The organism is Streptomyces sp. NPDC048277, from assembly GCF_040652235.1.
In the GTDB taxonomy this organism is placed as follows: Bacteria; Actinomycetota; Actinomycetes; order Streptomycetales; family Streptomycetaceae; genus Streptomyces.
In genome coordinates this window covers 1-115,343 of sequence record NZ_JBEZLQ010000016.1, presented here as the reverse complement: position 1 = coordinate 115,343, position 115,343 = coordinate 1, and the positions used below count along the sequence as shown (strand labels likewise).

At 71.1% G+C, this 115,343-nt stretch carries 79 protein-coding genes, 5 pseudogenes and 1 riboswitch (1 of these 85 running past the window's edge); of the genes and pseudogenes, 47 read left to right on the top strand and 37 right to left on the bottom strand.

Annotated elements, in window-relative coordinates; genetic code table 11:
- The 6 genes from AB0D85_RS31240 to AB0D85_RS31215 form a co-directional block, all read left to right on the top strand.
- Positions 1–724 carry the 3' end of a DNA topoisomerase IV subunit B gene (locus AB0D85_RS31240; RefSeq protein ID WP_362327561.1) on the top strand. Its footprint begins 1,400 nt before the window's first position, so 724 of the gene's 2,124 nt are visible here — the last part of the coding sequence; its start codon lies off the left edge, out of view; the stop codon is at positions 722–724.
- Positions 725–1,051: 327 nt separating this feature from the next.
- Positions 1,052–1,585 (top strand): DUF1453 domain-containing protein, encoded by a 534-nt coding sequence (locus tag AB0D85_RS31235; RefSeq protein ID WP_362327558.1) that lies wholly within the window; start codon positions 1,052–1,054, stop codon positions 1,583–1,585.
- Positions 1,582–2,733: a histidine kinase gene (locus tag AB0D85_RS31230; RefSeq protein WP_362327555.1), complete on the top strand. Its 1,152-nt coding sequence runs from the start codon at positions 1,582–1,584 to the stop codon at positions 2,731–2,733. The genes AB0D85_RS31235 and AB0D85_RS31230 overlap by 4 nt, the downstream gene beginning before the upstream one ends.
- Complete coding sequence (locus AB0D85_RS31225; protein ID WP_362327552.1) at positions 2,730–3,410, top strand: response regulator transcription factor; 681 nt, start codon at positions 2,730–2,732, stop codon at positions 3,408–3,410. The genes AB0D85_RS31230 and AB0D85_RS31225 overlap by 4 nt, the downstream gene beginning before the upstream one ends.
- A 69-nt stretch (positions 3,411–3,479) precedes the next feature.
- Positions 3,480–4,034 carry a DUF485 domain-containing protein gene (locus tag AB0D85_RS31220; RefSeq protein ID WP_362327549.1) on the top strand — a complete coding sequence of 185 codons (555 nt, stop codon included), beginning with the start codon at positions 3,480–3,482 and terminating at the stop codon, positions 4,032–4,034.
- On the top strand, positions 4,031–5,623 hold the full coding sequence (locus AB0D85_RS31215) for a cation acetate symporter (RefSeq protein ID WP_362327546.1): 1,593 nt from the start codon (positions 4,031–4,033) through the stop codon (positions 5,621–5,623). Before AB0D85_RS31220 ends, AB0D85_RS31215 begins: the two co-directional genes overlap by 4 nt.
- 13 nt (positions 5,624–5,636) lie before the next feature.
- Here AB0D85_RS31215 and AB0D85_RS31210 read toward each other — a convergent pair whose 3' ends face one another.
- Positions 5,637–6,329 carry a response regulator gene (locus tag AB0D85_RS31210; protein ID WP_362327543.1) on the bottom strand — a complete coding sequence of 231 codons (693 nt, stop codon included), beginning with the start codon at positions 6,327–6,329 and terminating at the stop codon, positions 5,637–5,639.
- Positions 6,330–6,487: 158 nt separating this feature from the next.
- Here AB0D85_RS31210 and AB0D85_RS31205 point away from each other — a divergent pair, with 158 nt between their 5' ends.
- From AB0D85_RS31205 to AB0D85_RS31195, 3 genes are read left to right on the top strand one after another with little or no spacing between them, the layout of a single operon-like run.
- A complete protein-coding gene (locus AB0D85_RS31205) occupies positions 6,488–7,303 on the top strand; it encodes an ABC transporter ATP-binding protein (RefSeq protein ID WP_362327540.1) in 816 nt (271 codons plus the stop codon).
- A complete protein-coding gene (locus AB0D85_RS31200) occupies positions 7,293–8,156 on the top strand; it encodes an ABC transporter permease (RefSeq protein ID WP_362327537.1) in 864 nt (287 codons plus the stop codon). The genes AB0D85_RS31205 and AB0D85_RS31200 overlap by 11 nt, the downstream gene beginning before the upstream one ends.
- A gap of 55 nt (positions 8,157–8,211) precedes the next feature.
- A complete protein-coding gene (locus tag AB0D85_RS31195; RefSeq protein WP_362327534.1) occupies positions 8,212–9,264 on the top strand; it encodes an ABC transporter substrate-binding protein in 1,053 nt (350 codons plus the stop codon).
- 6 nt (positions 9,265–9,270) lie between these two features.
- On the opposite strand, the gene AB0D85_RS31190 is transcribed toward AB0D85_RS31195, so the two are convergent.
- The 4 genes from AB0D85_RS31190 to AB0D85_RS31175 form a co-directional block, all read right to left on the bottom strand.
- Positions 9,271–9,951: a response regulator gene (locus tag AB0D85_RS31190; RefSeq protein WP_362327531.1), complete on the bottom strand. Its 681-nt coding sequence runs from the start codon at positions 9,949–9,951 to the stop codon at positions 9,271–9,273.
- On the bottom strand, positions 9,948–11,609 hold the full coding sequence (locus AB0D85_RS31185; protein WP_362327528.1) for a sensor histidine kinase: 1,662 nt from the start codon (positions 11,607–11,609) through the stop codon (positions 9,948–9,950). Before AB0D85_RS31185 ends, AB0D85_RS31190 begins: the two co-directional genes overlap by 4 nt.
- 109 nt (positions 11,610–11,718) lie before the next feature.
- Complete coding sequence (locus AB0D85_RS31180) at positions 11,719–12,672, bottom strand: sucrase ferredoxin (protein WP_362327525.1); 954 nt, start codon at positions 12,670–12,672, stop codon at positions 11,719–11,721.
- A 69-nt stretch (positions 12,673–12,741) separates the two neighbouring features.
- The gene (locus AB0D85_RS31175) at positions 12,742–13,998 is read right to left on the bottom strand and encodes a citrate synthase (RefSeq protein ID WP_362327522.1); all 1,257 of its coding nucleotides are present in this window, start codon (positions 13,996–13,998) and stop codon (positions 12,742–12,744) included.
- A 110-nt stretch (positions 13,999–14,108) separates the two neighbouring features.
- On the opposite strand from AB0D85_RS31175, the gene AB0D85_RS31170 reads away from it, so the two are divergent.
- Positions 14,109–15,275 carry a citrate synthase/methylcitrate synthase gene (locus AB0D85_RS31170; protein ID WP_362327519.1) on the top strand — a complete coding sequence of 389 codons (1,167 nt, stop codon included), beginning with the start codon at positions 14,109–14,111 and terminating at the stop codon, positions 15,273–15,275.
- A gap of 163 nt (positions 15,276–15,438) precedes the next feature.
- On the opposite strand, the gene AB0D85_RS31165 is transcribed toward AB0D85_RS31170, so the two are convergent.
- Both AB0D85_RS31165 and AB0D85_RS31160 read right to left on the bottom strand, forming a co-directional pair.
- Complete coding sequence (locus tag AB0D85_RS31165) at positions 15,439–15,675, bottom strand: hypothetical protein (RefSeq protein WP_362327871.1); 237 nt, start codon at positions 15,673–15,675, stop codon at positions 15,439–15,441.
- A gap of 154 nt (positions 15,676–15,829) precedes the next feature.
- Positions 15,830–16,378 carry a DUF6082 family protein gene (locus AB0D85_RS31160; RefSeq protein WP_362327516.1) on the bottom strand — a complete coding sequence of 183 codons (549 nt, stop codon included), beginning with the start codon at positions 16,376–16,378 and terminating at the stop codon, positions 15,830–15,832.
- Between the two features lie 316 nt (positions 16,379–16,694).
- On the opposite strand from AB0D85_RS31160, the gene AB0D85_RS31155 reads away from it, so the two are divergent.
- Positions 16,695–17,762, top strand: a complete 1,068-nt coding sequence (locus AB0D85_RS31155; RefSeq protein WP_362327513.1) for a GTP-binding protein — start codon at positions 16,695–16,697, stop codon at positions 17,760–17,762.
- On the opposite strand, the gene AB0D85_RS31150 is transcribed toward AB0D85_RS31155, so the two are convergent.
- Positions 17,759–20,215: a DNA topoisomerase IV subunit A gene (locus AB0D85_RS31150; protein WP_362327868.1), complete on the bottom strand. Its 2,457-nt coding sequence runs from the start codon at positions 20,213–20,215 to the stop codon at positions 17,759–17,761. The genes AB0D85_RS31155 and AB0D85_RS31150 overlap by 4 nt on opposite strands.
- Positions 20,216–20,481: 266 nt before the next feature.
- On the opposite strand from AB0D85_RS31150, the gene AB0D85_RS31145 reads away from it, so the two are divergent.
- From AB0D85_RS31145 to AB0D85_RS31130, 4 genes are all read left to right on the top strand, one after another.
- Complete coding sequence (locus AB0D85_RS31145; protein WP_362327510.1) at positions 20,482–21,885, top strand: pitrilysin family protein; 1,404 nt, start codon at positions 20,482–20,484, stop codon at positions 21,883–21,885.
- Entirely contained in the window at positions 21,882–23,270 is a 1,389-nt protein-coding gene (locus AB0D85_RS31140; RefSeq protein WP_362327506.1) for a pitrilysin family protein, read from the top strand. Before AB0D85_RS31145 ends, AB0D85_RS31140 begins: the two co-directional genes overlap by 4 nt.
- 211 nt (positions 23,271–23,481) lie before the next feature.
- A riboswitch (cyclic di-AMP (ydaO/yuaA leader) is annotated at positions 23,482–23,646 on the top strand.
- A gap of 12 nt (positions 23,647–23,658) precedes the next feature.
- Positions 23,659–24,414, top strand: coding sequence for a M23 family metallopeptidase (locus AB0D85_RS31135; protein ID WP_362327503.1), 756 nt, complete (start codon positions 23,659–23,661; stop codon positions 24,412–24,414).
- A 198-nt stretch (positions 24,415–24,612) separates the two neighbouring features.
- Complete coding sequence (locus AB0D85_RS31130) at positions 24,613–25,308, top strand: GntR family transcriptional regulator (RefSeq protein ID WP_362327500.1); 696 nt, start codon at positions 24,613–24,615, stop codon at positions 25,306–25,308.
- Between the two features lie 339 nt (positions 25,309–25,647).
- On the opposite strand, the gene AB0D85_RS31125 is transcribed toward AB0D85_RS31130, so the two are convergent.
- Entirely contained in the window at positions 25,648–25,929 is a 282-nt protein-coding gene (locus tag AB0D85_RS31125; RefSeq protein WP_030563197.1) for an HPr family phosphocarrier protein, read from the bottom strand.
- Positions 25,930–26,106: 177 nt separating this feature from the next.
- On the opposite strand from AB0D85_RS31125, the gene AB0D85_RS31120 reads away from it, so the two are divergent.
- The 5 genes from AB0D85_RS31120 to AB0D85_RS31100 all read left to right on the top strand — a co-directional run bounded on the left by AB0D85_RS31120 (position 26,107) and on the right by AB0D85_RS31100 (position 34,181).
- On the top strand, positions 26,107–29,025 hold the full coding sequence (locus tag AB0D85_RS31120) for a GNAT family N-acetyltransferase (protein ID WP_362327495.1): 2,919 nt from the start codon (positions 26,107–26,109) through the stop codon (positions 29,023–29,025).
- A gap of 87 nt (positions 29,026–29,112) precedes the next feature.
- Positions 29,113–29,700 carry a DUF5998 family protein gene (locus AB0D85_RS31115; RefSeq protein ID WP_362327492.1) on the top strand — a complete coding sequence of 196 codons (588 nt, stop codon included), beginning with the start codon at positions 29,113–29,115 and terminating at the stop codon, positions 29,698–29,700.
- A complete protein-coding gene (locus AB0D85_RS31110) occupies positions 29,700–30,893 on the top strand; it encodes a nucleotide pyrophosphatase/phosphodiesterase family protein (protein WP_362327488.1) in 1,194 nt (397 codons plus the stop codon). The genes AB0D85_RS31115 and AB0D85_RS31110 overlap by 1 nt, the downstream gene beginning before the upstream one ends.
- A gap of 40 nt (positions 30,894–30,933) precedes the next feature.
- The gene (locus tag AB0D85_RS31105) at positions 30,934–31,578 is read left to right on the top strand and encodes a thymidine kinase (RefSeq protein ID WP_362327485.1); all 645 of its coding nucleotides are present in this window, start codon (positions 30,934–30,936) and stop codon (positions 31,576–31,578) included.
- Positions 31,579–31,823: 245 nt separating this feature from the next.
- On the top strand, positions 31,824–34,181 hold the full coding sequence (locus AB0D85_RS31100; protein WP_362327865.1) for an endonuclease/exonuclease/phosphatase family protein: 2,358 nt from the start codon (positions 31,824–31,826) through the stop codon (positions 34,179–34,181).
- A gap of 70 nt (positions 34,182–34,251) precedes the next feature.
- On the opposite strand, the gene AB0D85_RS31095 is transcribed toward AB0D85_RS31100, so the two are convergent.
- A complete protein-coding gene (locus tag AB0D85_RS31095; protein WP_362327482.1) occupies positions 34,252–35,055 on the bottom strand; it encodes a VOC family protein in 804 nt (267 codons plus the stop codon).
- Between the two features lie 314 nt (positions 35,056–35,369).
- On the opposite strand from AB0D85_RS31095, the gene AB0D85_RS31090 reads away from it, so the two are divergent.
- Positions 35,370–36,212, top strand: a complete 843-nt coding sequence (locus AB0D85_RS31090) for a sulfurtransferase (protein ID WP_362327479.1) — start codon at positions 35,370–35,372, stop codon at positions 36,210–36,212.
- A 60-nt stretch (positions 36,213–36,272) separates the two neighbouring features.
- Here AB0D85_RS31090 and sepH read toward each other — a convergent pair whose 3' ends face one another.
- The 4 genes from sepH to AB0D85_RS31070 form a co-directional block, all read right to left on the bottom strand.
- Positions 36,273–37,310, bottom strand: a complete 1,038-nt coding sequence (gene sepH / locus AB0D85_RS31085) for a septation protein SepH (RefSeq protein WP_362327476.1) — start codon at positions 37,308–37,310, stop codon at positions 36,273–36,275.
- 875 nt (positions 37,311–38,185) lie between these two features.
- A complete protein-coding gene (locus AB0D85_RS31080) occupies positions 38,186–38,482 on the bottom strand; it encodes a hypothetical protein (RefSeq protein ID WP_362327473.1) in 297 nt (98 codons plus the stop codon).
- Positions 38,483–38,499: 17 nt separating this feature from the next.
- Positions 38,500–39,819, bottom strand: coding sequence for a D-arabinono-1,4-lactone oxidase (locus tag AB0D85_RS31075; protein WP_362327470.1), 1,320 nt, complete (start codon positions 39,817–39,819; stop codon positions 38,500–38,502).
- Positions 39,779–41,017, bottom strand: a complete 1,239-nt coding sequence (locus tag AB0D85_RS31070) for an MFS transporter (RefSeq protein ID WP_362327467.1) — start codon at positions 41,015–41,017, stop codon at positions 39,779–39,781. The genes AB0D85_RS31075 and AB0D85_RS31070 overlap by 41 nt, the downstream gene beginning before the upstream one ends.
- Positions 41,018–41,176: 159 nt before the next feature.
- On the opposite strand from AB0D85_RS31070, the gene AB0D85_RS31065 reads away from it, so the two are divergent.
- On the top strand, positions 41,177–42,304 hold the full coding sequence (locus tag AB0D85_RS31065; protein WP_362327464.1) for a ferrochelatase: 1,128 nt from the start codon (positions 41,177–41,179) through the stop codon (positions 42,302–42,304).
- A gap of 8 nt (positions 42,305–42,312) precedes the next feature.
- Positions 42,313–43,128: an inositol monophosphatase family protein gene (locus tag AB0D85_RS31060; protein ID WP_362327461.1), complete on the top strand. Its 816-nt coding sequence runs from the start codon at positions 42,313–42,315 to the stop codon at positions 43,126–43,128.
- Between the two features lie 318 nt (positions 43,129–43,446).
- Here AB0D85_RS31060 and AB0D85_RS31055 read toward each other — a convergent pair whose 3' ends face one another.
- Positions 43,447–43,620, bottom strand: coding sequence for a hypothetical protein (locus AB0D85_RS31055; protein WP_165939545.1), 174 nt, complete (start codon positions 43,618–43,620; stop codon positions 43,447–43,449).
- A gap of 417 nt (positions 43,621–44,037) precedes the next feature.
- Between AB0D85_RS31055 and AB0D85_RS31050 the strand changes: the two genes are divergently transcribed.
- The 4 genes from AB0D85_RS31050 to AB0D85_RS31035 all read left to right on the top strand — a co-directional run bounded on the left by AB0D85_RS31050 (position 44,038) and on the right by AB0D85_RS31035 (position 47,570).
- Positions 44,038–44,691 carry a response regulator transcription factor gene (locus AB0D85_RS31050; protein ID WP_003993508.1) on the top strand — a complete coding sequence of 218 codons (654 nt, stop codon included), beginning with the start codon at positions 44,038–44,040 and terminating at the stop codon, positions 44,689–44,691.
- Positions 44,692–44,696: 5 nt separating this feature from the next.
- Positions 44,697–45,941, top strand: coding sequence for a HAMP domain-containing sensor histidine kinase (locus AB0D85_RS31045; protein WP_362327458.1), 1,245 nt, complete (start codon positions 44,697–44,699; stop codon positions 45,939–45,941).
- A gap of 401 nt (positions 45,942–46,342) precedes the next feature.
- Positions 46,343–46,639 (top strand): DUF4193 domain-containing protein, encoded by a 297-nt coding sequence (locus AB0D85_RS31040; protein WP_003997302.1) that lies wholly within the window; start codon positions 46,343–46,345, stop codon positions 46,637–46,639.
- Between the two features lie 13 nt (positions 46,640–46,652).
- Complete coding sequence (locus tag AB0D85_RS31035) at positions 46,653–47,570, top strand: hypothetical protein (RefSeq protein WP_362327455.1); 918 nt, start codon at positions 46,653–46,655, stop codon at positions 47,568–47,570.
- A gap of 1,080 nt (positions 47,571–48,650) precedes the next feature.
- Here AB0D85_RS31035 and AB0D85_RS31030 read toward each other — a convergent pair.
- Entirely contained in the window at positions 48,651–49,115 is a 465-nt protein-coding gene (locus tag AB0D85_RS31030; protein WP_362327452.1) for a DUF3093 domain-containing protein, read from the bottom strand.
- A 58-nt stretch (positions 49,116–49,173) separates the two neighbouring features.
- On the opposite strand from AB0D85_RS31030, the gene AB0D85_RS31025 reads away from it, so the two are divergent.
- From AB0D85_RS31025 to AB0D85_RS30985, 9 genes and pseudogenes are all read left to right on the top strand, one after another.
- A complete protein-coding gene (locus tag AB0D85_RS31025) occupies positions 49,174–49,758 on the top strand; it encodes a PaaI family thioesterase (protein ID WP_362327449.1) in 585 nt (194 codons plus the stop codon).
- Entirely contained in the window at positions 49,755–50,306 is a 552-nt protein-coding gene (dut, locus tag AB0D85_RS31020; protein ID WP_362327446.1) for a dUTP diphosphatase, read from the top strand. The genes AB0D85_RS31025 and dut overlap by 4 nt, the downstream gene beginning before the upstream one ends.
- Position 50,307: 1 nt before the next feature.
- A complete protein-coding gene (locus AB0D85_RS31015; RefSeq protein ID WP_316780679.1) occupies positions 50,308–51,069 on the top strand; it encodes a DUF3710 domain-containing protein in 762 nt (253 codons plus the stop codon).
- Between the two features lie 205 nt (positions 51,070–51,274).
- On the top strand, positions 51,275–52,444 hold the full coding sequence (locus tag AB0D85_RS31010; RefSeq protein ID WP_362327442.1) for an alginate lyase family protein: 1,170 nt from the start codon (positions 51,275–51,277) through the stop codon (positions 52,442–52,444).
- 173 nt (positions 52,445–52,617) lie between these two features.
- Positions 52,618–52,816, top strand: a pseudogene (locus AB0D85_RS31005) (ABC transporter ATP-binding protein); the annotation flags it as partial.
- Between the two features lie 120 nt (positions 52,817–52,936).
- Positions 52,937–55,507, top strand: a complete 2,571-nt coding sequence (locus AB0D85_RS31000) for a sensor histidine kinase KdpD (protein WP_362327439.1) — start codon at positions 52,937–52,939, stop codon at positions 55,505–55,507.
- Positions 55,504–56,190 carry a response regulator gene (locus AB0D85_RS30995; protein ID WP_362327436.1) on the top strand — a complete coding sequence of 229 codons (687 nt, stop codon included), beginning with the start codon at positions 55,504–55,506 and terminating at the stop codon, positions 56,188–56,190. Before AB0D85_RS31000 ends, AB0D85_RS30995 begins: the two co-directional genes overlap by 4 nt.
- Positions 56,191–56,280: 90 nt before the next feature.
- The gene (locus AB0D85_RS30990) at positions 56,281–56,679 is read left to right on the top strand and encodes an OB-fold nucleic acid binding domain-containing protein (RefSeq protein WP_362327433.1); all 399 of its coding nucleotides are present in this window, start codon (positions 56,281–56,283) and stop codon (positions 56,677–56,679) included.
- A 3-nt stretch (positions 56,680–56,682) separates the two neighbouring features.
- Positions 56,683–57,447 (top strand): DUF3159 domain-containing protein, encoded by a 765-nt coding sequence (locus AB0D85_RS30985; protein WP_362327431.1) that lies wholly within the window; start codon positions 56,683–56,685, stop codon positions 57,445–57,447.
- 69 nt (positions 57,448–57,516) lie between these two features.
- Here AB0D85_RS30985 and AB0D85_RS30980 read toward each other — a convergent pair whose 3' ends face one another.
- Both AB0D85_RS30980 and AB0D85_RS30975 read right to left on the bottom strand, forming a co-directional pair.
- Positions 57,517–58,188: a TrkA family potassium uptake protein gene (locus tag AB0D85_RS30980; protein ID WP_355709978.1), complete on the bottom strand. Its 672-nt coding sequence runs from the start codon at positions 58,186–58,188 to the stop codon at positions 57,517–57,519.
- Positions 58,188–58,859, bottom strand: coding sequence for a TrkA family potassium uptake protein (locus AB0D85_RS30975; RefSeq protein ID WP_362327428.1), 672 nt, complete (start codon positions 58,857–58,859; stop codon positions 58,188–58,190). Before AB0D85_RS30975 ends, AB0D85_RS30980 begins: the two co-directional genes overlap by 1 nt.
- Before the next feature lie 363 nt (positions 58,860–59,222).
- Between AB0D85_RS30975 and AB0D85_RS30970 the strand changes: the two genes are divergently transcribed.
- On the top strand, positions 59,223–61,268 hold the full coding sequence (locus AB0D85_RS30970; RefSeq protein ID WP_362327425.1) for an APC family permease: 2,046 nt from the start codon (positions 59,223–59,225) through the stop codon (positions 61,266–61,268).
- Between the two features lie 122 nt (positions 61,269–61,390).
- Positions 61,391–62,719, top strand: a complete 1,329-nt coding sequence (locus tag AB0D85_RS30965; RefSeq protein ID WP_362327422.1) for a TRAM domain-containing protein — start codon at positions 61,391–61,393, stop codon at positions 62,717–62,719.
- A gap of 407 nt (positions 62,720–63,126) precedes the next feature.
- On the opposite strand, the pseudogene AB0D85_RS30960 reads toward AB0D85_RS30965, so the two are convergent.
- The 14 genes and pseudogenes from AB0D85_RS30960 to eccD form a co-directional block, all read right to left on the bottom strand.
- A pseudogene (locus tag AB0D85_RS30960) lies at positions 63,127–63,819 on the bottom strand (IS5 family transposase); the annotation flags it as partial.
- 517 nt (positions 63,820–64,336) lie between these two features.
- Positions 64,337–64,485 (bottom strand): annotated as a pseudogene (locus AB0D85_RS30955) (transposase); the annotation flags it as partial.
- Between the two features lie 76 nt (positions 64,486–64,561).
- Positions 64,562–65,797: an RICIN domain-containing protein gene (locus AB0D85_RS30950; protein WP_362327419.1), complete on the bottom strand. Its 1,236-nt coding sequence runs from the start codon at positions 65,795–65,797 to the stop codon at positions 64,562–64,564.
- Between the two features lie 78 nt (positions 65,798–65,875).
- Entirely contained in the window at positions 65,876–68,845 is a 2,970-nt protein-coding gene (locus AB0D85_RS30945; RefSeq protein WP_362327416.1) for a hypothetical protein, read from the bottom strand.
- 226 nt (positions 68,846–69,071) lie between these two features.
- The gene (locus AB0D85_RS30940; protein ID WP_362327413.1) at positions 69,072–69,698 is read right to left on the bottom strand and encodes a type VII secretion system-associated protein; all 627 of its coding nucleotides are present in this window, start codon (positions 69,696–69,698) and stop codon (positions 69,072–69,074) included.
- A 35-nt stretch (positions 69,699–69,733) separates the two neighbouring features.
- Entirely contained in the window at positions 69,734–87,781 is an 18,048-nt protein-coding gene (locus tag AB0D85_RS30935) for a lonely Cys domain-containing protein (RefSeq protein ID WP_362327410.1), read from the bottom strand.
- Positions 87,782–87,784: 3 nt separating this feature from the next.
- Positions 87,785–88,126, bottom strand: coding sequence for a hypothetical protein (locus AB0D85_RS30930; protein WP_362327407.1), 342 nt, complete (start codon positions 88,124–88,126; stop codon positions 87,785–87,787).
- 38 nt (positions 88,127–88,164) lie between these two features.
- On the bottom strand, positions 88,165–88,647 hold the full coding sequence (locus AB0D85_RS30925) for a YbaB/EbfC family nucleoid-associated protein (RefSeq protein WP_362327404.1): 483 nt from the start codon (positions 88,645–88,647) through the stop codon (positions 88,165–88,167).
- Between the two features lie 54 nt (positions 88,648–88,701).
- Positions 88,702–91,992 carry an AAWKG family protein gene (locus AB0D85_RS30920; protein ID WP_362327401.1) on the bottom strand — a complete coding sequence of 1,097 codons (3,291 nt, stop codon included), beginning with the start codon at positions 91,990–91,992 and terminating at the stop codon, positions 88,702–88,704.
- A 54-nt stretch (positions 91,993–92,046) separates the two neighbouring features.
- Positions 92,047–92,535: a type VII secretion system-associated protein gene (locus AB0D85_RS30915; protein ID WP_362327398.1), complete on the bottom strand. Its 489-nt coding sequence runs from the start codon at positions 92,533–92,535 to the stop codon at positions 92,047–92,049.
- A gap of 58 nt (positions 92,536–92,593) precedes the next feature.
- Entirely contained in the window at positions 92,594–92,914 is a 321-nt protein-coding gene (locus AB0D85_RS30910) for a WXG100 family type VII secretion target (protein WP_362327394.1), read from the bottom strand.
- Positions 92,915–93,017: 103 nt separating this feature from the next.
- Positions 93,018–93,383 (bottom strand): WXG100 family type VII secretion target, encoded by a 366-nt coding sequence (locus tag AB0D85_RS30905; RefSeq protein ID WP_362327390.1) that lies wholly within the window; start codon positions 93,381–93,383, stop codon positions 93,018–93,020.
- Positions 93,384–93,707: 324 nt separating this feature from the next.
- Positions 93,708–95,249 carry a type VII secretion protein EccB gene (eccB, locus tag AB0D85_RS30900; RefSeq protein WP_362327387.1) on the bottom strand — a complete coding sequence of 514 codons (1,542 nt, stop codon included), beginning with the start codon at positions 95,247–95,249 and terminating at the stop codon, positions 93,708–93,710.
- Between the two features lie 54 nt (positions 95,250–95,303).
- Positions 95,304–96,704 (bottom strand): type VII secretion integral membrane protein EccD, encoded by a 1,401-nt coding sequence (gene eccD, locus AB0D85_RS30895; protein ID WP_362327384.1) that lies wholly within the window; start codon positions 96,702–96,704, stop codon positions 95,304–95,306.
- A 345-nt stretch (positions 96,705–97,049) separates the two neighbouring features.
- On the opposite strand from eccD, the gene eccCa reads away from it, so the two are divergent.
- Positions 97,050–101,123, top strand: a complete 4,074-nt coding sequence (gene eccCa, locus AB0D85_RS30890) for a type VII secretion protein EccCa (protein ID WP_362327862.1) — start codon at positions 97,050–97,052, stop codon at positions 101,121–101,123.
- Between the two features lie 35 nt (positions 101,124–101,158).
- Here eccCa and AB0D85_RS30885 read toward each other — a convergent pair whose 3' ends face one another.
- Positions 101,159–102,397, bottom strand: coding sequence for a S8 family serine peptidase (locus AB0D85_RS30885; RefSeq protein ID WP_362327381.1), 1,239 nt, complete (start codon positions 102,395–102,397; stop codon positions 101,159–101,161).
- Positions 102,398–102,685: 288 nt separating this feature from the next.
- Here AB0D85_RS30885 and AB0D85_RS30880 point away from each other — a divergent pair, with 288 nt between their 5' ends.
- The 4 genes and pseudogenes from AB0D85_RS30880 to AB0D85_RS30865 form a co-directional block, all read left to right on the top strand.
- On the top strand, positions 102,686–106,033 hold the full coding sequence (locus tag AB0D85_RS30880) for a right-handed parallel beta-helix repeat-containing protein (RefSeq protein WP_362327378.1): 3,348 nt from the start codon (positions 102,686–102,688) through the stop codon (positions 106,031–106,033).
- 530 nt (positions 106,034–106,563) lie between these two features.
- Positions 106,564–106,794 (top strand): hypothetical protein, encoded by a 231-nt coding sequence (locus AB0D85_RS30875; protein WP_362327376.1) that lies wholly within the window; start codon positions 106,564–106,566, stop codon positions 106,792–106,794.
- Positions 106,795–107,052: 258 nt separating this feature from the next.
- Positions 107,053–107,394 carry a hypothetical protein gene (locus tag AB0D85_RS30870; RefSeq protein WP_362327373.1) on the top strand — a complete coding sequence of 114 codons (342 nt, stop codon included), beginning with the start codon at positions 107,053–107,055 and terminating at the stop codon, positions 107,392–107,394.
- A gap of 183 nt (positions 107,395–107,577) precedes the next feature.
- Positions 107,578–107,799: pseudogene (locus AB0D85_RS30865) on the top strand (transposase); the annotation flags it as partial.
- 211 nt (positions 107,800–108,010) lie between these two features.
- Here AB0D85_RS30865 and AB0D85_RS30860 read toward each other — a convergent pair.
- On the bottom strand, positions 108,011–108,790 hold the full coding sequence (locus AB0D85_RS30860; RefSeq protein ID WP_362327371.1) for an NAD(P)H-dependent oxidoreductase: 780 nt from the start codon (positions 108,788–108,790) through the stop codon (positions 108,011–108,013).
- Between the two features lie 139 nt (positions 108,791–108,929).
- On the opposite strand from AB0D85_RS30860, the gene AB0D85_RS30855 reads away from it, so the two are divergent.
- On the top strand, positions 108,930–109,853 hold the full coding sequence (locus AB0D85_RS30855) for a helix-turn-helix transcriptional regulator (RefSeq protein ID WP_362327369.1): 924 nt from the start codon (positions 108,930–108,932) through the stop codon (positions 109,851–109,853).
- Between the two features lie 157 nt (positions 109,854–110,010).
- Positions 110,011–110,367, top strand: coding sequence for a hypothetical protein (locus AB0D85_RS30850; RefSeq protein WP_362327367.1), 357 nt, complete (start codon positions 110,011–110,013; stop codon positions 110,365–110,367).
- A gap of 791 nt (positions 110,368–111,158) precedes the next feature.
- Here the strand turns inward: AB0D85_RS30850 and AB0D85_RS30845 are convergent.
- Positions 111,159–111,845, bottom strand: a complete 687-nt coding sequence (locus AB0D85_RS30845) for a DUF4232 domain-containing protein (RefSeq protein ID WP_362327365.1) — start codon at positions 111,843–111,845, stop codon at positions 111,159–111,161.
- A 177-nt stretch (positions 111,846–112,022) separates the two neighbouring features.
- On the opposite strand from AB0D85_RS30845, the pseudogene AB0D85_RS30840 reads away from it, so the two are divergent.
- Positions 112,023–112,272: pseudogene (locus AB0D85_RS30840) on the top strand (IS5/IS1182 family transposase); the annotation flags it as partial.
- A 47-nt stretch (positions 112,273–112,319) separates the two neighbouring features.
- Here AB0D85_RS30840 and AB0D85_RS30835 read toward each other — a convergent pair.
- Positions 112,320–113,237 (bottom strand): alpha/beta hydrolase, encoded by a 918-nt coding sequence (locus AB0D85_RS30835; protein ID WP_362327363.1) that lies wholly within the window; start codon positions 113,235–113,237, stop codon positions 112,320–112,322.
- 239 nt (positions 113,238–113,476) lie between these two features.
- Here AB0D85_RS30835 and AB0D85_RS30830 point away from each other — a divergent pair, with 239 nt between their 5' ends.
- Positions 113,477–114,346, top strand: a complete 870-nt coding sequence (locus AB0D85_RS30830) for a helix-turn-helix domain-containing protein (RefSeq protein ID WP_362327361.1) — start codon at positions 113,477–113,479, stop codon at positions 114,344–114,346.
- A 32-nt stretch (positions 114,347–114,378) separates the two neighbouring features.
- On the opposite strand, the gene AB0D85_RS30825 is transcribed toward AB0D85_RS30830, so the two are convergent.
- Positions 114,379–114,894 carry a Tn3 family transposase gene (locus tag AB0D85_RS30825; protein ID WP_362327359.1) on the bottom strand — a complete coding sequence of 172 codons (516 nt, stop codon included), beginning with the start codon at positions 114,892–114,894 and terminating at the stop codon, positions 114,379–114,381.
- Positions 114,895–115,343 lie beyond the last annotated feature (449 nt).

Sequence of the window (115,343 nt, the reverse complement as noted above, 5' to 3'; positions counted from 1 at the left end):
CAAGCTCGCCGACTGCCGCAGCGACGACGTCGAGCGCAGTGAGCTCTTCATCGTCGAGGGAGACTCCGCGCTCGGTACGGCGAAGCTCGCCCGGAACTCCGAGTTCCAGGCGCTGCTGCCGATCCGGGGCAAGATCCTCAACGTGCAGCGGTCCTCCGTGACGGACATGCTCAAGAACGCCGAGTGCGGCGCGATCATCCAGGTCATAGGGGCGGGCTCGGGCCGCACCTTCGACATCGACGCGGCCCGCTACGGCAAGATCATCATGATGACCGACGCCGACGTCGACGGCTCTCACATCCGCTGCCTGCTGCTGACGCTGTTCCAGCGCTACATGCGGCCCATGGTCGAGGCCGGCCGGGTCTTCGCGGCGGTGCCGCCGCTGCACCGGATCGAGATCACCCAGCCCAAGAAGGGCCAGGACAAGTACGTGTACACGTACTCGGACCGCGAGCTGCGCGACAAGCTCATGGAGTTCCAGAGCAAGGGCGTCCGGTACAAGGACTCCATCCAGCGCTACAAGGGTCTCGGCGAGATGGACGCCGACCAGCTGGCCGAGACGACGATGGACCCGCGCCACCGCACGCTGCGCCGGATCAACCTCTCCGACCTGGAGGCGGCGGAGCAGGTCTTCGATCTCCTGATGGGGAACGACGTGGCTCCCCGCAAGGAGTTCATCTCCGGCTCGGCGGCGACGCTGGACCGGTCGCGGATCGACGCGTAGCCCCAGCGCGTAGCCTCTGCGCGGGCCTCGGCCGACTCACCTGACCCGAGGGTGATCCGTCGGCCGGAGCCCCTCGGCGCCGTGCAGGCGCCGCTGCGGGCGACACGGTGCGACCAGGAGCCCCGGCAACCGCCGGGGCTCCTCGGCCGTTCCGGGGACGGGCGCGGACGGTGTGTCCCTCCACCCGGGGGTGGAGAGAGCCCGCTCGCCGGAATCCACCCGTGATCCACCCCTGCTCCGATCTGCTGACCTGCGCATTTCCGTAGCGTCGAAGGCGTCGGCAGCTCCCGCTCCCGGCACCGCCCCTTCCCGCTCACGGAGGCTCTGATGTCCGGGCTCGTCAACGCGTTGCTGATCGCGGCAGTCGTCGTCGTGGTGATCGTGCGGCAGTTCCGTGCACGCCCGGTCGACACCGGTCGGCGCTGGTGGCTGCTGCCGGTGATCCTGGCGGTCGTCGCGCTCCGTGAACCCGCCGTGCTCGACGCCCATCACCGCACCGAATCCGCCCTGTTGCTGGCCACCGAGGTACTGGTGGGACTGGCCATGGGGGCCGCCTGGGCCTGGACCACCCGTGTGTGGACAGAACCCGACGGCGTCGTGTGGACCAAGAGCACCAAGGCGAGCGGGATGGTCTGGCTCGCCGGCATAGCCGTGCGTGTCGGTCTCTTCGCCCTGGCGGCCCTGATCGGCGTCCACCAGGACAGCTCGGCCCTGATGCTCGGGCTGGCGGTCACTCTGCTGGTCCGCTCCGGGATCCTCGTCTGGCGTGCCCAGTCGCTGCCCTCCGCTCCGTCCGCCGGCGGCCCCGCCCGGGCGTACGGTGACGGCATGGCCCGGGCCATCAGGAAGGAGGGCGTGTGACGGACAACGCGTGGACGCGCTGGCCCTCCCGCGAGGCGCTGAGCCGTGCCGGGACCACCCGGGCGCGGCGTGCGCTCGCCTGGTTCGTGAGGCTGCTCGTCCTGGTGCTGCTGCTGTGGGGCGCCTTCCATGAACGGCACGTCCACGGCTGGGGTGTGCCGGCGGCGGTGGCCGGTGTGGCCGTGACCGCCGTCGTCTCCTGGGGCTTCTTCCGGACCACCTATGCCCACCGGCTGGTGCCCTCCCTGGTGCTCGTCAGCGTCCTCCTGGCGATCGCGATCGTCGCGCAGTCCGCGGGGTTTCGGGGGCCGGCCCTGGTGATCTGGTGCGGCTGCGGGATCTCCGCCCTGGAGCGGCTGCCGCTCGGCGCCGCCGTACCCGTCGCGTCCGTGGGTCTCGCCTCGTACTCCGCGTTCAACAACGACGTGTGGCTGACCACCGCGGCCACCGTCGTCGGAATGGCGCTGGCGGGCTATGTCCTGCGGCTCGACGCCGAGGCCCGGGGCAGCGCCCAGAGGCTGCTCGCCCAGGAGCGGGCCGCGAGGACGGCCGAGGCGGAGTCGGCGGCGCTGGCGGAGCGGGCCAGGATCGCCCGGGAGATCCACGACGTGCTGGCCCACAGCCTCTCGGCGCAGATGGTGCACCTGGAGGCGGCCCGGCTGCTGATCGAGCGCGGAGCGGACCGGGAGCGGATTCTGGAAAGGGTCGTGGCAGCCCGCGGAATGGCCCGGGACGGACTCGCCGAGACCCGCCAGGCCCTGTCCGCCCTTCGCGGCGAGCTGACCCCGCTGGAGGACTTCCTCACGGAGATCGTCGGTTCGACGGACGGCGCGGAGGTCACTGTCACGGGTGAACGCAGGGCTCTGCCCGCCGAGGCGTCACAGACCGTACGACGCGTCGCCCAGGAGGCGCTGACGAACGTCCGCAAGCACGCCCACGGCGCCAAGGTCCAGGTACGGCTGGACTACAGCGAGCACCAAGTGACGCTGAACGTACGGGATTCGGGCGGTCGTCCCGGCGAACTCGCCGGTGCCGGCGGCGGGTACGGTCTGCTGGGTATGCGGGAGCGGGCCGAGCTGCTGGGCGGGTCGCTGGAGGCAGGACGCGATGACGAGGGGTTCGAGGTGACGTTGAGGGTGCCCGTATGACGGAGGGGGAGAAGAAGCCCGCGCGGGTGGTGGTCGCCGACGACCAGACAGTGGTCAGGGAGGGCATCGTGATGCTCCTCGGGCTGCTCCCCGGCGTGGAGGTCGTCGGAGCGGCGGGCGACGGGGAGGAGGCGGTGCGGCTGGTCGGCGAACTCGCCCCGGACGTGGTGCTGATGGACCTGAGAATGCCGCGTTGCGACGGGGTGGAGGCGACCCGGCGGATCAGGTCGGAGTACCCCGCGACGCAGGTCGTGGTGCTGACCACGTTCGCGGACGACGAGTCGTTGTTCCCGGCGCTGAGAGCCGGCGCCCGTGGTTACCTCACCAAGGATGCCGGGGGCGACGAGATCGTACGCGCCGTGGAGAGCGTGCTCTCGGGGGACGCGGGGCTGTCGCCGAGCATCCAGCGGCGGCTGCTGGAGAGGCTGTCACAGCCCGAGCCGGCGCCCGCGGCCGCCACCGAGGCACCCGACGGGCTGACCGCGCGGGAGACCGAGGTCCTGGTGCTGATCGCCGAGGGGCTCACCAACCAGGAGATCGCCCGCAAGCTGCACGTCTCCACCGCGACCGTGAAGACACACATCAACAACCTGTTCGCCAAGACGGGGCTCAAGGACCGGGCCCAGGCGGTGCGTTACGCCTACGGGAAGGGACTGGTGCGGCCACCAGCGGATTGAGTCACCTGATGGGGTGAAGAGCCCGGGGAAGAAGAGTCAGGGATCTTCCCGATCTGTCCATCCTTGGGCATGCAGTCAAGCAACGGGCGTCACCGCGACGGCGGGGACGGTTCCGAGAGTTCGGCCGAGCGGCACGAGGACACGGGCGAGTACGGCGCGGCCTCCCGAGAAGTCAGGTACGAGGACCCCTGGTACGACGCGCTGGCCTCCGGCTGGGGAGAGTTGGACGGCGCCGGGGCGCCAGCTCCTGTACCGGCAGCGCGAACCGGGCGGGAGGGGGCGGCCGTTCGCACCCGTGACGTGTATCTGGAGGTGCAGCGCAGCCCGGCCTTCCAGGAGGTGCGCAGCCGCTACCGGAGGTTCGTGGTGCCGGCAGTCGCCCTGTTCCTCACCTGGTACGTGGGGTATGTGGTGACCGCGACCACCGCGCCCGGGCTGATGGCGAGGCCCGTCGCGGGAGCGGTGAACGTGGCGATGGTCGCGGGGCTCGGGCAGTTCCTCACCACGTTCGTGCTCACCTGGGCCTACGCCCGGCACGCGCGGCTGCGCAGGGACCGTGCCGCACTGGAACTGCGCTGGGACACACAGGAGCTGACGCGCGGAGCCCGGGGTGGTGCGTCATGACGGGCCGTCATCAGACGCTGGCGCTGCTGCTGTTCAGCGTGTTCGTCGCCGTGACGCTCGGGATCACGACGTGGGTGAGCCGGAGGCGGCGTGGTTCGGCGGAGGAGTTCTACGCCGGGGGACGGCTCTTCTCCCCGATGGAGAATGGTTTTGCCATCGCGGGCGACTACATGTCGGCGGCCTCCTTCCTCGGCGTGACCGGTCTTATCGCCCTCTTCGGCTACGACGGGATGCTGTATGTGGTGGGCTTCCTGGTGGCGTGGCTGGTCGTGCTGTTCCTGGTGGCCGAACTGGTCCGCAACTGCGGGCGGTTCACGCTCGCCGATGTGATCGCGGCGCGGATGAGCGAGCGGCCGGTGCGGATCGCGGCGGGAACTTCCTCGGTCACGGTGTCCGTTCTCTATTTGGTGGCGCAAATGGTGGGGGCCGGCAGCCTGGTCGCGCTGCTGCTGGGGCGGACGAGCGAGGCGGCCCAGGCGTGGACGGTCATCGGGGTCGGCGCGCTGATGGTGATCTATGTGTCGTTGGGAGGGATGCGAGCCACCACCTGGATCCAGATCGTGAAGGCGGTCCTGCTGCTGAGCGGGACGGTGGTGCTGACCGTGCTGGTGCTGCTGCGCTTCCACGGCGACGTCGACCGGCTGCTGCTCACGGCCGCCGACCGCAGTGGGCACGGGGAGGCGTTCCTGGCGCCGGGGCTCAAGTACGGGGGGACCTGGACCGCGCGACTGGACTTCATCAGCCTGGGGCTGGCACTGGTGCTGGGGACGGCGGGGCTGCCGCACATCCTGTCCCGCTTCTACACGGTGCCGACGGCACGGGCCGCACGGCGTTCGGTGGTCTGGTCGATCGGGCTGATCGGCGGCTTCTACCTGATGACGATCGTGCTCGGGTTCGGGGCGGCGGCCCTCGTCGGACCGGAGGCGCTGCGTGCGTCGAGTGCGTCGGGGAACACGGCGGTCCCGCTGCTGGCGCTCGACCTGGGCGGCGGCGCGGGTTCCACAGACGGAGCGGTTCTGTTCGCGGTCGTCGCCGCCGTCGCCTTCGCCACCATCCTCGCCGTGGTCGCCGGGATCACCCTCGCCTCCTCGGCGTCCGTCGCCCACGACCTGTACGCCTCGCTGCGCAGGCCGCACGCCAAGCAGCGCAGCGAGGTGGCGGTGGCGCGCACGGCGGCGGTCGGCATCGGTGTGGTGGCCATCGCCCTGGGCCTGCTCGCCCGCGACATGAACGTCGCCTTTCTGGTGGGTCTGGCTTTCGCGGTGGCGGCCTCGGCGAACCTTCCGGTGCTGCTGTACTCGCTGTTCTGGCGTGGCTTCACGACCCGGGGCGCGGTGTGGGCCGTATACGGCGGGCTGGTCCCCGCCATCGGGCTGGTCGTGCTGTCCCCGGTGGTGTCGGGAAGCCCGGACGCGCTGTTCCCGGGCGTGGACTTCCAGTACTTCCCGTTGCAGAACCCGGGGATCGTCTCCATCCCGCTCGGCTTCCTCGCCGGCTGGCTCGGCACGGTCACCTCGGACGAGGTCCCGGACGAGGCCAAGCACGCCGAGACCGAGGTGCGGTCGCTGACCGGGGCGGGGGCGGTCTGAAGCAGCGGCGCCGCTACGGCGCCACCCAGGCGTACCGGTGCTCCGGGCGGCCCGTGTCGCCGTACTTCAGGGAGAGGCGGAGGCGGCCGGCCTGTTCCAGATGGCGGAGGTAGCGCTGGGCGGTGGAGCGGCTCAGGCCGGTCTCGGCGGCCACCTCGTGGGCCGAGAGCGGGTGGTCCGCGCGGTGCAGGACCCCGCAGATGAGGTCCGTGGTGGGTTCGGAGTGGCCGCTGGGCAGGCCAGGGGCGGACGGCGCCGGTGAGGTGCGCAGGGCGCCGAAGATCCGGTCGACCTGTTCCTGCCCCGTCAGGCCCCGGCCGCCGACCCGGTCGACGGTGCGGCGCAGGGCCGCGTAGGAGTCGAGGCGGGTGCGCAGCGCGGCGAAGGTGAACGGCTTGACCAGGTAGTGCAGGGCGCCCAGGCGCATCGCCTTCTGCACGGTGGTCACATCGCTGGCCGCCGTGATCATGATGACGTCGGTGCCGTGGCCCTGCTCCCGCATCCGGTGGACGAGTTCGAGGCCGGTCTGGTCCGGCAGATAGTGGTCCAGCAGGACCAGGTCGATGGTTCCGCGTTCGACGGCGGCCAGTGCCTGGGCAGCGCTGTGCGCGCGGGCGGCCACCCGGAAGCCGGGAACCTTTCCCACGTACTTGGCGTTTATCTCGGCGACGCGGAAGTCGTCGTCCACCACCAGGACGTCAATCATCAGGCCTCTCCTTCAAGGCCGGCGAGCGTTAAGCCCGTGTTTCATCTGCGCAGTTGTAGCGCGCGCAAAACGAGCACAACAGGTGCTTGCGAGCAAAAGAACGGCTTGCGCCCAGAAGACTGCTGTTGTGGTGCGGGACACACCTACCGTCCCGGCCCATGAGCGCAGACACCAGCCCCGCCATCGAGCTGCGGGGCGCGAGCAAGATCTTCAAGACCCCGTCGGGGGGTCTGCACACGGCCGTCCGCGACCTCGACCTCACCGTCGGGCGCGGTGAGTTCGTGGCGGTCGTGGGGCCGACGGGTTGCGGCAAGTCCACCACGCTGACCCTGGTCAGCGGGCTGGAGGAGCCCAGTGAGGGCGAGGTGCTGGTGGCCGGCGAGCCGGTGGCCGGCGTCGGCGACAAGGTCGGCTTCGTCTTCCAGCAGGACGCCACCTTCCCCTGGCGGACCGTGCTGTCCAACGTGATGGCAGGGCCCCGCTTCCGTGGCGTGCCCAAGGCGGAGGCCAAGGAGAAGGCCCGCGAGTGGCTGGCCCGGGTCGGTCTCGCCGCCTTCGAGGACCGTTATCCGCACCAGCTCTCCGGCGGTCAGCGCAAGCGCGTGGCGCTCGCCGCGACCTTCGTCAACGACCCCCAGATCCTGCTCATGGACGAGCCGTTCTCCGCGCTCGACGTGCAGACCCGGGCCCTGATGTCGGACGAACTCCTGGAACTGTGGGAGGGCACGGGCGCCTCGGTCGTCTTCGTCACCCATGACCTGGAGGAGTCCATCGCGCTGGCCGACAAGGTCGTCGTCATGACCGCCGGGCCCGCGACCGTCAAGCAGGTCTTCGAGATCGACCTGCCCCGCCCCCGCAAGGTCGAGTCGGTGCGTCTGGAGCCGCGGTTCATCGAGATCTACCGCGAGATCTGGGAGTCCCTCGGCGAAGAGGTCCGCATCACCCGTGAGAGGGGTGCCGCTCATGTCGCCTGACACCCTCAGCGCACCGGTCGTCGAGACGGCCAAGGCCCCGGACCGCGCCCAGACACGGGCCCAGGCCGCCCGCAGACGCAAGGCGATCGTCTTCGCCGTGCGCATGCTGCTCCTGGTGGCCTTCCTCGGCCTGTGGGAGCTGCTGTCGCGGACCAAGGTCATCGACCCGTTCAACTTCTCGATGCCGTCGAAGATCTGGGACCAGATCTGGACCTGGGTCACGCACGGTACCGCGCTCGGTTCGCTGGGCGAGCAGATCTGGTACACGCTCTACGAGGCGCTGCTGGGCTGGGTCATCGGTGTCATCACCGGTGTCGTGTTCGGTATCGCCCTGGGGCGGATCAGCTTCCTCGCCGATGTCCTCGGTCCGTTCATCAAGGTGCTCAACTCGATCCCCAGGATCGTGCTCGCCCCGATCTTCCTGATCTGGTTCGGACTCGGCCCGTCCTCCAAGGTCGCCTCGGCCGTGGTGCTGGTCTTCTTTCCGGTGTTCTTCAACGCCTTCCAGGGCGCCCGCGAGGTCGACCGCAACCTCGTCGCCAACGCCCGCATCCTGGGCGCCAGCGACCGCCGGGTGACCCTCCAGGTGGTCATCCCGTCGGCCACCTCCTGGATCTTCACCAGCCTCCACGTCAGCTTCGGCTTCGCGCTCATCGGCGCCATCGTCGGCGAGTACATCGGCGCGACCAAGGGCATCGGCCTGCTCGTCTCGCAGTCGCAGAACACCTTCAACCCGGCCGGCGTGTACGCCGCGATGGTGATCCTCGCGGTCGTCGCCCTCGCCGCCGAAGGGCTGCTGACCTTCGCCGAGCGCCGCATCTTCCGGTGGAAGCCGACCGGCTCCGACAGCTGAGCCCTCCTTTCTTCGCCGTCACCCCGCACCGCCCTCTCACAAGGACGTGAACCCCATGCGCAACACCGCCAGATACGCCTCGCTGGCCGCCGCTGGCCTGCTCGCCCTCTCCTCGCTCACCGCCTGCGCCAACGACGCGGCCAGCTCCACCGCCACCGGCAGCAAGGGCGACGGCCAGGGCGAGAAGGTCAAGATCATGGTCGGTGGCCTGGACAAGGTCATCTACCTGCCCGCCATGCTCACCCAGCAGCTCGGCTACTTCGACGCCGAGGGCCTCGACGTGGAGCTGCTCAGCGAGCCGGCCGGGGTCCAGGCCGAGACCGCGCTCGTCTCCGGCCAGGTCCAGGGCGCGGTCGGCTTCTACGACCACACGCTCGACCTCCAGGTGAAGGGCAAGTCCGTCGAGTCCGTCGTGCAGTTCTCGCACGCGCCCGGCGAGGTCGAGATGGTCTCGAACAAGGCGGTCGGCGACATCACCTCGCCCAAGGACTTCAAGGGCAGGAAGCTCGGTGTCACGGGCCTGGGCTCCTCCACCGACTTCCTCACCAAGTACCTCGCGGTCAAGAACGGTGTGAAGGTCAGCGAGTTCACGCCGGTTGCCGTGGGTGCCGGGCCCACCTTCATCGCTGCGCTCCAGAAGGGCGCCATCGACGGCGGTATGACGACCGACCCGACCGTGGCTACGATCCTGGACAAGAAGGCGGGCAAGATCCTCCTCGACATGCGCACCCCCGAGGGTTCGCAGAAGGCGCTGGGCGGGCCGTACCCGTCGTCGAGTCTGTACATGCAGACGGACTGGGTGAACGGGCACAAGGACACCGTCCAGAAGATGGCCAACGCGTTCGTCAAGACGCTCAAGTGGATGTCCACGCACAGCGCCGCCGAGATCGCGGCCAAGATGCCCGCGGACTACTCCCAGGGCGACAAGACGCTCTACACGGAGGCCATCAAGAGCACGCTGCCGATGTTCACCGACGACGGTGTGATGCCCACGAACGGCCCCGAGACCGTCGAGAAGGTGCTCAAGGCGTTCAACCCGAACATCCAGAACGCCGATGTCGACCTCGCCAAGACGTACACCACGGAGTTCGTCAACGCCGCCAAGTAGCACGCCTCACGCGCGGGTCGCCCACACGTAACGGTGTTCGGGGCGGCCCGCGTCGCCGTACTTGAGGGTCAGCCGGGCCCGTCCCGTGCGTTCCAGGAGCTTCAGATAGCGCTGGGCGGTCTGCCGGCTCACCCCCGTCCGTTCGGCGATCTCCTGGGCCGACAGCGGGCCCTCGGCGCTCATCAGCGACTGCCGCACCAGCTCGGCGGTGGTGGGGGAGTGCCCTTTGGGCAGCTCGGGCTCGGACGGTGCGGACAGGGCGCCGAAGATGCGGTCCACCTCGGCCTGTTCGGCCTCGCCGCCGCCGTCCAGGGTGCGCCGCAGCCGCGCGTACGCCTCCAGCTTGGCGCGCAGTCCCGCGAACGCGAACGGCTTGACCAGGTACTGCAGGGCGCCCTGCCGCATCGCCGCCTGCACGGTCGACACGTCCCGGGCCGCCGTCACCATGATCACGTCGGTCTGGTGGCCGCGCCGGCGCATCTCCTGGACCACCGCGAGGCCCGTGTCGTCGGGCAGATAGTGGTCCATCAGGACCAGGTCGAGATGGGGCAGCGACTCCAGCCGGCGCAGTGCCTCGGCCGCGTTGTGGGCCTCGCCGGCCACATGGAAGCCCGGCACCTTCTCGACGTAGGCGGCGTTGACCCGGGCGACCCGGGTGTCGTCGTCCACGACCAGGACCTCGATCATCGCGCCTCCTCGTCGGCCGGTACGAGCGCCGGTTCCAGTTCCAGCTCCGGTTCGGTCAGTGCTTCGGGGAGTACGACCGTGAACTGGGCGCCCCCGCCGTCCGCCTCGCCCACGGTCGCGCGGCCGCCCTGCCGTTCGGCGAGCCGGCGCACCAGGGAGAGCCCGATGCCGCGCTTGCCGTGCGCGGGCGGCTTCTTGGTCGACCACCCCTCGGTGAAGACCAACTCCCGCTGTTCCGCCGGAATCCCCGGCCCGGTGTCACGCACCCGGAGGACGATCGCGCGGCCCTCGGCGCACAACTCGACCTCCACGCGCGCGTGCGGGGTTCCGGCGACCGCGTCCAGCGCGTTGTCCACCAGGTTGCCCACGACCGTGACCAGACCCCGCGGGTCGATCAGCCGGTCCGGGAGCCGGGTGCGGTCCGAGACCCACAGGGCGACCCCGCGTTCGGCCGCGACGGTCGCCTTGCCGACCAGCAGGGCGGCCAGCAGCGGGTCCTGGATCTTCTCCGTGACCTGTTCGGCGGTGACCCGGTGGTCGCCGACCACCTCGCCGACGAACTCCACGGCGTCGTCGTACATCTCCAGCTCCAGGAACCCGAGCAGGGTGTGCATACGGTTGGCGTGCTCGTGGTCCTGGGCGCGCAGGGCGTCGATCAGCCCGCGCGTGGAGTCGAGTTCGCGGCCGAGCTGCTCCAGCTCGGTGCGGTCGCGCAGGGTGGCGACGGCGCCGTCGTCGTCGGTGGGCATGCGGTTGGCGACCAGGACCCGGTGGCCGCGCACGGTGAGCAGATCGGTGCCGGTCACCCGGCCGGCCAGGACGTCGGTCGTACGGCCCTCGCCGAGCGCCTCGTCGGGGGACCGGCCGACGGCCTCGTCGCCGATGCCGAGGAGTCGTCTCGCCTCGTCGTTCAGCAGACGGATGCGGCCGCCGCGGTCGAGGGCGACGACGCCTTCGCGGATGCCGTGCAGCATCGCCTCGCGCTCCGCGAGCAGCGCCGAGATGTCGGAGAAGGCCAGGTCGCGGGTCTGCCGCTGGACCCGCCGGGAGATCAGCCAGGCGGCCAGCGCACCGACCGCGAGAGCGCCGCCGGCGTACGCGAACAGCCCGGGGATCGCGCTGAGCAGCCGCGCTCGCACACTGTCGTACGCGATACCGACCGAGACCGCCCCGATGATCTCGTGCTGCGCGTCGTACAGCGGCACCTTGCCCCGCGCGGAGCGTCCCAGGGTGCCGTCGTCGATCTGCATGACCTCCTTGCCCTCCAGTGCCTCCTTGGGGCTGGTCGAGACATGCTGGCCGATCTCCGAGGGCGTGGTGTGCGACCAGCGGAATCCGCGCAGGTCCATCACCACGATGTACTCGGCGTTGGTCGCCTTGCGGATCCGTTCCGCCTCCTTCTGCACCGGCCCGTGCACGCTCGGCGAGGTGGTCAGGACGCCCTCGGCGATCTGCGGGTCCTGGGCCGTGGTCTGGGCGATCGCCAGCGCCCTGCGCATCGCCTCCTGGTCCAGCTGCTTGCTCAGCGGGGCCAGGAAGAGTCCGGTCGCGAGCACCGCCACCCCTGCGGCGATCGCCAGCTGCATCAGCAGGACCTGGGAGAACACCTTCCGGGGCAGCCGGGGGCGCAGACGGCGCGCGGGGGGCGTGGGGGTCATACCCACGACGGTACGTGCGCGGGCGCGCCCCGCCGTAGGGGGTGTGGCATGGATCTCTTGACCATTTCTTGGGAAATCCGGTTCGCGGGGAATCCGCTTCAGGGGCGAGTCAGCTCGCGAGCGCCGTCGCCGTGGCCGTCGTCCGCAGTTCCCGCAGCGACACCACGTCCATCCGGGCCGGCGACCCCAGCACCGACACCCCGCAACTCTCCGGGCGGGGTGGCAGGGAGGCTCCCTGGGCCACGCCGACCCGCCAGCGGCGGCCGTCGGTGTGGGCGACGGTGACGTCCCAGCGCGGGGCCGCGCCCTCGGTGCGTACGACGCCCAGCACCTCCGCCGCGTACTCGCCCACCGCCTCGCGCACGGCCAGTTCGGCCGCCTGGCCGGGTCGTTCCCAGGCGGAGCACCCGCGGCAGCCCTCCAGCACCACACGGCCCTCCTGGGCGCCGTGCAGGACCTCCTTGACGGCATGGGCCTCGGCGCGGCCGTACGCGTAGCCGTACGGCAGGACGAGCAGGGTCGGCGAGAAGCGATGACCACCCAGATGGGTGACCTCCCAGGTGCCCGACACACCGGACGCGGCCAGCTCCGCCGCGAGCGGGCGGCCCAGCAGGGCGCAGCAGCGGTCGCGCTTGCCGTTGGTGCAGACGAGCGCGAGCGGGCTGCCCGTGTGCGGCCGGCCGCCGAGCGCCGCGCCGAACGAACGGTGGTCGCCCGCGCCGAGCGCGGCGAAGTCGAGGCCGAGCAGCCGTGCCGGGTCGCGGGTGGTGGCGCTGTGCAGCCATACGTTCCCGGGGACCGTGTGGGCCGCGTACACCTGGCGTACGGCCGGGGTGCCCGGGTCGGCGTGGCGGCCGGGGCGCCGGATGAGCGCGATCCGTACGCCGGTCTCCTTGGCGGCGGCCTCCAGGGCACGGCCCAGCGCGGGGTCCAGGCGGCTCGAAGTGAGCGCCTTGGCGCCCCACGGGCCGGGCTGTTCCAGCAGCAGCCACGTCGACGCGGTGGCGGCGGTGCCGGAAACGGGCTCGTCGAGCATCCGGGAGACGGTTGCGCACCTACTCACAGAGGTGAGCCTAACCTGACTTCGCCCGTGGTGACTTCCGGCCTGGCCCGTTCGTGCCCCCCCGCGGAGTCACTCCGGCAGGGGCTGGGGCGGCTTCGGGCCGACGTAGTGGCCGCTCGGGCGCATGCGCAGCGGGCGTTCGCCGTACTCCTCCAGGGCATGGGCGATCCAGCCCGCCGTACGGGCGACGGCGAAGATCGTCTCGCCCGCGGTGGCGGGCATGCCGCAGGAGGCCGTGAACACGGCCAGCGCCAGGTCGACGTTGGCGTGCAGCGGGGTGTGCCGGGCGGTGGTGGCGACGATGTCCCGGGCCGCGAGCAGGGCGGGCCGCGCGCGGGGAACTTCCTCCAGAAGCGCGAACAGGACACGCGCGCGTGGGTCCTCGCCCTGGTAGAGCCGGTGGCCGAGGCCGGGGATACGGCGGCCCGCGCGGAGTTCGTCCGCGATGACCGTGAGGGCGGTGCCCTGGTCGAGGACGTCGAGCAGCATCCGGTGGGCCAGGCCGCTGGAGGCGCCGTGCAGCGGACCTTCGAGGACGCCGAGCCCGGCCGACACGGCCGCGTACGCGTGGGCGCGTGCGGAGGCGGCGACCCGGACCGCGAGCGTGGAGGCGGCCAGGTCGTGGTCGACGAGCAGCGCGAGCGCCGTGTCCAGGACGCGCAGAACGGCGTCGTCCGGCTCGATACCGGTCAGCCGGCGCCACAGCCGTTCGGCCAGCGGGCCGTCGTCGGGCCGGCGGTGGTGCTGCGTCGGAAGCGCGGTGACGAGCGTGGGGATCAGCACGCGCGCGGTGCCGAGGACGGCCTCCTCGGACAGGTCGAAGCGCAGCGGGTCCTCGGCGGCCGCGGCGATCGTGGCGACCCGCAACCGGTCGGTGGGGGAGGTGTGTTCGGGCAGCGCCGCGACGGCCCGGCGGGCGACGGCGACGATGGCCTCCGGAGCGGTGAAGGTCATGCCCCGGTGCATCCGGCCCGTCCACAGCCACTCGGCCACCTCCTCGTAGGAGTGGTGCGCGGCGAGCTCGGTGGCGTCGACACCCCGGAAGAAGTACCGGTCCCTGTCGATCAGCGTGATCCGGGTGCGGACCGAGAGATCACCGCCGGAACCCGGACTCCCCGCGGCCTCCCGCCTGTTGCGCCGGGCGAGTGCCTCCACCTCCCCGGCGTCGAAGGTGCTGGCGCGGCCACCGGGCTCACGCCTGCTGCTGAGCTGACCGCGGCTCACATAGGCGTACACGGTCTCGGGCTTCACGCCGAGCAGTTCGGCGGTCTCCTTGGTGCTCAGCCGCCGCGCGGGACTGCCGTGAGCGGGGTGTTGATCGCGCATGGGCGCCACCGTAGTCGCCTCCAGTGCATATTGATTCAATCAATATTGACACCACTTGAGTCAATCATGGACAGTCGAATCAAGTTCAAGGTGGAAAACGGAGGCACGTCATGACCGTCAACAGGACCGCGCCGACCCTTGTCGAGGTGCCGCGCGGGCTCGCCGGCGTCGTCGTCACGGACACCGAGGTCGGTGACGTCCGGGGGGCCGAGGGCTTCTACCACTACCGCCAGTACTCGGCGGTCGAACTCGCGCGTACCCGTTGCTTCGAGGACGTCTGGCACCTGCTGGTCCACGGCGAACTGCCGGACGCGGAGCGCGCCGCCGCCTTCGCCGCCGAGACCGCCGCGCTGCGCCGCCTGCCCGACGCGGTCCGGGCGGCCCTGCCTGCGGTGGCCGCGGCGAGCGCCAGGTCCGGGCCGCTGGCCGGGATGCGCACCGCGCTCTCGCTGCTCGGCGCGGCCCAGGGGTTCCGGCCGGTGTACGACATCGACGCGGACCGGCGGCGGGCCGACACGGTCGCCGCCTGTGCGGCCGTACCGACACTGCTCACCGCGCTGTACCGGCTCGGACAGCAGCTGGAGCCCGTGGAGCCGCGCGAGGATCTCTCGTACGCGGCCAACTACCTGTACATGTTGACGGGTTCGGAACCCGAGCCCCGGCGGGCGCGTGCGGTCGAGCAATACTTGATCTCAACCATTGATCATGGATTCAATGCATCAACGTTCACCGCGCGGGTCATCGCGTCGACCGGCGCGGATGTCGCGGCCTGCCTCGTGGGGGCGGTCGGCGCGCTGTCCGGGCCGCTGCACGGCGGTGCGCCGAGCCGGGCACTGGACACCCTGGACGCCATCGGGACGCCGGACCGGATCGATCCATGGATCCGCGAACGGGTCCTCGCCGGCGACCGGGTGATGGGCTTCGGGCACGCGATCTACCGTACGGAGGACCCGCGCTCCCGCATGCTGCGCGAGATCGCCGAGGACTTCGGCGGTCCCCGGGCCGGCTTCGCCGTCGAGGTCGAACGCCAGGTCGAGCGCATCCTCGCCGAACTGAAGCCCGGCCGTGAACTCCACACCAATGTCGAGTTCTACGCGGGCGTGGTCATGGAACTCTGCGGCCTGCCCCGAGAGATGTTCACCCCGACCTTCGCGGCGGCCCGCGTGGTCGGCTGGAGCGCCAATATCCTGGAACAGGCGGCGGACTCGAAGATCATCCGGCCTGTGGCGCGGTATGTGGGGCCGGTGGCGCCGGTGGCTGTGCCGGAAGGGGCCTGAGACACACGTGTGGCCCGGTGCTTCTGGCGCCGGGCCTACGATGAGGACTGAGCAGTGGCTGGGATGTCGAGTTGCTCGGAACAGCCCGTACCGCTCCTCGTTGGGGTGCGGCGGGGCGGTGGGACGGTGGACGAGGCGGGGTGGCCCGTCCTCCGCGGACATGTCAGGCGTCGGGGATGTCGGCTTTGGCCCGAACCAGGGTTTCCCGGCTCACGATGACGATCCGCTCGTAGGCGGCGCGAGCCGCGTCCGAGGGGAGCTGATCGTCCAGTTCCGCGGTGGCCTCGGTTCCGATGACCGCGAAATTGCCGTCACTGAGTTCGAAGATGTCCGGGCAGGTCTCGCCGGACATGCTGCCGCGCTCACGTGGGGAGGCGCCGATGCGGCGCACGATTTTCAAGGGGGATCCGGTCCTCATGCGTCGGTTGTGACTCAAGGGGACGGACGATAGCGCAGACGGGCACGGACAATAGCGCAGACATTGCCATAGGTGGCCTGCGCGGATAGACCAACTGGCCGTATGTGGTGCCTTGTTGGCCTTTGTTTGCCTACCGTCACTCGGCGGGAGGTTCACCCACCACCCACCATTCGTCCGTGTCGGCCTCGTCCAGATCCCGGATCAGGGCGTCCATCATCCTGCCGACGCGACCTTCCTCCGAGTCGTCCCTCAGGCTCGCGCGATGCCGGCGGGTGGCTTCCCAGTACGCGCGGAAAATCGGGTTCCTCACCAGCACGCGCAGATGGCCTCGCAGCTCTTCCAGGTTGGCGATGCCGATGCGGTAGCCGAAGAGTGCGTTGGCGTAGAGCGCGTTCGCGAAGAGGTACTGGCGCCGCTGCGCGGGGGATTCCGTTTCGACCGTGCTCATCACGGCTGCCAGCTGGGGGTCGTCCATGGCCTTGTCGAGCAGACGGAGCTGGAGGCGCTGGTAGTCGGCGAGCCGCGCGCGTTGTGCCTCGAGTCCTTGTGCGGGGTTCGTGCGTGAGCATGTGGCTTCGTGCCAGTGCCGATACGCGGCGAGAGCGCTGAGGGCTCCCGCGGCGAAGGCGGCTCCCGCGGCGGCCGCGCCGTTCAGCCCCCGCCTCCGAAAGTTCCGTGTGGCCATGTCAACCCCCGAATCACGCGACCGTCCGCCGGGCGTCGGAATGCGGGGTGGCTGACGGGACCGGCGAGCGGTGGCGGCGCTTGCCGTCTCCCAGGGTGCCGAGCCGATGTGGTCGGCGGGGAGGCGGAGAAGAGGCGCACAGAAGGAAGCGAGGGTCGCACGAACCGGCGCCTTGTCCAACGTCTGCCCCGCACATGCTGCTAACAACCGTTCACTTCGCGAGGTTCGTGCCGCTCGTATCCTGGCGTGTATCCGAACCCCAGGGACGCGCCCTTCCGCGAGCCGGTGTGCGCGTCCGCGTCAGAGAGGCCCCCCGTTGGAGCAGCACCGCAGTCCCCGGCAGATCCCGGTCGTCGTACTCGCCGGATTCCTGGGCTCCGGGAAGACCACGCTCCTCAACCACCTGCTGCACCGCAGCGGCGGCAGCCGGATCGGGGCGATCGTCAACGACTTCGGCGCCATCGAGATCGACGCCATGGCCGTGGCCGGCGCCCTCGGGGACTCGACCGTCTCGCTCGGCAACGGCTGCCTGTGCTGCGCCGTGGACGCCAGTGAACTGGACCTGTACCTGGAGCGGCTCGCGAACCCCGCCACCGGCATCGATGTCATCGTCGTCGAGGCCAGCGGTCTCGCCGAACCCGAGGAACTCGTCCGGATGCTGCTCGCCAGCGAGCATCCCGGGATCGTCTACGGCGGTCTCGTCGAGGTCGTGGACGCCGCCGAGTTCGACGACACGCGCGCGAAGCACCCCGAGATCGACCGGCACCTCGCCCTCGCGGACCTCGTCGTCGTGAACAAACTGGACCGGGCCGAGCAGGGCGGCGAGCGCGTCCTGGGCCTCGTACGGTCGCTCACGGACCCGGCCGCGGCCGTCGTACCGGCCACCTACGGCCGTATCGACCCCGAATTCCTGTTCGACTGCCGGCCCGGCGAGGAGCGCATCGGGCAGCTGTCCTTCGACGACCTGCACGACCATGGCGCCGGCGGCGAGCACGAGGGGCATCTGCACACCGCCTACGACAGTCTGTCCTTCGTCTCCGAGCAGCCCCTCGATCCCCGTCGGCTCATGACCTTCCTCGACAGCCGGCCCGAGGGGCTCTACCGGATCAAGGGGTACGTCGACTTCGGGCCCCACGACACCGGGAACCGGTACGGCGTCCATGCCGTCGGGCGGTTTCTGCGCTTCTACCCGGAGCCCTGGGGGCCGGGCGCGGAGCGGCTCACCCAGCTCGTGCTCATCGGGTCCGGCATCGACGCGCCCGCGCTCCGCAAGGAGTTGGAGGCGTGCACGAACGACGCCCCACACGCCGACGAGCACGGCATGTGGGGCGTCCTGCGGTACGTACAGAGCGACGACTACGACGAGGCCGAGGCCGAGGCCTAGACCGGGCCCGCCACCACCGACACCGTCTTCGGCAGCGACACACCGGAGCCGTCCCGGCGCGGGTCGAGCTCCGGGAGTTCGGCCGGGGTGCCGTTCTTCTGGGCCGCCTTCGCCGGGACCGGGCCCGCCCAGGCGAAGGCCAGGCAGTCCTCGCCCTTCAGGAAGCGCTGGCAGCGGACACCGCCGGTGGCGCGGCCCTTGCGCGGGTACTGGTCGAACTGGGTCAGCTTGGCCGTCGTCTGCACGGAGTCGTCGAGCGTGCCGCGCGAGCCGGCCACCGTGAAGACCACCGCGTCGGCCGCCGGGTCCACCGCCGTGAACGAGATGACCTTCGCGCCCTCGATGAGCTTGATGCCCGCCATACCGCCCGCCGGGCGGCCCTGCGGACGCACCTGGGAGGCCTGGTAGCGCAGCAGCTGCGCGTCGTCGGTGATGAAGACCAGGTCCTCCTCGCCGGTGCGCAGTTCCATCGCGCCGACGATCCGGTCGCCCTCCTTGAGGGTGATGACCTCCAACTCGTCCTTGTTGGACGGGTAGTCGGGCACCACGCGCTTGACCACGCCCTGCTCGGTGCCGAGGGCCAGACCCGGCGAGGACTCGTCCAGCGTGATCAGGCAGACCACCGACTCGCCGTCCTCCAGGGAGAGGAACTCGGACAGGGGCGCGCCGCCCGCCAGGTTCGGCGCGGTCGCCGTGTCCGGGAGCTGCGGCAGGTCGACCACGTTGATCCGGAGCAGTCGGCCCGTCGAGGTCACCGCGCCGATCTCGCCGCGCGCGGTCGCCGGGACCGCCGAGACGATCACGTCGTGCTTGGCGCGCCTGCCGTCGGTGTCCGCCTGGAACGGCTCGCCGTTCATCGTGCGCGCCAGCAGGCCCGTCGAGGACAGCAGCACCCGGCACGGGTCGTCGGCCACCTGGAGATCCACCATGGCCGCCGGGGCGCCCGAGGCCTCCAGCAGGACCGTGCGCCGCTCGGTGCCGAACTTCTTGGCCACCGCCGCCAGTTCGGCCGAGACCAGCTTGCGGAGCTCCGCGTCCGACTCCAGGATCCGGGTCAGCTCGGCGATCTCCGCGGTGAGCCTCTCCTTCTCCGACTCCAGCTCGATGCGGTCGTACTTGGTGAGGCGGCGGAGGGGGGTGTCCAGGATGTACTGGGTCTGGATCTCCGACAGCGAGAAGCGCTCCATCAGGCGCTGCTTGGCGTCCGCGCTGTTCTCGCTGGAGCGGATCAGCCGGATGACCTCGTCGATGTCGACCAGGGCGGTGAGCAGGCCCTCGACCAGGTGGAGGCGGTCGCGGCGCTTGGTGCGGCGGAACTCGCTGCGCCGGCGGACCACCTCGAAGCGGTGGTCGAGGTAGACCTCCAGCAGCTCCTTGAGGCCCAGCGTGAGCGGCTGGCCGTCCACCAGGGCCACGTTGTTGATGCCGAAGGACTCCTCCATCGGCGTCAGCTTGTAGAGCTGCTCCAGGACCGCCTCCGGCACGAAGCCGTTCTTGATCTCGACGACCAGACGCAGCCCGTGCTCGCGGTCGGTGAGGTCCTTGACATCGGCGATGCCCTGCAGCTTCTTGGCGTTGACCAGGTCCTTGATCTTGCCGATGACCTTCTCGGGGCCGACCGTGAAGGGCAGTTCGGTGATGACCAGGCCCTTGCGGCGGGCGGTCACCGTCTCCACCGCCACCGTGGCCCGGATCTTGAAGGTGCCGCGGCCCGTCTCGTACGCGTCCCGGACGCCCTCCAGGCCGACGATCCGGCCGCCGGTGGGCAGATCGGGGCCCGGCACGTGCTTCATCAGCGTGTCCAGGTCCGCGTTCGGGTAGCGGATCAGGTGGCGGGCGGCCGAGATCACCTCGCCGAGGTTGTGCGGCGGCATGTTCGTCGCCATGCCGACCGCGATGCCCGAGGAGCCGTTCACCAGCAGGTTGGGGAACGCGGCGGGCAGGGCCACCGGCTCCTGCTCCTGGCCGTCGTAGTTGGGCGCGAAGTCGACCGTGTCCTCGTCGATCGACTCGGTCATCAGGCTGGTCGCCTCGGCCATCCGGCACTCGGTGTACCGCATGGCGGCCGGCGGGTCGTCGTTGCCCAGCGAACCGAAGTTGCCGTGGCCGTCGACCAGCGGGACACGCATCGAGAACGGCTGCGCCATGCGCACCAGCGCGTCGTAGATCGACGAGTCGCCGTGCGGGTGCAGCTTGCCCATCACCTCGCCGACCACGCGCGCGCACTTCACATAACCGCGCTCGGGGCGCAGCCCCATCTCGTTCATCTGGTAGACGATCCGGCGGTGCACCGGCTTGAGACCGTCGCGGGCGTCCGGCAGGGCGCGCGAGTAGATGACGGAGTACGCGTACTCGAGGTAGGAGCCGCGCATCTCGTCCACGACGTCGATGTCGAGGATTCTCTCCTCGAACGAGTCGTCGGGCGGCGGGGTCTTCGTGCTGCGGCGGGCCATCGCTGCCGGCTCCTTGCTCATGCGTGAACGGATCTGACGCGGACCATTGTGGACCGCGGTACTGACAACCCGGGCCAGGCCCCGGTCTCCGCGGCCCGCCCCGGTGCCTCGGAGGCGTTCGGAAGCGGGTGGGACGCAGGCTACGCGATCCGCTCTGGGCGTACGTCGTGCGGGAACTTCGCCGGGTCCCCGCACGCTTGCATACAGTGGCAGGACCGGCAGAAGAACCGCGGTTCGAGACCGCTTCCGCGAGCGAAGGGACGTACATGCCCATGGGTCACACGACCACGGCCGAGGCAGGCTCCGGAGGCCTGACAGCGACCGAGCACCGCTTGGCCAACGGTCTGCGCGTGGTGCTCTCCGAGGACCACCTGACCCCGGTCGCGGCGGTCTGTCTCTGGTACGACGTCGGTTCCCGGCACGAAGTCAAGGGCCGTACCGGCCTGGCTCACCTTTTCGAGCACCTGATGTTCCAGGGCTCCGCCCAGGTGAAGGGCAACGGCCACTTCGAGCTCGTCCAGGGCGCGGGCGGCTCGCTCAACGGCACCACGAGCTTCGAGCGCACCAACTACTTCGAGACCATGCCCGCCCACCAGCTGGAGCTCGCCCTCTGGCTGGAGGCCGACCGCATGGGCTCCCTGCTCGCAGCCCTGGACGACGAGTCGATGGAGAACCAGCGCGACGTCGTCAAGAACGAGCGCCGCCAGCGCTACGACAACGTGCCCTACGGCACGGCCTTCGAGAAGCTGACCGCCCTCGCCTACCCGGAGGGCCACCCCTACCACCACACGCCGATCGGCTCGATGGCCGACCTGGACGCGGCCACCCTGGAGGACGCCCGCGCGTTCTTCCGGACCTACTACGCGCCCAACAACGCCGTCCTGTCGATCGTCGGCGACATCGACCCGCAGCAGACGCTGGCCTGGGTCGAGAAGTACTTCGGCTCCATCCCGGCGCACGACGGCAAGCCCACCCCGCGCGACGGCTCGCTGCCCGAGACCATGGGCGAGCAGCTGCGCGAGGTCGTGGTGGAAGAGGTCCCCGCGCGGGCGCTGATGGCCGCCTACCGGCTTCCCGAGGACGGCACGCGCGCGTCCGACGCGGCCGACCTGGCCCTCACCGTGCTCGGCGGCGGCGAGTCCTCCCGCCTCTACAACCGCCTCGTACGGCGCGACCGTACGGCCGTCGCGGCCGGGTTCGGCCTGCTGCGGCTCGCCGGGGCGCCCTCCCTGGGCTGGCTGGACGTGAAGACCTCCGGTGACGTCGAGGTGCCGGTCATCGAGACCGCCATCGACGAGGAGCTCGCCCGGTTCGCCGCGGAGGGTCCCACGCCCGAGGAGATGGAGCGCGCCCAGGCCCAGTTGGAGCGCGAGTGGCTGGACCGGCTGGGCACCGTCTCGGGCCGCGCGGACGAACTGTGCCGCTTCGCCGTCCTGTTCGGTGACCCGCAGCTCGCCCTGACCGCCGTCCAGCGCGTCCTGACGGTCACCCCGGAGGAGGTCCAGGAGGTCGCCAAGGCCCGACTGCGCCCCGACAACCGCGCGGTGCTCGTCTACGAGCCGCTGTCCGCGGAGTCCGCGGAGCACACCCAGGAGGCGGGGCGCGGTGAGGACCCGGAACAGGAAGCGACCGTAGAGGCCGGCAACGAGAACGAGGAGACGGCCAAGTGACCGAACTCGCCACCATGGACTTCCATCCGCAGCCGCAGCCGGGCGACGCCAGGCCCTGGGCCTTCCCGGCCCCCGAGCGCGGCACGCTGGACAACGGCCTGACCGTGCTGCGCTGCCACCGCCCCGGCCAGCAGGTCGTCGCCGTGGAGGTGCTCCTGGACGCACCCCTGGACGCCGAACCGGCGGGCCTCGACGGCGTCGCCACCATCATGGCGCGCGCCTTCTCCGAGGGCACCGACAAGCACTCCGCCGAGGAGTTCGCCGCCGAGCTGGAGCGGGCCGGCGCCACCCTCGACGCGCACGCCGACCACCCCGGTGTCCGCATCAGCCTGGAGGTCCCGGCCTCCCGCCTCGCCAAGGGCCTCGGACTGCTGTCCGACGCCCTCAGGGCGCCCGCGTTCGCCGACAGCGAGGTCGAGCGGCTGGTCCGCAACCGCCTCGACGAGATCCCGCACGAGCTGGCCAACCCCAGCCGCCGGGCCGCCAAGGAGCTCTACAGGCAGCTGTTCCCGGCGACCGTGCGGATGTCCCGGCCGCGCCAGGGCACCGAGGACACGGTCGAGAAGATCGACGCGGCCGCCGTACGCGCCTTCTACGACCGGCACGTACGCCCGGCCACGGGCACCGCGGTCGTCGTCGGCGACCTGACCGGCATCGACCTGGACGAACTGCTCGGCGAGACCCTGGGCGCCTGGAGCGGCTCCACCGCGCAGCCCCGGCCGGTCCCGCCGGTCAGCGCCGACGACACCGGCCGTGTCGTCATCGTGGACCGTCCCGGAGCCGTCCAGACGCAGCTCCTCATCGGCCGCGTCGGCCCAGACCGGCACGACCGCGTCTGGCCGGCCCAGGTGCTCGGCACCTACTGCCTGGGCGGCACCCTCACCTCCCGCCTGGACAGGGTCCTGCGCGAGGAGAAGGGCTACACCTACGGCGTCCGCTCCTTCGGGCAGGTCCTGCGGTCCGCCCCCGACGGCACCGGCGCCTCGATGCTCGCCATCAGCGGTTCCGTGGACACCCCGAACACCGGCCCCGCCCTGCTGGACCTGTGGACGGTGCTGCGCACGCTCGCCGCCGAGGGCCTCACGGACGCCGAGCGCGATGTCGCCGTGCAGAACCTCGTCGGCGTGGCGCCGCTCAAGTACGAGACGGCGGCGGCCGTCGCCGGCACCCTGGCCGACCAGGTCGAGCAGCACCTGCCCGACGACTTCCAGGCCACGCTCTACCGGCAACTCGCCAATACGGGCACGGTGGAGGCCACCGCGGCGGTCGTGAACGCCTTCCCGGTGGACCGCCTGGTGACCGTCCTCGTCGGTGACGCGGCGCAGATCAAGGAGCCCGTCGAGGCCCTCGGGATCGGCGAAGTCACGGTCGTCGCGGCGGAGTAGCCCCCTGTAGGTACACGCGGCTCCACGCGCGTGTGCGGAGCCCTGGTGGCCGTCGGCCACCAGGGCTCTCGAATGTCCGAATTGGGGCGGAGGTTGCCTTTCTGCCCTGTGGGATGCGCTACAAAAACCGCGATCCGTTTGGGCATTGAAAGCACGCCCTCGTAGGTTCTCCCAGGCTGTCCGTCAGGCAGTGCGCCGCGCCCGCGGCACCGGACAGCCATCGCCGAGTCCCCGTACGGCGCGAGCCAGGGGAGCCGGGGACCCATCGCAGTCCCTGGGGTGAATCGGGCGCCCGCGCGTGTCGCGAGGGGGCCTGTAGGAGACCTTCCTGCTCCGAACCCGTCAGCTAACCCGGTAGGCGAGAGGGAAGGAAAGGACCAGCCTCTACATGGCGTTCATGTGCGCCTCCGGGAAGCACCGTCGTCCCGGCCGGGTGAAGCGCACCACCGCGCAGGCCGCCGGTATCGCGGCCCTCACCACCACCGGTGTCATCGGCACCGTCTCCGCCGCTCCGGCACTCGCCGCCGAGAACTCCGTGGAGCAGACCGGTCTCACCCCGGTCATCACGGTCAGCGACACGGTCGCCGAGCAGATCGACGCCCAGGCCGCGGCCCAGCAGGCCGCCGCCGAGCGCAAGGCGGCCGAGGAGGCCGCCCGCAAGAAGGCCGCGGCAGCGGTCGCGAAGGAGCGCGAGGCCAAGGCACGCGCCGCCCGTGAGGCCGAGCGCAAGCGTCTCAACGCCTTCGTGGCGCCGATCTCCGACTCGTACGTCTCCACCGGCTACAAGACCGGCGGCTCCCTGTGGTCCTCCGGCACCCACACCGGCATCGACTTCCACGCCGCCAGCGGCACGGTCGTACACGCCGTCGGCACCGGCACGGTCGTCTCCACCGGCTGGGGCGGGGCGTACGGCAACGAGATCGTCATCAAGATGGCCGACGGCATGTACACCCAGTACGGCCACCTGTCGTCCATCGGCGTCTCGGTGGGCCAGAAGGTCACCCCGGGCCAGCAGATCGGCCTCTCCGGCGCGACCGGCAACACGACCGGCCCGCACCTCCACTTCGAGGCCCGGACCACGGCGGAGTACGGCTCCGACGTCGACCCGGTCGCCTACCTCCGCAAGCACGGCGTGAACGTCTGACGCGGATGGTGTGAGCACCGCGAGATCCTTCGAAGCCCCGGCCTCCGAGCCGGGGCTTTCGCCGTTTTCGTGCCCCCGGTGTCCAAAATATATCCCTGGATTCCGGCCCGCCGTCGGAAATTCCCGCCCATTGCAATAGAGTCACGGAACGGGACGCCACTGGGCGGCGTTTCACGGGGATTAAGGCGGAGGTCGGACATGCGTATTCCGGCGCACTCGGTATGCACGGCGATCCGGGACGACATCGTCGCGGGTGTCTACGAGCGCGGCAGCCGGCTCACCGAGGAACTCCTGGCCCGCCGCTACGGCGTCTCGCGCGTCCCCGTCCGCGAGGCCCTGCGCACCCTGGAGGCCGAGGGGTTCGTGGTGACGCGTCGGCACGCGGGCGCGTGCGTCGCCGAGCCGACCGAGCAGGAGGCCGCCGACCTGCTGGAGATGCGGATGCTCCTGGAGCCGCTCGGCGCCGCCCGGGCCGCCCAGCGCCGCACCGAGGCCCACCTCAAGGTGCTGCGCGGGCTCGTCCGGCTGGGCCAGGAACGGGCCAGGAGGGGCAACAGCGAGGATCTGCGCTCGCTGGGCGGCTGGTTCCACGAGACGCTCGCCCAGGCCTCCGGCAGCCATGCCCTGACCTCGACGCTCACCCAGCTGCGGCACAAGATCGCCTGGATGTACACCGTCGAGGCGCCCGCCAGTCCCGTGGACTCCTGGGCCGAGCACGGCGCCATCGTGGACGCGGTCACGCGCGGCGACGGCGAGCGCGCGCGGGCGATCACCGCGCTGCACACCGAGCGCTCGACGGCCGTGCACCGGCTGCGCTTCTCCGGCGGTACGGACCGGGCGAACGGTGTGAGGACTTCGCAACACCCCGTAAACATGTCGGGCCTGCGGCATTAACACGCGCGCCGTATACAAAGAGGTGTTATTCGGTGGAGCGGTATTTCTGCTGCCCGAATTCACGCGCGCCGGGAATTGGCGGTTGCGCGTCCGGGGTGTGCCCGCCGCAAACGCGTTGCAAAGGCGGGCGGCGGGTCTTCGCGGAGTCGGATGCGGGGATTTCGTGCGGTCTGGTGCGCGGCTGCGGTAAAGCCATGGGTGGCCGTCGGAAAAACGCGGCACGCGCGTCGGCCCGGAGAGTCCCGGAAGCCGATGGCCGACGGCCGATGCGGGAAACGGCGAGGCCGCGCCGACCCCCGGAGGGGTGACGCGGCCTCGGTCGTGCGGGCGCCGGTGCGCTCAGACGGTCTCGGGGAGTTCCTCGAGACCCTCGGCGACGAGCTTGGCCAGGCGGTCGAGGGCAGCGTCCGCGCCCTCGGCGTCGGAGGCGAGGACGATCTCCTCGCCGCCCTGGGCGCCCAGACCCAGGACAGCCAGCATGGAAGCCGCGTTGACGGGGTTGCCCCCGGCCTTGGCGATCGTCACCGGGACGCCTGCGGCCGTGGCGGCTCGGACGAAGATGGAAGCGGGGCGGGCGTGGAGGCCCTCGGCCCAGCCGACGTTGACGCGGCGCTCAGCCATGTGATGCTGCCCTTCGGTTTTCAGGGTTGTCTAGACCAGTTTCCCATATCGTGAAGCATCCCCGGAGCGGACATGGGTCCCCTCCGGGTGTGTTGCCGGGCCGCGGCCTCGGTCCGGCTTCCGTCCTCCACAGACTGCCTCGCGCCGTTGTCGTACGCGAGCCGTACTCTGGGGCCCATGCAGACCCCGGCGGACCCGCAGGACCGGCACGAGTACCCGTCCCACTGGGAGGCGGACGTGGTACTGCGCGACGGCGGCACCGCGCGCGTCCGGCCCATCACCGTCGACGACGCCGACCGCCTGGTCAGCTTCTACGAGCAGGTCTCGGACGAGTCGAAGTACTACCGCTTCTTCGCGCCGTACCCCAGGCTCTCCGCCAAGGACGTCCACCGCTTCACGCACCACGACTTTGTGGACAGGGTGGGACTCGCGGCCACCATCGGCGGCGAGTTCATCGCAACCGTACGCTATGACCGCATTGGCACCGACGGCATGCCCGCCTCCGCGCCCGCCGACGAGGCCGAGGTCGCCTTCCTCGTCCAGGACGCCCATCAGGGCCGGGGCGTCGCCTCCGCCCTCCTGGAGCACATCGCGGCCGTCGCGCGCGAGCGCGGGATCCGCCGCTTCGCCGCCGAGGTGCTGCCCGCGAACAGCAAGATGATCAAGGTCTTCATGGACGCCGGCTACACCCAGCAGCGCAGCTTCGAGGACGGCGTCGTCCGCCTGGAGTTCGACCTGGAGCCCACGGACCGCTCCCTCGCGGTCCAGCGCGCGCGGGAGCAGCGCGCGGAGGCCCGTTCGGTACGACGGCTGCTGACGCCCGGATCCGTGGCCGTGATCGGCGTCGGCCGCGCGCCCGGCGGGGTCGGCCGCAGCGTCCTCGGCAACCTCCGGGACGCCGGATTCACCGGCCGGCTGTACGCCGTGAACCAGGCCTTCGGGGAGGACCTCAAGGAGGTCGACGGGGTGCCGGCGCACCGCTCCGTGCGGGACATCGGCGGGCCGGTCGACCTCGCCGTGGTCGCCGTCCCCGCCGAACACGTCCCCGCGGTCGTGACCGACTGCGGCGAGCACGGTGTCCAGGGGCTGGTCGTCCTCGCCTCCGGGTACGCGGAGAGCGGCCCTGACGGCCGCGAACGCCAGCGCGAGCTCGTCCGGCACGCGCGCACGTACGGCATGCGGATCATCGGGCCGAACGCCTTCGGGATCATCAACACCGCGGCCGGCGTCCGGCTGAACGCGTCCCTCGCGCCGGAGATGCCCCGCCCCGGCCGCATCGGTCTGTTCGCCCAGTCCGGCGCCATCGGGATCGCCCTGCTGTCCCGGCTGCACCGGCGGGGCGGGGGAGTCACGGGGGTCACGGGGGTGTCGACCTTCGTGTCGTCCGGCAACCGCGCGGACGTGTCCGGCAACGACGTCCTCCAGTACTGGTACGACGACCCCGAGACGGACGTCGTCCTCATGTACCTGGAGTCCATCGGCAACCCGCGCAAGTTCACGCGCCTCGCGCGGCGGACGGCGGCGGCCAAGCCCCTGGTCGTGGTGCAGGGCGCGGGATCGGCGCCGCAGGGGCACGCGGTACGGGCGACGCGGCTGCCGCACGCCACGGTGTCCGCGCTGCTGCGGCAGGCCGGGGTGATCCGCGTCGACACGATCACCGAGCTGGTCGACGCGGGGCTGCTGCTCGCGCGGCAGCCGCTGCCGGCGGGGCCGCGTGTGGCGATCCTCGGGAACTCGGAGTCGCTGGGGCTGCTGACGTACGACCGGTGCCTCGCGGAGGGCCTGCGGCCCTCGCCGCCGCTGGATCTGACGACGGGGGCGACGGCGGACGAGTTCCACGGGGCGCTCGCGGCGGCGCTGGCGGACGATTCCTACGACGCGGTGATCGTGACGGCCATACCGGCGATCGGGGAGGGGTCGGTCGGGGACGCGGAGCTGGCGGAGGCGCTGCGGTCGGCGGCGGAGGGCGTTCCGGGCAAACCGGTTCTTGTGGTGCACGTGGAGCTCGGGGGGCTTGCGGAAGCGTTGTCGGCCGCGGGCCGTACCGCACCTTCGGCGAGTGCCATGGCACCCGGCGCCGGTGGCGGTGCCCACCCTCCCCCACTCTCGGCTTCGCTCGAGCGGGGGGACCCCCATCGCCCTGCGGAACGCCTGCCCACCGCGGTGGCGGGGCAGCCGACGCCCACTGCGGTGGCCGGACAGTCGACGCCGACCGCGGTCGGTCATTCGTACTCTCGCCTCATCCCCGCCTACCCCGCCGCCGAGCGTGCCGTGCGTGCCCTTGCCGAAGCCGTGAAGTATGCGCAGTGGCGGCGGGAGGCCGCCGAGCCCGGGAAGGTGCCCGAGTACGAGGACATCGACGAGAAGGGGGCCGCCGAGCTGATCGGCGGGCTGCTGGCGCGGGGGGAGGGGCTCACCATCGGCGTCGAGGAGACCTGCGCGCTGCTCGGCAAGTACGGCATGGACGTGCACCGCGCGCTGCCCGCCCCCACCCCCGACGTTGCCGTCGCCGCCGCCCGTGATCTCGGCTACCCCGTCGCCCTCAAGGCCACCGCCCCGCACCTGCGCCACCGCGCCGACCTGGGCGGCGTACGCCTCGACCTGGCCGACGAGGAGCAACTGCGCCGGGCGTACGCCGAGTTGACCGAACTGTTCGGGCCGCCGGAGGAGCTGCGCCCCGTGGTGCAGCGGATGGCACCCCGGGGCGTCGACACCGTCGTACGGGCCGTGATCGACCCGGCGGCCGGCGCGGTGCTGTCGTTCGGGCTGGCCGGGGCCGCCTCCCAGCTGCTCGGAGACATGGCCCACCGGCTGGTTCCGGTCACCGACCGGGACGCGACCTCGCTGCTGCGGTCGATCCGCACCGCGCCCCTGCTGTTCGGCTGGCGCGGCGCCGCCCCCGTCGACACGCCCGCTCTGGAGGAGCTGCTGCTGCGCGTCTCCCGGCTGGTCGACGACCATCCCGAGGTGGTCGCGGTCACTCTGGAACCGGTCGTGGTCGCCCGGAAGGGCGTGAGCGTCCTCGGCGCCACCGTCCGGCTCGCGCCACCGCCGGCCCGCGACGACCTGGGCCCCCGGACCCTGCCCGCGTACTGAGACGAAGGCCCGCTCCGGGCGACGGCGTTCGAGGCGGGGGCCCGGGACTGGCCCGGGTCCCCCTGCCCACGGATTAGGATGGACGCCATGGCCAAGACCAGTACGACGACCCAGGGGCTGCGCGTCGCGATCGAGCGCAGCGGCTACTACCCGGCCCTCGTGGCCGAGGCGGTGGAGGCTGCCGTAGGCGGTGAGCCGATCCGGTCGTACCTGGTCCACCAGGAGACGACGTTCGACCAGAACGAGGTGCGGCGGCATGTGACCGTGCTCGTCCTCACCGGCAACCGTTTCATCGTCAGCCACACCGACGAGCAGGCCGCCGACAGCACCTCCCCGACGCCGTACGCCACCACCTCGACGGAGTCGGTCAAGATCGGCCGGATCTCGTCGGTCGTGGTCAGCCGGGTCGTCGCCAACCCGGAGCAGTACACGCCGGGCACCCTGCCCCGCGAGATCGTGCTGACCATCGGCTGGGGTGCCGTCTCCCGGATCGACCTGGAGCCCGCCGCCTGCGGCGACCCCAACTGCGAGGCCGACCACGGCTACACGGGCAGCTCGACGGCCGACGACCTCAGCCTGCGCGTCAGCGAGGCGGGGGACGGCCCGGAGACGGTGCGCCAGGCGCTCGCCTTCGCGCAGGCCATCTCCGAGGCGACCGCGGACGTCGCACGCTGATGGCGTACGTCGCCTGGGACCATCCGGAACCCCTCGACCTCGGTACCGTGCCGCTGCCCGAGTACGGCAGCGGCTCCCTCGCCGACCTGCTGCCCACCCTGGCCGCCGGCATGGCCGTGCCCGGAATGACCGCGTCGATCACGGAACTGACGGCCGCCGATCGCAACTGCGTCTTCCTGATCGACGGGCTGGGCTGGGAGCAGATCAAGGCCCACCCCGACGAGGCGCCCTTCCTGACCTCGCTGCTCGGCAGCTCGCGCGGCGGCACGGGACGGCCGATCACCGCCGGCTACCCGGCGACCACGGCGACCTCCCTCGCCTCCGTCGGCACCGGACTGCCGCCCGGCGCGCACGGCCTGCCCGGCTACACGGTCCGCAACCCGGCCACCCGGGAGCTGATGAACCAGCTGCGCTGGCAGCCGTGGACCGACCCGGCCGCCTGGCAGCCGTACCCCACCGTCTTCCAGCTCGCCCAGGACGCCGGGGTGCACTCCGCCCAGGTGTCCTCCCCGCACTTCGAGCACACCCCGCTCACCAAGGTCGCGCTCAGCGGCGGAACGTTCCACGGGCGGCTGACCGGCGAGGAGCGCATGGACCTCGCGGCGGAGCAACTCGCCGCCGCCGACCGCTCCCTGGTGTACACGTACTACGCCGAGCTGGACGGCGCCGGGCACCGCTACGGCGTGGACTCCGACACCTGGCGCGGCCAGCTCATGCACGTCGACCGGCTCGTCCAGCGGCTCGCCGAGCAGCTCCCGCCGCGCAGCGCGCTCTACGTCACCGCCGACCACGGCATGGTCGACGTGCCGTTCGACGAGCAGCACCGCATCGACTTCGACGAGGACTGGGAGCTGCGGGCCGGGGTCGCGCTGCTCGGCGGCGAAGGGCGCGCCCGGCATGTCTACGCGCTGCCGGGCGCCGAGAACGACGTGCTGACCTGCTGGCGCGAGGTGCTCGGCGAGCAGTTCTGGGTGGCCTCGCGGGACGAGGCGATCACGGCCGGCTGGTTCGGCCCGCCGGACCGGTTCGACGAGCGGGTGTACGAACGGATCGGCGACGTGGTCGCGGCCGCGCACGACGATGTGCTGATCATCGCCTCCGAGCGGGAGCCCAAGGAGTCGGCGATGGTCGGCAACCACGGCTCGATGACCCCCGCCGAGCAACTCGTCCCCCTGCTCGAAGTACGCTCCTGACGCCCCTGACCCCGACTCGCCGAAAGGTGCTCAACCCCCCATGCCCGAGCTGGTGTTCTTCTCCGGAACGATGGACTGCGGGAAGTCGACCCTGGCTCTGCAGATCGAGCACAACCGGTCGGCCCGCGGTCTCGTCGGCATGATCTTCAGCCGGGACGACCGCGCGGGCCACGGCAAGCTGTCCTCCCGCCTCGGCCTGGTCACCGACGCCGTGGAGGTCGAGGACGAGCAGGACCTGTACGCCTACCTGGTCGACCACCTCTCCCAGGGCGGCCGCGCCGACTACGTCATCGCCGACGAGGCGCAGTTCCTGGCACCGGAACAGATCGACCAGCTCGCCCGCGCGGTCGACGACCTCGGCGTGGACGTCTATGCCTTCGGTATCACCACCGACTTCCGCTCCAAGCTCTTCCCCGGCTCCCAGCGGCTCGTGGAACTGGCCGACCGGGTCGAGGTCCTCCAGGTCGAGGCCCTGTGCTGGTGCGGGGCCCGCGCCACCCACAACGCCCGCACCGTCGACGGCGCGATGGTCGTCGAGGGCGCCCAGGTGGTCGTCGGGGACGTCAACGGCTCGGCCGGCAAAGTCGGTTACGAGGTCCTCTGCCGCCGCCACTTCCGCAAGCGCATGACGAGTGCGACGGCACGGGCGGCGGCCCTGTCGCCCGACGTGCTGCCGGTCACCTAGGGGCTCGTCAACCACCCTTCTGTTCCCTGGATTTAACCAAGAAAACCTTGGCGATCGGTAATCTACACGCGTAACTTGAGCGGACTCCCCCCACACGACCGGTTCAAGCGCCGTCGGTCGGCGGCGTGTTGAAGCATCCGACGTCCGAGGAGACCGCAAGCGTGTCCAGACCCGCAGGCAGCAGATCCCGCGTGCGCCGTGCCGCCTACCCGCTCATCTCCGTGAGCGTGGCGAGCGCGTTCGCGATGACCGCCCTTCCCGCCGCCTATGCGACCCCGTCCGCCACGGCCGTGATCTCCGAGGTGTACGGCGGCGGTGGCAACTCCGGTGCGACCCTGACCCGGGACTTCGTGGAGCTCGGCAACGCCGGGTCCGCGGCCTACGGCCTGGCCGGCTACAGCGTGCAGTACCTGCCCGGTTCGCCGTCCTCGTCCTCCCAGTGGCAGGTGACCCAGCTGACCGGCTCGATCGCCCCCGGCGGCCGCTTCCTGGTCGCCGAGGCGCAGGGCACCGGCGGCACCACGGCCCTGCCGACCGCGGACGCGACCGGCACGATCGCGATGAGCGCGACCACCGGCACGATCGCCCTCGTCTCCGGCACCACCGCACTGACCTGCAAGACGGCCGCCGACTGCGCGGCCGACAGCCGTATCGTCGACCTCGTCGGCTACGGCACCGCGATCGTCCGCGAGGGCAGCGGTCCGGTCGCCGGCGCCTCCAACACCGCGTCCGTCTCACGGGCCGACACCCTCGCCGACACCGACGACAACACCGCGGACCTCACCGCCGGTACGCCCTCGCCGGTCAACTCGGCCGGGCAGACGCCGGGTTCGGGCGGTGGGGACGGCGGCGGCGACGGCGACCCGACCCAGCCGGGCACCGTCCGCGTCCACGACATCCAGGGCACCACCCGCCTCTCCCCGCTCGCCGGGCAGACCGTCGCCAAGGTGCCGGGCATCGTCACCGGCGTGCGTACCTCCGGCTCGAAGGGCTACTGGATCCAGGACCCGACGCCCGACGCCGACCCGCGCACCAGCGAGGGCGTCTTCGTCTACACCGGCTCGGCCGTCCCCACCGTCGCGGTCGGCGACTCGGTGCTGGTCGGCGGCAAGGTCAGCGAGTACTACCCGAGCAGCACCAGCCAGTCGGTCACCGAGATCGGCAGCCCGACCGCGACCGTGCTCTCCAGCGGCAACGCGCTGCCCGCGGCCGTCACCCTGGACGCGGCCTCCGTACCGGACGCGTACATCCCCACCGCCGGCGGCGCGAGCATCGAGTCGCTCGCGCTCCAGCCGACCGTCTACGCCCAGGACTTCTACGAGTCCCTGGAGGGCATGCGGACGACGTTCGCCGACGCGCGCGTGGTCGGCGCCTCCGACGCGTACGGCGAGCTGTGGGTGACCGTCAAGCCCGACGAGAACCCGACCCCGCGCGGCGGCACCCTCTACTCCTCCTACGACCAGCCCAACACCGGCCGTGTCGAGGTGATGTCCCTCGACACCACCACCGCCTTCCCGGCGGCCGACGTCGGCGACGAACTGTCCGGCGCGACCACCGGACCGCTCGACTACTCCACGTACGGCGGCTACAACGTCCAGGCCACCCAGCTCGGCACCCTGGTCGACAACGGCCTGAAGCGGGAGGTGACCCGCCGCCAGAAGGGCGACGAGCTGGCGGTCGCCACCTACAACGTGGAGAACCTGGACGCGCTGGACGACCAGGAGAAGTTCGACCGGCTCGCCGAGGGCGTCGCGGTCAACCTCAACTCGCCCGACGTCGTGGCCCTGGAGGAGATCCAGGACGACAACGGCGCGACGGACGACGGCACCGTCACCGCCGAGGCGACCCTGAAGCGGTTCACGGACGCCATCCGCGCGGCCGGCGGCCCGCGTTACTCCTGGCGCTACATCTCGCCCGAGAACGACCAGGACGGCGGCGAGCCCGGCGGCAACATCCGCCAGGTCTTCCTCTTCAACCCCAAGCGGGTCTCCTTCACCGACCGGCCCGGCGGCGACGCGACCACGGGCACCAGCGTGGTCAGGACCCGCAAGGGCGCGCAGCTGACGTACTCCCCGGGCCGGATCGACCCGACGAGCGACGCCTGGGACAGCAGCCGCAAGCCGCTGGTGGGCGAGTTCGTCTTCCACGGCCAGACCGTCTTCGTCGTCGCCAACCACTTCAACTCCAAGGGCGGCGACCAGCCCCTGCACGGCCGCTACCAGCCGCCGGCCCGCAGCTCGGAGACCCAGCGCGCGGCCCAGGCCGCCGAGGTCAACACCTTCGTCAAGTCCCTGCTCGCGGCGGACAAGGACGCCAAGGCCGTGGTGCTCGGCGACCTGAACGACTACGAGTTCTCGCGGACGCTGACCACCCTCACCGACGGCGGCGTCCTGACCCCGCTGATCACCACCCTGCCGGCCGACCAGCGCTACACCTACGTGTACGACGGCAACTCGCAGACCCTGGACCACATCCTGACGAGCCCTGCGGTGACCCGCTTCGACTACGACGTGGTGCACATCAACGCCGAGTTCGCCGACCAGGCCAGCGACCACGACCCGCAGATCGTACGGATCGACGTCAGCAAGTGCCGTAACCACTGACCGGCGCCGCTTCCGCGTGGGACCGCGCCGTCCCACGCGGAACCCGGCGACGGCCTACCGATGGCACGGACTACCGAGGGCTCTGGATCACCGAGAAGACCGCGCCCTCCGGGTCGGCCACCGTCGCGACCCGCCCGTGCGCGCTGTCCCGGGCCGGCTTCAGCACCTGCCCGCCGAGCCCGGCGACCTCGCGCAGGGTCGCGTCCGCGTCGGCCACCTCGAAGTACGTCAGCCAGTGCGGCCCCCGGTTCCGGGGCAGCGACAGACCGACGCCGTGCAGGCCGGCCACCGGGTGGCCCTCGACGTGCAGGGTCACGTAGTCGAAGTCGGCGGAGACCTCCGGCTCCTCCTCGTAACCGAACACCGTTTCGTAGAACTTGGCGACGGTGGCGGTCTCGAAGGTCACCAGCTCGTTCCAGGCGGGGGAGCCGGGGACGCCGGAGACGGCCGTGCCGAGGTGGGCCGGGGCCTGCCAGATGCCGAACACCGCGCCCGAGGGGTCGGAGCCGATGGCGAGCCGCCCGGCCTCGGCCGCGTCCAGCGGGCCGACCCCCACCGTGCCGCCGCAGTGCCGGGCCGTCTCGGCGGTCAGGTCCACGTCGTCCGAGGCGAAGTACGGCGTCCAGGCGATCGGCAGATGCCGGTCGGGCGGCAGCTGCCCGATCCCCGCGACCTCCCGCCCGTCGAGCAGCGCCCGGACATAGGGGCCGAGCTGCGGGGGCCCGGGCTCGAACTCCCAGCCGAACAACGATCCGTAGAACTCCTCGGTCGCGGTCAAGCCGTGCACCATCAGACTCACCCAGCAGGGGGTGCCGGGCGCGTACCGAGCGTGCGTGCCGCCGTTCGCGCCCGCCGATCCCCGTACCTCGGTCATCGTCACTCTCTCCTCGGCCCCTCGCGGTGGCCGCGTCGCTTCCGCTCCCCGGACCGGTCGTGCCGCAGCCGCGGGCACACCCGGTGCCGGTTCCCGCACCCTCCGTGGCGTCCCGTGTCCACGACCGTGCGGGCGGCTTCGCCGCGAGGATGCCTGGTCTGCCGCTTCTCGCCCGTTTCCGGTCGATTGCCGTCGGGTGTCCATCAGCTGTACAGCATGTGCCCGATCCCGTACGCCCGGTGATCGAGGCTGTCCGGGCGAGCAGAGTAGTCGTACCTGGACGATGCGGCCACCCCTGGCGTAAGGATGGGGCCATGGAAGCCATCATCACCGCAAGCGAACTCGCCGACGACCTGGCCGGGCCGAACCCGCCCGTCCTGCTGGACGTCCGCTGGCAGCTGACCCCGCCCGGCACGCCGGCCTTCGACGGCAGGGCCGCGTACACGGCCGGGCATCTGCCGGGCGCCGTCTTCGTGGACCTGGACGCGGAACTGGCCTCGGCGCCCGGCGGGAACGGCCGCCATCCGCTGCCCGACCTGGCCGTCTTCGGCGCGGCCATGCGCCGCGCGGGCGTGTCGGCGGGCCGGCCGGTCGTCGTCTACGACGGCGGACAGGGCTGGGCGGCCGCGCGTGCCTGGTGGCTGCTGCGCTGGACGGGTCACCCGGACGTGCGGGTCCTCGACGGCGGGTTGCCGTCCTGGGAGGGCGCTCTTTCGGCTGACGGGATCGAGACGGCCGAGGGTGACTTCGAACCGGCGCCGGGCGCGGTGAAGTTGCTCGACGCCGACGGGGCGGCCGCGCTGGCTCGCTCGGGCGTGCTGCTCGACGCCCGCGCGGGGGAACGGTACCGGGGCGACGTGGAGCCGATCGACCGGGTCGGCGGCCACATCCCGGGTGCCGTGTCGGCGCCGACCACGGAGAACGTCGGCGCGGACGGCCGCTTCCTGCCCGCCGCCGAACTCCACGGCCGATTCAAGGGGCTGGGCGCCTCGGAGGGGGCCGAGGTCGGTGTCTACTGCGGCTCCGGCGTCTCGGGCGCCCACGAGGTCCTGGCGCTGGCCGTCGCGGGCATCCCGGCAGCGCTGTACGTCGGTTCGTGGTCGGAGTGGTCGTCCGACCCGTCCCGCCCGGTCGCGGTCGGGACGGACCCGCAGTAACCGCAAGCCGAAGAGGGGTGCACGCACGCGTGCACCCCTCTTCGTACAGCCGTCCTGGTCCTACTCCTGCTTCTTGCGCCGCGTCCCGAAGACGATCTCGTCCCAGCTCGGCACGGCGGCCCGGCGGCCGGGCCGGACGCCGTCGGCCTCGGCCTGACGGTCGGTGGCGCCGATCAGCCGGTCGCGGTGGGCGCCGACGGAGCGGGGCATGAGGACGTCCGCGTAGGCGGAGCCGGCCGAGGCCGCCGGGGCGGGAGGTTCCTCCACCACCGGTTCCGGGGCGGGCTCCTCCTCGGGCTCCGCCGGGCGCTCCGGGACCACCATGTCGCCCCGGAAGCTCGGCACCGCCTCCAGCAGGCTGGTCAGCGAGTCCCGTTCGCTTGTGCTCTCCTCGGCCGGTTCCGAGGACTGCGCGGGCAGGCTCGGCCGCTCGCGGTCCCGGTCGGCCGTACGGTCCAGCGGCCGGTCGCGCGGCAGCCGCGCGATGCGCGGCACGAACGGAAAGCTCGGCTCCGGTACGGCGAGATCGTCGGACTCGCCGATCAGCGAGCGCGCCTCGTCGTCGACGGCCTGGACGAGCCGCCGGGGCGGGTCGTAGGTCCAGCTCGCCGAGTGCGGTTCGCCCGCGACCAGGTAGACGAGGAGGACCTCCCAGGTGCCGTCGTCGCGGCGCCAGGAATCCCACTGCACGGTGTCCTTCTCGGCGCCGCGCAGCACCAGCCGCTCCTGAACGGCCTCGCCGAGCAATGGACCGGAGTTCTCGCCGGGCCGGCGGACCGGGGTCTTCCGGGCTCGCTCGGCCATGAAGGCGCGCTCGGCCAGTACCGGACCCTCGAAGCGCCGCACCCGGTCGACGGGGATCCCGGCGAGCTGCGCGACTTCTTCCGCCGTCGCGCCCGCACGTATCCGCGCCTGGATGTCCCGAGGCCGCAGATGACTCTCGACCTCGATCTCGATCTGGCCGAGCCGGGGCCGGTCGCCGCGCACGGCGGCACGGAGCCGTTCGTCGATCGGAAGGGTGTACTCCGTTGAGTCGGCAGCCTTGAGCACCAGCCGTGTGCCGTCATTGGAGACGGCCACGACACGCAGTTCGGGCATGGGGACCTCCCGGGTGGTGCCTGCCGACGTCACGTGCGTCGCTGCTTCCGCTAGTCGAGTGTGGCCTGCCCGGGTGCAGCCTGCCACAACCTTGCCGAGTTGCCCGGCGTGTCGGGCACGGGCCCTGGTACGCCGTTATGGCACGGTTACCTATTCGCAACGCTAAGTGACCAACTTTGTCACCCTGTGCAACTAGCCCCCTCCCGGCGGTCCTGCAAGGCCCCGGACGCCCTGGCGGGAGACCGGACCCAGGGCTCGCAACAGTACTCCATTCGGGCCACGTGCGTGGATTGGCGCGCCACCCAACTTCTGGCAACGACCCCTCTCCGGCCGCCCATTGCCCAGCAGGGGCGATCTTGAACGTGGCGTACTTCACGCAATCCACAGAAACGGAACTAATGGTTTCGTTCGTACGTCCCCTTCCTGTGTAGTCGGTCGAACAAGTGCGGGAAGGGCAGGCAAGGTCAGGGAATGCGTGAAAGGCCCGGTTTCGATGGTGAGAGCAGTGCGGGGGAGGAGGTGAAGGGGAGCCGGAGGCGGATCGACCTGAGCGTGCCCCAGGTCGCCGGCAGTGCCGTGGCCGCGGTCGTGGCCGCCAAACTCGCTTCCTATTTCGGGGTGTACGGGACGATCCTGGGCGCCGGAGTGGTCAGTGTGATCGCCACCTGCGGCGGCACGTTGTTCCAGCACTTCTTCAAGCGCACCGGCGAACAGATCCGTGACGCCACGGTGGTCCCCCGGCCCGATGATCAAGCGCCCCCGGCGCCCGGCGAGTTCACCGAGGGCACCGTCTACCGCGCCCGGGTGAAGACCTGGCGCCGCCCGATGGTCGCGGCCGCCCTGGTGTTCGCGGTGACCATGGCCGGCATCACGACCTACGAACTCGTCTCCGGCGGCAGCTTCAGCGGCGGCTCCGGTACGACGGTCAGCGGCGCGGTCACCGGCGACACCACGACCTCGAAGGCGTCCGACTCCTCGGACCCGTCGGGCTCTTCGGGCTCATCGGACTCGAAGTCCGGTGACGGTACGGCCACTTCGGCCGCGCCGTCGCCGTCGTCCTCCTCCTCGGGCCTCTCCGGCTCCTCGGGCGGGTCGGGGGCGTCCGCGAGTGCCGGGGCCACGACACCGGCGCCGAGCGAGTCCGCGAGCGGGGAGCCGAGTGCGGCCCCCATGCCCGGCGGCACCTCGGCTACTGCCCCAGAACCCTCCGCAAGTAGTCGTTCTGGAACAGCCGGTCCGGGTCCAGCCGATCCCGCAGCGCCGTGAACTCGCCGAAGCGCGGGTACACCCCGGCGAAGTAGTCCGCTTCCCGGGTGTGCACCTTGCCCCAGTGCGGGCGGCCCTCGTGCGCGGTGAAGATGCGCTCGGCGGCGGTGAAGTACTCCTGGTAGGGCGTGCCCCGGAACATGTGCACGGCGATGTAGGCGCTGTCCCGGCCGGAGGCGGTGGACAGGGCGATGTCGTCGGCCGGGGCGGTGCGGACCTCGACCGGGAAGTTCACCCTGAGACCGGAACGGTCGACCATCGCCCTGAGTTCCCGCAGCGTGTCCACCAGCGCCTCGCGCGGAACGGCGTACTCCATCTCCACGAAACGCACCCGGCGCGGAGATGTGAAGACCTTGTAGGGGATGTCCGTGTAGGTCCGCGCGGACAGCGCTGTGCTGGAGATCCGGGCGACCGTGGGGACGACGGCCGGCACCGCGCGGCCGAGCAACTGGGCGGCGTGGAAGACCCCGTTGGAGAGGAACTCGTCCTCGAACCAGCCCGCCAGCTGTCCCACCGGCTGGGGCGGGCCCGCGCTGCGGTTGTTGCGCTTGGTGTTGGTGTTTCCGGTGTGCGGGAACCAGTAGAACTCGAAGTGCTCGTTCTCGGTCCGGAGTTGATCGAACTCGGCGAGCACCCGGTCCAGCGGCATCGGCTCCTCGCATGCGGTGAGCAGGAAGACCGGCTCCACGGCGAAGGTGATCGCGGTGACGATGCCGAGCGCGCCGAGGCCGATGCGCGCGGCCGCGAAAACCTCCGGACTCTCCTTCTCCGAACAGGTGAGCACCGAGCCGTCCGCGGTGACCAGTTCGAGTGCCGTGATCTGCGCGGCGAGCGAGGCCGACTCGCGGCCGGTGCCGTGCGTACCCGTGCTGGTGGCCCCGGAGACGGTCTGCTCCATGATGTCGCCCATGTTGGTCAGCGACAGGCCCTCGCGGGCCAGGGCCATGTTGAGTCTCTTGAGCGGGGTGCCGGCCTCGACCGTGACGGTCATTGCTTTCCGGTCAATGTTGCGGATGCCGGTCAACAGTTGAGGGCGGATCGAGAGACCGTCGGTCGCGGCGATGGCCGTGAAGGAGTGGCCGCTGCCGACCGCCTTCACCTTCAGGCCGTCCTCCGCCGCCTGCCGTACGGCCGCGGCCAGCTCGTCCACGGAGGCGGGCGTGACCTCCCGCGCGGGGCGGACGGTGACGTTCCCTCCCCAGTTACGCCACGTGCCGCTCTTCCCGCTCGCTGTGCTGCCCAACGGTGCCTCCCCGACGCGTGACCGGCCTGCTGAGCCGGCGGTACCCGAGGAAACCGACCGCGACCGCGACGGCTCCGGACACGGCCGGAACCCCGTACCCGGCACGGGCGCCGGCCGCGTCGATCACCCAGCCGGCGACCGAGGAGCCGAGCGCCACCCCGACCGCGAGGCCGGTGCTCACCCAGGTCATGCCCTCGGTGAGCTTCGCGCGAGGTACGTGCTCCTCGATGAGGGACATTGTCGTGATCATCGTCGGCGCGATGGACAGGCCCGCAACGAACAGCGCCACGGCCAGAAGCGGCAAGTTTCCGACCAGTAGGAGGGGGATCATACTCACGGCCATCGCACATATGCCCAGCAGCCACCTGCGTTCCGGCTTCCCCGCGAACCGCATCAGGCCGAAGATCACCCCGGCCAGGCAGGAGCCCGCCGCGTACAGGGCCAGGACGACGCTGGAGGCGCCCTTGTGGCCGCGTTCGTCGGCGAAGGCGACGGTCACCACGTCCACGGCCCCGAAGATCGCTCCAGTGGCCACGAAGGTCGCCACCAGCACCTGGAGACCGGGGGCGCGCAGCGCCGAACCGCCGCCGTGGTGCTCGCGCGGGTGCGGCTCCGGTTCGGTGGCGCGCTGGGCGGTCAGCCAGAAGACGCCGGCGGCGAGGAAGCAGGCGGCCAGCAGCGGCCCCGCCTCCGGGAACCAGGCCGTGGACAGGCCGATGGAGATGATCGGCCCGAAGATGAAGCAGACCTCGTCGACGACGGACTCGAACGAGTAGGCGATATGGAGCTGGGGGGTGCCCCGGTAGATCGCGGCCCAGCGGGCCCGGATCATCGCGCCCAGACTCGGCACCGCGCCGATCCCGGCGGCGCACACGAACAGCACCCAGTCCGGCCACCCGTAGCGCGCGGCGAACAGCAGCCCGGCCGCGGCCGCCAGCGCGAGCAGGGTCGCGGGGCGCAGCACACGGCGCTGCCCGTGCTGGTCGACCAGCCGGGACACCTGCGGTCCGATCGCCGCGGCGGACAGCGCGATGGTGGCGGAGAGCGCGCCCGCCAGTCCGTACCGCCCGCTGATCTGGGAGATCATCGTGACCACGCCGATGCCCATCATGGACAGCGGCATCCGGCCGACGAAGCCCGCGGCGGAGAAGCCCTTGGTGCCGGGTGCGGCGAACAGGGCGCGATAGGGGCTGGGCACAGGGGTCTCCGACGGCTGGGTAAGGCGTGAGTGCGGCTGATACAGCTTACGAGTAAGGGGACCCTAATGCACCTGTGCGGCACTGGGGATAAACCTCCCGAATCCGACTCTTCACGCTCCTGTTTCCGGGCGGTCAGCGCCGGGTGGCAGGATCGGCTCATGTCAGACGCGCTCGATGCCACCCCCTACGACGCCCTGCTCCTGCTCTCCTTCGGCGGCCCGGAAGGCCCGGACGACGTGGTCCCGTTCCTGGAGAACGTGACGCGCGGGCGCGGTATCCCGAAGGAACGCCTCAAGGAGGTCGGGCAGCACTACTTCCTGTTCGGCGGGGTCAGCCCGATCAACGACCAGAACCGCGCCCTGCTGGACGCCCTGCGCAAGGACTTCGCCGAGCACGGCCTGGACCTGCCGATCTACTGGGGCAACCGCAACTGGGCGCCGTATCTGACGGACACCCTGCGCGAGATGGTCGCCGACGGCCGCCGCCGCGTCCTGGTGCTCGCCACCAGCGCCTACGCCTCCTACTCGGGCTGCCGCCAGTACCGCGAGAACCTCGCGGACTCGCTGGCCGCGCTGGCGGCCGAGGGTCTCGAACCGCCGAAGATCGACAAGCTGCGGCACTACTTCAACCACCCCGGCTTCCTCGACCCGATGATCGACGGGGTGCTGGAGTCCCTCGCCGACCTCCCCGAGGACGTCCGCGCGGGCGCCCACATCGCCTTCACCACCCACTCCATCCCGACCGCGAGCGCCGACACCTCGGGCCCGGTCGAGACGCACGGCGAGGGCGGCGCGTACGTCGAGGAGCACCTGGACGTGGCCGAACTGATCGCCGACGCGGTCCGCGAGCGCACCGGCGTCGACCACCCCTGGCGGCTCGTCTACCAGTCGCGCTCCGGCGCCCCGCAGATCCCGTGGCTGGAGCCCGACATCTGCGACCACCTGGAGGCGCTGCACGGCGCCGGGGTCCCGGCCGTCGTCATGGCCCCCATCGGCTTCGTCTCCGACCACATGGAGGTCCTCTACGACCTCGACACGGAGGCCAGGGCCAAGGCCGAGGAGCTGGGTCTGCCGGTACGGCGGTCCGCGACCGTCGGGGACGACCCGCGGTTCACCGCCGCGATCCGTGACCTCGTCCTGGAGCGCGCGGCCGTGGAGAGCGGCCGGGAGGTCACGCCGTGCGCCCTGGGCGCGCTCGGCGCGAGCCACAACCTGTGCCCGGTCGGCTGCTGTCCGGCCCGCGCCGCCCGCCCGGCCGCCGCCGGCGCCGACAGCCCCTACGCGTGAGGAGCCCCGTGACCGACGCCCTGCACCAGGACCTGCTGGAGCTCGCCCGGGAGGCGGCCGCCCGCGCGGGCGAGCTGCTGCGGGACGGACGCCCGGCCGACCTCGCCGTCGCCCGGACCAAGTCCAGCCCGATCGACGTGGTGACCGAGATGGACATCGCGGCGGAGAAGCTGATCACCGACCTGATCTCCGGCCGGCGGCCCGACGACGGCTTCCTCGGCGAGGAGGGCGCGTCGTCCGAGGGCACGAGCGGGATCCGCTGGGTGATCGACCCGCTCGACGGCACGGTCAACTACCTGTACGGGCTGCCCACCTGGGCGGTCTCCATCGCGGCCGAGCAGGACGGGGAGACCGTGGCCGGCGTGGTGGCGGCTCCGATGCGCGGCGAGACGTACCACGCGGTGCTGGGCGGCGGGGCCCGGGCGACGGGGGCGTGGGAGGGCGAGCGGGAGCTGCGCTGCCGGCCGGCGCCGCCGCTGGACCAGGCACTGGTGTCGACCGGCTTCAACTACGTGTCCGACGTCCGCACCCACCAGGCCGAGGTGGCCGCCCGGCTGATCCCGCTGCTCCGCGACATCCGGCGCAGCGGGTCGGCGGCGATCGACCTGTGCGACGTGGCCTGCGGCCGGCTGGACGGGTACTACGAGCGCGGGCTGAACGCGTGGGACTGGGGAGCGGGTGACCTCATCGCCCGTGAGGCGGGCGCCCTGACCGGCAGCCGCCCCGGAGAGCCCCCGTCCCGTGACCTCACGGTCGCGGGTACGCCGGGCGTCTTCGAGCCCCTCCAGCGCCTGCTGGAGGACTTCGGCGCGTGGCACGACTGAGCGACGCCGGGCGCGGGTGCCGAGGGGACACGGCACCGCCGTAGGCCGCCGCCGTGGCCGAGCGCCGCGGCGGGCGGCGGGGAAAAGCCGCAGGGGAATTCCCCCGCGAAGCCCAGCAGGACGGTGGCTCCCCGTGAAGCCGAGGAGACCCCCGCGTGAAGCCCGGGGGAACGCCGGCCCCTCGCCCCCATGCGAAAAACCTCGCGCTTTGCGGTCGGCAGGAATCGAACGCCGTTGCGGTGGGAAAGAATCCGGTACGAGCAGGGCCCCGGCGCTGGATTCGCCGGGGCCCTGTTCTCGTGCGGTACTGCGGGACTGTCAGACGCTGGTCGCGCCGACTTCCACACCGTGTTCGGCGGCGAGGCGGCGCAGGTCGTCGAGCTCGGCCTGTTCCACTTCGACGAGGAAGTCGTCACCCTCGTCACGAGCCCGGGTGATGTCGGACTCGGTCGCCTTTATGCGCTGCAGAAGTCCCGTCGTGAATGCGTCCATGCTGCGCCCCCTCGTCCTGGGTCGTGGGTCGGTGGCACGGGGGTGTGCCGTTCGAAAGGGGCGATCACGTCTCGCGGGTGCCCAGCGCTGCCCTGCTGGGCGGCGACGGTGCCGGACACCCCCGTCGTCCACTCTGCTGTAGCGGCGACGTACGTACCGCATGGTGCTGCGGCACATGCAGAGCGTGATCGCGGGGTGTACATGCCGTCCTCCCCCCGCTCCCCTCCGTGGAAACCTCAACCGCAGGAGAAAATCTCGCATTCCCGCCCGGCGGCCTGCGATCCGGCTGTCCTCGCCCCTGTCTTACTGCCGACTTATGGCCGAAAAGGGCAGGATGGAGGTCACACACCCCACGGAGACCCCTGCCCACGTGCGCCGGTGCGCGCTACGCGGGTGGACAGAGGAAGGACAAGCGACGTGCGCGTACTCGTCGTCGAGGACGAGCAACTGCTCGCCGATGCGGTGGCCACCGGACTGCGCCGGGAGGCCATGGCCGTCGACGTCGTGTACGACGGTGCGGCGGCCCTGGAGCGCATCGGCGTCAACGACTACGACGTGGTCGTCCTCGACCGCGACCTCCCCCTCGTGCACGGCGACGACGTCTGCCGCAAGATCGTGGAGCTCGGCATGCCCACGCGCGTGCTGATGCTGACTGCGTCCGGCGACGTCAGCGACCGCGTGGAGGGCCTGGAGATCGGCGCCGACGACTATCTCCCCAAGCCCTTCGCGTTCAGCGAGCTGATCGCGCGCGTGCGCGCCCTCGGCCGCCGTACCAGCGTGCCGCTGCCCCCCGTCCTGGAGCGCGCCGGCATCAAGCTCGACCCGAACCGCCGCGAGGTCTTCCGCGACGGCAAGGAGGTCCAGCTCGCGCCCAAGGAGTTCGCCGTCCTGGAGGTGCTGATGCGCAGCGAGGGCGCGGTGGTCTCCGCCGAGCAGCTGCTGGAGAAGGCCTGGGACGAGAACACCGACCCCTTCACCAACGTGGTGCGCGTGACCGTGATGACGCTGCGCCGCAAGCTGGGCGAGCCGCCCGTCATCGTGACCGTCCCCGGCTCGGGCTACCGGATCTGATGGCCGTGGCGACCACTCCCGCGCCTCCGCAGGCACCTCCCAAGCCCACCTGGGACCCCCGGAGACCGCAACCGGTCTTCCCGTGGCTGCGACCGACCATCCGGATACGGCTGACGCTGCTGTACGGAGGCATGTTCCTGATCGCCGGCATCCTGCTGCTGTCGATCATCTACCTGCTGGCCGCCCAGGCGATCAGCACCGGCAACCAGCCGCTGTTCAAGATCGTCAGCGGTACCGACATCCGGGTCTCCAGCGACAACTGCCCGGGGATCAACAGCACCAGCCTGCTCTCGGACTTCAACTCGGCGATCGCGTCGTGCGTGGACCACCAGCGCCAGGCGGCCCTGGACGACCTGCTCAGCCGCTCGCTGCTGGCCCTGCTGGGCCTCGCCGTGATCGCCTTCGCGTTCGGTTACGCGATGGCCGGCCGGGTGCTGTCCCCGCTCGGCCGGATCACCCGCACCGCCCGCGCGGTGGCCGGCTCGGACCTGTCCCGCCGGATCGAGCTGGACGGCCCGGACGACGAGCTCAAGGAGCTCGCGGACACCTTCGACGACATGCTGGAGCGGCTGCAGCGGGCCTTCACCGCCCAGCAGCGCTTCGTCGGCAACGCCTCCCACGAGCTGCGCACGCCCCTGGCGATCAACCGCACGCTCCTGGAGGTGCACCTCTCCGATCCGAACGCGCCCGCGGAGCTGCAGCAGCTCGGCAAGACCCTGCTGGCCACCAACGAGCGCAGCGAGCAGCTCGTGGAGGGCCTGCTGCTGCTCGCCCGCAGCGACAACCAGATCGTCGAGCGCAAGCCGGTCGACCTGGCCGAGGTGGCCTCCCAGGCCATCGACCAGGTGCACGGCGAGGCCGAGGCCAAGGGCGTGACCATCAGGGGACAGCGGAAGCCCGCGGTCGTCCAGGGCAACGGCGTGCTCCTGGAGCGGATCGCCCTGAACCTGCTGCAGAACGCGGTCCGCTACAACGTCCCCGAGGACGGCTGGGTCGAGGTCGACACGGAGATCCAGCACGGTCAGGCGGTACTGTCCGTCGCGAACACCGGACCGGTGGTGCCGGCGTACGAGATCGACAACCTCTTCGAGCCCTTCAGACGGCTCCGTACCGAGCGCACGGGCAGCGACAAGGGTGTGGGCCTCGGCCTGTCCATCGTCCGGTCCGTGGCGCGGGCGCACGGCGGTCACATCGCGGCCCAGCCCCGCGAGGGCGGAGGGCTCGTGATGAGGGTCACTCTGCCGATTTGACCGGAATTCAGGATTGTGACACACGCGGGGGATGTTCGCTTTGCGCGGAATTTTCGGGCGGCGTGGCGAGCTTCCCCGTGTGTGATCGATCACATGCGCGGATTTCCGGCCATCTACTCTCTGTGATCATGGACGGGGGAATAAAGCCGGGAAAATCCCTGTTTTCAGGGGTCTTGATCACGGGAAGTACAGGGTGAGGCGCCTTTGAGGTGTCTCGAGTGGACCGTGTACGGTCCCCATCGCCATTCAACCTGATCACTCTTGGGGGATCCGGTTGGGTGTCGATTGAGTAACAGACCTTGATGTGAGGCAAAATCTCCGCCTCGGGTCGGGCACAAGTCCGGCCTCTCACGCGTTACGTGCGCTGGAGACACCGCAGACACCCAGAGGGGGAGAGCGACATGGCAACCGACTACGACACTCCACGCAAGACCGACGACGACGTCGACTCGGACAGCCTTGAAGAGCTGAAGGCCAGGCGGAACGACAAGTCCACGTCCTCGGTGGACGTCGACGAGTTCGAGGCCGCGGAAGGCCTGGAGCTGCCCGGGGCCGACCTCTCGAACGAGGAGTTGGCCGTCCGGGTGCTGCCCAAGCAGCAGGACGAGTTCACCTGCATGAGCTGCTTCCTGGTGCATCACCGCAGCCAGCTGGCCCGGGAGAAGAACGGTCAGCCGATCTGCCGCGACTGCGACTGAGGACGGGTCGGGCATGACTGGCTCGACCCCTCCTCGGAAGCGCCGCTTCCCTTTGCCGGGAGCGGACTCGGGGCCGTCCGACGGCCCGCGCGCGCGTGATGACGAGCGGGGCTCTCCCGATCCGGGAGCCTCGCTCGAACCGGCGGCCGGCCGGGGTGACCTCCCGGTACCGGCGGACCAGCCCGCGCCCGTCGCCAGGCGACGGGTCGCGGCGATCCGCAGCAAGGCCGTGGACATGGCCCGGGAAGGCGCCCGTATGGGCGGCAGCCGGGCGAAAGCGGGACTGGCGTACCTCGCGGACCGGATCATCGAGATCGCCCCGCGTGTCCCCGTACGCGACCTCGCGACCCTGCGCCGGCAGTTCCCGGGTCTCGGGCCCGAGCAGCTCGCCGACAAACTGGTGGCGGGCGCCGCGGGTGCGACCTCGGCGGTCGGGGCCGGCGTGGGCGCGGCGGCGATGCTTCCGGTGCCGCCGGCGATGCCGACGGAGCTGGCCGCGGAGATCACCGGGGTCGCGGCGATCGAGCTGAAGCTGATCGCCGAGCTCCACGAGGTGTACGGCGTGCGGCCGCCGGGGAGCCTGAAGGCCCGCAGCACCGCGTATCTGTCCTCCTGGTCGGGGGAGCGCGGGATCGACGTGATGAGGCCGTCGACGATCAACAACGCCCTCGGCGGGCAGATGAAGCGCGAGCTGCGCCAGCAGATCATGAAGCGGATGGTGCGGGACCTGCCCAACCTGATGCCGTTCATGGTGGGCGCGGCGGTCGGGGCGGTCATGAACCGCCGGGACACCAGGAAGCTCGCGGCGCGGATCCGGGCGGACCTGCGGAAGATGCAGGTGCCGTGGGAGGAACTGCCGGAGCTGCCGCCGCTGGAGAAGCCGGAGGAGCCGCTGCCGATCGCTGAGCTTCCCGAGGACTTCGGGGGCTGACGGCCGTTCCGGGTGCGGGTTGCGGCTTGCCGGCGGAATCTTGGCGCGCGTGGGTTCGGCACCGCCGGATTCCGCCGTCGTGGCCCGGCGCCGTCGCGGCGGAAAAAGACTTCGGACCCGTGGGCGGAGGCTTTGCCGGACGAGAGTGCCGAGGGCTTCGCCCGGCGAGAAGGCCGAAAGCTTCACCGGCAAAAGGTCGAAGGCTTCACCCGTCAACAAGGTCGAAGGCTTCGCCGGACGGGAAGACCAAAGGCTTCGCCCGGCTGGAGGGCTTCACTGGGCCTGGCTGGGCGAGAGGGCTTTCCTAACGCCTTGTCCGGGCGAGAGCGCTCTGCCAGGCCTTGGCCCGGCGGGAGGGCTTCGTCAGGCCGTGGCCGGGCGGGAAGACCTAAGGCTTCGCCGGGCTAGAGGGCTTGGCTAGGCGTGGCCGGGCAAGAGAGCTCTCCTAGCGCCTTGGTCCGGCGGGAGGGCTTCGCCGGGCGGGAAGACCTGAGGCTTTGCCCGGCTGGAGGGCCTCGCTGGGTCTGGCCGGGTGAGAGGGCTTTCCTAACGCCTTGTCCGGGCGAGAGCGCTCTGCCAGGCCTTGGTCCGGTGGGAGGGCTTCGCCGGGCCGTGGCCGGGCGGGAAGACCTAAGGCTTTGCCGGGCTAGAGGGCTTGGCTAGGCGTGGCCGGGCAAGAGAGCTCTCCTAGCGCCTTGGTCCGGCGGGAGGGCTTCGCCGGGCCGTGGCTGGGCGGGAAGACCTAAGGCTTTGCCCGGCTGGAGGGCCTCGCTGGGTCTGGCCGGGCGGGAGGGCTCTCCTAACGCCTTGTCCGGGCGAGAGCGCTCTGCCAGGCCTTGGCCCGGTGGGAGGGCTTCGTCAGGCCGTGGCCGGGCGGGAAGACCTAAGGCTTCGCCGGGCTAGAGGGCTTGGCTAGGCGTGGCCGGGCAAGAGAGCTCTCCTAGCGCCTTGGTCCGGCGGGAGGGCTTCGCCGGGCCGTGGCTGGGCGGGAAAACCAAAGGCTTCGCCCGGCTGGAGGGCCTCGCTGGGTCTGGCCGGGTGAGAGGGCTCTCCTAACGCCCTGGCCGGGCGGGAGGGCCGTTAGGCCGTGGCCGTTTTGGCTGCCTCGATTGCTGCCGCCAGGGCTTCCGGCTCCCGCGTCGACAGGTACAGGTACGGGGTCGGGTCCTGCGGGTCCGTGACCTCGACCCGCAGGGCCCTGGGGATGTAGGCGCGCAGCAGCAGGAAGGCGCGGACGTCGGCCTTGTACGTGCGCCAGGCACGCGCCTCCTCGGGGTCCAGGACCTCCGACTCGCCGAGGGCCGACACCGGGATCTTCGCCTCGCCCGCGATCAGCGAGTCGCCCACGACCCGGATGCGCGGGGAGCCGTACGAACTGGCCACCACCGCGGCCGCCGCCGTGCCGCCGACCAGCCCGCCCAGCGCCGGCAGGGTGCCGAAGGGCAGCAGGATCAGGGCGAACGAGACGCCGACCAGAAAGCTGATGAACCACCACGACCGCGGGGCGGTGAGGCGTTCTTCGTACGGGGTGGCGGAAAGCTGCATGGAGCCAAGCTTGGCACGGTGTCCGGATTCACCGGACGCGCGGGTAAGGTCTGCGGCTGTGAGTGGTAGTTCCGCAGCTCTTCAGCCTCCTGCCAGTGCCCGGAAACCGGTGCGGCATCCCGATGCGCCCGCACCCGGGGAGCTCCTCGGTGCCCACTACGAACACTGTTTCGGATGCGGCCACGAGCAGGCGCACGGGCTGCATCTGGAGGCGCGGGCCGGCGAGGGGGTCTCCCTCACCGCCGAGTTCACCGTGCGCCCCGCCCACCAGGGCGCCCCGGGCCTCGCGCACGGCGGCATCCTCGCCAGCGCCCTCGACGAGACGCTCGGCTCGCTGAACTGGCTGCTGCGGACGATCGCCGTCACCGGACGCCTGGAGACCGACTTCGTGCGGCCGGTGCCCGTGGGCACCACGCTGCACCTGGCGGCCGAGGTCGTCGCGGTGGCCGGCCGGAAGATCTACTCGACCGCCACCGGACGCATGGACGGCCCCGAGGGACCCGTCGCCGTCCGCGCCGACGCCCTCTTCATCGAGGTCCCGGTCGAGCACTTCGTCGACCACGGCCGGAAGGAAGAGATCCAGGCGGCCATGAGCGACCCCGACCAGGTCCGCCGCACCCGCGCCTTCGAGGTGAACCCGTGAGCCCCGCCGCCCTGAACGTGCTGCTCCGCCGTGTCGACCCGGACGTACCGCTTCCGGCGTACGAGCACCCCGGTGACGCGGGGGCCGATCTGCGGACCACCGAGGCGTGCGAACTGGAGCCGGGAGAACGGGCCGTGCTGCCCACGGGGGTGTCGATCGCCCTCCCGGACGGGTACGCGGCCTTCGTGCACCCCCGTTCGGGGCTCGCCGCCCGGTGCGGTGTGGCCCTCGTGAATGCCCCGGGGACGATTGATGCCGGGTACCGTGGGGAGATCAAGGTGATCGTGGTGAATCTCGACCCGCGCGAGGCGGTGCGGTTCGAGCGCTTCGACCGGATCGCCCAACTGGTCGTCCAGCAGGTCGAGAGGGTTCGCTTCCAGGAGGTGGCGGAGCTTCCCGGCTCGGCGCGGGCCGAGGGGGGCTTCGGGTCCACCGGCGGTCATGCCGCGGTGGGCGACGTGAGCGGCACAAGCGGTCAGGCCGCCGAGGGCGGTCCGACGGGTGGGAATCGATACGCTTCGGTCGTATCCGACCGGGAAGGACAGTGACGTGTTCGGACGTCGCAAGAAGAAGGGTGCCGCCGAGGACGCGGCCGGCGAGGCCGAGCAGGTCGTCGACAGCGTCGACACCGAGGCGGACGAGGAAGAGGGCGAGCGCGAGCGCGTACGCCTGGAACCGGAGCCCCGGCCCGACGGGCCGTGGGACGACTCCGAGGTGCGGGAGCCGGGCGAGGGACGGGTGGACCTCGGCGGTCTGTTCGTGCCCGGCGTCGACGGCATGGAGCTCAGGGTCGAGGTCGCGGGTGACGCGATCGTCGCGGCGACCGTCGTGCTGCGCGACAGCGCCATCCAGCTGCAGGCCTTCGCCGCGCCCAAGCGCGAGGGCATCTGGGGCGAGGTCCGCGAGGAGATCGGCTCCGGCATCACCCAGCAGGGCGGCATCGTCGACGAGGTCGAGGGTCCGCTGGGCTGGGAGCTGCGTGCCCAGGTGCCGGTGCAGCTGCCGGACGGCACGGGCGGCTTCCAGGTCGTGCGGTTCGTCGGTGTGGACGGCCCGCGCTGGTTCCTGCGCGGGGTGATCTCCGGGCAGGGCGCGGTGCAGCCGCAGGCCGCCGGGCTTCTCGAGCAGATCTTCCGGGACACCGTCGTGGTCCGCGGCGAGGGCCCGATGGCCCCCCGTGACCCGATCGTCCTGAAGCTGCCGAACGACGCCCAGATGGTCCCCGAGGGCGTCCAGCAGGAGGAGTCCTCGCGCTTCTCCGGCGGCATGGGCCAGCTCCAGCGCGGACCGGAGATCACCGAGGTCCGGTAACCGCGAGACGAACGACAAGGGCCGCACCCCCGAGGGTGCGGCCCTTTCACATGTCCGCTGCCGGTGCTGTGAATACCCACCCCTTACTTCACACCTTGACGGAAGTCTGGTCCGTACCTACGGTCTCCGTTCAACGCCTACGTTCACAGAGGCGCTCCAGGTTCACATACGAGAACTCGCGAGAACGTACGAGAACGGAGTCGCTGTGCGTCGTATCCCGCTGCTCGCGGCCGCGGCCGCCCTGCTCCTGGGCGCCCTCACGGCCCCCGCCGCCCACTCCGCCCCGAGCGCCTTCGTGCACCCCGGGGTCACCGTCTCCAGGTCCCAGCTGGACTTCGCCCGCACCGAAGTGCTGGCCGGCGCCCAGCCCTGGAAGGCGGCCTACGACCAGATGACGGCGAGCAAGTACGCCGACCTGAACCGCACGCCCAAGCCCAGGGCGACCGTCGAATGCGGGCCGTACTCGAACCCCGACCTCGGCTGCACCGACGAGCGCGAGGACGCGATCGCCGCCTACACCGACGCGCTCGCCTGGTACATCACCAAGGACGCCCGCTACGCCCAGAAGGCCATCCAGATCATGGACGCCTGGTCGGCCACCATCACCGGCCACACCAACAGCAACGCGCCCCTGCAGACCGGCTGGGCGGGCTCCTCCTGGGCCAAGGCCGCCGAGATCATCAGGTACACGTACACCGGCACCTGGGCGAACGAGGCCCGCTTCGCCACCATGCTGCGCACCGTCTACCTCCCGACCGTCATCAAGGGCTCCAACTCCAACGGCAACTGGGAGCTGACGATGATGGAGGCCGCCGTCGGCATCTCCGTCTTCCTGGAGGACCGGACGTCGTACGACACGGCCATGGCGAAGTTCCGCACCCGCACGGCCGCCTACGTCTACCTGGCCACCGACGGCTCGGTGCCGAAGACCGTGCCCGGCCAGAACCTCGACACCACCGCCAAGATCGTCTCGTACTGGCAGGGCCAGTCCACCTTCGTCACCGGCCTCACCCAGGAGACCTGCCGGGACTTCACCCACACCGGGTACGGCATCTCCGCGATCTCGCACGTCGCCGAGACCAGCCGGATCCAGGGCCAGGACCTGTACGGCACGGACGTCGGCGAGCGGCTGCGGCAGGCGCTCGGCTTCCAGTCCAAGTACCAGCTGGGCGCCGCCGTCCCCGGCTGGCTCTGCGGCGGCTCCCTGAACCTCGGCCTCGGCCCCGTCACCGAGGTCGGCTACAACGCGCTCCACAACCGCCTGGGCATCGCCATGACCAACACCCAGGCGCTCACCCTGGACAACCGCCCCGCCGGCACCAACAACCTCTTCGTCGCCTGGGAGACCCTCACCCACGGCGACAACCCCAGCTGAACCCGACGAACGCCTGAACGGCCGGGCGCCGGGCTTTGATACCGGCGCCCGGCCGACCGGGGGAGCGGCACCGTCGACGGGCAAAAACTCGCCGGGCCGGGCGAGAGCGGGCTGCTGGAGCTGCGCCGGGCCGACGCCCGTGAGCGCGAGGAGCGCGTCGACCCGCTTCTCGGTCCGGTCGGCCGGACGCCGAGACCGGGCGCGCCGTGACGGAGCTGCCGCGTGCCGTCGTACGGAGCGAGGACTCTGCCACTCCCGGCTCCGCCCGAGCGGGGGACCCCGTCCGCGCTGATCGCGGCCCACGACACGACCCTGCTGGACCTGGCCGACCGGGTGCTGGAACCGGACGACGGGGAGATCGTCGAGCGCTGACCCGGGCCATCAGAGTTGTGTCAAAGATGCCCGCCGACCGGCTCCGTGCCCCGTTCGCCGGGATTGTTGGCCGTAAGGTCGACGCTGCGTAGGCGGTAGTTACGGGAAGACAATAGGACCATGGCACGCGGCAAGCTTCGGATCTATCTCGGTGCGGCACCGGGCGTGGGCAAGACCTACGCCATGCTCGCCGAGGCGCACCGGCGCGTGGAGCGGGGCACCGACTGTGTGGTCGGCTTCGTCGAGCACCACGACCGGCCGCGCACCGAGGTGATGCTGCACGGCCTGGAGCAGATCCCGCGCAAGGAGCTGGAGTACCGGGGCGCCGCGTTCACGGAGATGGACGTGGACGCCGTACTGCGCCGCGCCCCCGCCGTCGCCCTGGTCGACGAACTCGCCCACACCAACATCCCCGGCTCCCGCAACGCCAAGCGCTGGCAGGACGTGGAGGAGCTGCTGACCGCCGGGATCGACGTCGTCTCGACCGTCAACATCCAGCACCTGGAGTCACTCGGCGACGTCGTCGAGTCCATCACGGGCGTACGCCAGCGCGAGACCGTGCCCGACGAGGTGGTACGGCGCGCGGACCAGATCGAACTGGTCGACATGTCGCCCCAGTCGCTGCGCCGGCGCATGGCGCACGGGAACATCTACCAGCCGGACAAGGTCGACGCCGCCCTGTCCAACTACTTCCGCCCCGGCAACCTCACCGCCCTGCGCGAACTCGCGCTGCTGTGGGTGGCCGACCGGGCCGACGAGTACCTGAAGCAGTACCGCAGCGAGCACCGCGTGTCGGCGATCTGGGGCTCCCGGGAGCGCATCGTCGTGGGCCTCACCGGCGGGCCCGAGGGCCGGACGCTGATACGACGGGCCGCGCGGCTCGCCGAGAAGGGCGCCGGCGGCGAGGTGCTGGCCGTCTACATCTCCCGCAGCGACGGGCTGACCTCGGCCTCCCCGAAGGAACTCGCCGTCCAGCGCACCCTGGTCGAGGACCTCGGCGGCACCTTCCACCACGTCGTCGGCGAGGACATCCCCGCGGCCCTGCTCGACTTCGCGCGCGGCGTCAACGCCACCCAGATCGTCCTCGGCTCCTCACGCCGCAAGGCCTGGCAGTACGTCCTCGGCCCCGGCGTCGGCGCCACGGTCGCCCGCGAGTCGGGGCCCGACCTGGACGTCCACATCGTCACCCACGGCGAGGCGGGCAAGGGGCGCGGGCTGCCGGTGGCCCGGGGCGCCCGGCTCGGGCGCGGCCGGATCATCGCGGGCTGGCTGGTCGGCCTGGTCGGCCCGGTCGTCATGGCGCTGCTGCTCAACGCCGTCGACCTCGGCCTCGCCAACGACATGCTGCTGTTCCTGACCTTCACGGTCGCGGCCGCGCTGCTCGGCGGGCTCTTCCCGGCGCTCGCCTCGGCCGCCTTCGGGTCGCTGCTGCTGAACTACTTCTACACCCCGCCCCTGCACCGGCTGACCGTCGCCGACCCGAAGAACATCGTCGCCATCGTGATCTTCTTCGGGGTCGCGCTGTCCGTCGCCTCGGTCGTGGACCTCGCCGCCCGCCGCACCCACCAGGCGGCCCGGCTGCGCGCCGAGTCGGAGATCCTCTCCTTCCTCGCCGGCAACGTGCTGAGAGGCGAGACCAGCCTGGAGGAGCTCCTGGAACGCGTTCGGGAGACCTTCGGCATGGAGTCCGCCGCCCTCCTGGAGCGGGCGGGCGACGTCGAGCCGTGGACCTGCGCCGGGCGGGCCGGCTTCGGACCCGCCCTGGAACGGCCCGAGGACGCCGACGTGGACGTGCCCGTGGGCGACCACATGGCGCTCGCGCTGACCGGCCGGGTGCTGCCCGCCGAGGACCGCAGGGTGCTCGCCGCCTTCGCCGCCCAGGCCGCCGTCGTACTGGACCGCAGACGCCTCCAGGAGGAGGCCGAGCAGGCCCGTGCGCTCGCCGAGGGCAACCGGATCCGTACGGCCCTGCTGGCGGCCGTCAGCCACGATCTGCGCACCCCGCTCGCCGGGATCAAGGCGGCCGTGACGTCGCTGCGCTCCGACGACGTGGCGTGGTCGGAGGAGGACCAGGCGGAGCTGCTCGAAGGCATCGAGGAGGGCGCCGACCGGCTGGACCACCTGGTGGGCAACCTGCTCGACATGTCCCGGCTGCAGACCGGCACCGTGACCCCGATCGTCCGCGAGATCGACCTCGACGAGGTGGTCCCGATGGCGCTGGTGGGGGTGCCGGACGGCAGCGTGGACCTCGACGTCCCCGAGAGCCTGCCGATGGTCCGGGCCGACGCCGGGCTGCTGGAGCGGGCGGTGGCCAACCTGGTCGAGAACGCCGTCAAGTACAGCCCGCCGGACCGGGCCGTACTCGTCTCCGCGAGCGCCATCGCCGACCGGGTGGAGGTGCGGATCGTGGACCGCGGGCCGGGCGTGCCCGACGAGGCCAAGGAACGGATATTCGAACCCTTCCAGCGCTACGGTGACGCTCCGCGCGGCGCCGGGGTCGGACTCGGGCTCGCGGTCGCCCGGGGCTTCGCGGAGGCGATGGGCGGCACGCTCAACGCCGAGGACACGCCCGGCGGCGGGCTCACCATGGTCCTCACCCTCCGCGCGGCAGGATCGGTCACCGCAGCAGCGGAACCCGCGGCGCGAGCGGCGGCGGACGCCGTGACAGAACCGGAAAGGCAGGCCTCATGACCCGTGTGCTCGTGGTCGACGACGAGCCGCAGATCGTGCGCGCCCTCGTGATCAACCTCAAGGCGCGCAAGTACGAGGTCGACGCGGCCCCCGACGGCCGTACCGCCCTCGAACTGGCCGCCTCCCGCCACCCCGACGTGGTCGTCCTCGACCTCGGCCTGCCCGACATGGACGGCGTCGAGGTGATCAGGGGGCTGCGCGGCTGGACCCGGGTGCCGATCCTGGTGCTGTCCGCCCGCCACTCCTCCGACGAGAAGGTCGAGGCGCTCGACGCGGGCGCCGACGACTACGTCACCAAGCCCTTCGGCATGGACGAGCTGCTGGCCCGGCTGCGGGCCTCCGTGCGCCGCGCCGAGCCCGTCGCCGGGGGCGGCGAGGACGACGTCCTGGTGGAGACCGAGGGGTTCACCGTCGACCTGGCCGCCAAGAAGGTCAACCGGGCCGGCAAGGACGTCCGGCTGACCCCGACCGAGTGGCACCTGCTGGAGGTGCTGGTCCGCAACACCGGCCGGCTGGTCAGCCAGAAGCAGCTGCTGCAGGAGGTGTGGGGGCCGTCGTACGGGACGGAGACCAACTACCTGCGCGTCTACATGGCCCAGCTGCGCAGGAAGCTGGAGGCGGACCCGTCGCACCCGAAGCACTTCATCACCGAGCCCGGAATGGGATACCGGTTCGAGAAGTGAGCCGGGGCACGGAATGGGTTCGGAAAGTGAGCCGGGTCGCGAAGTGAGCTGGACTACGGCGGTGTCGGTGGGCCCCGGTACGCTTCAGACATGAGTGCTGTTCCTCGTTCCGAGAAGCCGGTCGGACGGTTCCGGCGCATGCTCGACCGGCTCTCCTCGTCCCAGGAGGACCTGGAGTCGGAGGAGCTGCGCGAGGACGCCGACACCGCCGGCTGTATCCGGATCGGCGACTGCCATGACCGGCAGATCGTCACCGTTACTGGTACCTTGCGCACGGTCACCCTGCGGCCGCGCGCCGGAGTCCCGGCCCTGGAGGCCGAGCTGTTCGACGGCTCCGCGGCGCTGGACGTGGTGTGGCTCGGCAGGCGCTCCATCGTGGGTATAGAACCGGGGCGCAGGCTGATCGCATCTGGCCGGATCTCGATGAGCCGGGGCCGCCGGGTGCTGTTCAATCCCAAGTACGAACTGAGACCCCTCGGTAGGGAGTAGCCGGTGACGTCGCTCGACAAGCCGACCGAAGACACGCAGGCGCAGGACGATGCGCGGGCGGTGACCGAGGCCGCGCTGTTCGAGGCGTTCGGCGGTGTCCGGGGCATGGTCGAGACGGTCCTGCCCGGCCTGCTGTTCGTCACGATCTTCACCATCAACAAGGACCTGCACTGGTCGGCGATCGCCGCCCTCGCGGTCTCCGTGGTGCTGGTCGTGGTGCGCCTCGTCATGAAGGACACCGTCAAGCACGCCTTCAGCGGTGTCTTCGGCGTCGCCTTCGGTGTCGTCTTCGCGATGATGACCGGCAATGCCAAGGACTTCTACCTCCCCGGCATGCTCTACACGCTGGGCCTGGCGCTGGCGTACATCATCACGACCCTGTGCGGGGTGCCGCTGATCGGCCTGATCCTCGGCCCGGTCTTCAAGGAGAACCTCTCCTGGCGCACCCGCAACCCCGGCCGCAAGAAGGCGTACGCCAAGGCCAGTTGGGCGTGGGGCCTGATCCTGCTCGCCAAGTGCGCGATCCTCTTCCCGCTGTACTGGTGGGCCAACACCGCACAACTCGGCTGGGTGCTCGTCGCGTTGAAGATCCCGCCGTTCCTGCTCGCCGTCTGGCTCACCTGGGTCTTCCTGGCGAAGGCACCGGCTCCGATCGACGTGTTCGCGGAGATGGAGGCGGCGGAGAAGGCCGAGGAGGCCGAGGAGGAGCGCAAGGCGGCGCTCGCCGCGGAGAGCGGCGAGACCTCCGGCGGACGCCACCGCAAGTAGGCAGGTACGAGAGAAGGGGCGCCCTCCCGCGGGAGAGCGCCCCTTCTCTCGTGTGCACTCGTGCGTACGTCAGCTGTCCTCGCGCCGGACCGACAGCAGGTCCTCCAGCTGCTCCTCGCGGGCCTGGGCCGCCACGAAGAGGAGTTCGTCGCCCGCCTCCAGGGAGTCCTCGCGGGAGGGGGTGAGGACCCGGGTGCCGCGGATGATCGTGACCAGGGAGGTGTCCTCGGGCCACTCCACGTCACCGACCTGGGTGCCGGCCAGGGCCGACTCCTCGGGCAGGGTCAGCTCGACGAGGTTGGCGTCGCCGTGGCTGAAGCGCAGCAGGCGGACCAGGTCGCCCACCGACACGGCCTCCTCGACGAGGGCGGACATCAGCCGCGGCGTGGAGACGGCGACGTCCACGCCCCAGGCCTCGTTGAACAGCCACTCGTTCTTCGGGTTGTTCACCCGGGCGACGACGCGCGGAACGCCGTACTCCGTCTTCGCGAGGAGCGAGACGACCAGGTTCACCTTGTCGTCGCCCGTCGCGGCGATCACGACGTTGCAGCGCTGCAGCGCCGCCTCGTCCAGGGAGGTGATCTCGCAGGCGTCGGCGAGCAGCCACTCCGCCTGGGGGACCCGCTCGACCGAGATGGCGGTCGGGGCCTTGTCGATCAGCAGGACCTCGTGGCCGTTCTCCAGCAGCTCGCCCGCGATCGAGCGGCCGACGGCGCCGGCACCGGCAATGGCGACCCTCATCAGTGACCGCTCTCCTCTTCCGGACCCCCGGCGAAGGCGGCCTCGACCTTGTCGACGTCGTCCGTCCGCATCATCACGTGCACGAGGTCGCCCTCCTGCAGCACCGTCTGCGAGCTGGGCAGCATCGCCTCGCCGAGCCGGGTGAGGAACGCGACCCGGACGCCGGTCTCCTCCTGCAGCCTGCTGATCTTGTGGCCGACCCACTTCGGGGAGGCGTGCACCTCGGCGAGCTGGACGCCGCCGGTGGGGTCGCGCCACAGCGGCTCCGCTCCCGAGGGCAGCAGCCGGCGCAGCATCTGGTCGGCGGTCCAGCGGACCGTGGCGACGGTCGGGATGCCGAGACGCTGGTACACCTCGGCACGGCGCGGGTCGTAGATCCGGGCGGCGACGTTCTCCACACCGAACATCTCGCGGGCCACCCGCGCGGAGATGATGTTCGAGTTGTCACCGCTGGAGACGGCGGCGAAGGCACCGGCCTCCTCGATGCCCGCCTCGCGCAGGGTGTCCTGGTCGAAGCCGACCCCGGTGACCCGGCGGCCGCCGAACCCGGGGCCCAGCCTGCGGAAGGCGGTGGGGTCCTGGTCGATCACGGCGACCGTGTGCCCCTGTTGCTCCAGGGTCTGGGCGAGAGCGGAACCCACTCTGCCGCAGCCCATGATGACGATGTGCACGACCGTCCTTCCGGTGTCCAAAAGTTACTGCTCAGCCCCATCAGGGTCTCAGACCGAGGCCCAAGCTACACACGCACCGTCCCGGCCGGGCACCCCTCGGCAGGGCTCATCGCCGAGTGATGCTGCGCACGCTCCAGGCGGTCAGGATTCCGAGGCCGACGAGCGCGACCGCGGCACCGATCAGCTCTGCGGTCGCGGGCATGGGACCTCCGAAGTGCGAAGACAGGCGGGGTCTGCCATCTAGGCACGGATCGGGCGTAAGCTGCGGAATCCGCAGTTCCATCCGTCTCCTTTTTCACTCGGGAGGCAGATCCGGTACTGCGGCTGGAGACCTGCCAGGTGGAAGGCCTACGATCCTCTCTCGTGTCCAAACTGACCGACGTGCCCAAACGGATCCTGATCGGGCGCGCACTGCGCAGTGACCGGCTGGGCGAAACGCTCCTGCCGAAGCGCATCGCACTCCCCGTCTTCGCTTCCGACCCGCTGTCCTCCGTCGCCTACGCGCCGGGGGAGGTCCTGCTGGTCCTGTCCATCGCGGGCGTGTCGGCGTACCACTTCAGCCCCTGGATCGCCGTCGCGGTCGTCGTGCTGATGTTCACGGTGGTCGCCTCCTACCGGCAGAACGTGCACGCCTACCCGAGCGGCGGCGGCGACTACGAGGTCGCCACCACCAACCTCGGGCCCAAGGCGGGCCTCACCGTCGCCAGTGCCCTGCTCGTCGACTACGTCCTGACCGTCGCCGTCTCCATCGCCTCCGGCATCGAGAACCTCGGCTCCGCGGTCCCCTTCGTCGTCGAGCACAAGGTCCTCTGCGCGGTCACCGTGATCGTGCTGCTGACGCTGATGAACCTGCGCGGTGTGAAGGAGTCCGGCAAGCTCTTCGCGATCCCGACGTACGTGTTCGTAGGCGGCGTCTTCATCATGATCGCCTGGGGCGCGTTCCGCGGCCTGGTCCTCGGGGACACGATGCGCGCGCCCACGGCGTCGTACGCGATCAAGGCGGAGCACCAGGGACTGGCCGGCTTCGCGCTGGTCTTCCTCCTGCTGCGCGCCTTCTCCTCCGGCTGTGCCGCGCTCACCGGTGTCGAGGCGATCTCCAACGGCGTCCCGGCCTTCCGCAAGCCCAAGTCGAAGAACGCGGCGACCACGCTGGCCATGATGGGTCTGCTCGCGGTCACCATGTTCTGCGGCATCATCGCGCTCGCCGCCGTCACCAAGGTCCGCATGGCCGAGAACCCGGCCACCGACCTGCTCCACAACGGCGTCCCGATCGGCTCCGGCTACGTCCAGAACCCGGTGATCTCCCAGGTCGCCGAGGCCGTCTTCGGCAAGGGCAGCTTCCTGTTCGTGGTGCTCGCCGCCGCCACCGCCCTCGTCCTCTTCCTGGCCGCGAACACGGCGTACAACGGCTTCCCGCTGCTCGGCTCGATCCTCGCCCAGGACCGCTACCTGCCACGCCAGCTGCACACCCGCGGCGACCGCCTGGCCTTCTCGAACGGCATCGTGCTCCTGGCCGGCGCCGCCGCCCTGCTCACGGTCATCTACGGCGCCGACTCGACCCGCCTGATCCAGCTCTACATCGTCGGCGTGTTCGTGTCCTTCACGCTCAGCCAGACCGGCATGGTCCGGCACTGGAACCGCCACCTGGCGGTGGAGAAGGACCCGGCCAAGCGCAGCCACATGATCCGCTCCCGCGCGATCAACGCCTTCGGCGCCTTCTTCACCGGCCTGGTGCTGGTCGTCGTCCTGGTCACGAAGTTCACCCACGGCGCCTGGGTGGCGCTGCTCGGCATGTGCATCTTCTACGCGACGATGACCGCGATCCGTAAGCACTACGACCGCGTCTCCGAGGAGATCTCGGCCCCCGAGGAGCCGGACGACGACCTGGTCCGCCCCTCCCGCGTCCACTCGGTCGTCCTCATCTCCAAGATCCACCGCCCCACCCTCCGCGCGCTGGCCTACGCCAAGCTGATGCGCTCGGACACCCTGGAGGCGCTCACCGTCAACGTCGACGCGGCCGAGACGAAGGCACTGCGCGAGGAGTGGGAGCGGCGCGGGATAGACGTGCCGCTGAAGGTCCTCGACTCGCCGTACCGGGAGATCACCCGGCCGGTCATCGAGTACGTCAAGGGCCTGCGCGCCCAGTCGCCGCGCGACGCGGTCTCCGTGATCATCCCGGAGTACGTCGTCGGCCGCTGGTACGAGCACATCCTGCACAACCAGAGCGCGCTGCGGCTCAAGGGTCGGCTGCTGTTCACGCCCGGCGTGATGGTGACCTCCGTGCCCTACCAGCTGGCCTCCTCCGAAGCGGCCAAGATCCGGGCCCGCAAACGGCAGGAGTGGAACGCGCCGGGTGCCGTCCGCCGTGGTCCGGCGGAGGCACGGCCGAAGGAGCCCAGCGGCAGCTGACCGGGGCGGGGCGGGACGGCAGCCGGTCGGGGCGTGGTGCCGTGCGGACCACGTAGACTGGTGGGCTGTCGTCGGCCTCAGCACGGGCCGTTCCCCTCCCCTCGATCTGGAGTCACCCCGCCATGCAGGCAGAACCGAAGAAGTCGCTGGTGGGGACCGAGTACGAGGTCGAGGTCGGACCGGTCGCGCACGGCGGGCACTGCATCGCCCGCACCGCCGAGGGCCAGGTCCTGTTCGTCCGGCACACGCTGCCCGGCGAGCGGGTCGTGGCGAGGGTGACCGAGGGCGAGGAGGGTGCCCGCTTCCTGCGCGCCGACGCGGTGGACATCCTGGACGCGTCCAAGGACCGGGTCGAGGCCCCCTGCCCCTACGCCGGTCCCGGCCGCTGCGGCGGCTGCGACTGGCAGCACGCCAAGCCGGGCGCCCAGCGCCGGCTCAAGGGCGAGGTGATCGCCGAACAGCTCCAGCGGCTCGCGGGCCTCACCCCCGAGGACGTGGGCTGGGACGGCACGGTCATGCCCGCCGAGGGCGACAAGCTCCCCTCCGGCGAGGTGCCGCAATGGCGGACCCGGGTGCAGTACGCCGTCGACGCCGACGGCAACGCCGGACTGCGCCGGCACCGCTCGCACGAGGTCGAGCCGATCGAGCACTGCATGATCGCGGCGCCGGGCGTCAGCGAACTGGGCATCGAGGAGCGCGACTGGTCGGGCATGGCCGCGGTGGAGGCGATCGCCGCGACGGGCTCCCAGGACCGCATGGTGATCCTGGAGCCGCGCCCCGGCGCCCGCCTCCCGCTGGTCGAACTCGACAGGCCGGTCTCGGTCATGCGCGTGGACGAGCACGACGGCGGCATCCACCGGGTCCACGGCCGCGCCTTCGTCCGCGAGCGCGCCGACGGCCGTACCCACCGCGTGGGCAGCGGCGGCTTCTGGCAGGTCCACCCGAAGGCGGCGGACACGCTGGTGACGGCGGTCATGCAGGGCCTCCTCCCGCGCAAGGGCGAGATGGCCCTCGACCTCTACTGCGGCGTCGGCCTCTTCGCCGGGGCCCTCGCCGACCGCCTCGGCGAGAAGGGCGCGGTCCTCGGCATCGAGTCCGGCAAGCGAGCGGTGGAGGACGCCCGCCACAACCTCGCCGACTTCCCCCGGGTCCGTATCGAACAGGGCAAGGTCGAATCGGTCCTCCCGCGCACGGGCATCACCGAGGTCGACCTCATCGTCCTCGACCCGCCCCGCGCGGGCGCGGGCCGCAGGACGGTCGAGCACCTGGCGTCCCTGAACGCCCGCCGCATCGCCTACGTGGCCTGCGACCCGGCCGCCCTGGCCCGGGACCTGGCGTACTTCCGGGACGGGGGGTACCGGGTGCGGACGCTGCGGGCGTTCGATCTGTTTCCGATGACCGCGCACGTGGAGTGCGTCGCGATCCTGGAACCCGCTGGGAAACGCTCTTGACCTGCAGTTTTCTGATTTCTTTCGTCGGCTCGACCTGTTTGGGGAGGTGGGAACAGGTGAAGGCCGATGATGACGCGTGACCTGCGCTTTCGCCTGAGGGGGAGGGGTGCGTGGCGGTGACGGCGCCCGTTGGTTCTTGCGGCGTGACGCACGAATGACGCACGGCCTGAAAGTCCGTCAGGTCCTTGGAGGGCCTGGAACAGGTGCGGAGGCGAGCTGGCTGGCTTCCTCGCAGGCTCATGTTTGTCTTGCTGCTGGGCTGAGGTTCCCCCGAGATGCGGGGAGAGATGACAGCAGGTCAGATGGGGCTCACGAGAGGAGCTCTGACGATGCCTGCCCCGAGGAAGTACCCGCTGGAGTTGCGTGAGCGTGCGGTGCGGATGTACCGCGCTTCCGAGCCGAAGCCGCTCCATGACCCACCGCCGCGGGATGACGGAGAAGCCTTTGACCTGCTCGTTTCGCGGGACGACGTCGACGTCGATGCCTAGTGCGGCGCCGTGCTCGATCGCCTTCTTCTTGTAGCCGGTGTCGACCCATGCCTTGCTGATGGTGGGGTGGTCGGCGGCGACGCGGGTGAGGAGCTGCATGCCGGCCTCGTTGTCCGAGTCGCTGGCGGCGGTCACCGTAACCAGTAGTAACAGGCCGAGAGTGTCGACGACGATGCTGCGTTTGCGGCCGACGATCTTCTTGCCGGCGTCGGTGCCCTGGGTGTCGGTGGGCACGCTGGTAGCGGTCTTGACGCTCTGGGCGTCGATGACGCAGGCGGTGGGTTCGGCGGTGCGTCCTACCTGCTCACGGACCATCCGGTGCAGGTGGAGGCCGGGTTTCTCGATGGTGCCGTCCGCGGTCCAGGCGCTGAAGTAGCCGAACACGGTGGTGTGCGGCGGGAAGTCGTGGGGCAGGTAGCGCCAGGGGACGCCGGTCCGGTTGAGGAAGAGGATCGCGTTCATGACTTCTCGCAGGTCAGTGACCTTGCCGCCAAGGTTGAGCGAGGTCTTCTGCCGCTCGGCCCGCCAGGCCGTCAAGGTCGGTTCCATCAACGCCCAGCGGGCATCGGAGAGATCGCTCAGGTAGGGCTCACGCTGCTTCGAAGAGGTCATGGGACCACTCATGCACGAGGTCCCCAACCGGGCATATCGCTCGATCGAGCGAGGCAAATGCAGACTTCAGGGACCTATTCGAATCGGACAGAAGCTATCGGTAGTAACCGGGGTGAAACGCAAGCCCTGGCAGGGTTCAACCGAAGAGACATATCACCTGTTCTGCCTGTACACGGCGAATCCCGACGCGACCCAACTATCGCAAATCAGAGCATAAATGACGCGAACGTCCTCTTAGTGGTCGTTTTCATCGGTAGAGCCTGTTTCGCCCAAACAAGTCCCTGTGACAGATAGGCCGTTGGGGGCATTTAGGGGCTGGCGCGATTGACGGGGCGCATGGGAAGCCCATATGGCCTGTCTCATCCTGTGAAGCCCGTCTCGCTCCAAGGGGAGCTGATATCGGCGATTAGTTCAGCCACCCTGCGCAGGAACACGCCATGTGTGAGGCGCGAGTACTCGTCTGTGGCGCATGAAGCGACGCAAACCAGCTGAAAACGACCTCTTAGGGCGGGATGTGCGGCTGTGCCGCTTCCGGCTGGGCAGTGGGTGTGGTGGTGATGTCCACCACATGGTCGAGGCCGCGTTCTTCCAGGCCCAGCCGGAAGAACGCGGTATCGCCGTAACCGCCGTCCGCGATGACGAGCGGGACGGCGATGCCCCACGACGGCGGCGGGATCCTGAGTCGAGCGCAGCCGGCCAGTGTTCACAGTGGTCGGCTGCGTGTCCGTTCAGGGGGTCCGGCTCAGGGCTTGACGACCTGGGAGATGATCCAGCGCTGTGCGCTCAGGCTTGTGTCACCGCACTTCACCACCTGGAGGTGGGCGTTCTTCCCGCCGGAGCTGCCGCCAGCCACGCCCATGCACAGGTTGCTCGCGACGTTGCGGATCCAGTAGCCCTCAGGCCGCGGGTCCAGCCACCAGAGCTGGTTGTCCGCGGTCGTGCCGTCGCAGTGGTACTCGGTGATCTTCGTTTCAGGTGGGACGCTGCCGTAGTAGGGCAGGTCCATGCACAGCCCGTCCGTACGGCTCTTGATGGCGAACAGGCTCGAACCCTCGGGCCCGCTGTCCGAGTACTTCACCTTCAGGTCCCAGAGCTGGTTGTCCGTGATGCTGCAACTTGGGTGCTGGTTCACCGAGCCGCCCTCCGACCCCTTCCCGTTTCCGGGGATGTCGGCGCACATGCCGGTCGCGACGTTCTTCAGCAGCACGTTGGCCCGGTTGGAGAGGGCGTTGACCAGTTGCCGGGTGGTGGGCGCGGCGGTCTTCGTCGCCTTCGCCTCTGGGGTGGCCGTCTCCTTGGTGACCACCGGCTGGGGCGCGGCCTTCACCTCGGCGCCCGCCGTGCCGGATCCCGGCGAAACGGACTTGGACGGGGACGGGGACGGAGACGGGGAGTCGGTCCGTGATGCCGAGGGCGTGGGGGACTCGGCCACATAGTCGGCGGCCGGGCCGTCGGACATGCCAGGGGCGAGCGTCGTACCGTCGACGGGTGCCGTGCCGACCGTGCGGTGCCCGTCGTCGTCACTCAGGCCGACAACCAGGAACGGTACGGCGATCAGCAGCGCTCCCGCGATGCCGGCCGCGGCCAGCATGGGGCCGCGAGGCCGCCCCGGCGGCGCCTCTGCCCCGTCCGCACCGTTCGCGCCGCCGCCGTTCCCGGCGAGGAACACACCGAGGCTTTCCTCCGGCTCCGGCTCGGCGGACGCCGACTCCTGCTGTCCCGCCTGTTGTTGCTCCGGCTCTTGCCCGGCGGGTGCCGGTTGCTGCTGCTCTGCGGCGGCGGACCGGGCGCGCCACCCGCGAAGCCGTCCGGGTGCGGGCTCGGGGGACGACGGTATCGGCACCGGCTCGGCGGAGTCGGGGGTGCGCGGGCCGAGGTCGGCGTGGGGGTATTCGCCCGGTGCGGGCACGGTCACCGCACGGCGGACGACGACAGATGACGCCGTCCCGTTGGCCGGGGGTTCGTGCTGACGTGGCATGAACACTGCTCCTAGTCGATGGGCCTGGCGGGCGGTTCCGCCGGTTGGTGGTTCTGTGGGCGGGTGGGCAGCGCGGTATCAGTGGTCGCCGACGGGTCCGGCGCAGCGGTCCGGCCAGTCGCCCGGGCCAGGCGACACACGGTCCGTCAGGACGTGGTCCAACCGTGCGAGTGCGGTCTCGTCGGCATCCTCCAGTACATGGGATGCCGTGTGCGTGTCGGGCAGTTGGCGCAGCAGCACCAGGGGAATCGCGCTGCCGGTACGCACGTCGAGCACCTTGAAGGTGCTGCCCGGGGCGAACACGACCTCGTCGTCGCCGTCCAGCAGCTGCCGTACCCGGCGACCCGTGACCGACCAGATCGCGAAGCCCACGCCCGCGATCCGGGCCTTCCCGGCCGGGTCGAGGGGCAGCCCGCTCAACGGCGCCGGATCCCGCAGCATCGCCCCGGGCCTCAGCTCGCCGTGGCCGCCGGCGCCGCCCAGGCCACGCAGGACGGCTCCGCGATACGACGGCAGCCGCCCGAGCCCGGACGCCAGGCATCCGGCGTACGGCACGAGACGCTGCTCCCCCGCCCGCAGCGAAGTCGTCAACTCCTTGTGGTCCAGCGGGGATTCGTTGTTCCGGAGATACATCCGCAACGCGATCAGATCGATCCGGGCCGCTTCCTGTTCCTCGCCCCGCAGCGCGGGCATTCCCGCCAGCGCCCGGTTCACCGCCGCGCTGTGCCGCTCCCACACCGGCTCGGCGAGCGTCCGGAAGGAGCTCCGCTCCGGTGTGGTGCTGCGATGGCGAGGCGACACCGGTACGTCGGGCAGCGGCCGACGGCCGCCGGACTCGCCCGGTGTCTGTGCCTCTGGCTCTGCCCTCTCTGGCTCTGCCACCTCGGCCGGGGGCCGTGCTCCGTCGGCGGCGGCGGCGTCGGGTGCGCGGACGGGATCAGGGACAGGGGCGACAACGGCAAACGGGACGACAGGGCCGTCGTCCTGCTTCCGCGGGCTTCGCCCGCCCGCCAGGGACGACGGCTCCGGCGTGATGCCCCCAGCGGTCGGCACTGGTCGGGGGGCGGGTGCGTCGGGGACGGGTGCGGGGACCGCGGGAGCGGCGGAGAGAGCGGCAGACGCGCCGCCGGCGACCGGCTCGGGACGGGGTGCCTCCGGCTTGGAAACCGGACCGGTGGCCGTCTCGGTGGTAGTCCCGGAGATCAGGCCGGTGACGGGCTCGGTGACCGGCTCGGCGGGTGTCTCCGCGGACGACTCGCCTGACGAACCAGCCAGTGGCTCAGCCGGTGACAACGTCGGCCCCGGCGATCCCGGTCCTCCGGCCGGGGCGCGCCCGGACATGGTGGCCGGGCGTGCCGTGATCGGCGCCCGACGTGGCGCCGGTGACGCGGGGACACCCGCCGGAGGAGCCGAAGTGGTCCCCGTCGGCGGGGCGGAGACGGCCGCCGCGGTGTCTCCGGCGGCACCGGTCACAGCCATCGGGCGCGGGACGGCCACGGTGGCCGCCCCGCCCAACGCCCCGCCTGCCCGCACCACCGCCCCGCCGCGACGCGGCGGACGCGGCGTCTGTTCGGGCGGCGCGAAGCGGATGACGCGGAGGGCGTGATCGGCCGCGAGGGCGCGCAGGGCATGGCCACCGTCGGACGGGATGGCGTGCACGTGGAGAGTGGTGCGGGCGCGCAGGTCGGGGGCGAGGCGGCCGAGGAGGCGGGAGAGGACGGGCCAGAGGGAGGCGTCGAGCCGGTCGCCGGCGCGGCCGACCTCGACGGTCGGGCCCTCGATGCTCACGGGGCGCATGCTCATCGGCAGGGGAGTGCCGTCACGGGTGGCCACCCACAGCCCGGCCCTGGTGATCGTGGCCTGCCAGCCGTCGGAGAGGCGGATCACACCGTCGGCCGCACCGCCGGGGTCCGGCACCGGCGAGGACCAGCGCAGCGGCCGGGGAGCAGGGGCGGGAACGGGGCCGGGAGCGGGCGCGGGAATGGAGGAGTTGCCCGGCTCGGAAACTGGCCGGCGAACCGGCTCCGCATCCGGCGCGGGCAGTTTCGGGGGCAGACACATCACGGCGTCCATGAACGGCAGCCAGCGCGGATCTCCGTCCGGGCCGGCCAGCACGGACCGTACCCCGTAGGTGCCCAGCGGGCCGGCGGCGGCGAAGAGCGGGAGCCCGGTGGTGACCTCGACCTCGGCGTTCAGCAGACCGGCCACCGACTGGCCCAGCGGCAGCAGGTCCCGCCGTCCGCCGGGGGCGAGCCGGACGCCGGGGCGTACGGCGGCCGGCAGGGCGCCGAGGAGTTCGGCGACGTCGGTCGCGACGACGTCCTCGCCCCACGGCACGCCGACGACCACGGCCGGACGCCTGGGGTCGACGGGTATGGCGTGGAACAGGTCACCGGGCCGGGGCGCGGTCGCCTCGGCCGGGCGGATCAGGAGGCCCGCCGGGATCTGGTCCACCACGCAGCCGTCCGCCGTACGGACCGGTGCCCGGCGTATCGCGGCCTGCCAGTCGGGCGCGGGAGCGCGCGGCCCGAGCGGCTCCGGTTCCCGCTCCGGCGCGAACCGCCACCAGCCGCCGTCCCCGGGAGGAACGAACACGGAGCCACCCGGCACCACGAGGACCGGCCCGTCGGGGGCCTCGACCGTCAGGCCCCACGCGTCGGCGATCCGGCGGGCGGGCGCGGGTCGGTCCCGGCGGTCGTGTCCGGTGCCGGACATCACCAGCCGTACGGACCGGGTGCCGGATTCCCGCAGGGAGTCGAGCAGCTCGCTCAGCCGGGACCAGAGCGCCGACGCGTCGCCCTCGCTGACGGCGACGATCGTGACGGTGCCGCCGTCCTCCGCGCGCAGCACGCGGGCCAGGTCGGCGACGTCGGCCGAGCGCAGCGTCTCGTCCGTGACCGAGCGGAGCAGGAGCAGTCCGTCGTAGTCCTCGACCAGTACCCGAGGCCCTTGGGACGGCTCCCTCTCCCGCCCCCGCTGCCCGTCCTGTTCGGCGCGGGACGGCACGGCGGCGCGGCGGCGGGCCTGACGGTCCTTCCAGCGGCTCATCCGGCCTCCTCCCCACGCGTACTCACATCACGCACCCGTATGCCCTCTCCCGACCCACATGACCTTCGCCCGGTCCCACCGGCCACAAGCCGGATTCTGGTGCTCGACTCTCAACTCACTGCCCGACTCATTACTTGAATCATTACTCAACTCATCACTCAACCAACTGTGGACCACACTTGGTTGCTTCCGAACCTCGAACCGTCGAACGCCGGGCGACACCGGCTCACTCGCGCCCTCCCGGCGTCCCGGTCTCCAGGACCGCGCCGGCGGGACTGGACGGATTGACGTACAGCCGGTGCCCGGGCGGCAGTTGGGGCAGCAGATCGGCCGTGGTCCGGCGTGCGAAGGCGAAGCCGCCGACGAGGTCGAGGTGGACGGCGGAGGTGAAGACGGGAACCACGGGGGTGCCGTCCGCCGCCGTGGCGGTCACCGGCGATCCGTCGGGCAGCGTGAGCACCGCGACCTCCGCGGCGGCGAGGGCGTCGACCACGTCCTCGGGCGGTCCGTAACCGGTGACGGCGAGTTGGAGGGCGGCGTCGACGGCGTCCGTGGGTTCCGGCCAGCCGAGGGTCTCCGGGGAGGGCCGGTAGGCGTCGTTGTCCTCCCACTCCTCGATCTCCCCGCCGACTCCGGAACGCCACCGGCCGGCCACGGCGAAGGCCGGTGGCACGCCCTCACCGTGCCAGCCCGGATCGACCGCGCTGATCCAGTGGTCCGGGGCGAGCCGGGCGGCCTTCACGACCTCCTCGGGCGGCTCGGGCGGGGCGCCCCGGAAGGCCGGGCCGGTGCCGGTGCCGGTGTCATGTGATGCGTCCGGTGCGTGCGACGCGGTCGTGTGCTGAGGTGGCATGAGATCGTCCAGGTGGTGGGAGGGCGGCCAGGGGATCACGGCCGGGCCGCCGATGGTTCGCCGGCCGGGTCAGGGTCGAAGTGCCGTACGGCGCCGCCCGGTTCGACGATCGTGATGCGGAGGCCCAGATCGGCCGCTGCCAGGGCGGCGACGGTCCCCGTGACGGTGGCGCCGGTATCGCGCCACTGCCGCAGCAAGCGGTACCGCTGGGCGAGTGAGAGGGTGACCTCGCTGGGCGCCAGCCCTCCTGCGAGAGCGGCGTAAGCGAGTTGATCTCTCATCAGTTCCACGTCATGAGACCTCAGTTCATCAACGGTCAGCACGGGTCGGGCACCGGCCCAGTCGTCAGCGGCGAGGCGTGGGGCACGCTCCGCGGCGTCAGGTTCGGCGAGCCGGGACTCGACCCAACGGTGCAGCGCGTCGGCGGGGGCCGGCCCCGAGAGCAGCACACTCAGGCCCGGCCGGTGCGGGAGGCCGGGCGACCGGACCTTCAGCGCGTCCGCCAGAGCTCCCGGCAGCCAGTCGTCGTCGCCGGCCGGCTGATGAAACGCCAGTTCTGTGGCGTCCGCGTCCGCGTCGGGGTCGAGACCGGTGTCCGTGTCGGGGTCGGTTTCCGTATCCGTGTCGTGGTCCGTGTCCGTGTCCGTGTCCGGGTCAGCCGTCGGTTCCGTTTCCGTGTCCGGTTCGGCATGCGGTTCCGGCTCCGGTCCCGGGGGCTGGGCGGGGGCGGCGGCGAGGGGAATGAACCCGGTCGCCGGAGCCACGGTGGTGGGGACGGTCGGCTGCTGTCCTGCCGGCGGGGAGGACTGGGGGAGCTGTCGCGCCTGCCATGCGTCATGGGGCCTGGTGACGGCCCAGTCGGCGGCGGAGGATCCGCTCACCGAGACCCGCCCGGAGTTCGCGCTGCCGCCCAGGGCCGCCGTCGTTCGTGAGGCCCAGACGGACCTGGCCGTGGTCCGGACGACCTCGTACCGCAGCGGGAGCGGGGCGCCCGGCCGGGGCACCGAGGCGTCGCCCGACACGCCGGCCAGCACGATGTCGGTGTCGTACAGGTCCCGGTTGAGGAGAACGGGGTCGCGGGCGATCAGATCGGCGACCTCCGCGTCGGGCACGGCGAACCGGCCACCGGGCAGGTTGAGCCAGGTCCGGCCGGGACCGGCGCCGACCGCCGAGACGACGTACGCGGGGGTCTTGCCCGGGGCGAGCCAGGGTGACGCGTCCTCGCCGGTGCGGCGCGGCAGGCCGGAGGGCCCCGGCCTCACGATGCTGAGGACGGACCCGTCCAGGCGCGCGCCCGCCGACAGCGGTTGCCCCCAGTTCCGGCCGACCGGACGGCCGAGGGCGTCAGGCATCCCGGTCTGCGGGGCGAAGGCTCCCATCATCTCAAGGTGGAAGGTGGCCAGCTCGACCAGGTTGTACGGGTTCCGTCCGGCGGCGATCGCCCGCAGGGCCACTTCGGCCAGCTGGGCGCCCTTCGAGCCGTCGGGCGCGTTCAGATGCAGCACCCTGGCGGCGGTGGCGCCCCGGTCGGTCACCCCCCTGAGCCATTCGACGGCGGTCACCTGGGCCCAGAACAGGCGTGACAGCTCCGTCTCGCCGACCGCGGCCGACGGGCCCAGGCCCAGCGTGCTGGCAGCGATCGCCTGGAGGTTCCCGTGGGACCGGATCTGCTGGGCGCTCGTGGCGAGCTGCGGTACCCGGACGAAGTCGGTCAGCGCGCCGCCCCGGGGTGCGGCCGCCGCCCGCGCGAGCAGAGCGCGGTAGGCGGCGGCGTCCAGCATGCCTGCACTGCCACCGTGATCCCGCCGGTCGGCGTGGGCCGCCCGCTGGAACAGGTCCATGGTGAAGGGGCCCATCCCGGTCAGCGTGGGATCCTGGTGCCACATCGACTCCAGCGCGCCGATGCCCCGGAGCAGGTCGTCGTAGGTGGGGTCCTCGTCGATGCCCGGGCCGAGGGCCAGTCGCAGCGCGCGCACCAGCCGCAGGGTCCGGAGCAGGATCTCTCCCGGCACCGGCGCCGCGTCGGTGTGCAGGCCCGCGATCCGGGCGCGGTCGGCCAGCTCCGCGAGGAGCGGCTCGGGCCAGAACTCCAGGAACTCGCCGCCCCGCCCCTGCGCGTCGGCCATGACCGCCGCCTGGAAGTCCGGGTTCGAGCCGTGCGGGTGCGCATGACCGCTGACGCGGTCCGTGGCCCGTACGCGTTTCCGCATGCCGTTGGCCACGCTCTGGGCCACCGCAATGTCCGCGAGCGGGTCGGCGGTCGGCGGAAGGGCCACGGCCGGGTTCGTGGCTGCGCGCACGTTACGGCCGTCGGTGCTGCGACCGGACCAGCACGCGGAAAGGTAGATCCAGTCCTGGTCGCGGAGCCGCCTCAGACTCGGGCTCCGCTTGAGCGAGCCCGTGAACTCCTCGCCGGTGGCGCGGTAGGTGGTGCCGTCCTCCTGCGGTATGTCCACGGTCCCCGGCAGGCCGTGCACGACGAGGTGGTACACCCGCTGGCCCCGACGCGCGCCGCCGGGTCGCTGGATGGTTCCGATCGGAACCTTTGAACCAGGGTGCAACCGTATCGCGGACGTGATCCGGTGGAGGTTGCGGTACGCCCGCTCCCGGCTCCCCGCCAGCTCGGCCGGTTTGAAGTACGCCCGGCCGACCTGCGGGTTGCCGTCCGCGTCGGCGACGAGGGTGTAGCTGACGGCCCTGCGTTCCCACTCGGGGATGTCCGTGCGGTCGTCCGTCAGCACCTCGCCGGGGCTGCTGCGGATCCAGTCGCCGCGTGGCACGCCCTTTTCCTGGTCAAGGGCGAGCGAGGCGGGCGTCCCGTCGTCCTTCGTGCTCAGGGAGGGTTTGCCGCTGGTGGACCACACCTCCCGGCCGAGCCGGGAGGCGAGTTCGCGGGGCATCCGCGGCCGTCGGCCTCCGGCGTACGGGACGACCAGTACCACGGGGACGTCCTTGGGCAGTCCGGCCAACACCGGGTCCGTCGCCAGCAGCTCGATGAACACGTCGTGCCCCACCGTGACCTCCGTGCCGTCGCGCAGCCGCACGGTGACCACCTCGGAGTTTCCGCCCGCGAGGATGACGAACGGCCGTGGCCGCCCCGGTTGCGGCCGCCACGGTGCCACGCGGTGATCGGTCGCCTCGGTCGTGCCGCCGTCGCGTTCGACGAGCACCTCAGTGATGGCCAGGTTCAGGTCCAGATGGTTGCCGATGCCCGGCTCGTCGATCCAGTTGCGTCCGTAATGGGTGCCGTCGGAGGCGGTGAGCGCGGTGGCCCGGGACAGGCCGCCCCGGAGGGTGAGGCCGAAGACGGTCAGCGTCGCGAGACCGGGCGCCTGTGCCATGGCCGGATCGACGGCGATCCGCAGCAGGTCTGCGCGGAGTGTGTTCGTCACGGGTGTTCCCTCGTCCAGGAGCAGCACCTCGCGGGCCACGGCGTCCAGGTCGAACTGCCCCTCGCGGAGCGCGGAGTCGCCCGCGGTCTGCCGCATCCTGTCCAACCGCCCGACGGCGTCGCGCAGTGGCGTGTACAGCCCGTTCCTGGTGATTCCGGTGCCGAAGATGCCGACGAGTGCCTGGTCGTACCGGGCATCGGGGGTGGGCGGCGCAGGAGTCGGCGACTCCTCGGGCTCGGGAGTGTCCAGATCCATGTCCGTCGAGCCGAGGGAACCGTCCGGGGATGCCGGGGCGGTGCCGTGCGGTTCCGCACGCGGCATCAGCGCGTCGAAGTCGACGGGGCCCGTCACGTTCGGGGCGCCGGGCATCGATGCCGGGGTGGTCGGGGTGTCCGGAGCGCCGGAACGGCCGGGTTCCGACGTTCCGGCGGTGGCGGTCCGCAATGCCGGGAAGCCGGGCGACGGTGTCGGAACACCGGCCGCGCGGGGGGTGCCGTCGAGGCCCTCCGGCCGCTGACCGAGGCCGTGCCGGAGCCGGTCGGCGAGCGTTCGCGCCTCATCCAGCGGCCCGCCCGCCGCCAGCAGACCGGCGACCTGTCGTACGGCATCCCGCAATCCGTTCCCGGCATACCGGAAGTCGGCGAGTACGGGGTGCGGCTCCGGCGGCATGACCAGGCCGACGGCCGTGTCCCAGTCCCCCCGGGTGGTTTCCGGGCCGGTGCCGGGCACCGTGTCCGCGAAGTCCGCGAACTCCTTGTTCCAGATCCGCCGAGCCGCCCGGGCCGCGACGGCCTGCAGGGCCTCGGGCCAGGGACCGGACCTGACCATCAGCTCCCGGACCCGGTCGACGGGATCATCGGCGTCGTAGATGCCGTCAGGGTCGCGGAGGCCGTAAGGGTCGCGGATGCCGAGGACCGAACGGTCGGCCGGAAAGTCGCCCTCCGTCACCTGATGGGCGATCCACCGGCGTTGCGCCTCGTCACCGTCTACGTCCGGGACAATGAGCGGGTCCGGATCTGGTCCCCTGTCCCGTCCGTCGTTCCTCGGGTCGCCGAACGAACGCTCGCCGCCATCGGTACGGCCTCCCTCGACGGACGGCTCGTTCGTCGCTGTCGTCGCCGTCACCACTGGTATGGGTGGAGGGGGAGTTGTCGGTACGGGCGGAGGTGGGGTCGTCGGTTCGGGCGGGGTGGTTGGTACGGGCGGAGGGGGAGTCGTTGGTACCGGCGGAGGCGCGGTTGTCGGTGCCGGCGGGGGTGGCGTCGTCGGTACGGGCGGTGGAGTAGTCGTGGTCGTCTGCCCGTTGATGGTTGCCGGGGTGTGCCGTGTAGGGGTGGTGTCGGTGTCCGTGACGGCGGGGGGCGCGCCCGTGGGGTCGAGAGGGCGCGGCAGGGCGGTCAGATAGGAGTCCCCTCGGAGGTACACGGTCGCCTCGGGCAGCGGTCCGCTGCCGAGGGGCCGGTTGCCGGAGAAGAGCTGAGTGGAGCCGTCCTCCGCGACCACCGTCAGGTCGACGCCGAGGGCGCGCGCGGTCAGCGACGCGGCCAGGTCGGCCGTGGCGCCGTCCCAGCGGCGGGCCCGCTGCACATGGAGCTGGATCAGGCCCCACTGCTCGTCGGCGGTGAGCCCGTCGCGCACGGCGTCGGTCAGGCGTCCCCCGTCGGCCTTGACGGCGGCGCGCAGGGCCGGGTCGCTGCGGAGGGCGCGGGCGATTCTGGTTTCCAACTCCTGTGTGTGGAACATCGCGTCCGGGTCGAGGGCCATGTCCTCGGGAGGACCCATGCGCCGGGCGACCCTGGCGACCCGGGCGGCCATCCGGGCGGGGGTCGTGCGAGGGTCGCCGAGACCGTGGGCGACGGCGGCGAAGAAGCCGTTGCCGTCCCCGTTCGGCCGGTGCAGGTCGTAGACCCGGGTACGGCCGTCGGGTTCGGTGGTGGTCAGGGTGCGGTGGTCGGTGGCGGCGTCGAAGCGTACGCCGTCCCGCGCCGGGTCCGGCTGCCAGGGCGGCCGTGCGTATGCCGGGCGGGCTCTCCGGTCTGCTCCGCCGTCCCCGGACTCGTTGTTGCTGGACTCGCCCTTCTTGACGTCGTCCTTCTTGACGTCGTCCTTCTTGGGTTCCGGGGGCCTGCTCTCCGCGGCGGCCGGCGGCGGAGTGAAGGTGACCTCGTCCGGTTCGCGAGGGGCTTCGAGGTGCGGCAGGCCGTCCAGGGTGGCGTAGAGCTGGTGCCAGCGGGTCAGCCGGTCGGTGTCCTCGCGTACCCGGGCGTACTCGTCGGCCAGCGCCTCGGCGGTGGTGCGGGCCTGCCGCAACCGGCCGGTGAACTCGTCCAGCCGGCCCTGGGCCTCCTCCCGGGTCTGCCGGGCGGCGGTCACCTCGCTCTCCGCCGCCTCCCGCAGGTCCTCCAGCCGTCGCTCGGCCGATGCCCGCTGCCTGTCCAGCAGGTCGGCCTGCAGTGCGGCCCAGCCGTCGTGGGCGGGTTCCGCGGACCGCGTCTCCTCCTCGATGTCCCGCAGGGCCTCGCGCGCCCGGACGATCTGCGGGAGCCTCTCGACATCGCGGTCGGTGAGCGCGGTCAGGTTCCGCTCCGCCTGCCCCAGCGCCGCCTCCAGCCTCGCTCCCTCGCCGCGGCGCAGGTCCCAGTAGGTCTTGTCGGCGGCCGTCCACGCCTTGTCCGCCTTGGTGACCGCGTCCCATGCCTTGGCCACCTTCGGCGGGAAGCGGGTGTCGTCGACGAGGCCGAGGTCGCGGGCGATGTCCTCACGTACCCAGGCCAGGACGGTGGTGTCGGTCTCCACCGCCTGCTTCGCACGGGTGGTGTCGCCGAACGGGCCACGCAGCAGCCGTACCGCCCCGCTGTCCTTCACATGGTGGCGGACGGCGGCCACGCTCAGCCAGGTGGTGGGAATGGCGAAGAGGAACGAACGCGTCGTGTTCGGCTTGACGTTCACCGAGGCCAGCCGGTCACCGCTCGCGGTGAAGGCGTCGGAGTCGGTGGAGGAGCCACCGGGAAGGGATGCGCCCATCTGGTTGGTGCCGGTGTTCTGCGTGGATGTGACGGGGCCGGCGCCCAGCGAGGAATCGGTGGTGCCGCCTCGGGTGGCGGACATGCCGCCGGCCTGCGCGTTCCGTTTGGGTGCCTCGTGCTTCATCCCGTCGGTGACGGTGAGCAGTTGGGCCCTGCCGAAGTCGGGCTTGGAGTACAGAGCCAGGTCGCCGTCCGCGCCGCCGAAGAAGCCCCGGTCGGTCAGGCCCGGTATCCGGTACCCCTGTGTGGTCAGTGTGTGGTCGTAGAAGGCGGTCAGCGCCCCGTTTCCGGTCCCGTCCTCCAGGTTCTGCGCGGAGCCGGTGCCGGCCCGGGTCAAGGGGGTGTCCAACGCCTTCGCGAGTAGTTCGGCACTCGGCAGGCCGGTCTCCGTCGGATCGGTCTCCGGCGGGTCGGCCTCCGTCCGCGCGGCCTCCGGCAGCCTGATCGAGGAGTCGTACGCGGCCGCCAGTGCCAGGGTGTTGGCGTTGTGCAGCTGGTCCAGGCCGATGACCCGGCGGACCTTGAAACCGTCCTCGGGCAGGGTGAACGGTTTCGTGGTGCGGTCGCGCGGATGCAGTACGTCGTGCCAGCCGCCCGCGCCCATGACGTCCGGTACAGCCACCTTGTGCGGAGCGCCGGGCGGGTCGAGGGCAGGCGGGGCGAGCGGGTCGGGCAGCGGGGCGCCACCGTCGGCCGGGACGACCGGATCGGGACGCATCAGGCTGAGGGGGAGGTGCTCGATCAGGTCTCCCACGTCGCCCTCGGAGACGACGGACAACCGGCGCCGGCCCGTGACCTTCCGCCCCCACCGCACGGCCCGCGCCTGGAGGTCGGCGTCGGGAGTCTCCGGGTGGTCGGTCTCGTGGCCGCCATGCGCGTCCCCGGTGTCCGTGACCTCCAGGCTGAGACGGAGCCGGTAGCGGGTGACGTACTCGCCGTGTGCCTGGGTGGTCGTCGCCGTGGCGATGCGGACGCCGCTCTCGGAACGGTTCTGGAGCACGCCCTGCTGGGTGGAGCCGACCTGGGAGTAGGTGGGGCCCGCCGCCCGCACGATGTCGTTGCCGGTGTGCACGCCTTCGGTGACGACGGTGCCCACACTGGCGCCGGAGGTCCGCTCGCGGCTCTCCTGGATCGTCTCCACCCCCTGCCGGTGCTCCTCCAGCTCCACGCTGTGGCCCAGGCCCGCGAACCCCGGCCCCGCGCCGTCGGCGGCGGCCCCGTCGCGGTGCACCCTGACCGGGATCAGTTCCACGCGGGCCCTGGCCCGCCGGTCCCCGATCCACAACCGCGCGGTCTCGGAGCCCCAGCGGCCGACTCCCGCGGTCACCGAGGCACCCGAACCGACCATCTCCTTGCCGAGCGCCCGCACCACCCGGTCCGACGCCAGCCGGAGGACGGCGTCCCGGTCGGCCGTGGACAGTCCGAGCGGGCGCAGCTTCTGGTCGAAGTCGAGCAGCACGGACGCCACGTTGAGAGAGTTCACCGGGAAGCCGCCGAACGGGTTGTCCAGCAACCATGGCTGCGGTGACCAGGAGCGGTGGGTGTAGAGGGGCACGCCACCCTGGTCGTCGGTGCTCCAGTGGTCGGTGAGCAGGAGCAGCCGGTAGGCGCTCTTCTCCGGGATGTGGCCCGTCCAGCCGTCGTCCACCCGCACCCGCCGTCCCGCGTTCCACGCCATCCGATGCGGTGTGCCGCGCCGGCCGATCGCTCGCCGGCCGACCGTGGAGGAGGCTGCCGCGATCTCGTGCTCGACGTCACCCGTCACCAGGACCTGGCGGTTGAAGTCCTTGCGGTTGATCTCGGCGACGGCGGTCCGCGACACGGTGAGCACCTGGGAGCGGTCGAGCCGGTACGGGCTGACGGCGACACCGTAGACGCCGGTCACTCCGGGCCCGGTCGGGTGGGAGTGCAGGTAGTTGAACTGGCCGCCGAAGAACACGGTGCTGACGCGGGCGTTGCGGCCGGCGACCGGGGCGATACCGCCGATCGTGGTCTCGGTGTCCACCGTGACGGGACCGGTCAGCGGGGTGAGGCTGTCGGGCACGATCTTCGTGCGGTGCGCGAGGACGGAGGAGCGGTTCAGGTACGGCGCCTTGTCCCACAGCCCGGAGACCCGCCACGCGAGGGGGCTGGAGGTCTGGTCGAAGTTGGCGGTGAGGTACCGGCTCTGGAAGGCCCGCAGCGCGGCGTCGTGCGAGGGGGCTCCCTCCTGCGAGAGCAGCCACGACCCGTGGGACGCCTCCTCCAGCGTCTGCCGGGCGGCCTGGGCGAGCGCGGGGTCGGCGGTGACGGCCAGAGTGAGGAAGGGATGGCTCTGGTACGCCTGGGGGCGGTGGTGCGCGGCCCGTTCGAACAGGGCAGGGGTGGCCAGGGCCAGGTCGCGGGCGACCCGGGGCACCATGGGCAGGGGCAGGCTGTGCAGAGCGTGCGGGGTGCGGGTGGCGGCGCCGGGCCGGGGGACGTGCTCCACCGGGGTGCTCAGCAGCACCCGTCCGACCAGGGGGTCGCGGTTGTGCGGGGCCGGCCCGAGCAGATTGCTCTCGCTCTCGGCGAAGACGAAGGGCTGCGTGCCCAGCAGGTTCAGGAAGAGGACGCCGCGCAGCAGGCTGCGGAGCCGCCGGAAGCCGCCCCGCCGGGCGGTGATGGTGAGCTCGTAGCTGTGGAGGTGCGAGCCCTTGGTACCGATGGCCATGGCCTCGTGCGTGACGCTCGGACCGTGGTGGCTGTCGGAGTCGTTGCGGGCCCCGTACCGCCCGCCGCCCGAGAACGTGCCCGCGTGCGACGGCCTGCCGCTGTTGTCCCTCGTGGCGTCGCGCACCGAGACCAGACCTTCCAGGCCGACGTGCCAGCCCCGCCCGCCCCTCTGCTGCCCGCCCAGGTTCTCGCTGCCGGGCGCGCTGTACCGCAGCCGCAGGTCCTTCTGCGTTCCCTCGAACCGCCGCCCGGTCAGCCTCGCGTCGATCCACACGTGCCGCAGACCCCGGGTGAAGCGACCGGAGTCGACCAGGTCGATACGCAGCCCGGTGGTCATCATCGTCTCCAGGGTGCCCGCCATGCTGTGGCGGGTGAGCGTGTCCAGGACCTCCTGGGTGTTGGACTGCACGATCTGGAAGTGATCGGCGTCGCGCCAGCGCGGGTTGTCCGGGTTGAGCTCGGCCGGCGGGGCGATCAGGCCCGGGTAGGCCCGGGCGACCTGGTCGAGCACCCGGTGGGCGACGTGTTCGGGGAAGGTGCGTTCCTGACCGTCCACGGTGCGGGTGGTGGCGCCGTCGGCGAAGGTGAACTCCTCCGGGCGGGACATGCCCAGGGTGGTCGGGTCGTCCTCGGTGAGGTACGGCGGCACCGCGGGCTCGGCTCCGCGCGGCAGGTCCCGGTCGAGACCGGCCAGCCGCCTGGCCTCCGTACGGGTCATCCGTTCCACGGCCCAGGTCTGGAAGGTCTGGCTGCGCGGCGGCAGGCTCCACGTCCGCGGCGGGTTCTTGCGCAGCTTGCCCCGCCGCTCTCCCCCGTCGCCCCGCTGGTCGGGCAGCGGGGCCTTGGTGTCGGGCGGTGCGGTCACGGTGATCGTCTTCTGGACGATGTAGAGCTCGGTCGGGTCGCCCTTGGCCTGACCGGCGGTCTTGATGGCGCCGGTGCCGCCGGTCGTCGAGGAACGGCTGCGGGAACTGCCGTAGCGGGCGTTGAGGCCGAACAGCACGCGCAGGCTGAACTTGCCGTCTCCCAGGCCCAGGAACTGGAAGGAGGGTCCGACCGCGCCGCCGATCTCGGTGTTCTTCGACCGGCCCGCCACCCGTTCGTTGCGGACCGTGGACTGGGTGATGTCCCGCAGTTCGGCGGCCGTGGTCTCGCTGATGCGGACCGCTTCGCCGGAGCGGACCTCCACCGAGAAGGTGCCGAGCGGCGAGCGGCCCGCCGAGTCACGGGACAGCGACGGGGTGGTGGTCCGGCCCGCGTTCAGCACACCGCTCATCCGGTGGAAGCCGTCGGTGGAGAAGAAGTCGCGGAGCTGCGAGTCGGCGACACTGTCCGGCTTGACCCCGGTCTGTCGCAGCGCCCAGTCGCGGATGTGCCCCACGGGACCGTACGCCTCGGTGTTGACCAGGCGGTAGGCGGGTCTGCCGTGGAGGTTCATCCGGTGGGGCACCGGCTCCGTGCCGGCCTCGCCTTTGGCGAGGCTGTCGGCCAGCCGGGCTTTGACACCGTGCCAGACGGCGAATCCGGAACGGAAGCCGACCGCCCGTCTGTTGCCTTCCGGGACGGTCCTGCCGTCCCTGTCGACGGGACGCCCCCGGCCGTCGGTGATCTTGATGTCGTACCAGACGTCTCCGAGGTGGGGATGGGATCCGTCGGTGGTACGGGTCTCGGTCTGGTTGATCGTCTGGTTCTGCATGGCGGACTGCGTCCGCTTGCCCCATGACTTGGTGAAGTTGGCCCGGCCCCAGACGGCGATCGGCAGGCTGACAGGCCCGACCGGCGTCGACGCCACCAGGGCGATGGAGTCGCTGTTGACGGCGGTCCGGCCGGTCGTGGTGGTGGACCGCTGCATGGTGTCCACCTTGACCGGGTTGGCGAAGCCGAATGTGAACCTGCTCCAGTTCCCGTACGGGCGGGCGGTCATCGTGAGCACGCGGGTACGGCCGTCGGCGGTGCGGTAGGTGAACTCCTGGCCGTCGCCGAAGAAGCCGTCCGGATTGCGGGCCAGCCGCAGCCGTACGTCGTCCCGCAGGCTCCGTCCGGCGATGCGCCACCGCTTCTTGGGCGGGGCGGGAGCCAGCGCCGCGGGCAGCTGCTCGATGACCTCGGCAGCGACCTGGTCGGCGCCGCGCAATTCGGGGTTGCTCTGGCCGAAGACGTAGGAGCGACGCAGGATGTCCCGGGGGAGCCCGGGGAACAGGGCGGCGACGCCGCCCATGTACGCGGGCAGCCGGGACCCGTCGGTGAACCGCACCGGTCCGCCGCCGTCCAGCGGGGCGGCAGGCCGCTCCCGGTCGATACGCGGTGGTCGCCGCCTGTCGATGTCCTGGCCGACCCACGCGGGCGGCAGGGCGTGGGACCGCGTGCTCGCCGGAGGCGGGGCGGGTGGGGGGACGGGCGGCGGGACGGTTGGGGGCGGCGGGACAGGTAGGGGCGCGTCCTCCGGGATGCTCCCCAGCGGGGTGGCGAGCGGGCGGGTCGGAGGGGGCACGGCGGATCGGGGACGGCCGACGGGGGGCGCGCCGTCGGTCGCCGGCGGGTCGGCCGGAGCGGTGGTCGGCACAGCGGAGTCGGTGGACATGTCGGTGACCGGCGGGGTGCTGACGGAGCTGACGACCGGGGGCGTGGCCGCGGCCGCGGCCGGAGCCGGCCGCCTGAGCTTCTTGGGGCGGACGAAGGACCAGTCCCCGTTCCTGTTGTACGCCGTGGTGGTCATCACGAGGCCGAGCTCGTTCGTCGACGCGTTCTGCCGGAGATCCAGTGGGCGCATGGTCGCGACCACCGTGTGGCCGAGTGCGTCACGGTTCGCGAGGACCCGGCCGAGTCCTCGTGTGTCCGGTCCGAGACCCACGGGGACGATGCGCGTGACGAAGCTGTCGATCTCGTTGACCTGGGGGTCGTGGCGGAGCAGTTCGGCGATCTCCTCGTAGGGCACGTCCCGGGAGGTCCCGCCGGGCCCCGGCATGAGGGCGGTGTCCGGTTCGGTACCCGGGCTCAGGACCACGACGTGCGGAGTGCCGCGGTCGGCGCCGCTGGTCCACGGCGTCGGGTAGTCCGGCTGCGTGCTGCCACCGGTGGGGTCGACGACGCCGTAGGTGTCGGTGCCGAGCCGACCGGTGTACGCGTGCGGCGACCAGTTCCGCCCCACGGGGCGGCCGTCCGTCGAGAAGACGCGGTTGGCGGGGTCGAAGGCGCCGTGCCGTTGCAGGTCGTAGGCGGCGAGCGCGGCCGGGCGGTGGACGTCGCGCCCGACCGCCGCCGCCCCGGCAGCCGTCCACAGCAGCGCCTCCCGGTATGCCGGTGTGCCGGGGTCCGCCGCCTTCGGCAGGTGCAGCACCCGCCTGGCGAGAACATCCGCGTCGGGGTGGTTCTCCACCGCCTCGACCGCGTTGACGGTAGCCCACAGCAGCCGTCGGTGGTCGGCCGGTTCGACGCTCCGGTCGGGCGGGATGTCCAGCACCTGCCGGGCCCGTGCGTCCAGGTCGCCCGTGGCCAGCAGTTCCCGGGCCCGGTCCACGCTGGGCAGGGCGACGAAGCCGGACAGGGCGGTCCCGCTGTCGGCGTCCAGGGCGGCGAGCGCCGCATCGAGCGTGGCGCGCACGTCGGCCAAGGCCAGGGACGAGGGCGGCGGGGTACCGGGGACGGGCCGCTGTCCGGTGTGCGCCCAGATGATCCGCTCCAGCAGGTCGAGGGTGAACGGGCCGCCGCCCGAGTGGTCCGGGTGCTGCCGCCGCATCGACTCCAGGGCGCCCAGGCCGCTCAGCAGCGCCTGGTAGGTACCGTCCGCGTCATCCCGGTCGTCCTCCACGGAGACGCCGAAGGTCTGTCGCAGCGCACGCACCAGCCGCAGCGTGGTGTCCCGTCTGTCCTGCTCGTCGATCCCCGGACCGTCGAGGCCGGCGATCCGAGCGAGGCCGTCCAGAGGGCTCCCCTCGGGCTCGGGCCGCACCTCGATCCAGTCGCCCGGAGCGCCCGTGACCGACATGAGCAGCCCGCTCTTGCCCGCCCAGGAAATGTGCACCCGGTTGGGAGCGAAGACCGTGCGCCCCGTCTCGTTGGCGATCCGCTGGGCGGCGGACAGAGCCGCGAGACGGTCGGCGGCGAAGGGGGCGGGGCTGCCGAAGCCGACCTGCTCCGCACTGTCGGGAGCATCCGCCCAGCATGACATGAGCACGATCGGTACGTCGGGGGCGAGTCTGCGCAGGCTGGGCCGACGGCGCAGAAAAGGGCCGATCGCCTGGCTCCGCACCATGCCGGTCTCGGAGCGGGCGCCGACCACCTGCGTCCTGCCCGGCAGTCCGTGCGCGTTCAGGAAGTAGACCCTGCGGCCTTTCCACGGCACCGGACGAGGAGCGCCGACCGGCTCGCCGGTGACCGGATCGGCGTCGTACCACTCGGAGGCCGAGAGCTTTGCCTCCATGCCCTCTTCGCGCAGCCACTGGTCCTTGGTGCCCATCAGTGACCGGCCGCTCGAACGTCCGTCGAGTGCGAGGGTGACGCTCTTGATCTCGCTGAACCGGAACGCCCTTCCGTCGACGGTCAGGAACCGGTCCTCGGCCGGGCTCCGGTCGAACCGGTTCGTCCGGTCGGTGTCGTCCAAGTCGTCCGGCTCGCTCACGATCCAGGTGCCCAGTGGCCTCTCGACGTCACGGTCGTCGGACACCTTGACGACGAGGCGGGAGGTCTTCGGGTCCGGGTCCGAGGTGACCGTGCCGGTGTGCGCCCACACCTGCCGACCGGAGCGGAAGGCGGCTGTACGAGGCAGGTCCAGACCCATGTCGCCCGCCTCCGTCCAGGCCAGCACCACCGGCATGCGGGGGTCGGATACCGCCAGGGCGGGGTCCATGGCGAGGAGTTCGGCGAACTCCTCGGAGGAGAGCCGCCACCGCCTGCCGTCGGCCAGCGCCAGCCTGGTGTGGTTGTGGCCGCCGTTCGCGGTGCTGATCACGAACGGGTCGGGCGCGCCCGGGTTCCCCGCCGAGGGCCACGGACGGGACGTGGTGGTGCCGTCGTCCTGCGCCACCACGCGATACCCGGAGGTGTCGGCTTCCCGACCCGGACCACCTGTCCAGTTACGGCCCCGGGGGGTGCCGTCCGGCGCGGTGAGGAGGGTGTCCGCCGAGAACAGGCCCTGCCGGCTCAGGTGGAAGGCGGTCAGGGCTGCCGCGCTGGTGGCCCGCCCGGCGGCCGTCGCGGCGGCCACCAGGTCGTACAGGGCGCGCAGGCGGTCCGGCGCTGCGTCGGTGCCGAAGGAGGACCGGGGAGCGACCGCGGCGGTCGGGATCGGCCGATGGGAGCCCCGGATGGTGTCCACCTCGGCGCCGGGGCGGCGCAGGGCGAGTTCGGCGATCTGGTCGAGACTGAGGGAGCCGGAGCCGAGTTCCGGGTACAGCTGCTCCAGCCTGGCGACCACGGGCGACAGGGGCGACCGCTCGACGTCGATGACGGCCCGGCGCCGCCCGGCCGGCGCGTCGGTCGTGCCGGTCGGGCCGGGCACAGGGTCGGTACGTCCCCCTCCGTGTGTGACGATCGGGAAGTCGGCGACGCTCACCTCCCTGCCCCAGCGCCTGCGTACCGTGGCCAACGCCGGGCCCGACGCGGCCAGTTCGCGTCGGATCGCGATCCGCAGTGCGTCGGCCACGGCGTCCGCCCGTCGCTTCCCGGTCCACCGCGCCATGGTGACGGCGCTGGACCCGATGGCGAACCGGGGGCCGTTGCCGAAGCCGGTGACGGTGATCCGGGGAACGCGGAGCCCCGCACTCAGGTCGCGCAGCCCACCCGCCACGACCTCCTTCGCCAGCTCGTCGATCTGCCGCAGCCGATCCTCGTCGAGTTGCTTGTCGCCCTCGTCGAAGTCGACGTACGGCCGCGACGGCGCCCGGACCGGCACGGCGGCGACCACCGAGAGTGCGGCGGCCGGGTGCGGTGGGCGCGTCTCCTCGGATGTCCGCACCTCGGCGCCCGCCGCGGAACGCGGAGCGGACGACGACGTGGTGCGGGGGACCGGGGTGGGCGTGGGAACCGGACGGGCGTCTCTGTCGGCCGGCGTAGCCCGACCGGTCTCCACCACGGGCTTCCCGGCCGTTCGGGGTCCTTCCGCAGGGCCCGGGGCGGGGGCGGGTGCCGGGACCGACAGCGCGGCGGGGACTCCGAATGCGGACCTTCCCGCGGCCGGGGGCGCCGGGGAGCCGGGCGCGGGTGCCGGAAGACTGGACGTCCGGACGGCCTGCGCGGCATCGGGCGCGTCGGGGCCACCGCCGTGGACCCGGACCGGCAGGCCCGACTCGTGCCGGAGGCGGTCGGCGAGATCGGTGGCCACCCGCACGTTGCCGCCGGTCACCAGCAGGTTGGCGACCTGTCGTGCGGCGTCCCGGAACTCCTCACCGGCATACCGGGAATCGGTGAGCACGGGGTGCGGCTCCAGGGGCAGAACCAGACCGACGGCGGTGTTCCACGCGCTGGACGGGTCCTCGGCCGGATTCCCGTCCGCGTCCTGTGGCACGGAGTTCGCGAAGTCCGTGTACGCCTCCTGCCACATCCGCCGTGTCGCGTTCGCGGCAGTGACGTCGAGCACCTGCGGCCACGGTCCGGGCCGCAGCATCAGGAGCCGAGCCTGATCGACGGGGGACAACCCGCTGTCATACAGGGGAAGTTGATCGCCGCGACCGAGCTCTGCCTGCGCCCGCAGATCGGGAGTGATCGTGACCCCGGCCGCGATCAGTTCGTCGAGACCGACCGTACCGTCGACGACGACATCTGACATGCCGGTGGCCAGATCCCCGGGTGACACCCGCTGGGCGATCCACTGACGCTGGGCGCCGTCACGGGCCACGACCGGCGCGATGTCGGACCGGGTGTCCGGTGCCGGGGCGGACGAATCCACCCCCAGGTCCGGCAAGCGGTCCTCGATCTCGGCCGGTTGCCTCCGGGCACGCTCGGCGTCGGCAGTGGCCTCCGCACGGCCGGCGACGTCGTGGCTGTTGCCCACGTCGGCGTGTTCGTCACGCACGGCGTCGACGTCTCTGTGGATCTCCGGTACGCGGGAGTTGCCTTTGGCGCTGCCGTCGGGGGTGGTCGCGGGTGAGTTCGGTGCGCGATGACCGGTCGCGTCCGGCGCGTGGGGGGCGTTGGAGGGCGTGGTCACCGGGGCGGGGGACAGGGAAGCGTGCGAATCCCGACCTGTAGGAGCGTTCAGGCCCTGGCTGTGGCCCTGGCTCTGGCTCTGGTACTGATTCTGGTTCGGGACCTCGTTCTGGCTCTGGTGAGTATGTACGTCGGTGTCGGCGTCCGCGCTCGTCCGGCTGTCCGTGTCGCTCTCGTAGCCGCTGTCGCTCCCGGTGTCTGTGGACAGGCCCTGGGACGATCCGTTGGAGGACGTCGGAACCGAGGTGCTCGGGGTGTCGAAGCCTTGCCCCAGGCTCCGACCTTGGCTCTGCCCCTGGTCGGAATAGCCGTTGACATCCGGGATCGGCGAGGACGAGGTGATCGGGATGCCGCGGTTGCCCTTCAGGTTCCCGGAATGCGAGTTCAAGGCTTCGGAGTCGCCGTTGCCGTTGCTGTTCAGACCGTCCGAGGTCCCGTCGATGTTCCCGGTGTCGAGGTTCGTGTCGAGACTCGACAGGTCGGACGTGGACGAAAGGCCGCCGCTGGACCCGTTGCTCCCCGAACTGCCCGACGTCTCGGAGTGATCGGTCCGGTTTCCCGAGCCACCGACGCGGTTGCCGCCTCCGCCCCCGCTCCCCCTCCAGGTGTTCGTGTCCACGGCGTTGCCGCTCCGGGAATCATCGGACGTGAACTTGTCGTCCTTCAGGTTTCGCAGCGAGACCATGCCGTTCGTGATGCCCGTGTCCAGGCCCGCCTCGACCCGTTCGCTGAGCCCGGCGCCCACGAAGGTCATCCAGCTTGAACCGAAGTTCCCGTAGAAGACGGCCATGGTGATGGCTTCGGCCAATGACTCGGCTGCGCCGTCGGCGACGAACTCCAAGGGCTGATGCTTGATGTCGAATTCATCTGGATCGCCCAAGTCGTTCTTGCCGTTGCCGTGATTGCTTCCGTAGTCGGCGCCGTCGCCGTTTCCGTAGTTGTTGCCGTATTCGTCGCGGTTCTTATTGCCGCCTGAACCGTTCGGGACGTCACTGCGATTCCCGTTGGCGCCGTCATTGTGACTGCCGTTCGGGATTCCGTCACCACTGCCCCGGTAATTGTTGGGACCGTTGACGTGGTCGATGGAGAAATTATTGTCCCACTTGTTCGACGGGTCCTTCAGGGTGTTCTTGAATGCATCGTCGATACCGTTGTTGATCTTCTTCGCTATGTCACCGAAAACCGACGCGAAGTGGCCGCCCGCCGCGCCGAAGAACAGGCTGAAAACGATGTCTCCCCCACTGATCCCGCTGGGCCGCTGTCCGTCGGGGGCCCATTTCATCAGGGCCAGCCGGACCATCAGGGTCTGGAACGCCTCCTCGATCGCCTCCGTGATGGCCGGAAGCAGATGCAGACGCATGCTGAGTTCGAGAAGGATCACCAGCATCCGGGCCCTGGAGATCAGCTTCTGCACGGCGATCTCGCCGAGTGAGGCGCCGCCGGTGAAGTACGACAGCGCCGTGAGCACGGCGATCTCCACCGCCAGCCTGATCAGCTCGGCGATGAGCTGCCACTTGGCCTCGCGGATGTCCATGCCCGTCTTCCGCAGCCCGGCGGACACGTCTTCCAGGCCGTCGGTGAGCTGGTCGAGATACGGCAGCATGACGTTCATCGAATCGGTGAAATTCGTCCCGACTTCCCCGGGCAGCGAATCGCCGACGTATTGGATGGCCTCGCGTATCTTTCCTTTCAGGGAATCGACACCGATCTTGGTGGCCTGAAAGTCGAGGCTCTTCTGATTCGCTCCGTCCTCGTTCGTATCGGGGAACATCTCGCCCGTGAGGATGAAGGTCATGACCTTCTGCCATTGGTTCGGCATAATGGCCATGAGCTAACCTCGCCGAGCGCCGTACTCGCCCGATTGCTCGTTGATCCCGTCGATGATGTCGTCCTGGGTACCCTGCGCGGCGTTGAGGTTCATGATGGTCGCCTCACCGGTGCGCTCGAGAGCCTGGGCGAGAGACGTCAGCGTGTTCGTGGTGGAGTCCCGGTTCTGCACGAAGTTGTCGCGGATCTTGTGTCCGTTGGAATCGGTGCCGGTCCAACTGGTGTCGGCCATCACGTTGTTGAACTGGCCGAGGATGTCCCAGGCGAACGAGCCCAGCTCGGTGATGAGGGAGCTGCCCGAGGTGACCTGGTCGGGATCCACCTCGAAGGACGTGCCGTCTGCCATGTCTGTCTCCGTCGCTCGGAATGCCGCGATGACACCGCTCACCGGCGGCGTGACGCCCTGTCGGCCGGGTCGTCGTCCTCGTTGATCTCGTCACGCAGCCGGTCGTTCGCCGACCGCACCCCCGGCTCCTCGGGCAGCTCGTCGGCCGCGGGTCCGACGATCCGGTCCCAGTCGATCTCCAGGCCGGGCAGCTCCGGCATCACCGCGCTCGGCCGGGTGAGCGGCTCGAAGAGATCCCGTACCGCGCGGGCGTGGTGCGAGCGCGCCTCCTGGACCGCGCTGAGCACGGCGTCGGCCAGCTGCGCGGCGGACATGGAACGGTACTTGCCGTCCAGGAACCGCAGGCCCGTCAGCTCGCCCTGTGCGCCCACCGTCGCCTCCACCGAGCCGTCCTTGGACATCACCGTGGACGCGAAGGTGCTCATCCGCAGCTCGGCCGCCGCCACGGCGGCCTGTACCGACGCCAGCTCCGCGTTCGCCTGCGCGATCTTCTTCTCCAACCGCTCGACGTGGTCACTCATCGCCGGCTCCCGACTCCCGACTCCCGGCTTCCGACATCCGGCACCTGACAGCCGTCATCGTCCGATCACCGCCGGCGTCGTGCCCTCGTCAGTGCCCCAGACGTCCTCGTCCTCGGCCATCCAGGCCGTCCGTTCGCGGTCGCCGTCGCTCTGGGTGGCCTGGTCCCGCTGCGCGGGCGGGGGCATCGTGGGCCCGAACGGAGTGCTGGAACGCGTGGTGATCATGTCCTCCTCCAGCTCCTCGTCGGGCGTCGTCGCCGTCCGGCGGCGCTCGGCGGCCTGCGAGGACCCCGAGCCGCGCCGTATGGACGCCCTGCTGATGCGGGGGCCCGGACTGGACCGCTCGCGCTCCGTCGGGGACTCGCCGCCACCGCGCATGCCGCCCATCTGCGGCATCATCGGGCTCCCGCTCCCGCTCCCGGAGCTGGAGCTGGAGCTGGAACCGCCCAGCGCGCTGGAGTTGGAACCGCTCTCGCCCTGCACGAACGGGTTGCCGGCCGTGCTTCCGTCGGAGCCCGTGCCCGATCCGGAGGAGGCTGCGGCGGCTGCGTCGTCGTATGCGTAGCCGTCGGAACTCGACTCTCCTCCGGAGTTGTACGAGGATCCGTTCGAACCAAGGCCCGACGAGCCCCCGGAGCTACCGTTCGGGTAGTTGGTGGTGATGCTGGACCCGTTGCCGGAATTATTCCCAGAACTATTGCCGGAATTATTGGTGGAGTTGTTGCTGAAGTTGTTTCCGGAATTGTTGCTGGAGTTGTTGCTGGAATTGTTGTTGAAGTTATTGATGACGTTGTTGCCGGAGCCGTTGCTCGACCCGTTGGGATTGTCGACGGTGACCGATCCGTCCGGGGGTCTCACCGTCGTGTTTCCGTCCGGGTTCGTCACCTTCACCGAGCCGTTCGGAGACGTCACCTGCACGCTGCCGTCCGGGGATGTCACGGTCGTACTGCCGTCGGGGCCCGTCACCGTGACCGTGCCGTTCGAGGAGGTTTTCGTACTGCCGCTCGGGCCGGTCACGCTCGTGGAACCGTCCGGGTTGACGGTGATCTTGCCACTCGGACCGGACACGACCGTCTGATCGTCCGGATTGGTGGTGATCGAGCCGTTGCCGCCCGGACCCGTCGCCTGCACACTGCCGTCCGGGTTGGTGACCGTCACCGAGCCGTCCGGGTTGGAGACGGTCACGGTGCCGTCGGGGTCGGTCTGGGTGACCGTGCCGTCCGGGTTCTTGGTCACCTCTGTGCCGTCGGAGTAGGTGGTCGTGACGCTGCCGTCGGGGTTCTGGACGGTGACGCCGCCGGTGAGTCGGCTCGAATTCCCGGTGTTGTCCGACTCGGGCGAGGTGTTTTTGATGAAGGACCCGACCGGGAAGCCGGACTGGGAGTCGTTGTTGACGATCGCGTCGTTGGGTTCGCCGGTGGTCGACTGCGCCTGGTTGTTGGCGTCCTTAATGGCCTGGTTCGCCGCTTCGTTCGCCTTGCCGATCGCCGCGTTGGCGTCCGCCTTGGCCTGGTTGGCCGCCTCGTTCGCCTGGTTGTTGGTGTCCTTCAGCTGTGAGTTGGCATCGTCCTGAATCGACTGGTTCTGGTTGTTGGCCTCGTCGATCGCCTTGTTCGCCGCCGCGTTCGCATCGTCGATGGCGGTCTTGGCGGCGTCGTTCGACTTGTTCGCCTGGTTGTTGGCGTCCTCGATCGCCTTCTTCGCCGCCGCGTTCGCTTCGTCGATCGCGGCGTCGGCCTTGGCGTTGGCCTCGTCGATCGCCTTGTTCGCCCTGTCGGCCGCCGCCTGTGCCGCCGCGTTGGCCTTGTCGATCGCGGCGTCGGCCTTGGCGTTGGCCTCGTCGATCGCCTTGTTGGCCTCGTCGATCGCTGCCTGCGCCTTCGCCTCGGCGTCGTCGATCGCGTCCTGGGCGCTGTCGTCCCCCGTGTCTCCGGTGTCGCCGGAGCTACCGCTCCCGTCCGTCCCGCCGAAGTAGCTGGTGACCTCGGGCTTCAGCACCTTGTCGAGGACCCTCCGGGCATGGATGAATTCGTTGTTGACGGTCGACAGCGCCGTGTCCGCTGCGGGAATCAGGTATTCCTCCACACCCTTGTTCCAGGACGCGACCGCCTTGGTGCCCAGGCCGGCCCATGTGGAGACGTCGTGGAGCCAGCCGAGCCCGGGGATCACCTGCTCGGCCTCGGACCTCAGGGCGTAGAAGTGCGTCGTGGTCTTACTGTCCCGCCACGTGCCGGAGCCGGTGGTGTTGCCCGCGTAATACGTCGACTTGCTGCCGGTCTTCGTGGCTTTCACGGCGAACCTGGCGTTGTGGTTGTAGGCCCAGAGACTGGCCGACTGCAGCATCGAGTAGAGGATGCCGTAGGGGCTGCCGAGGCCCGGCAGGTACTCCACGGGGTCCTCGCCGGTGGACAGGTCGGCCCAGTCGACGTTGGTTCCGCTCTCCCAGTCGCTCCATGCCTGGTACAGGTCACGGATGGCGGTGAGGACGGCGTTGCCGGCCCCCAGGATGGCGTCGCCCTGCTTGCTCGACGACACGTACCAGTCCCACTTCGACTGGTGCTCGGCGGAGAACCTCTTGGGGTGCGTCTGGTCGGCGAACCCGCTGTAGTTCTTGTGCAGTCCGTCGATGAGATCGTGGAAGACCTCGGCCGCCTTGCCCTTCCAGGCCGCGGTGTCCTCCCCCAGGGACTCCTTCCACTGCTTCAGTGTCTCGGCGTGTTCCACGAAGAACTTGGCCACCCGGTCGTATGCCTCGGCCGTCCTGGTGAAGGTGCCGAAGTCCATGGCCTGGGACCGGTCCACCGTCGCACCGTTCGACGAGAAGTCGATGTCGTCGTACGTGATGTTGTTCTGGTAGCCGAGCTCGTACAGCACATTGCCCGCGCCCTCGACGTACTGGCCCAAGTGGCTTTTCATGCCGTTCAACGTGCTGGTGTCGGACGAACCGCCCCAGCCGAAGGGATTCAGGTAGTCCAGCTTGACGTCCTGGCCGTTCGGCCCGACGAAATCGATGACCACCTTGCGGAGCCTCGGGTAGACCTTCTCCTTGAGTTCGGCGTCGGAGTAGTCGTCGAGGTCCACGTCGTCCGGGTCCACCAGCGGCGGTGAGAAGAAGTGGATCACGAAGTCGTGGCCGTCGATGTTCGGGCCCGAGTAGAGCTCGTAGGCGGACTCCGTCATCTCCATGAAGTCGCGGTCCTCGATCGCGACCGAGATCAGCGGCGCGTTACCGTTGGGCTCGTCGCCCGTCAGGCCGTCGAACATGCCGTCGCGAGAGGGCATCGGGTAGCCCGTGAACGACCTGACGGCTCTGGCCCAGCGGTCACTGTCGTCTTCGTCGGCCAAGGGAGGACTCCCGGGTGAGGATCCGGTGGGGGAGGAGTGGGGGCGGAGGGCGCGCTATGTGTCGCTGCTGCTGTCGTCGCTGCCGCTGGACGAGTCGCCGGAGCCACCGGAGGTACCGCTCGACGACTCGCCCGTGAAGCCGGACTCGGTCAGCACTTCGCTGAACTTGTCCGCCTCGATGCTGCCGAGGTTGTCCCCCTGGGCCTTGAACAGTTCCTCAAGGGTTGTGCGCAGGCCCTCGTCGATCTCGTCGAACGTCTCCTGCTGCGCCTCCAGGGTGCTGACGACCGTCTTGATGTTGGTCGCCAGCGAGTCGGTGAAGGTGGCGCCGCTCACGAGGTCGTTCGTGTCGATCAGACCCATCATGAGCGGCTTGGCCTCGGAGATCGCACCCACGTTGTACTTGGTGGTGACGCCGTCCGCGATGTCCCGCATGGACGGGTCGCCCGCGAGGATCTTCTTGAGGTCACCGATGAACGTCGCCAGGTCTCCGTGGATGAACGCCTGGATGGACTGCTTGTCCAGGTGACTGAAGTCCGCCATGGATGCTTCCCCTCTTACGGATGTCGCCCCGTTCCCGCGGCGACGGCGTACCGCGCGGTCACAGACCGATGGACACCTCGGACCAGAGCTGGCTCAGGTTCTGCTCCGTGTACCTGTAGTTGTCCGAGACGTCGGAGAGCAGGCTCGCGTGCGAGTTCAGCAGTTGCTGCATGGTGACGACAGCGTTGTCCCAGGCCGCCTGCTTCTGCTCGTAGACCTCCGCGTCACCGCCCCACCAGGTCTGCTTGAGCTCGTTGAGCTCCGTCTCCAGGGTGCTCAGGGTGCCTTCGATGGCCCGGGTCTGCTGGACCATGTCGTCGGCGGCGTTGTTGACGGGGCTGTACTCGACGTGGATGTAGCCGTCGCTCAGATCGGACATTCGGGATCCTCATCTCTTCGGCGCCGGTGCGGTGCCGGTGGAGTGGTGTCGCCGGGGCGTTGGGGCAGCGGGGGGCGGCGGTCGGAGACCGCGGCGTGCATGCTCAGCCGGCGGGGGCGACGGCGCCGGAACCGGACAGGGCGTCGAAGGCGGCCTCGCTGGCACTGAACGCCTGGTCGATGGCCTCGCGGCCGGAACCCTGGGCCAGATTGTGCTGCGTCAGGCTCGTGTTGAGCTTGTCGATCATGTCTTCGAGGTTCTTCAGAATGACGACCACCTGGTCGTCCCACAGGTCGAGCAGCTTGCCGTAGGCGCCGCCGTCCGAACCCTGGTAGGAACTCGACAGGTTGTTCTTGGTGCTCTCCACGTCCTGAAGGATGCGCTGGACGCCGCTGTACGCCTGCTCAAGAGCGCTGATCCCGTTGCGGGTGGATGATTCGTGTGACTGTTGGATGCCGCTCTCGCTCATGTTGCCTCTTCTCTCCACAACAGCGTCACCGTCGGCTCTCCGGCCGGCCGAAGGGGCCCACCTGAGGGCGGGGTGATGACGCTTGCCGCGGGTTCACGTGCCGACGCGGGAAACCGGAGGAGCTCATGACGCAGTGCACGACCCTTTTGATTCTTCAACTGATCGTAGAGAAGGGCTAGTTACTGGTGCAACACTTCATGGCTTCCGGCACCTGAGCATCAACCCCAACTCGCGCTTCTTTCACTTTGTTGTAACCCGTCGGCATCACGACGAACACCTGAAGGGCGAACTGAGCGTAGAGATGCGGATGTTGACCTCACAGCCTCAAGGCTTCCCGGCGGCCCCGCCGCAACCCGTGCCCGCCGGTACCGTGCGCGCGCCCGCAGGGGCGGACGCGGCCGACGTGTCGAGGTCCGGCCCGGTCGGCAGCATCGACAGCAGCAGCGAGGGCACGGTCATCTCCTGGCCGGCGGTGTAGCCGAGGGCCTTCTCGTCGTCGGCGGTGGGCACCCGGTACTTCACACCAGTGTCCGTGACCAGGTACCTGCTGCCGCCGGCGTCGCCGCCCGCGGCGCTGCCGGCCAGGACCAGCGCGCCGCCACCCGGTTCGACCACGACGCCGTCCACGGGCAGACAGGCCCCCGCGGTCCCCGTGGTCCCGGTCGTACCGGTGGCGGTCGACTGGGCGACAGGGGCCAGCGCGCTCTCTGCCACCAGCGCGACACCGACCCGCACCCCTGACCCGGCTCCGGATCCGGACGCCGATCCGGGCGTCACGGAGGCACAGGCCCCCTGGTCCTCCTTGACGCCGGCGAGGGCGGGCGGTGACTCGGGCAACCCGGCGGTGGAGCCGGCGGACGAGCCGGTGCCGGTGTCCCCGGCGGCCAAGCGGCCCTTGAGGGCCCCCGCTTCCAGCTGTCGCGCGCTCGCCGGGCCGCCGTCGTACGCCTTCTTCGCGGTGTCCGGGTCCCCGAGTTGCAGCGCGGCCCCGGTGTTCGTCAGCGGCACCAGGCCGTCGCGCTGCAGCAGGTAGTACTGGGACTGCGCGGACCCCGGCACGGTGGTGCGGAAAACCTGTCCGACCCGGGTGTGGAGCCCGCCGACCGTCGGCCCGGCCTCGCCCCGGCCGGGTACGTCGGCGGGGGACAGGTCGGGTCCGGCCGGCAGCGCGTCGAGGAACGCGGCGGAGACCTCGCGGGGTCGGGCGGAGCCGTAGCCGAGGCCCTCCAAGGCGCTGCGGCCGGTGTCGATCCGCAGTCTCATGCCCTGCCACACCAGGTAGCGGCCGCCGTCCGGGCCGCCCACCAGGAGGGCGCTCCCGGTGGGCAGCGGCCGTTCGGCGGCCGAGGAGGCCACGGCGAGCACGGTGGCGTCGCTGCCCGCGCCGTCGGCGGACACCGAACACACCAGCCAGGGACGGGAGCCGGCGAGTGCGTCGGCGTCCGGCAGTACGTCCGGGGCGCCGCTGATCCCGACGGCGGCGCCCCGGGAGGTGTGCCGCAGGGAGTCGGTGCCGACCGCCGTGGTGGTCATCTCGGCGCCGGTCGAACCCACGAGGAGCAGCGCGGAGGCGTAGTTCAGCACGGGGCGCAACTCGCCGCCGGCGTAGAGGTAGCGGGCGCCGGTGTCCTTGTCCACGATCAAAGTCCCCGAGGCGCGCCAGGAGTTGGTGGTGGACGGGGAGACGAGGCCGAAGACGAAGGCCCCGGCCGACACCAGCAGCGCGACGACGACGCCGATCGCCAGGCCCCGGTTGGTGCGGCCGACGGGGCTCTCCGGTGCGTCCAGGTCGGTGCGCAGCAGCCCCGAGGTCAGCCGCCCCATGACGAACATGTGCGCCTGCACCTGGTCGCGTCTGTTCTGCACGTCTCGCTCCCTAAGGGGTCGGAGAATTCACCGGGACCGGGCCGGGCGCCGGGATCACAGGTCCAGCGCCCGCAGAAACCCGTACACGCCGAGGTTCCACAGCATCAGCGGCAGCAGACTGACCGCCGCGGCGGAGTGCAGCAGTTCGGCGGCCCGGCCCCAGTACGGCACCAGCCGCCGCCCCGGCACCGTCCAGGACGCGATGGCGCACGCCGCCGCCGTCGCGAACAGCCCCACGAGCAGGGCGGGCCGGGTCTCCGGCGAGACCACCAGGGCCGCGGACACCACGAGGCCGGCCACGCCGAGCGCCCCGGGGACGATCAGCGCGAGCCGCTGCCAGAAGCTGCCCATACCGCGGCCGTGCAGCAGCAGGAGCAGGGAGAGCGCCGCGGCCATGCAGGCGCCGGGCCGGCCGAACGGCTGGACCAGGGCGGCCAGGCAGGCCGTGCAGAGCAGTCCGGCCGCCGCGAACAGCGCGGTCATCCACACGTCGGCGACCACGGTGCGGGCGGCCACGTCGCCGCTGGGGTGCGGGTCGATGCCCTGCTGGAGCTGCTGGGCGTTGGTCGGCAGCGGCGGGGTGCGAAACCCCGCGAGCCGGAAGGACAGCGCGGGCACGAACGCCCCGAACGACACGGCGACCACGGTGAGCACGGCGGCCGCCTCCTGCGGTGACCGATCGAACAGGACCAGCAGCAGGCCGCCCAGCGCACCGCCCAGCGCGACCGCGGCCGTGGCCAGGAACAGCGGGGTGAAGGCCGCCACCACCGCGAGCGCGAGCACCGCGCCGCCCGCCGCGGCGGCCGACGCGGCAAGCAGCCGGGCGCCGAGCACCTGATCCACCTGGCCGCCCTGGAAGGTGCCGCCGGGCAGCAGCCAGCCCGCGTGCGTCCAGTACACGGTGGCCATCACGCCCAGCGCGGCGCCGGCCCCGGCGTCGCCGACGGCCCGGCTCGCCGAGGCCGCGCCGGCGAGCATCAGCAGGCCGCCGCCGAACAGCACGCCGGTGCGCAGCCAGAAGTCCAGGCCGGGCAGGGCGAGCAGCACCGAGCCGACAGCCAGCGCGGTCACCGCGAGGCCGATCAGCACCCGTCGGCCCACCGTCGGGGTCCAGACGAACGGTCGACGGTCCATGGCGGTGGCGATGCCGTCGACGAGGTCGTCGAAGTGCGGTTCGGGCAACGCCTCGGCGCGCGGCCTCAGATGGAGGGTCTCGCCGTCGCGCACCCCGGCCGCGTCCAGGGTGGCCTCCTCGTCCAGAGGCGCGCCGCCCAGCCGTTGGAGCAGCCAGCCGCCGTGTTCGACACCGGACTCCTGGGTTTCCTCGCCGGCGTAGTCGAGCAGTGCGGGCAACAGGTCGGCCACCGGAACGTCACCGGGGACGGACAGGTCCATGGACTTCTCGGGTGCTCGTACCGTGATCCGGCACAGATGTGCCGGTATGGCGTCGGTCAAGGCTCGCTCGTCTCTCCAGGAGTCGGGCAGGGGGCCGTCGGGAAATGCGGATCGAAGAAACCCTGTGGCAGTGGGGTGCCGGGACCGACGCGCGAGTACGGCGTCTGGAATCGGACGGCTGTACCCTACAAAATCTTTCCGGTGCCGTCCGAAGAGCCCTGCCCCGCTCACGAGTTCGCGGGCCGGGAGGTTCTACAGTTCGGTCGTTCGGTCCGTGCGCCGTCTTCCGCCCCGCCGTCTTCCGCTCCACTGCCGCCGCTTCCGGCGCCGTCAGTTCTGACCGTCCGGCGTCGGGTTCTGACCGTTCGACTGCTGTTTCGTCACCGAGGAGGCTGTCCCTTGAGTGTGGTTCTCTTCCGCCGTCCGGCCCGCCGCCGGGCCCCGGACATGCCCGAGGGAGAGCTGAGCCTGCAGGAGCCGCCCACCCTGCCGGAGATCGTGCCCGACACCTCGGCGGTGTGGAACTACCTGCCGATGGGCATGATGTCGGCCTCGATGATGCTGCTGTTCGTCCGTATGGGCAGCGGCAGTTCTGCGCTCGGCTACGCCGCCATGGCACTGATGGTCACCGCCTCCGGGCTGATGATCCTGGGCCAGGTGATGCGCAAGGCCGGCGACCGCAAGAACCGGCTCAAGGGCGAGCGCCGTGACTATCTGCGCTACCTCCGGCAGACCCGGCTCCAGGTCCGCGGGGCTTTCGTGCAGCAGCAGTTCGCGCTGTCCTGGCGGCATCCCGAACCGGGAGCGCTGTCGTCTCTGGCCCGCACCACCCGGCTGTGGGAGCGCAGGCCGGGACACGACGACTTCGGCGAGGCCCGGCTCGCGGTGGGCGGGCAGCGGCTGGGGCTGCGCCTGGCGCCGATGTCCACCAAACCCGTCGAGGACCTGGAACCACTGTCCGCGCACGCGCTGCGCAGCTTCATACGGGCCTACTCGACCGTCCCCGACCAGCCCATCGCGCTGTCGTTGCGGGCCTGGTCCCGGGTGCTGTTCCGGGGCGACGAGGACCGCATCCGCGGCGCCGTACGCGCCCTGGTGGCCCAGCTCGCCGTCTTTCACTCGCCCGACGACCTGTGGCTGGCCTTCTGCGTGTCCGAGGAGCGGCGCGCGGACTGGGACTGGGTGAAGTGGCTGCCGCACAGCCTGCACGCCGAGGAGCAGGACGGCGCCGGACCGGTGCGGCTGGTCTTCTCCGGCATGACCGGCCTTGAGGACCTGCTGGGCGCGGAGTTCCAGGAGCGGCCGCCGCACGACCCGGAGGCCGTCGCGGGCCAGGAGGAGCCGTTCACGGTGATCGTGGTGGACCACGGGAGCGTCCCGAGCGGCCACCGGTTCGACGGCGCGGGGTTCCGCAACGCCGTCGTGCTCGACCTGTCCGGCGAACTCACCTGGCGGCCCGGACGATCCACCCTGCGCCTGGAGTTCAGCGAGGACGAGCGCGCGGTCCCAGGCTCGGGCGCGGGCCGGGGCGGAGGTCCGGGCCGGGACGGCGGCACCGTCAGCCTGGTGCGCACCGACCGCAACCGCCAGGAACAGGCGACGCGGCTCGGCCGTCCCGACCACCTCGGTCCGGCCATGGCGCGAGCGGTGGCCATGCGGCTGTCCCCGTACCGCGTGGCGTTCGGCGGCGACACCACAGAACCGATGGCCACGGACATCGAGTTGACGTCCCTGCTGGGCATCACGGACCTGCACCGCCTCGACCCGGCGGAGCTGTGGGCGCGCCGAGGCGCGTCGGAGCGGCTGCGCGTGCCCATCGGCATCAGCGCCGAAGGCGCCCCCGTCGAACTGGACATCAAGGAGTCCGCGCAAGGCGGCATGGGCCCGCACGGCATGCTGATCGGCGCCACCGGCTCCGGCAAGAGCGAGACCCTGCGCACCCTGGTGCTCGCGCTGGCGCTCACCCACTCCTCGGACACCCTCAACTTCGTCCTGGTGGACTTCAAGGGCGGCGCCACCTTCCTCGGCCTGGACGAACTGCCGCACACCTCCGCGGTGATCACCAACCTGGCCGACGAAGTGGCGCTGGTCTCCCGGATGCAGGACGCTCTGCACGGCGAGCTGATCCGGCGGCAGGAGCTGTTGCGCGCGGCCGGCAACTACACCTCGGCCCTGGAGTACGAGCGGGCCCGCGCGGCGGGCACTCCGCTCCAACCGCTGCCCAGCCTGTTCGTCATCGTCGACGAGTTCAGCGAACTGCTCGCCGCGCACCGGGAGTTCATGGAACTGTTCGTGATGATCGGCCGGCTCGGGCGCAGCCTCGGCGTGCATCTGCTGCTGGCCTCCCAGCGGCTGGACGAGGGCCGTATGCACCAGCTGGAGAGCCATCTCTCCTACCGCATCGGCCTGCGCACCTTCTCGGCCATGGAGAGCCGGGGCGTGCTCGGCGTGCCGGACGCCTACCATCTGCCGCCGCAGCCGGGCAGCGGCTACCTCAAGAGCGGCGTGGAGGAGCTGACCCGGTTCCGGGCCGCGTACGTCTCGGGGCCCTACGAGCAGCGCAGCGGGCCGGTGGCGCAGGCGCGGGCGGCCGGCCAGGTCGTGCCCTGGACCACGGAGTGGGTCGCGCCCCGTCCGGCGCCCGATGTCCCCGACGAGCCGGACCGTCCGGACGGACCGGGCGAGCCGGTGCCCGCGCCGGGCGAGGAGGAGCGGCCCGGCACCGCGCAGACTCTGATGGCCACCGCCCTGGAGCGGCTGCGCGGCTCAGGACCGCCCGCCCACCAGGTGTGGCTGCCGCCGCTGGACACGTCCCCGTCGCTGGACCAGCTCCTCCCCCCGCTGGCACCACACCCCGAGTACGGCCTGACCACCGTCGGCTGGGCGGGCCGCGGCCGGCTGACGGTGCCCGTCGGCATCATCGACCGCCCCTTCGACCAGGTACGGGACCTGCTGACGGTCGACCTGTCGGCCGCCGGCGGCCATGTGGCCGTCGCGGGCGGCCCGCAGAGCGGCAAGAGCACCGTCGTACGGACCCTGATATGTGCCCTGGCGCTCACCCATACCCCGCGCGAAGTGCAGTTCTACTGTCTCGACTTCGGCGGCGGCTCACTGGCCGGGCTGACCGGGCTGCCGCATGTCGGTTCGGTGGCGGCCCGGGTGGACACCGAGCGGATCGGGCGGACCGTCGCCGAGGTCACGGCCATCCTGGAGGACCGCGAGCGGCTCTTCCTCCAGCACGGCATCGCCTCGATGCGCGACTACCGCGCCCGCCGGGCCGCCGGCGAGTTCGGCGACCAGCCGCACGGGGACGTCTTCGTGGTCGTCGACGGCTGGTCCACCGTGCGCCAGGACCACCAGGACCTGATCCAGACGTTCACCAGGATCGCCGCCCGCGGGCTCAACTACGGCATCCACCTGGTCGTCACCACCGCCCGCTGGGTGGAGCTGGCCGCCGCCGTCCGCGACCAGTCGGGCACCCGGATCGAGCTGCGGATGGGCGATCCCATCGAGTCCATGGTGGACACCCGCCGGGCCAGGAGCGTGCCCGCCGCCCCGGGCCGCGGCCTGACCGTCGACAGCAAGCTGCACTACCTGTCGGCGCTGCCCCGGATCGACGGCGTCGAGAGCGCCGGAGACCTGGAGGCCGGGGCGTCCGCCCTGGTCCTGGACGTCAAGGAGCACTGGACGGGCCCGCGGGCACCCGAGGTGCGGCTGCTGCCCCAGCTGCTGGCCGGCAGCGAACTGCCGGCCCCGCAGATCACGCCCGAGGGCGGGCTGCGGGTGGCGCTGGGCATCGAGGAGGACAAACTCACCCCCGCCTGGCACGACTTCGGCGCCACCCCGCACCTGCTCGTCGTCGGCGACACCGAGAGCGGCAAGACCAACCTGCTGCGTCTGGTCGCCCGTGCCATCACCGAGCGCTACACGCCGGAGGAGGCGCGCGTCCTGCTCGTGGACTACCGCCGTGACCTGGTGGAGGCGGTGCCGCCGGAGTACCGGCTGGGACACGCCGTCTCCGTCGACGCGCTGCGTGACCTGGTCAACGGCGCGGCCCGGGCGATCCGGCTCCGGGTGCCCGGGCAGGACATCTCCCCGGCCCGGATGCGGCTGGCCGACTGGTGGACCGGGCCCCGGCTGTTCGTCCTGGTCGACGACTACGACATGGTCGGCGCGGGGCCCGGCAACAACCCCTTCCTGCCGCTCCTGGACCATCTCGCGCTCGGCTACGAGGTCGGCCTGCACATGGTCGTCGCCCGCTCCGCGTCCGGCGCCGGACGCGGTCTGCAGGAGGCGTTGATGCGCCGCCTCCAGGAGGTCAACTCCCCCGGCCTGCTCCTGTCCTGTCCGCCCACCGAGGGCTACCTCTTCGGCAACATCAAGCCACGCATCCTGCCGCCCGGCCGTGCCATGCGCATCGCCCGGCGGACGACGACCCTGGTCCAGACGGCCCGGCTGGACGCACCTGAGGCGCCCTGACGACGGCGGGAGGCAGGGGCGGACTCACCGGCGGGTCACGACGGCGCATCGCCTCCGCGGGCAGTGCCAGGGCTTGACGGGGGTGGCGGCCGCCACCCCCGTGCCCGTCCGCGCGGTATCACCGTCGCCGCGGCGGCCACCAGCAGCACCAGGCCCGCCATGGCACCGGCGGCCAGCAGCGCGCGGTGCCGGGGGGTGGTGGACACCGCGGGCAGGCGGAGCGGGGCGGCGGGCGACGGGGCGACGGGCGAGCGGGACCCCGCCGGCACCATGGAGAGCGCCGCGTACGGGTCCAGCCGGGGCGCGTCCGCGGTGGGCGCGGCGGAGGCGATCAGCCGCTCGGCGGTCTCGGCGGCGGTCAGCTCCGGGTGGTAGGCGCGTACCAGGGCTGCCGCCCCGGCGGTGAACGCGGCGGCGGCGGAGGAGCCTGTGGCGATGTAGTGCCCCGGGCCGCGCGGCCCGATGCCGACCACCGGGCCGCCGGGTGCGGTCAGATCCGCCCCGTCGGCGCCGGCCGCGCTGTCCAGCACGCTTCCGTCGGCCAGCACCCCGGCCACCGACAGGGCGCCGGGCGCGGACGCCGGCCAGTACGCCCGGACTGCCTCGGCGGTGGCGGTGGACCCGGGCCGGGTGTCGGGCGCGGCGGCTGCCACGACCAGGACGTCGTGGGCGGTGGCGTAGCGGACGGCGGCGGTGAGCTTGTCCTCTCCCGTGGCCAACGCCGGTACCACGGCGATGACTTCGGCACCGTGGTCGACGGCGGCCCGGATGCCGCCCGCGACCAGGTCGGCGGTGGCGGTGCCCCGCCGGTCGGTGCCGCGCACGGCGAGCACCCGGCTGGCCGGGGCCACTCCCCGGAAGGCGGTGCCGCTGGTCGGCGCGGCAGCGATGAGGCCGGCGGTGAAGGTGCCGTGGCCCACACAGTCCTCGTCGGCGTCTCCGATGGCCGTGACCCGGCCGGACAGCGCCGGCGCCTCGGCCGACACCCCGGTGTCCACCACTGCGACAGTGACGCCCTCGCCCCGGGACAGCTGCCACGCGTTGGGCAGCGACAGGCTCTGCTGGGCCCAGGTCGTGGCCCGCGCGGTACGGCCCGACGCGGCCGTGCACGGGTCGTCGTCGCCCAGCGCGAGCGGGATCGGCGGCAGGCTCGTACTGTCGCCGCCCCCCGACGAGGAGACGCCACCCGACGAGGAGGGAGAGGGAGAGAGGGCCAAGGCGGGCACCGGGACGGACGCGGCGCAGACCACGGCCACCGCCAGCGCGCCCAGCATCCTGGACCGCCGGACGGAACCCGCAGAGCGGAAGGAAGAGAAGGAGGCCCTGGAACAGGGAGTTTGGGGAAGCCAGCGGGACAGAAAAGGCCTGAGAGACCGGAGTTGCCTCATGATGCGCATGCTAGAGGGACATCTCGCCGTGTCTGCACAGGACTTCGCACGGGCCGGACGGACCGGAGGGGGGCGATCGGGAAGGAGATGCGCTACCACCTCCCGCTGTTCACCGACGCTCCTTACTGTTTACTACTCTCGGCATGACGTCGCTGACGAGGAGGAGATTCGAGCGTGGCACGCCAGCTGCTCACGGTCGGTCCCGAAAGGCCCGATAGGCCAGACAGCTTCCGGACGATAAACGAGGCGCTGACCAAGGCTCGTACGGGCGCGGTGATCAGCATCCTGCCGGGACGCTACGAGGAGAACCTGCGGATCTCCAGGCGGGTGACCATCGTCGCCGAGGGCGCCCGCGGCAGCGTGGAGATCGCGCCCCGCACCGGCTCCGCCGTGACCCTGGTGGCCGACGCCGTGATGCTCACCGACCTGGTGCTGCGTGGTCCCGAGGACGACGACGTACCGGTCGTGGACGCCTTTCAGGGGCAGGCCGCGTTCGAAGGCTGCGACATCGTGGGCACCGGCTGGACCGCGGTGCTCAGCCGCAACGCGGGCTCACTGGCCATGCGCGGCTGCCGGATCACGAACCCGGCGGGCGCCGGCGTCGTCGACACCTCGTCCGAGGAGAGCGTCATCGCGGACAGCGTGTTCGAAAACCTCGGCAGCTCGGCGATCGTGATCAGCGAACGGGCCCGGACCGTCGTACGCGGCAGCACCCTGCGCGACTCCCGCGGCAACGGTGTCCTGGCCAACGGCCAGACCCGCGGCTCGGTCGAGGACTGCGACATCTCCGCCACCGACAAGCCTGGTATCGCGCTGGAGCAGAACAGCGCCACCCGAGTGCTCCGCACCCACCTGCACGACCTGGCCGTCGCCGTCCTGGTCACCAGCGCGTCTCGCCCGGAACTGACCGAACTCGACATCCTGGCCACCGCCGAGCACGGCATCCTGGTCTCGTCCGGAGCCGAGCCCATCCTGCGCCGCTGCCGGGTCCGGCGGACCAAGGGCAGCGGCCTGGCCGTCACCGGACGGGCCCGGGGCACGTACGAGGACTGCGAGTTCGCGCACTGCGAGGGCCCCGCCGTCCTGGCCACCGAGAGCGCGGCACCCATGCTGACCCGGACCGCCGTACGGGACTGCTCGGCGGCGACCGCCGTGCTGCTGACCGGAGAGTCGGCGGCCGAGTTCGACCGGCTGGAGGTGACGGGGGTCACCGGGACGGGTATCTCCATACGCTCCGGCGCCAACCCGCTGCTCCGGCGGGCTCAGGTGACGTCGGCAGGCGGCCACGGTGTGGACGTCCTCCAGGGCGGGCGCGGACGGCTGGAGGACTGCGAGATCCACAAGGCGGGCGGTGCGGCCCTGCGGGTCGGCGACGACGGCCGCTCGTACATCGGCAACAGCACCCTGACCGACGCCGTCGGGCCCGGCGTCCTCGTCGCGGCGGGCGGCCTGGCGGACATCCGGGACACCGTCGTCGACGGCAGTACGGCGGAGGGCATCCGGGTCGAGGAGGGCGGCGAGGCATCCGCCCTCCGCAACCGGATCATCGCCTCCGGCTCGCACGGCGTGCTGCTCGCCGCCGGGGCACGGGCCGCGCTGAGCGGCTGCGAGGTCTCCAGCGGCCGGGCCGACGGTATCCGCGTCGACAGCGCCGAGCAGGTCTCCGTCCTCGACTGCACGGTCAGCGACAACCGGGGCGCCGGACTGCGGCAGACCGCCCGGGACGGCGCGCTCACCGTGGCCCGGCTCTCCAGCGTGGCGAACGGGTCCCGGGACGCCTGGGACGGAGCGCCGCCGCCCGCCCCGGCGGACCCGGACGACCCGGCGTTCGGGGCGGCGGCCCGTCCCGGTCCCGCCGAACCGGAAGGCCCAGTCGAGGAGTTGGAGGCCCTGGTCGGGCTGGACGCGGTCAAGCACCAGGTCAAGGGCCTGGTCAACCTGACCCGACTGGCCCAGCGCCGGGCCAGCCTCGGCATGCCGGCCCCGCCGATGAGCCGGCACTTGATCTTCGCGGGCGCCCCCGGCACCGGCAAGACCACGGTCGCCCGTCTCTACGGCTCCATCCTGGCCGAACTCGGCGCCCTGCGCTCCGGCCACCTCGTCGAGGTGTCCCGGCCCGACCTGGTCGCCCAGGTCGTCGGCGGTACGGCGATCAAGACCACCGAGACCTTCAACCGGGCGCTGGGCGGCGTGCTGTTCATCGACGAGGCATACACGCTCGCCTCCGACAGCAAGAACTCCGGAGCCGACTTCGGCCGCGAAGCCGTCGACACGCTGGTCAAACTGATGGAGGACCACCGCGACGACGTGGTGGTGATCGCGGCCGGTTACTCCAAGGAGATGGAGTCCTTCCTCACGGTCAACCCGGGTCTGGCGTCCCGCTTCGCCCGCACCGTCGAGTTCGTCAACTACACGGTCGACGAGCTGGTGACCATCGTGGAGAGCATGTGCGAGCGGCACTGTTACGAACTCGCCCTCGACACCAAGGACTCGCTCGCCGCGCATTTCGCGGACATGCACCGGGGCCCCAGCTTCGGCAACGGCCGGGTGGCCCGGCAGGTGTTCGAGGAGATGGTGGACCGGCAGGCGTCCCGGCTGTCCACCCTCCCTGAAGCCGGGGAGCACGATCTGACGCTGCTGCTGCCGGAGGACGTCGGCGAGGCCGCGGCCGCCGCCGTCAAGGCAGCCTCGTCCGGCCTCCGGGCCGCCTCGCCGCTGGACGAACTCAACGCGATGGTCGGCCTCCAGAGCGTCAAGCACGAGGTCACCGACATGATCAACCTGCTGTCGGCGTCCCAGCGCCGCATGGCCGCCGGCCTGCCCGCCTCCCGGATCAACCAGCACCTGGTCTTCGCCGGACCGCCCGGCACCGGCAAGACGACGGTGGCCCGGCTGTACGGGAGACTGCTGCGTTCCCTGGGCGTGCTGCCGCGCGGACAGCTCGTCGAGGTGGCCCGCGCCGACCTCGTCGGACGCTACGTCGGGCACACCGCCCAGCTCACCCAGGAAGTGTTCGAAAGGGCTCTGGGCGGCGTGCTGTTCATCGACGAGGCGTACACCCTCACCCCGCCCGGATCTCCGTCGGACTTCGGGCGGGAGGCGGTGGACACACTGCTGAAGCTCATGGAGGACCACCGGGAGGACGTCGTGGTGATCGTCGCCGGCTACACCGCCGAGATGAACCGCTTCCTCGCCTCCAACCCGGGCCTCGCCTCCCGCTTCTCGCGGCATGTCGAGTTCCCCGACTACAGCTCGGAGGAGCTCGTCACCATCGTCGGACAGCACGCCGCCGCCTCCGGCTTCGAGTGCGCCCCCGACCTGCCGAAGGCACTGCTGACGTTCTTCGAGGCCCAGCCCCGCGACCGTTCCTTCGGCAACGCGCGGCTGGCCAGGCAGACCGTCGAGCGGATGGCCACCCGACAGGCCCGACGGCTGGCCGCGATGGACTCCCCTGGCATGGCGGAACTCCAGACCCTCCTGGCGGAGGACCTGCTCACCCCACCGCCCGCCCCGGCCGGGTAGGCCCGCCCCCCGGTCGGCGCGAACACCGCCCCGGCCGGAGAGCGGAGAGCGCCTCACGAGGACTTGGCGCTCGACGAGCCGCAGAACTCCCCTTCGGCGAAGGGCGCTTAGGCCGCTGCGCGTGCACCGAGGTTCGATTGCCGTGCTTCACACGGCACGAGCGGTGGCGGGAGAGCGCACGGGCCGCGGAGCCTCGTACCGTACTACGTCCGCCGGATAGCTGGAGATGGATCAGGCCGTGCTCGGTCGACCGAGCCGGTGCGGCTCGTCCGCCGGTCAGGTTGAGGGCAGGAGGGAGTCGATGCCGATGTCTAGGCGTACAAGGGGTGTGCGATTGATGATCCCCCTCCATCCCCCGGCCTTGTAGTCGGCTCTGGCGCCCGGCAGGCGAGGTTGGGGTCGGTGTCGAAGGTGGCGTCGGGGTGGTGGTCGCGGACGTGCTTCCCGCACCGCACGAGGACCGGGCGAGGCCGAGGTCGGAGGGGGCTGCACACTGGGGGGTGTCGGACAGGGCGCTTACAGGGAGGGGCGTGAGCGAGATTCCCGACCCGCAGCCGACCGTCGACGCCCTCTCCACGCTCATCCCGGAGGTGGTCCCGTACGGCACAGTGGACCCGGAACTCGTGACCATTGGCGAGCGTTGCTGGGCTCTGGCCAGCTTTGCCCCGGAGCTCGGCACACCCATGTGGTGCGAGAAGGCGAAGGACGTCGACACCGCCGGGCGGGACACCAGATCTACGCCGTCGCGGCAGCCGGCGTGAGGGCTGTCGTTCCCGGACGCTCGTGTTCCCCATGCGCGGGGCCGCGCAGTCTCACCTCGCGGACCGCGTTCCAGCAGCTCTGCGACGGCCAGGATCCCGCCTGCGTGGAGTGCACGGAGCCGCTGATGTCCGCGGTGCCGGGCTCTGGACAGGACGTACACCGCATGGAGACAGGGCCAGCAGGCAATCGTCGCGCAGCACTATGACGCGGTCTTCCCCTCCGACCGCGATGAACTGCCCGTCGCCCCCGTCCGGGGCATGATCGGCGCCCTGGCCCTGCTGCGGTACGCACCCTCGATCTCACCCATCGCCGAGTTCAGCGGCTGGCCTGGCCCGCTGTATCCGGACGGCGGCAAGACCAGCACGCTTCTGGGGGCGCTGGCGCGGGCGAGCCTGTTGAAGATCCATCCCACCAGCCCGGTAGATGCCTTCGTCGGGGCTCCCGAAAGCTTCGAAGACGCACCGCGCGCGGCCGAAGGCGATCTGGATGTTGTCGCCGAGCCCCGGCTGACTGGCAGCTTCTACCCGATGGGGGCCCTACGCCTCCATCGGCACCAGCCCGGGCAGGGCGGCCGAACAGCTCGACGCGCACCTCTGTGACGCCCTGGCTCCCGCCGGGATGACCGCAGGGCAGCACGATGACCTGCTGGCAGTCGCGCAGGAACTGATCGCGGAGGAAGCCCTGCGCTATTTCCGCAACCGGCTGGACGAGCACTGTCTGCCCGCCGTTCCGGACAACCACAGAGCCCGTCTGACCGCGGCGGCCTACAAGGTCGCCGAGCACAGGCCGCTCTGGACCCCATGGCCTGGATGCCGAGGCTCGCCCTTACCGGCCAGGCCCGCCGATGGGAGCCCCGCCGCCTGCGGTTGCCGCTGTTCTCCGCGGCCGCTCAGCTCGTCACCACCGGACGCCGCCGCATCCTCCGCTTCGCCAAGCACCGGCCCTGGGCCGACGTGATCACCGACGCCCTGCAACGGCTCGCGGCCCTGCCAAACCCTGGCTGACCAGCAACTTCCCACCCCTACAAGCAGCACAACCCGACCGGAGCCGTGGAACCCGGCACCCACCCGACGCGACAGCCGGGCCACCAGCTTGCCCGCCCGCAGAAATCCCCGCCCCGAACAAGCCGAAAGGGTCCGTCAGCAAACTGACGGACCCTCATGCAAGGTCGAGGCCAGGGTTCGCGCCCCGGCTCGTCCTGTCCACCGTCGGCGGTCAGCCCCGCACGTGCAGGCCGAAACCCGTGCGCCCCGCGGGCTCCAGTCCCTCCTTCAGATGCAGCGCGGGCATCTCGTAATCGCCGAAGTTCTGCGGCCGGTACGGGATCGGCTCAGTCGACTCCAGGGTGAGCAACCGCTGCTCCCAAGCCTTGGCGACGTCCGGGTAGTCCTCGCTGGTCATCCGGCCGACACCGAACACCACGAACGGCGGCAGCACCTCGACGCCCGTGTACCAGAAGATGCCGTGCTGAATCGGGAACAACAGATCATCGATGGGGCCCTGGATCCCCCGGGGGGCGTAATGCGGCTCCGGGGCGCCGGTGGTCACCGACAGCAGAGCCTTCTTGCCCACGAGGGTGCCTTCTCCGAAACGATCGCCGAACCTGGTGTCGGTGTGCTCACCGACGCCGTACGCGAAGTTGAAGGTGAACACCCGCTCCACCCAGCCTTTGAGGATCGCGGGCATGGTGTACCACCACATCGGGAACTGCATGATGATCGTGTCGGCCCACAGCAATTTCTCCTGCTCGGCGAGTATGTCCGGGGCGAGCGTCCCGGCGTCGAAGGCCCGGCCGGAGTCGTGGGCGACGTTCAGCGGATGTGATGCGTCGGGGCCGAAGTCCTCCGCGTCCACGACCGCCTTCCAGTTCATCGCGTACAGATCGGTCACCCGTACCTCGTGCCCGGCGGTCTCCAATGTGGACACCGCGTGGTCCTTCAGCGAGCTGTTGAGGGACTTCGGCTCCGGGTGGGCGTAGACGATCAGCGTTTTCACGGGAACTCCTTCGGATCGGTTGTGTTCGATCCTGGGCGCCACGGCGCCCGGCATTCAGGGACGCTTCTTCCGTCGGGCGGGACTTCCTGGTAATGGCAGGACCACCTTCGCCGGCACCACAGAGGTGATACTGGGGGGCATGGACGATCTTGCGGGCTTCCTGCGTTCCCGGCGTTCCCGGGTCGCCCCGGTGGCCGTCGGCATCCCCACCGACAACCGCCGTCGGGTCCAAGGGCTGCGCCGCGAAGAGGTCGCACACCTGTCCGGAGTCAGCGTCGACTACTACGTACGCTTGGAGCAGGGCCGTGCGACCCAGCCCTCCGAGCAGGTCCTCGACGCCCTCGCACGCGTCCTCGGCCTCGACGAGACCGAACGCGGGCACCTTGACCGGCTCGCCCGGCAGCGCCGCCGGTGCGTGAAGGCGCCGGGCGGGCGGATACGACCGGAGCTGCTGCGCGTCCTCTGCCTGGTCGCCGAGTCACCCGCGCTGATCATGGACCACCGCATGGACGTGCTCGCCGGGAACCGCCTCGCCGGGCTTCTCTTCGGCCGGCCGATGCCCGGCCTGAACACCGCCCGCCACATCTTCCTTGAGGAGGCCGAGCACGGCCTTTACGCGGACTGGGACCAATGCACCCTCGACGTGGTCGGGCACCTGCGCCTGGCCGCCGGCAAGTACCCCGAGGACCCCCGCCTGGCCTCGCTCATCGGCGAGCTGGCGATGGGCAGCGAGCGCTTCCGCCACCTCTGGGCCCGTGCGGACGTGCACGCCCGCACGCATGGACGCAAGGCGTACCGGCACCCGCTGGTCGGACTGCTGGAACTGCACCAGGAGAACTTCGCACTGCCGGACGCATCAGGCATGGAACTGCTGGTGCTGTCCGCGGCTGCCGACAGTCCCGCCGAGGACGGGCTGCGCCTTCTCGCGGGCCTGGGCGCGGACAGCGGTGACGCGCATCCCGCAGTGAACACTCCCAGGTCCGCGAGCAACCCGACGATGCCCACCCACCGCCGGGAACGCCTCAGTTCTGACGGCTTTCCGGCCCCCGCCGACACCTCATGATGCCGATCCGTCCGTACGGTCCGCGGTCGGCTGCCCGGCGTCCGTGTCCGTGTCCGGCACGGGACACAGGCCAGACACCGCCGTCCCGGGAGCGAGGCCGAGCCGGAGTCGGTAATCAGCTGGAAGTCCAGGCTGTGAGGAGGTCTTCGGGCGTGAGGTGGAGGATGCCCTGGGCTGTGCAGCCGCTGCGGGCGACGGCGAGCGGAGGGGTGTCGTTGTGGGCTCCGGGGAGCTGGGAGCGGTGGGTGATGAGGCGGGCGAGGCCGAGGTGGTCGAAGGGCTTGTTCTCCAGCCACTTGCCCGATCCGACGAGCGTGATCTTCTTGGCGATGTGAGCACGGTCGGCTCCGACGATGAGACGAACGTGTCCCGGTCCCTGCGGCCTGCGGTCGGGAGTCGCACACGGATCTTCGTGCCGTCGATGATCCCGGTCCGGCCATCGGCGCCCAGGTACTCGACGACCTCGCTGACAGCACGCAGCCGGACGTCGGGCGCGACGGTGTATCCCCGATGAGTGAGCAGGGCCGCACCTCGCCGATGGCGCGCGTGATGGTGGAGCGATCCAGGCCGAACCAGCAGACCGGCACGCCGTGCGGGGTGCCATGGCGCTGACTCACCAATGTCGCCGGCAGCCGGTCGGCGAAGACGAAATTGTGCTTCGCCCCGGCACCTACGGCCCGCGGCCCCGAGGCTGCCGCTTCAGCCGGCGAGGTGAGGATGCCGCGGGTAGCGCGTTTGCCACCTCGGGGTTCTCGCCGGCGGCCTGTACCTGGCCAGCCGGCCTGTGCCCGGGAAGATGATCAGGAGGACGCGCAGGGCCGTGGATCTGGTGCACGGGGCCCGTCGGCAGGTGCACCCTGTCACTCACGGGGCGCCGGGCGGTGCCCCGGATGATCACCGGTCTCGGAGTCCTCGACGTGACGGAGTCAGGATTCGCACTGGTGGAGAGGGCCCCGCTGCCAGCGTCGAGGAATGACGGGAGGCGATTGATGCATCTGTCCTGGCGTTCGGTCTGACCGTCGTTGGTGAGACCGCGCCCTTTACGTCGGTACCCGGAGCCGCGCCGCTGGGAGACGAGCAGGCAGGTCGGCGATGATGGGGATCCCTGAAAACGTTTTCAAGGAGCCCCATCGGCGAGATCGTCACCGCCTTCGTCCCGGACGATGACCGGTCCTGAGGCCCGGTTTTCTCGCGTGGTCATGCTGGCCGCCGCCCGCCACGGCCGGGTGTTGGAGGTACGGTCACGGCCGCGTTCCTGTCTGTCTGTCGGAGGCACGCGACCGTGTGTACGTCTCCGTCCAGCCTTCAGCTGCCGACGGGGCCGGTGTAGGTGCCGGGATGCGTGGCGCCGTCCTGGAGAAGGACGCTGCCGCCGGGCCAGGCCAGGGTGGCCGAGGTGGTCTCGTTCGGTGGGGTGACGACGACGGAGGTGGCCTTGAACTCGGTGCCGCTGCCCTGGTTCCAGGGGAGGTAGGTGATGGTGAAGGTCGCGCTGCTGCCGGCGGCCAGGGTGATCTTCTTGGGCGTCGCACTGCTGCGGGTCAGCGACCAGCTTCCCCCGGAGGACTTCAGGTCGACCCCGGGGAAGCCCTGGATGGTGCACGCGGCGGAGGTCTTGTTCTTCAGGACCACGGGCAGTTGCTGCTGGTCGTCCGAGCTGCTGATCTTGCCGTCGCCGGAGCCGAACGAGAAGCCCAGCCCGGCGGTGTGGCAGCGGCTCGCGCCGGTGCCGTCACCGCTGCTGCCCGTACCGCCGCCGGTGCTGCTGCCCGCGGCGCTGCTGCCGCTTCTTCCGGTGCTGCTGCCCGTGTCCGTGGTGGCACCCGCGTTCTCGGCCGTGGCGCCGCCGTCCGCAGTGGCCGAGGACGAGGACGTCGGTGCGGACGCCTGCCCGCCCGAGGTGTCGTCACCGCTGCCGTTTCCGCAGGCGGTGAGTGCCAGGGCGAGCGCCGACGTGGCGGCGAACGCGGTGGCAGAGTGGAGCAGACGCATCGTGGTGTTTCTCCGTTGCATAAGGCGCGCTGACGAGCGCGGTGTTGATCACCACAGTATGAGTGAAATCTCAACAGGCTTGTAACTGCGGTGTTCTGATGTAACGTCAGATATCCGCATGTCCCGTCGGAGGCTACGGACCTTGGACGAGGGGAACCCTCCTGGCCAGCCCCGTTCCTAACCGCGTTGCGGCGGGAGGGAACCGATCTGGTGCGCGGAGGTCGCCCCTGGAGAATCTTGCTGGTGGCCGCGTACTGGCAGTCTCGCAAGAGGTTGCGGAAGGACACCGTGCTGACCGTCGACGGCACCCTGGTCCCCACTCGTGCCCACACGATCGCGGAGCAGTCGAAGAACTGCAGGTACTCCACCAGTCATCAGGTCGTCATTTGACGCTGCCCCCTGTCTGATCGTCGCAGTCGGCCGGCCGGTTCCGGTGGCTGTCTGTGCTGCGTGGGGGTTCGGAGTGGCGGGTGGTCACCCGGCCAGGTGCTTGCCGAAGAACTCGGTGAGCTTGGCCACGGCGGGGGTGACGTATTCGTCCTTGTCGTACAGGTCGATATGGGTGGCACCGTCGATGACGGCCAGTTCCTTGGGTTCGGCCGCCTGCTCGATCGCCTCCTGGCTGAAGTAGGCGCTCTCCGCCTCCGAACCGGCGATCATCAGCAGGGGACGGGGCGAGATGAGCCGGATCATCGCGTACGAGTCGTACTGGGCGAGCTGGTCGACGCTGCGCAGCACCCATCCCTGGACCGCACGGGGGTGGTGACCGCGCGGGGTGCGGTAGAACGCGAACGTCTCCCGGAACTGCCGGGTGGCGGTCTTCAGCAGTTCCTCGGCGTCGTCGGGAATCCATGGCATCAGCTCCGGAGCCTCGCCGCGCGCCTCGGCGGTGCGCGCCGCCGCGGCCCGGTCGAGCAGGGCCGTGAGGATCGCCGGGTCCTGGGTGCGGCCCAGCCCCTCACGGATCACGGAGCCCATGTCGACGGCGCTCACCGTGGCCACGCCCTTGATGCGGCGGTCGGTCTGTGCGGCGTAGGGGACGTAGCCACCGGACGCGCAGATGCCCAGAGCCCCGATTCGGTCCGGGTCGATGTCGCGAAGGGTGGTCAGGTAGGTCACCGCGGACTTGACATCCTCGGCCCGCTGGAAGGGGTTCTCCACCCCCCGCGGCTCGCCCTCGCTCTCGCCCTGGTGGGCCGCGTCGAAGACGAGCGCGGCGAATCCCTCCCGGGCCAGGCGCTCGGCGTAGACACTCGGGCTCTGCTCCTTCACGCCGCCTCCCGGATGGGAGATGACGACGGCCGGCAGTCGGCCGTCGACGTGGTCGTCGGGGGTGAAGAGAATCCCGGCCAGGGCGAGATCGTTGCTGGGGAAGGTGACGCTGGTCATCACGGCCTGTTTCTCCTGGTGCGGGCGGGGAAGCGCGGTGACCGCGGACGGCGCGGATCTTCCGGCGGGACCTCCGGCGGCGCCTTCGTCCTCGGGGCGGCCCGTCCGCCGGCCGGCCACATCGCCGACACTCGCACGCGGTACGTGAGCGGGTAAGGGGCCTGGCCTGTCCCCGGACACCGCGGTCCTGGGACACGGCAGGCCCCCTGTCACGGGCCCAGCAGGCTGTAAGACTTGCGCCCATGAGCAGCAGCAACGCCCACGACAGCGAACTGGGCGCCTTCCTGAAGGCGCGGCGCACAGAGCTGAGCCCGGCCGAGGTGGGGCTGCCCGAGGCGGCCGGCCGGCGCAGGGTCAAGGGCCTGCGCCGCGAGGAGGTGGCCCTGCTGGCGTCGATCAGCCCCGACTACTACACGCGCCTGGAACAGGGCCGCCGACAGGCGGCCGAACCTGTGCTGGACACCCTCGCACGTGTCCTCCGGCTCGACGACGGTGAGCGTGCCTACCTGTTCGAACTGTCCGGTCGGGACGCCGCCCGGCCGCGTCGGCGCATCACGCAGAAGGTCCAGCCCCACCTGCAGCGCCTGCTGGAGGACCTCTCCACCACGCCGGCCGTCGTCCTGGGCCGCCGCACGGACATCCTCGCCTGGAACGCCATGGCGGCCGCCCTGTTCACCGACTTCGCGCGGATCCCCGAGAAGAAGCGCAACTTTGTACGGCTGGTCTTCCGCGAACCGGCCTTCAGGGCGCTGTACCCGAACTGGGAGTGGGTGGCGCAGACGTCCCTGGCACAGCTGCGCATGGAAGCCGCCCGCGATCCGAAAGATCCGCAGCTGGCCGAACTGGTGGGCGAGTTGTCGCTCCAGGACCCCGATTTCCGGCGCTGGTGGGGCGCCCACCGCGTCGCCACCCAGGGATCGGGCACGAAAACGCTGAACCATCCGGTTGTCGGCCCGCTCACCCTCGACTGGTCCTTCCTCACCTCCACCGACGACCCCGACCAGCAGCTCATCACCCTGACCGCCGAGCCCGGCACACTCAGCCACGACCGTCTGCGCATCCTCGCCTCATGGGCCACGCCGGCCGCCGACCACCCAGCAGCGGACCGCTAGAGGCTCGCCCGGGTCCCGGACCGGCCGGCCGTTCAGCCCGCCGCAGGCCCGACGGCAAGGTTGCTCAGGTTCATGCGCGTCACCGTAGGGCCGGCCGTGGGACCAGAACAGCGGGGGCAGGCCACGCCGGTCGGCGGCGGTGAGGAGGTCCGCCCACTGCGGTTCGAGGCGATCTCCCCACCATTGCCGTAGGCGATCACGCCGTTGGCACCGTTGGCGGACTCCATCACGTTCAGCCCCTCCTCGATCTCCCGCTTAAGGTCCCGAAGCCGCAGACAGCGGGCCACGAAGTTGGCCTTCCGCACGTGGCCGACCTCCAGCATCGCCGGGCAGGCGGGGTTTGAGGCGTTGCGGGTGAAGCGGCGCAGGATCGCCTCGGTGGGCGCGATGCGGGTCCGGATCGCGGTCGCATACTTGATCATTTGGTCGTACTGCTGGGCGATGAGATCCCAGCGGATCGGGCGGGTCAGCGCCGGGGTGAGCTGCGGGTAGGTGTCCGGGTCGCCGGCACGGTGCAGACAAGGCTGAAGGAGTCGTACACCGACCACTACCGGATCGGGCTGATCAGGCTGCTCGACTGCTGGAGTTCCGCTCGTCCAACCACACCCACCCGCCGGTGATGGAAGCGTTGGCGCTGGTGGCCCGGTACGCGGCGGCGGGCAACACCACGTACTACCCGCTGGGCGAGACCTTGTCCGTGCACAGGGCGATGGGCCGGGACTGGGCCGAGGTCGTCCACTACATCGACAGCGCGGCCGTCGCCGGGTGGTGCGCATGGTCTACGAGGCCGTCGCCTCTTTGGTCAGGTTGCCCGTGTACGGCTGCATAGCGGATGAGCCTGCCGGGCTCGGCCTCGGGGCCGGCGAGTGCGGCGAGCGTGGCCATGGGGGGCGCGGCGCTTGCCCCCATTACCTTCTTGATCAGCCCCGCAATGGGGTTCCCGGCCTCCGGGACGGCATGACTGCTCCCCCCTGTTGATCATGATCTGGGGGGTGGT

Coding starts and splice junctions, on each gene's coding strand:
- AB0D85_RS31235 (WP_362327558.1), top strand. CDS start 1,052: ATGTCCGGGCTCGTCAACGCGTTGCTGATCGCGGCAGTCGTCGTCGTG.
- AB0D85_RS31225 (WP_362327552.1), top strand. CDS start 2,730: ATGACGGAGGGGGAGAAGAAGCCCGCGCGGGTGGTGGTCGCCGACGAC.
- AB0D85_RS31220 (WP_362327549.1), top strand. CDS start 3,480: ATGCAGTCAAGCAACGGGCGTCACCGCGACGGCGGGGACGGTTCCGAG.
- AB0D85_RS31215 (WP_362327546.1), top strand. CDS start 4,031: ATGACGGGCCGTCATCAGACGCTGGCGCTGCTGCTGTTCAGCGTGTTC.
- AB0D85_RS31210 (WP_362327543.1), bottom strand. CDS start 6,329: ATGATTGACGTCCTGGTGGTGGACGACGACTTCCGCGTCGCCGAGATA.
- AB0D85_RS31205 (WP_362327540.1), top strand. CDS start 6,488: ATGAGCGCAGACACCAGCCCCGCCATCGAGCTGCGGGGCGCGAGCAAG.
- AB0D85_RS31200 (WP_362327537.1), top strand. CDS start 7,293: ATGTCGCCTGACACCCTCAGCGCACCGGTCGTCGAGACGGCCAAGGCC.
- AB0D85_RS31195 (WP_362327534.1), top strand. CDS start 8,212: ATGCGCAACACCGCCAGATACGCCTCGCTGGCCGCCGCTGGCCTGCTC.
- AB0D85_RS31190 (WP_362327531.1), bottom strand. CDS start 9,951: ATGATCGAGGTCCTGGTCGTGGACGACGACACCCGGGTCGCCCGGGTC.
- AB0D85_RS31185 (WP_362327528.1), bottom strand. CDS start 11,609: ATGACCCCCACGCCCCCCGCGCGCCGTCTGCGCCCCCGGCTGCCCCGG.
- AB0D85_RS31175 (WP_362327522.1), bottom strand. CDS start 13,998: ATGCGCGATCAACACCCCGCTCACGGCAGTCCCGCGCGGCGGCTGAGC.
- AB0D85_RS31170 (WP_362327519.1), top strand. CDS start 14,109: ATGACCGTCAACAGGACCGCGCCGACCCTTGTCGAGGTGCCGCGCGGG.
- AB0D85_RS31160 (WP_362327516.1), bottom strand. CDS start 16,378: ATGGCCACACGGAACTTTCGGAGGCGGGGGCTGAACGGCGCGGCCGCC.
- AB0D85_RS31150 (WP_362327868.1), bottom strand. CDS start 20,215: ATGGCCCGCCGCAGCACGAAGACCCCGCCGCCCGACGACTCGTTCGAG.
- AB0D85_RS31145 (WP_362327510.1), top strand. CDS start 20,482: ATGCCCATGGGTCACACGACCACGGCCGAGGCAGGCTCCGGAGGCCTG.
- AB0D85_RS31135 (WP_362327503.1), top strand. CDS start 23,659: ATGGCGTTCATGTGCGCCTCCGGGAAGCACCGTCGTCCCGGCCGGGTG.
- AB0D85_RS31130 (WP_362327500.1), top strand. CDS start 24,613: ATGCGTATTCCGGCGCACTCGGTATGCACGGCGATCCGGGACGACATC.
- AB0D85_RS31125 (WP_030563197.1), bottom strand. CDS start 25,929: ATGGCTGAGCGCCGCGTCAACGTCGGCTGGGCCGAGGGCCTCCACGCC.
- AB0D85_RS31120 (WP_362327495.1), top strand. CDS start 26,107: ATGCAGACCCCGGCGGACCCGCAGGACCGGCACGAGTACCCGTCCCAC.
- AB0D85_RS31115 (WP_362327492.1), top strand. CDS start 29,113: ATGGCCAAGACCAGTACGACGACCCAGGGGCTGCGCGTCGCGATCGAG.
- AB0D85_RS31110 (WP_362327488.1), top strand. CDS start 29,700: ATGGCGTACGTCGCCTGGGACCATCCGGAACCCCTCGACCTCGGTACC.
- AB0D85_RS31105 (WP_362327485.1), top strand. CDS start 30,934: ATGCCCGAGCTGGTGTTCTTCTCCGGAACGATGGACTGCGGGAAGTCG.
- AB0D85_RS31100 (WP_362327865.1), top strand. CDS start 31,824: ATGACCGCCCTTCCCGCCGCCTATGCGACCCCGTCCGCCACGGCCGTG.
- AB0D85_RS31095 (WP_362327482.1), bottom strand. CDS start 35,055: ATGACCGAGGTACGGGGATCGGCGGGCGCGAACGGCGGCACGCACGCT.
- AB0D85_RS31090 (WP_362327479.1), top strand. CDS start 35,370: ATGGAAGCCATCATCACCGCAAGCGAACTCGCCGACGACCTGGCCGGG.
- sepH (WP_362327476.1), bottom strand. CDS start 37,310: ATGCCCGAACTGCGTGTCGTGGCCGTCTCCAATGACGGCACACGGCTG.
- AB0D85_RS31080 (WP_362327473.1), bottom strand. CDS start 38,482: ATGGGGGCCGCACTCGGCTCCCCGCTCGCGGACTCGCTCGGCGCCGGT.
- AB0D85_RS31065 (WP_362327464.1), top strand. CDS start 41,177: ATGTCAGACGCGCTCGATGCCACCCCCTACGACGCCCTGCTCCTGCTC.
- AB0D85_RS31055 (WP_165939545.1), bottom strand. CDS start 43,620: ATGGACGCATTCACGACGGGACTTCTGCAGCGCATAAAGGCGACCGAG.
- AB0D85_RS31040 (WP_003997302.1), top strand. CDS start 46,343: ATGGCAACCGACTACGACACTCCACGCAAGACCGACGACGACGTCGAC.
- AB0D85_RS31035 (WP_362327455.1), top strand. CDS start 46,653: ATGACTGGCTCGACCCCTCCTCGGAAGCGCCGCTTCCCTTTGCCGGGA.
- AB0D85_RS31030 (WP_362327452.1), bottom strand. CDS start 49,115: ATGCAGCTTTCCGCCACCCCGTACGAAGAACGCCTCACCGCCCCGCGG.
- AB0D85_RS31000 (WP_362327439.1), top strand. CDS start 52,937: ATGGCACGCGGCAAGCTTCGGATCTATCTCGGTGCGGCACCGGGCGTG.
- AB0D85_RS30995 (WP_362327436.1), top strand. CDS start 55,504: ATGACCCGTGTGCTCGTGGTCGACGACGAGCCGCAGATCGTGCGCGCC.
- AB0D85_RS30990 (WP_362327433.1), top strand. CDS start 56,281: ATGAGTGCTGTTCCTCGTTCCGAGAAGCCGGTCGGACGGTTCCGGCGC.
- AB0D85_RS30980 (WP_355709978.1), bottom strand. CDS start 58,188: ATGAGGGTCGCCATTGCCGGTGCCGGCGCCGTCGGCCGCTCGATCGCG.
- AB0D85_RS30965 (WP_362327422.1), top strand. CDS start 61,391: ATGCAGGCAGAACCGAAGAAGTCGCTGGTGGGGACCGAGTACGAGGTC.
- AB0D85_RS30950 (WP_362327419.1), bottom strand. CDS start 65,797: ATGCCACGTCAGCACGAACCCCCGGCCAACGGGACGGCGTCATCTGTC.
- AB0D85_RS30945 (WP_362327416.1), bottom strand. CDS start 68,845: ATGAGCCGCTGGAAGGACCGTCAGGCCCGCCGCCGCGCCGCCGTGCCG.
- AB0D85_RS30940 (WP_362327413.1), bottom strand. CDS start 69,698: ATGCCACCTCAGCACACGACCGCGTCGCACGCACCGGACGCATCACAT.
- AB0D85_RS30935 (WP_362327410.1), bottom strand. CDS start 87,781: ATGGCCATTATGCCGAACCAATGGCAGAAGGTCATGACCTTCATCCTC.
- AB0D85_RS30930 (WP_362327407.1), bottom strand. CDS start 88,126: ATGGCAGACGGCACGTCCTTCGAGGTGGATCCCGACCAGGTCACCTCG.
- AB0D85_RS30925 (WP_362327404.1), bottom strand. CDS start 88,647: ATGAGTGACCACGTCGAGCGGTTGGAGAAGAAGATCGCGCAGGCGAAC.
- AB0D85_RS30915 (WP_362327398.1), bottom strand. CDS start 92,535: ATGGCGGACTTCAGTCACCTGGACAAGCAGTCCATCCAGGCGTTCATC.
- AB0D85_RS30910 (WP_362327394.1), bottom strand. CDS start 92,914: ATGTCCGATCTGAGCGACGGCTACATCCACGTCGAGTACAGCCCCGTC.
- AB0D85_RS30905 (WP_362327390.1), bottom strand. CDS start 93,383: ATGAGCGAGAGCGGCATCCAACAGTCACACGAATCATCCACCCGCAAC.
- AB0D85_RS30885 (WP_362327381.1), bottom strand. CDS start 102,397: ATGCTGGGCGCGCTGGCGGTGGCCGTGGTCTGCGCCGCGTCCGTCCCG.
- AB0D85_RS30870 (WP_362327373.1), top strand. CDS start 107,053: ATGATCGGCGCCCTGGCCCTGCTGCGGTACGCACCCTCGATCTCACCC.
- AB0D85_RS30855 (WP_362327369.1), top strand. CDS start 108,930: ATGGACGATCTTGCGGGCTTCCTGCGTTCCCGGCGTTCCCGGGTCGCC.
- AB0D85_RS30845 (WP_362327365.1), bottom strand. CDS start 111,845: ATGCGTCTGCTCCACTCTGCCACCGCGTTCGCCGCCACGTCGGCGCTC.
- AB0D85_RS30830 (WP_362327361.1), top strand. CDS start 113,477: ATGAGCAGCAGCAACGCCCACGACAGCGAACTGGGCGCCTTCCTGAAG.